The 110,589-nt window shown below is 63.5% G+C and carries 109 protein-coding genes, 2 tRNA genes and 1 other RNA gene (1 of these 112 only partly in view); 62 read left to right on the top strand and 50 right to left on the bottom strand.

Features of this window, described 5'->3' with window-relative positions; genetic code table 11:
- The first annotated feature begins 255 nt into the window (after positions 1-255).
- The 4 genes from ACGYLD_RS00005 (at position 256) to ACGYLD_RS00020 (ending at position 4,092) form a co-directional block, all read left to right on the top strand.
- Positions 256-1,074, top strand: a complete 819-nt coding sequence (locus tag ACGYLD_RS00005; RefSeq protein WP_271691798.1) for an SDR family oxidoreductase — start codon at positions 256-258, stop codon at positions 1,072-1,074.
- Positions 1,075-1,107: 33 nt separating this feature from the next.
- Complete coding sequence (locus ACGYLD_RS00010; protein ID WP_271691796.1) at positions 1,108-2,097, top strand: nitronate monooxygenase family protein; 990 nt, start codon at positions 1,108-1,110, stop codon at positions 2,095-2,097.
- The gene (locus tag ACGYLD_RS00015; protein WP_271691795.1) at positions 2,097-3,131 is read left to right on the top strand and encodes a phosphotransferase family protein; all 1,035 of its coding nucleotides are present in this window, start codon (positions 2,097-2,099) and stop codon (positions 3,129-3,131) included. Before ACGYLD_RS00010 ends, ACGYLD_RS00015 begins: the two co-directional genes overlap by 1 nt.
- A gap of 85 nt (positions 3,132-3,216) precedes the next feature.
- Positions 3,217-4,092 carry an acyl-CoA thioesterase II gene (locus ACGYLD_RS00020; RefSeq protein ID WP_067265201.1) on the top strand — a complete coding sequence of 292 codons (876 nt, stop codon included), beginning with the start codon at positions 3,217-3,219 and terminating at the stop codon, positions 4,090-4,092.
- A 6-nt stretch (positions 4,093-4,098) separates the two neighbouring features.
- Here ACGYLD_RS00020 and ACGYLD_RS00025 read toward each other — a convergent pair whose 3' ends face one another.
- On the bottom strand, positions 4,099-4,875 hold the full coding sequence (locus ACGYLD_RS00025; RefSeq protein WP_394400450.1) for an SDR family oxidoreductase: 777 nt from the start codon (positions 4,873-4,875) through the stop codon (positions 4,099-4,101).
- 1 nt (position 4,876) lies between these two features.
- On the bottom strand, positions 4,877-6,151 hold the full coding sequence (locus tag ACGYLD_RS00030) for an acyl-CoA dehydrogenase family protein (protein WP_394400453.1): 1,275 nt from the start codon (positions 6,149-6,151) through the stop codon (positions 4,877-4,879).
- Positions 6,152-6,324: 173 nt separating this feature from the next.
- Between ACGYLD_RS00030 and ACGYLD_RS00035 the strand changes: the two genes are divergently transcribed.
- Complete coding sequence (locus ACGYLD_RS00035) at positions 6,325-6,738, top strand: CoA-binding protein (protein ID WP_394400456.1); 414 nt, start codon at positions 6,325-6,327, stop codon at positions 6,736-6,738.
- Here the strand turns inward: ACGYLD_RS00035 and ACGYLD_RS00040 are convergent, their stop codons facing one another.
- Genes ACGYLD_RS00040 through hisA form a run of 3 tightly spaced genes read right to left on the bottom strand, consistent with a single transcriptional unit; the run spans position 6,739 to position 8,528 of the window.
- Entirely contained in the window at positions 6,739-7,047 is a 309-nt protein-coding gene (locus ACGYLD_RS00040; protein WP_394400459.1) for a phosphoribosyl-ATP diphosphatase, read from the bottom strand.
- Entirely contained in the window at positions 7,044-7,805 is a 762-nt protein-coding gene (gene hisF, locus ACGYLD_RS00045; protein ID WP_394400462.1) for an imidazole glycerol phosphate synthase subunit HisF, read from the bottom strand. The genes ACGYLD_RS00040 and hisF overlap by 4 nt, the downstream gene beginning before the upstream one ends.
- Before the next feature lie 3 nt (positions 7,806-7,808).
- The gene (hisA, locus tag ACGYLD_RS00050) at positions 7,809-8,528 is read right to left on the bottom strand and encodes a 1-(5-phosphoribosyl)-5-[(5-phosphoribosylamino)methylideneamino]imidazole-4-carboxamide isomerase (protein ID WP_271691791.1); all 720 of its coding nucleotides are present in this window, start codon (positions 8,526-8,528) and stop codon (positions 7,809-7,811) included.
- Between the two features lie 129 nt (positions 8,529-8,657).
- Between hisA and ACGYLD_RS00055 the strand changes: the two genes are divergently transcribed.
- The gene (locus ACGYLD_RS00055) at positions 8,658-9,047 is read left to right on the top strand and encodes a DUF2147 domain-containing protein (protein ID WP_271691789.1); all 390 of its coding nucleotides are present in this window, start codon (positions 8,658-8,660) and stop codon (positions 9,045-9,047) included.
- Positions 9,048-9,227: 180 nt separating this feature from the next.
- Here the strand turns inward: ACGYLD_RS00055 and hisH are convergent, their stop codons facing one another.
- Positions 9,228-9,866, bottom strand: coding sequence for an imidazole glycerol phosphate synthase subunit HisH (gene hisH / locus ACGYLD_RS00060; protein WP_271691788.1), 639 nt, complete (start codon positions 9,864-9,866; stop codon positions 9,228-9,230).
- 4 nt (positions 9,867-9,870) lie between these two features.
- Positions 9,871-10,458 (bottom strand): imidazoleglycerol-phosphate dehydratase HisB, encoded by a 588-nt coding sequence (hisB, locus tag ACGYLD_RS00065; protein WP_271691787.1) that lies wholly within the window; start codon positions 10,456-10,458, stop codon positions 9,871-9,873.
- A gap of 159 nt (positions 10,459-10,617) precedes the next feature.
- On the opposite strand from hisB, the gene ACGYLD_RS00070 reads away from it, so the two are divergent.
- Positions 10,618-10,857 carry an Lrp/AsnC family transcriptional regulator gene (locus tag ACGYLD_RS00070; RefSeq protein WP_007120503.1) on the top strand — a complete coding sequence of 80 codons (240 nt, stop codon included), beginning with the start codon at positions 10,618-10,620 and terminating at the stop codon, positions 10,855-10,857.
- Position 10,858: 1 nt separating this feature from the next.
- Entirely contained in the window at positions 10,859-11,227 is a 369-nt protein-coding gene (locus tag ACGYLD_RS00075) for a hypothetical protein (protein ID WP_271691786.1), read from the top strand.
- 52 nt (positions 11,228-11,279) lie between these two features.
- On the opposite strand, the gene ACGYLD_RS00080 is transcribed toward ACGYLD_RS00075, so the two are convergent.
- The gene (locus ACGYLD_RS00080) at positions 11,280-12,257 is read right to left on the bottom strand and encodes a PleD family two-component system response regulator (RefSeq protein WP_271691785.1); all 978 of its coding nucleotides are present in this window, start codon (positions 12,255-12,257) and stop codon (positions 11,280-11,282) included.
- A gap of 440 nt (positions 12,258-12,697) precedes the next feature.
- Between ACGYLD_RS00080 and ACGYLD_RS00085 the strand changes: the two genes are divergently transcribed.
- Positions 12,698-13,795 carry a cupin domain-containing protein gene (locus ACGYLD_RS00085; RefSeq protein WP_271691784.1) on the top strand — a complete coding sequence of 366 codons (1,098 nt, stop codon included), beginning with the start codon at positions 12,698-12,700 and terminating at the stop codon, positions 13,793-13,795.
- Here the strand turns inward: ACGYLD_RS00085 and ACGYLD_RS00090 are convergent.
- Positions 13,787-17,188, bottom strand: coding sequence for an indolepyruvate ferredoxin oxidoreductase family protein (locus ACGYLD_RS00090; protein WP_271691783.1), 3,402 nt, complete (start codon positions 17,186-17,188; stop codon positions 13,787-13,789). The genes ACGYLD_RS00085 and ACGYLD_RS00090 overlap by 9 nt on opposite strands.
- 124 nt (positions 17,189-17,312) lie before the next feature.
- Here ACGYLD_RS00090 and ACGYLD_RS00095 point away from each other — a divergent pair, with 124 nt between their 5' ends.
- Positions 17,313-17,774: an Lrp/AsnC family transcriptional regulator gene (locus ACGYLD_RS00095; protein ID WP_271691782.1), complete on the top strand. Its 462-nt coding sequence runs from the start codon at positions 17,313-17,315 to the stop codon at positions 17,772-17,774.
- A 90-nt stretch (positions 17,775-17,864) separates the two neighbouring features.
- Positions 17,865-18,977: an S-(hydroxymethyl)glutathione dehydrogenase/class III alcohol dehydrogenase gene (locus ACGYLD_RS00100; RefSeq protein WP_271693838.1), complete on the top strand. Its 1,113-nt coding sequence runs from the start codon at positions 17,865-17,867 to the stop codon at positions 18,975-18,977.
- 32 nt (positions 18,978-19,009) lie between these two features.
- On the opposite strand, the gene ACGYLD_RS00105 is transcribed toward ACGYLD_RS00100, so the two are convergent.
- Together ACGYLD_RS00105 and ACGYLD_RS00110 are read right to left on the bottom strand one after the other, a co-directional pair.
- The gene (locus ACGYLD_RS00105) at positions 19,010-20,467 is read right to left on the bottom strand and encodes a cobyric acid synthase (RefSeq protein ID WP_394400469.1); all 1,458 of its coding nucleotides are present in this window, start codon (positions 20,465-20,467) and stop codon (positions 19,010-19,012) included.
- A 128-nt stretch (positions 20,468-20,595) separates the two neighbouring features.
- Positions 20,596-20,916 carry a DUF6280 family protein gene (locus ACGYLD_RS00110; RefSeq protein WP_007120494.1) on the bottom strand — a complete coding sequence of 107 codons (321 nt, stop codon included), beginning with the start codon at positions 20,914-20,916 and terminating at the stop codon, positions 20,596-20,598.
- 221 nt (positions 20,917-21,137) lie between these two features.
- Here ACGYLD_RS00110 and efp point away from each other — a divergent pair, with 221 nt between their 5' ends.
- The gene (gene efp, locus ACGYLD_RS00115) at positions 21,138-21,701 is read left to right on the top strand and encodes an elongation factor P (RefSeq protein WP_067265157.1); all 564 of its coding nucleotides are present in this window, start codon (positions 21,138-21,140) and stop codon (positions 21,699-21,701) included.
- A gap of 86 nt (positions 21,702-21,787) precedes the next feature.
- On the opposite strand, the gene ACGYLD_RS00120 is transcribed toward efp, so the two are convergent.
- Positions 21,788-22,534 (bottom strand): folate-binding protein YgfZ, encoded by a 747-nt coding sequence (locus ACGYLD_RS00120; RefSeq protein WP_271691779.1) that lies wholly within the window; start codon positions 22,532-22,534, stop codon positions 21,788-21,790.
- A 64-nt stretch (positions 22,535-22,598) separates the two neighbouring features.
- Here ACGYLD_RS00120 and ACGYLD_RS00125 point away from each other — a divergent pair, with 64 nt between their 5' ends.
- Positions 22,599-23,282: a TIGR04283 family arsenosugar biosynthesis glycosyltransferase gene (locus ACGYLD_RS00125; RefSeq protein ID WP_271691778.1), complete on the top strand. Its 684-nt coding sequence runs from the start codon at positions 22,599-22,601 to the stop codon at positions 23,280-23,282.
- A gap of 32 nt (positions 23,283-23,314) precedes the next feature.
- Here ACGYLD_RS00125 and ACGYLD_RS00130 read toward each other — a convergent pair whose 3' ends face one another.
- Positions 23,315-25,171 carry an ABC transporter ATP-binding protein gene (locus ACGYLD_RS00130; protein WP_271691777.1) on the bottom strand — a complete coding sequence of 619 codons (1,857 nt, stop codon included), beginning with the start codon at positions 25,169-25,171 and terminating at the stop codon, positions 23,315-23,317.
- A 233-nt stretch (positions 25,172-25,404) separates the two neighbouring features.
- Between ACGYLD_RS00130 and ACGYLD_RS00135 the strand changes: the two genes are divergently transcribed.
- A complete protein-coding gene (locus ACGYLD_RS00135; RefSeq protein ID WP_394400474.1) occupies positions 25,405-26,613 on the top strand; it encodes a pyridoxal-phosphate-dependent aminotransferase family protein in 1,209 nt (402 codons plus the stop codon).
- On the opposite strand, the gene ACGYLD_RS00140 is transcribed toward ACGYLD_RS00135, so the two are convergent.
- Positions 26,610-27,713 (bottom strand): pyridoxal phosphate-dependent aminotransferase, encoded by a 1,104-nt coding sequence (locus tag ACGYLD_RS00140; RefSeq protein WP_271691775.1) that lies wholly within the window; start codon positions 27,711-27,713, stop codon positions 26,610-26,612. The two genes, ACGYLD_RS00135 and ACGYLD_RS00140, sit on opposite strands and share 4 nt — an antisense overlap.
- A gap of 119 nt (positions 27,714-27,832) precedes the next feature.
- On the opposite strand from ACGYLD_RS00140, the gene ACGYLD_RS00145 reads away from it, so the two are divergent.
- On the top strand, positions 27,833-28,624 hold the full coding sequence (locus ACGYLD_RS00145; RefSeq protein ID WP_271691774.1) for a crotonase/enoyl-CoA hydratase family protein: 792 nt from the start codon (positions 27,833-27,835) through the stop codon (positions 28,622-28,624).
- 403 nt (positions 28,625-29,027) lie between these two features.
- Here the strand turns inward: ACGYLD_RS00145 and ACGYLD_RS00150 are convergent, their stop codons facing one another.
- Entirely contained in the window at positions 29,028-32,039 is a 3,012-nt protein-coding gene (locus tag ACGYLD_RS00150) for a valine--tRNA ligase (RefSeq protein WP_394400477.1), read from the bottom strand.
- Positions 32,040-32,128: 89 nt separating this feature from the next.
- On the bottom strand, positions 32,129-32,569 hold the full coding sequence (locus ACGYLD_RS00155) for an Lrp/AsnC family transcriptional regulator (RefSeq protein WP_271691772.1): 441 nt from the start codon (positions 32,567-32,569) through the stop codon (positions 32,129-32,131).
- A 100-nt stretch (positions 32,570-32,669) separates the two neighbouring features.
- On the opposite strand from ACGYLD_RS00155, the gene ACGYLD_RS00160 reads away from it, so the two are divergent.
- The 3 genes from ACGYLD_RS00160 to ACGYLD_RS00170 all read left to right on the top strand — a co-directional run bounded on the left by ACGYLD_RS00160 (position 32,670) and on the right by ACGYLD_RS00170 (position 37,267).
- Positions 32,670-33,830, top strand: a complete 1,161-nt coding sequence (locus tag ACGYLD_RS00160; protein ID WP_394400480.1) for a type III PLP-dependent enzyme — start codon at positions 32,670-32,672, stop codon at positions 33,828-33,830.
- A 70-nt stretch (positions 33,831-33,900) separates the two neighbouring features.
- Positions 33,901-36,198 (top strand): xanthine dehydrogenase family protein molybdopterin-binding subunit, encoded by a 2,298-nt coding sequence (locus tag ACGYLD_RS00165; protein ID WP_394400483.1) that lies wholly within the window; start codon positions 33,901-33,903, stop codon positions 36,196-36,198.
- Positions 36,176-37,267 (top strand): DUF2235 domain-containing protein, encoded by a 1,092-nt coding sequence (locus tag ACGYLD_RS00170; RefSeq protein WP_394400486.1) that lies wholly within the window; start codon positions 36,176-36,178, stop codon positions 37,265-37,267. The genes ACGYLD_RS00165 and ACGYLD_RS00170 overlap by 23 nt, the downstream gene beginning before the upstream one ends.
- Here the strand turns inward: ACGYLD_RS00170 and ACGYLD_RS00175 are convergent.
- The 4 genes from ACGYLD_RS00175 to putA form a co-directional block, all read right to left on the bottom strand.
- Positions 37,264-37,650, bottom strand: a complete 387-nt coding sequence (locus tag ACGYLD_RS00175; protein ID WP_394400489.1) for a GFA family protein — start codon at positions 37,648-37,650, stop codon at positions 37,264-37,266. The genes ACGYLD_RS00170 and ACGYLD_RS00175 overlap by 4 nt on opposite strands.
- Positions 37,647-38,390, bottom strand: coding sequence for a rhomboid family intramembrane serine protease (locus ACGYLD_RS00180; protein WP_271689547.1), 744 nt, complete (start codon positions 38,388-38,390; stop codon positions 37,647-37,649). Before ACGYLD_RS00180 ends, ACGYLD_RS00175 begins: the two co-directional genes overlap by 4 nt.
- 85 nt (positions 38,391-38,475) lie before the next feature.
- Complete coding sequence (locus ACGYLD_RS00185) at positions 38,476-39,627, bottom strand: amidohydrolase (RefSeq protein WP_394400492.1); 1,152 nt, start codon at positions 39,625-39,627, stop codon at positions 38,476-38,478.
- A 26-nt stretch (positions 39,628-39,653) separates the two neighbouring features.
- A complete protein-coding gene (putA, locus tag ACGYLD_RS00190; protein ID WP_394400495.1) occupies positions 39,654-43,070 on the bottom strand; it encodes a bifunctional proline dehydrogenase/L-glutamate gamma-semialdehyde dehydrogenase PutA in 3,417 nt (1,138 codons plus the stop codon).
- Between the two features lie 107 nt (positions 43,071-43,177).
- Between putA and ACGYLD_RS00195 the strand changes: the two genes are divergently transcribed.
- Complete coding sequence (locus ACGYLD_RS00195) at positions 43,178-43,654, top strand: Lrp/AsnC family transcriptional regulator (protein ID WP_067267484.1); 477 nt, start codon at positions 43,178-43,180, stop codon at positions 43,652-43,654.
- A gap of 78 nt (positions 43,655-43,732) precedes the next feature.
- Positions 43,733-43,819: transfer RNA gene (locus ACGYLD_RS00200), tRNA-Leu, on the top strand.
- Positions 43,820-43,833: 14 nt separating this feature from the next.
- On the opposite strand, the gene ACGYLD_RS00205 is transcribed toward ACGYLD_RS00200, so the two are convergent.
- The gene (locus ACGYLD_RS00205; RefSeq protein ID WP_394400498.1) at positions 43,834-45,375 is read right to left on the bottom strand and encodes an MHYT domain-containing protein; all 1,542 of its coding nucleotides are present in this window, start codon (positions 45,373-45,375) and stop codon (positions 43,834-43,836) included.
- A gap of 311 nt (positions 45,376-45,686) precedes the next feature.
- Here ACGYLD_RS00205 and ACGYLD_RS00210 point away from each other — a divergent pair, with 311 nt between their 5' ends.
- Positions 45,687-46,277, top strand: coding sequence for a PAS domain-containing protein (locus ACGYLD_RS00210; protein WP_394400501.1), 591 nt, complete (start codon positions 45,687-45,689; stop codon positions 46,275-46,277).
- Positions 46,278-46,343: 66 nt separating this feature from the next.
- Here ACGYLD_RS00210 and metG read toward each other — a convergent pair whose 3' ends face one another.
- Complete coding sequence (metG, locus tag ACGYLD_RS00215; RefSeq protein WP_394400504.1) at positions 46,344-48,056, bottom strand: methionine--tRNA ligase; 1,713 nt, start codon at positions 48,054-48,056, stop codon at positions 46,344-46,346.
- A 70-nt stretch (positions 48,057-48,126) separates the two neighbouring features.
- Positions 48,127-49,350, bottom strand: a complete 1,224-nt coding sequence (locus ACGYLD_RS00220; RefSeq protein ID WP_067267478.1) for an MFS transporter — start codon at positions 49,348-49,350, stop codon at positions 48,127-48,129.
- 155 nt (positions 49,351-49,505) lie between these two features.
- Between ACGYLD_RS00220 and ACGYLD_RS00225 the strand changes: the two genes are divergently transcribed.
- Genes ACGYLD_RS00225 through ACGYLD_RS00235 form a run of 3 tightly spaced genes read left to right on the top strand, consistent with a single transcriptional unit; the run spans position 49,506 to position 52,055 of the window.
- A complete protein-coding gene (locus ACGYLD_RS00225; protein ID WP_271691762.1) occupies positions 49,506-50,549 on the top strand; it encodes an aldo/keto reductase in 1,044 nt (347 codons plus the stop codon).
- Positions 50,549-51,094 carry a lipocalin family protein gene (locus tag ACGYLD_RS00230; RefSeq protein WP_271691761.1) on the top strand — a complete coding sequence of 182 codons (546 nt, stop codon included), beginning with the start codon at positions 50,549-50,551 and terminating at the stop codon, positions 51,092-51,094. The genes ACGYLD_RS00225 and ACGYLD_RS00230 overlap by 1 nt, the downstream gene beginning before the upstream one ends.
- 40 nt (positions 51,095-51,134) lie before the next feature.
- Positions 51,135-52,055: a DMT family transporter gene (locus tag ACGYLD_RS00235; protein WP_271691760.1), complete on the top strand. Its 921-nt coding sequence runs from the start codon at positions 51,135-51,137 to the stop codon at positions 52,053-52,055.
- Here ACGYLD_RS00235 and ACGYLD_RS00240 read toward each other — a convergent pair.
- Complete coding sequence (locus ACGYLD_RS00240; protein WP_271691759.1) at positions 52,052-52,747, bottom strand: NUDIX hydrolase; 696 nt, start codon at positions 52,745-52,747, stop codon at positions 52,052-52,054. The two genes, ACGYLD_RS00235 and ACGYLD_RS00240, sit on opposite strands and share 4 nt — an antisense overlap.
- 42 nt (positions 52,748-52,789) lie before the next feature.
- Complete coding sequence (locus tag ACGYLD_RS00245; RefSeq protein WP_067264746.1) at positions 52,790-53,206, bottom strand: DUF983 domain-containing protein; 417 nt, start codon at positions 53,204-53,206, stop codon at positions 52,790-52,792.
- Positions 53,207-53,423: 217 nt separating this feature from the next.
- Between ACGYLD_RS00245 and ACGYLD_RS00250 the strand changes: the two genes are divergently transcribed.
- The 5 genes from ACGYLD_RS00250 (at position 53,424) to ACGYLD_RS00270 (ending at position 56,189) form a co-directional block, all read left to right on the top strand.
- A complete protein-coding gene (locus ACGYLD_RS00250; RefSeq protein WP_271691758.1) occupies positions 53,424-54,047 on the top strand; it encodes a calcium sensor EFh in 624 nt (207 codons plus the stop codon).
- A gap of 46 nt (positions 54,048-54,093) precedes the next feature.
- Entirely contained in the window at positions 54,094-54,690 is a 597-nt protein-coding gene (locus ACGYLD_RS00255) for an RNA polymerase sigma factor (RefSeq protein WP_067264752.1), read from the top strand.
- Positions 54,683-55,039, top strand: coding sequence for a hypothetical protein (locus tag ACGYLD_RS00260; protein WP_271691757.1), 357 nt, complete (start codon positions 54,683-54,685; stop codon positions 55,037-55,039). The genes ACGYLD_RS00255 and ACGYLD_RS00260 overlap by 8 nt, the downstream gene beginning before the upstream one ends.
- A 1-nt stretch (position 55,040) precedes the next feature.
- The gene (locus ACGYLD_RS00265; RefSeq protein WP_271691756.1) at positions 55,041-55,559 is read left to right on the top strand and encodes a periplasmic heavy metal sensor; all 519 of its coding nucleotides are present in this window, start codon (positions 55,041-55,043) and stop codon (positions 55,557-55,559) included.
- A gap of 123 nt (positions 55,560-55,682) precedes the next feature.
- On the top strand, positions 55,683-56,189 hold the full coding sequence (locus tag ACGYLD_RS00270; protein ID WP_271691755.1) for a hypothetical protein: 507 nt from the start codon (positions 55,683-55,685) through the stop codon (positions 56,187-56,189).
- On the opposite strand, the gene ACGYLD_RS00275 is transcribed toward ACGYLD_RS00270, so the two are convergent.
- Genes ACGYLD_RS00275 through ACGYLD_RS00285 form a run of 3 tightly spaced genes read right to left on the bottom strand, consistent with a single transcriptional unit; the run spans position 56,186 to position 58,706 of the window.
- A complete protein-coding gene (locus ACGYLD_RS00275) occupies positions 56,186-56,734 on the bottom strand; it encodes a TadE/TadG family type IV pilus assembly protein (RefSeq protein ID WP_394400511.1) in 549 nt (182 codons plus the stop codon). The two genes, ACGYLD_RS00270 and ACGYLD_RS00275, sit on opposite strands and share 4 nt — an antisense overlap.
- Positions 56,734-57,273 (bottom strand): TadE/TadG family type IV pilus assembly protein, encoded by a 540-nt coding sequence (locus ACGYLD_RS00280; RefSeq protein ID WP_394400514.1) that lies wholly within the window; start codon positions 57,271-57,273, stop codon positions 56,734-56,736. Before ACGYLD_RS00280 ends, ACGYLD_RS00275 begins: the two co-directional genes overlap by 1 nt.
- On the bottom strand, positions 57,270-58,706 hold the full coding sequence (locus ACGYLD_RS00285) for a Tad domain-containing protein (RefSeq protein WP_271691752.1): 1,437 nt from the start codon (positions 58,704-58,706) through the stop codon (positions 57,270-57,272). The genes ACGYLD_RS00280 and ACGYLD_RS00285 overlap by 4 nt, the downstream gene beginning before the upstream one ends.
- Before the next feature lie 340 nt (positions 58,707-59,046).
- On the opposite strand from ACGYLD_RS00285, the gene ACGYLD_RS00290 reads away from it, so the two are divergent.
- From ACGYLD_RS00290 to ACGYLD_RS00340, 11 genes are all read left to right on the top strand, one after another.
- The gene (locus ACGYLD_RS00290; RefSeq protein ID WP_394400518.1) at positions 59,047-60,477 is read left to right on the top strand and encodes a Glu/Leu/Phe/Val dehydrogenase; all 1,431 of its coding nucleotides are present in this window, start codon (positions 59,047-59,049) and stop codon (positions 60,475-60,477) included.
- A 151-nt stretch (positions 60,478-60,628) separates the two neighbouring features.
- Entirely contained in the window at positions 60,629-61,882 is a 1,254-nt protein-coding gene (locus tag ACGYLD_RS00295) for a sarcosine oxidase subunit beta family protein (protein ID WP_394400521.1), read from the top strand.
- Between the two features lie 12 nt (positions 61,883-61,894).
- On the top strand, positions 61,895-62,167 hold the full coding sequence (locus ACGYLD_RS00300) for a sarcosine oxidase subunit delta (protein ID WP_271691750.1): 273 nt from the start codon (positions 61,895-61,897) through the stop codon (positions 62,165-62,167).
- A complete protein-coding gene (locus ACGYLD_RS00305; protein ID WP_394400524.1) occupies positions 62,164-65,100 on the top strand; it encodes a sarcosine oxidase subunit alpha family protein in 2,937 nt (978 codons plus the stop codon). The genes ACGYLD_RS00300 and ACGYLD_RS00305 overlap by 4 nt, the downstream gene beginning before the upstream one ends.
- Positions 65,093-65,629, top strand: a complete 537-nt coding sequence (locus ACGYLD_RS00310; protein WP_394400527.1) for a sarcosine oxidase subunit gamma — start codon at positions 65,093-65,095, stop codon at positions 65,627-65,629. The genes ACGYLD_RS00305 and ACGYLD_RS00310 overlap by 8 nt, the downstream gene beginning before the upstream one ends.
- Positions 65,630-65,680: 51 nt before the next feature.
- A complete protein-coding gene (locus ACGYLD_RS00315; RefSeq protein ID WP_209219329.1) occupies positions 65,681-65,989 on the top strand; it encodes a hypothetical protein in 309 nt (102 codons plus the stop codon).
- 114 nt (positions 65,990-66,103) lie between these two features.
- Positions 66,104-68,098, top strand: coding sequence for a DNA primase (gene dnaG, locus ACGYLD_RS00320; protein ID WP_271691746.1), 1,995 nt, complete (start codon positions 66,104-66,106; stop codon positions 68,096-68,098).
- 135 nt (positions 68,099-68,233) lie between these two features.
- Positions 68,234-70,216: an RNA polymerase sigma factor RpoD gene (gene rpoD, locus ACGYLD_RS00325; protein WP_067264850.1), complete on the top strand. Its 1,983-nt coding sequence runs from the start codon at positions 68,234-68,236 to the stop codon at positions 70,214-70,216.
- A 104-nt stretch (positions 70,217-70,320) separates the two neighbouring features.
- Complete coding sequence (locus tag ACGYLD_RS00330; RefSeq protein ID WP_276155508.1) at positions 70,321-70,731, top strand: hypothetical protein; 411 nt, start codon at positions 70,321-70,323, stop codon at positions 70,729-70,731.
- A gap of 70 nt (positions 70,732-70,801) precedes the next feature.
- Positions 70,802-71,281: a hypothetical protein gene (locus ACGYLD_RS00335; RefSeq protein WP_271691744.1), complete on the top strand. Its 480-nt coding sequence runs from the start codon at positions 70,802-70,804 to the stop codon at positions 71,279-71,281.
- A gap of 1 nt (position 71,282) precedes the next feature.
- Positions 71,283-71,699, top strand: coding sequence for a secondary thiamine-phosphate synthase enzyme YjbQ (locus tag ACGYLD_RS00340; RefSeq protein WP_271691743.1), 417 nt, complete (start codon positions 71,283-71,285; stop codon positions 71,697-71,699).
- Between the two features lie 18 nt (positions 71,700-71,717).
- Here the strand turns inward: ACGYLD_RS00340 and ACGYLD_RS00345 are convergent, their stop codons facing one another.
- On the bottom strand, positions 71,718-72,389 hold the full coding sequence (locus ACGYLD_RS00345) for an SDR family oxidoreductase (RefSeq protein WP_271691742.1): 672 nt from the start codon (positions 72,387-72,389) through the stop codon (positions 71,718-71,720).
- 186 nt (positions 72,390-72,575) lie between these two features.
- Between ACGYLD_RS00345 and nrdR the strand changes: the two genes are divergently transcribed.
- Positions 72,576-73,043 carry a transcriptional regulator NrdR gene (gene nrdR, locus ACGYLD_RS00350; protein WP_067264800.1) on the top strand — a complete coding sequence of 156 codons (468 nt, stop codon included), beginning with the start codon at positions 72,576-72,578 and terminating at the stop codon, positions 73,041-73,043.
- 11 nt (positions 73,044-73,054) lie between these two features.
- A complete protein-coding gene (ribD, locus tag ACGYLD_RS00355; RefSeq protein WP_271691741.1) occupies positions 73,055-74,152 on the top strand; it encodes a bifunctional diaminohydroxyphosphoribosylaminopyrimidine deaminase/5-amino-6-(5-phosphoribosylamino)uracil reductase RibD in 1,098 nt (365 codons plus the stop codon).
- A 3-nt stretch (positions 74,153-74,155) separates the two neighbouring features.
- Here ribD and ACGYLD_RS00360 read toward each other — a convergent pair whose 3' ends face one another.
- The 3 genes from ACGYLD_RS00360 to ACGYLD_RS00370 form a co-directional block, all read right to left on the bottom strand.
- On the bottom strand, positions 74,156-76,180 hold the full coding sequence (locus ACGYLD_RS00360; RefSeq protein ID WP_394400534.1) for a capsular polysaccharide biosynthesis protein: 2,025 nt from the start codon (positions 76,178-76,180) through the stop codon (positions 74,156-74,158).
- Positions 76,181-76,189: 9 nt separating this feature from the next.
- A complete protein-coding gene (locus tag ACGYLD_RS00365; RefSeq protein WP_197470901.1) occupies positions 76,190-77,320 on the bottom strand; it encodes a polysaccharide biosynthesis/export family protein in 1,131 nt (376 codons plus the stop codon).
- Positions 77,321-77,434: 114 nt separating this feature from the next.
- The gene (locus ACGYLD_RS00370; protein ID WP_271691738.1) at positions 77,435-78,727 is read right to left on the bottom strand and encodes a capsule biosynthesis protein; all 1,293 of its coding nucleotides are present in this window, start codon (positions 78,725-78,727) and stop codon (positions 77,435-77,437) included.
- Between the two features lie 130 nt (positions 78,728-78,857).
- On the opposite strand from ACGYLD_RS00370, the gene ACGYLD_RS00375 reads away from it, so the two are divergent.
- From ACGYLD_RS00375 to nusB, 4 genes are all read left to right on the top strand, one after another.
- Positions 78,858-79,445: a riboflavin synthase gene (locus ACGYLD_RS00375; RefSeq protein ID WP_209219322.1), complete on the top strand. Its 588-nt coding sequence runs from the start codon at positions 78,858-78,860 to the stop codon at positions 79,443-79,445.
- Between the two features lie 81 nt (positions 79,446-79,526).
- Positions 79,527-80,651: a 3,4-dihydroxy-2-butanone-4-phosphate synthase gene (ribB, locus tag ACGYLD_RS00380; protein WP_067264809.1), complete on the top strand. Its 1,125-nt coding sequence runs from the start codon at positions 79,527-79,529 to the stop codon at positions 80,649-80,651.
- Between the two features lie 5 nt (positions 80,652-80,656).
- Positions 80,657-81,208, top strand: coding sequence for a 6,7-dimethyl-8-ribityllumazine synthase (locus ACGYLD_RS00385; RefSeq protein WP_271691737.1), 552 nt, complete (start codon positions 80,657-80,659; stop codon positions 81,206-81,208).
- Entirely contained in the window at positions 81,205-81,681 is a 477-nt protein-coding gene (gene nusB / locus ACGYLD_RS00390) for a transcription antitermination factor NusB (RefSeq protein ID WP_067264814.1), read from the top strand. The genes ACGYLD_RS00385 and nusB overlap by 4 nt, the downstream gene beginning before the upstream one ends.
- 58 nt (positions 81,682-81,739) lie before the next feature.
- Here nusB and ssrS read toward each other — a convergent pair.
- The 3 genes from ssrS to ACGYLD_RS00405 all read right to left on the bottom strand — a co-directional run bounded on the left by ssrS (position 81,740) and on the right by ACGYLD_RS00405 (position 84,068).
- Positions 81,740-81,894: non-coding RNA, 6S RNA (gene ssrS / locus ACGYLD_RS00395), on the bottom strand.
- A gap of 75 nt (positions 81,895-81,969) precedes the next feature.
- On the bottom strand, positions 81,970-82,746 hold the full coding sequence (locus ACGYLD_RS00400) for a hypothetical protein (protein ID WP_271691736.1): 777 nt from the start codon (positions 82,744-82,746) through the stop codon (positions 81,970-81,972).
- Positions 82,743-84,068 carry a hypothetical protein gene (locus tag ACGYLD_RS00405; RefSeq protein ID WP_271691735.1) on the bottom strand — a complete coding sequence of 442 codons (1,326 nt, stop codon included), beginning with the start codon at positions 84,066-84,068 and terminating at the stop codon, positions 82,743-82,745. The genes ACGYLD_RS00400 and ACGYLD_RS00405 overlap by 4 nt, the downstream gene beginning before the upstream one ends.
- A gap of 89 nt (positions 84,069-84,157) precedes the next feature.
- On the opposite strand from ACGYLD_RS00405, the gene ACGYLD_RS00410 reads away from it, so the two are divergent.
- Complete coding sequence (locus ACGYLD_RS00410; RefSeq protein ID WP_271691734.1) at positions 84,158-84,634, top strand: MmcB family DNA repair protein; 477 nt, start codon at positions 84,158-84,160, stop codon at positions 84,632-84,634.
- Between the two features lie 64 nt (positions 84,635-84,698).
- Here ACGYLD_RS00410 and ACGYLD_RS00415 read toward each other — a convergent pair whose 3' ends face one another.
- Complete coding sequence (locus ACGYLD_RS00415) at positions 84,699-84,887, bottom strand: DUF6324 family protein (RefSeq protein ID WP_209219317.1); 189 nt, start codon at positions 84,885-84,887, stop codon at positions 84,699-84,701.
- Positions 84,888-85,224: 337 nt separating this feature from the next.
- On the opposite strand from ACGYLD_RS00415, the gene ACGYLD_RS00420 reads away from it, so the two are divergent.
- Positions 85,225-85,301: transfer RNA gene (locus ACGYLD_RS00420), tRNA-His, on the top strand.
- A 170-nt stretch (positions 85,302-85,471) separates the two neighbouring features.
- Positions 85,472-85,927: a PRC-barrel domain-containing protein gene (locus ACGYLD_RS00425; RefSeq protein WP_271689592.1), complete on the top strand. Its 456-nt coding sequence runs from the start codon at positions 85,472-85,474 to the stop codon at positions 85,925-85,927.
- 78 nt (positions 85,928-86,005) lie between these two features.
- On the opposite strand, the gene ACGYLD_RS00430 is transcribed toward ACGYLD_RS00425, so the two are convergent.
- On the bottom strand, positions 86,006-86,488 hold the full coding sequence (locus ACGYLD_RS00430) for a PaaI family thioesterase (protein ID WP_394400539.1): 483 nt from the start codon (positions 86,486-86,488) through the stop codon (positions 86,006-86,008).
- 81 nt (positions 86,489-86,569) lie between these two features.
- A complete protein-coding gene (locus ACGYLD_RS00435; RefSeq protein ID WP_067264828.1) occupies positions 86,570-87,436 on the bottom strand; it encodes a methylenetetrahydrofolate reductase in 867 nt (288 codons plus the stop codon).
- A gap of 94 nt (positions 87,437-87,530) precedes the next feature.
- On the opposite strand from ACGYLD_RS00435, the gene ACGYLD_RS00440 reads away from it, so the two are divergent.
- Positions 87,531-88,436 (top strand): LysR family transcriptional regulator, encoded by a 906-nt coding sequence (locus tag ACGYLD_RS00440; RefSeq protein ID WP_394400542.1) that lies wholly within the window; start codon positions 87,531-87,533, stop codon positions 88,434-88,436.
- A gap of 84 nt (positions 88,437-88,520) precedes the next feature.
- Here ACGYLD_RS00440 and ACGYLD_RS00445 read toward each other — a convergent pair whose 3' ends face one another.
- A complete protein-coding gene (locus tag ACGYLD_RS00445; protein ID WP_394400545.1) occupies positions 88,521-89,561 on the bottom strand; it encodes an NADP-dependent oxidoreductase in 1,041 nt (346 codons plus the stop codon).
- A 167-nt stretch (positions 89,562-89,728) separates the two neighbouring features.
- Here ACGYLD_RS00445 and ACGYLD_RS00450 point away from each other — a divergent pair, with 167 nt between their 5' ends.
- Positions 89,729-90,514, top strand: a complete 786-nt coding sequence (locus tag ACGYLD_RS00450; RefSeq protein ID WP_067264836.1) for an inositol monophosphatase family protein — start codon at positions 89,729-89,731, stop codon at positions 90,512-90,514.
- Here ACGYLD_RS00450 and ACGYLD_RS00455 read toward each other — a convergent pair whose 3' ends face one another.
- Complete coding sequence (locus ACGYLD_RS00455) at positions 90,515-90,805, bottom strand: DUF6476 family protein (protein ID WP_271691728.1); 291 nt, start codon at positions 90,803-90,805, stop codon at positions 90,515-90,517.
- Here ACGYLD_RS00455 and ACGYLD_RS00460 point away from each other — a divergent pair.
- Positions 90,804-91,850: an RluA family pseudouridine synthase gene (locus ACGYLD_RS00460; protein WP_271691727.1), complete on the top strand. Its 1,047-nt coding sequence runs from the start codon at positions 90,804-90,806 to the stop codon at positions 91,848-91,850. The genes ACGYLD_RS00455 and ACGYLD_RS00460 overlap by 2 nt on opposite strands.
- 173 nt (positions 91,851-92,023) lie before the next feature.
- A complete protein-coding gene (rpoH, locus tag ACGYLD_RS00465; RefSeq protein ID WP_394400549.1) occupies positions 92,024-92,920 on the top strand; it encodes an RNA polymerase sigma factor RpoH in 897 nt (298 codons plus the stop codon).
- A 56-nt stretch (positions 92,921-92,976) separates the two neighbouring features.
- Here the strand turns inward: rpoH and ACGYLD_RS00470 are convergent, their stop codons facing one another.
- Positions 92,977-93,612 carry a GntR family transcriptional regulator gene (locus ACGYLD_RS00470; protein ID WP_271691726.1) on the bottom strand — a complete coding sequence of 212 codons (636 nt, stop codon included), beginning with the start codon at positions 93,610-93,612 and terminating at the stop codon, positions 92,977-92,979.
- A gap of 87 nt (positions 93,613-93,699) precedes the next feature.
- Here ACGYLD_RS00470 and ACGYLD_RS00475 point away from each other — a divergent pair, with 87 nt between their 5' ends.
- The 3 genes from ACGYLD_RS00475 to ACGYLD_RS00485 all read left to right on the top strand — a co-directional run bounded on the left by ACGYLD_RS00475 (position 93,700) and on the right by ACGYLD_RS00485 (position 95,284).
- A complete protein-coding gene (locus ACGYLD_RS00475; RefSeq protein ID WP_271691724.1) occupies positions 93,700-94,260 on the top strand; it encodes a hypothetical protein in 561 nt (186 codons plus the stop codon).
- A 202-nt stretch (positions 94,261-94,462) separates the two neighbouring features.
- Positions 94,463-94,849 carry a hypothetical protein gene (locus tag ACGYLD_RS00480; protein ID WP_271691722.1) on the top strand — a complete coding sequence of 129 codons (387 nt, stop codon included), beginning with the start codon at positions 94,463-94,465 and terminating at the stop codon, positions 94,847-94,849.
- A 165-nt stretch (positions 94,850-95,014) separates the two neighbouring features.
- Positions 95,015-95,284, top strand: a complete 270-nt coding sequence (locus tag ACGYLD_RS00485) for a DksA/TraR family C4-type zinc finger protein (protein WP_067262455.1) — start codon at positions 95,015-95,017, stop codon at positions 95,282-95,284.
- Between the two features lie 2 nt (positions 95,285-95,286).
- Here ACGYLD_RS00485 and ACGYLD_RS00490 read toward each other — a convergent pair whose 3' ends face one another.
- From ACGYLD_RS00490 to ACGYLD_RS00515, 6 genes are all read right to left on the bottom strand, one after another.
- Positions 95,287-95,529: a hypothetical protein gene (locus ACGYLD_RS00490; protein ID WP_067262457.1), complete on the bottom strand. Its 243-nt coding sequence runs from the start codon at positions 95,527-95,529 to the stop codon at positions 95,287-95,289.
- Positions 95,529-97,349, bottom strand: coding sequence for a M3 family oligoendopeptidase (locus ACGYLD_RS00495; protein WP_271691721.1), 1,821 nt, complete (start codon positions 97,347-97,349; stop codon positions 95,529-95,531). Before ACGYLD_RS00495 ends, ACGYLD_RS00490 begins: the two co-directional genes overlap by 1 nt.
- Positions 97,350-97,405: 56 nt before the next feature.
- On the bottom strand, positions 97,406-99,004 hold the full coding sequence (locus tag ACGYLD_RS00500; protein ID WP_271691720.1) for an ATP-dependent DNA ligase: 1,599 nt from the start codon (positions 99,002-99,004) through the stop codon (positions 97,406-97,408).
- A complete protein-coding gene (locus tag ACGYLD_RS00505; RefSeq protein WP_271691719.1) occupies positions 99,001-100,005 on the bottom strand; it encodes a ligase-associated DNA damage response exonuclease in 1,005 nt (334 codons plus the stop codon). Before ACGYLD_RS00505 ends, ACGYLD_RS00500 begins: the two co-directional genes overlap by 4 nt.
- Before the next feature lie 70 nt (positions 100,006-100,075).
- On the bottom strand, positions 100,076-101,023 hold the full coding sequence (locus tag ACGYLD_RS00510) for an alpha/beta fold hydrolase (RefSeq protein ID WP_271691718.1): 948 nt from the start codon (positions 101,021-101,023) through the stop codon (positions 100,076-100,078).
- Positions 101,023-101,313, bottom strand: a complete 291-nt coding sequence (locus tag ACGYLD_RS00515) for an SCP2 sterol-binding domain-containing protein (protein WP_271691717.1) — start codon at positions 101,311-101,313, stop codon at positions 101,023-101,025. The genes ACGYLD_RS00510 and ACGYLD_RS00515 overlap by 1 nt, the downstream gene beginning before the upstream one ends.
- A gap of 74 nt (positions 101,314-101,387) precedes the next feature.
- On the opposite strand from ACGYLD_RS00515, the gene ACGYLD_RS00520 reads away from it, so the two are divergent.
- The 5 genes from ACGYLD_RS00520 (at position 101,388) to ACGYLD_RS00540 (ending at position 106,542) form a co-directional block, all read left to right on the top strand.
- Positions 101,388-101,945, top strand: a complete 558-nt coding sequence (locus tag ACGYLD_RS00520) for a hypothetical protein (protein ID WP_271691716.1) — start codon at positions 101,388-101,390, stop codon at positions 101,943-101,945.
- Between the two features lie 15 nt (positions 101,946-101,960).
- Complete coding sequence (locus tag ACGYLD_RS00525) at positions 101,961-104,945, top strand: helicase-related protein (protein ID WP_394400557.1); 2,985 nt, start codon at positions 101,961-101,963, stop codon at positions 104,943-104,945.
- Positions 104,946-105,329 carry an RNA-binding S4 domain-containing protein gene (locus tag ACGYLD_RS00530; RefSeq protein WP_271689608.1) on the top strand — a complete coding sequence of 128 codons (384 nt, stop codon included), beginning with the start codon at positions 104,946-104,948 and terminating at the stop codon, positions 105,327-105,329.
- A gap of 51 nt (positions 105,330-105,380) precedes the next feature.
- The gene (gene fdxA, locus ACGYLD_RS00535; RefSeq protein WP_067262482.1) at positions 105,381-105,716 is read left to right on the top strand and encodes a ferredoxin FdxA; all 336 of its coding nucleotides are present in this window, start codon (positions 105,381-105,383) and stop codon (positions 105,714-105,716) included.
- A 313-nt stretch (positions 105,717-106,029) separates the two neighbouring features.
- Positions 106,030-106,542 (top strand): CarD family transcriptional regulator, encoded by a 513-nt coding sequence (locus ACGYLD_RS00540; RefSeq protein WP_007120274.1) that lies wholly within the window; start codon positions 106,030-106,032, stop codon positions 106,540-106,542.
- Between the two features lie 52 nt (positions 106,543-106,594).
- Here the strand turns inward: ACGYLD_RS00540 and cobS are convergent, their stop codons facing one another.
- Complete coding sequence (cobS, locus tag ACGYLD_RS00545; RefSeq protein ID WP_271691711.1) at positions 106,595-107,401, bottom strand: adenosylcobinamide-GDP ribazoletransferase; 807 nt, start codon at positions 107,399-107,401, stop codon at positions 106,595-106,597.
- 79 nt (positions 107,402-107,480) lie between these two features.
- Between cobS and cobT the strand changes: the two genes are divergently transcribed.
- Complete coding sequence (gene cobT, locus ACGYLD_RS00550; protein WP_271691710.1) at positions 107,481-108,494, top strand: nicotinate-nucleotide--dimethylbenzimidazole phosphoribosyltransferase; 1,014 nt, start codon at positions 107,481-107,483, stop codon at positions 108,492-108,494.
- 37 nt (positions 108,495-108,531) lie between these two features.
- Here the strand turns inward: cobT and ACGYLD_RS00555 are convergent, their stop codons facing one another.
- Together ACGYLD_RS00555 and ACGYLD_RS00560 are read right to left on the bottom strand one after the other, a co-directional pair.
- The gene (locus ACGYLD_RS00555; protein WP_394400561.1) at positions 108,532-110,445 is read right to left on the bottom strand and encodes a monovalent cation:proton antiporter-2 (CPA2) family protein; all 1,914 of its coding nucleotides are present in this window, start codon (positions 110,443-110,445) and stop codon (positions 108,532-108,534) included.
- An 18-nt stretch (positions 110,446-110,463) separates the two neighbouring features.
- Positions 110,464-110,589 carry the 3' end of an Lrp/AsnC family transcriptional regulator gene (locus ACGYLD_RS00560; protein WP_067262495.1) on the bottom strand. The gene runs 330 nt beyond the window's last position, so 126 of the gene's 456 nt are visible here — the last part of the coding sequence; its start codon lies beyond the right edge, outside the window; it ends in the stop codon at positions 110,464-110,466.

Here is a 110,589-nt window from a genome sequence, read left to right on the forward strand (position 1 = left end):
GTCTTAAGACGTGGGAGAGTAGGTCATCGCCAAACCTAATAAGTTCCTAGACTACAGTATCTCTCGACGATGATCAGTATAACAAAACCGCCGCAGCTCAAAGCCGCGGCGGTTTTGCGTTGGAGGGGGGGGGGAATCTCCCGGCCTGCAAGAACCATATGACGTCCGGTTATCCGAGCCTGTGTTGGGCATCCGCTTGACGCTGCCCAAAGCCCTGTCACAGTAGCGGCGACAGTCGACGTTGGGAGGCGGGGCATGGATATCGAGACGCTCTTTGGCTTGGAGGGAAAGACCGCTTTGATCACCGGCGGGGCCACGGGCATCGGGCGGATGGCGGCGGAGGCTTTGGTGCGGGCCGGGGCGCGGGTCCTTTTAGCCAGCCGGAAAGGAGAGTCTTGCGCGGCGGTGGCCGATGAGCTGAATGCGCTCGGCGCGCGGGGCAGCGCCGAAGGGTTCGCGGGCGATGTGGGGACTGAGGCTGGCGTGGATGCGCTCGTGGCTGAGGTTCAGGCGCGTAGCGATCGGCTGCATATCTTGATGAACAACGCGGGCGTGACTTGGGGCGCGCCCTTGGGGCAGTTCCCTTACCGGGCTTGGGACAAGGTCATGGGCGTAAATGTCGCCGGGCTCTTCGATCTCACGCAAAAGTTGTTGCCGCTTCTCAGCACCGGGGCCACGGCGGATGATCCCGCGCGGGTCGTCAATGTCGGGTCGGTCATGGGGGAGCGCGAGATGGGCGACGGCGCCTATAGCTATGCCGCGTCCAAGGCGGCAGTCATTCATTTGAGTAAAATCCTCGCCAAGGAATTGGCCGGGGAAGGGATCACCGTGAACGCACTGGCGCCGGGGCCCTTCGTTTCGCGCATGACGGCTTTCGCCACGGGCGATGAGAAGACGCGGGCCGCGGTGGGGCAGGATGTCCCGCTTGGCCGTGTTGGGCGGGATGAAGATATCGCGGGCTGCATGTTGTTTCTCTGCGGGTGCGGCGGCGCCTATGTCACCGGGGCCGTGATCCCGGTCAGCGGCGGCATCAATGTGATGTCGGGACCGAATATTTTTGAAAAGGCATTGTGATGCCGAACGATAGCCCCCGAACGGAGACTCCATATGCGTGACGACAGCCATCTACCCCAAGCCCTGCGCGGCCTGCGCCTGCCGCTGGTCGCCTCGCCGATGTTCATTCTCTCGGGGCCCGAGCTGGTCATAGCGCAGTGCAAGGCGGGGATCGTCGGGTCTTTCCCGGCGCTCAACGCGCGGGAGGCGGAGGGTGAGCCGCCCTTGTTGGATGTTTGGTTGACCCAGATCACCGAAGCCTTGGACAAGCACAATCAAGAGAACCCCGACCGGCCCGCGGCCCCTTTCGCGGTCAACCAGATCGTGCATCGGTCGAACGCGCGGTTGGAGCGTGATCTTGAGATTTGCGTCAAACACAAAGTGCCGATCTGGATCACCTCGCTCGGCGCGCGGGTTGAGGTGAACGAGGCCGCACATTCCTGTGGCGGCGTGACGCTGCATGACGTCATCAACAACCGTTTCGCGCGCAAGGCGATCGAAAAGGGCGCGGATGGGCTGATTGCCGTGGCCGCGGGGGCCGGGGGCCATGCGGGGCCGCAATCGCCCTTCGCGCTGATCCGCGAAATCCGCGAATGGTTCGACGGGCCGCTTTTGCTCTCCGGCGCCTTGGCCACGGGCGAGGGGCTGTTAGCGGCCCGCGCCATGGGGGCCGATCTGGGCTATATGGGCTCGGCCTTCATCGCCACGCGAGAGGCGAACGCCGTGCCGGGCTACAAGGATATGATCGTCTCGGGCGGGGCGGATGACATTGTGACCTCTTCGCTCTTCACCGGGGTGTCTGGCAACTATCTGCGCCCATCGATTGAGGCGGCGGGGCTCGACCCGGACAATCTGCCATCGGCGGATGCCTCTTCGATGAACTTCGGCTCGGGCTCGTCCAAGCCCAAAGCGTGGAAGGAAATTTGGGGCGCGGGGCAGGGGATTGGCGCTGTCAAAGAGATTGGTGGCGCGGCCGACTTGGTGGACCGTATCGAGGCGGAGTATCGCGCCGCTGGCGCAAGGTTGGCAGCGGAGTTCGCATAGTGAGCACGGATACCCAAACCCTAGACGAAGACGCTGTTTGCCGCTGGTTGGAGGCGAACCTGCCGGGCTTTGCCGGGCCGCTGGAGGTCACGAAGTTTCAGGCCGGGCAGTCCAATCCGACATTCCTGCTTTCGACCCCGGCGCATGACTATGTGCTGCGCCGCAAACCCCCGGGGGTGCTGTTGAAATCGGCCCATGCGGTGGATCGGGAGTTTCGGGTGCAGAAGGCTTTGGCCGGCAGTCAGGTGCCTGTCGCGCGGATGCATTTACTCTGTGAGGATGAGAGCGTCATCGGCTCGATGTTCTATGTCATGGACCATGTCCCGGGGCGCAACTTCAACGACCCCACGCTGCCGGAGCTTACCCCGGCAGAGCGCGGCGCGGTCATGGATGAGATGAATGGCGTGCTGGCCGCGCTGCATGAGGTCGATATCGACGCGGCGGGGCTGTCAGACTATGGCCCGCCGGGTAACTATTTCGAGCGGCAGGTGGCGCGCTGGTCGAAACAATACCGCGCTTCGGAGACCGAGCCGCAGCCGGATATGGATAGGCTGATGCAGCGCCTCAGCGCCGAGCAGCCCGAGGACGACGGGCAGCGCACGTTGGTGCATGGCGATTACCGGATCGACAATATGATCTTCGACACCCATGGCACCGCCTGCCGTGCGGTTTTGGATTGGGAACTGTCGACCATCGGCCATCCTTTTGCCGATCTCGCCGCCGTCATCATGCAATGGCAGATGCCCGTGGGGGCCGAGGGGCGCGGCTTGGCCGGGGTGGACCGCAAGGCGCTTGGCCTGCCTACCGATGCCGAATTCATCGCCGCCTATTGCCGCAGGCGCGGGCTGAAGGGCATCGACAATTTCGGCTATTACCTCGCCTTTTGCTTTTTCCGCATGGCGGCGATCATCCAAGGCGTGTTGAAACGCGCCTTGGAGGGCAATGCTTCAAACCCCGAATACGGGTTGAAATTAGGGCAATACGTCCCGGTTTTTGCGCGCCACGGGCTGGAGGCGCTGGATCGCGACCGCTGAGCGGGCGGCGGGGCGTTTGGCGCTTGAGCTTTGCGGTGAAAACCTGTTGCTAGGGCCGAAACACCCCGGCCCGAAAGGATGACTCATGACCAATGCTGCGCGGCAATTGCTTGATCTGTTGGATATCGAACAGCTTGAGGTCGATCTGTTTCGGGGCACGGGTGCCGGGGGTGAGACCTCGATGCGGATTTTCGGCGGTCATGTCATCGCGCAGGCGCTGATGGCGGCTTACCGGACGGTGCCAGACCGGGCCTGCCATTCGCTTCATGCCTATTTCATCCGGCCCGGCGACCCGAAAATTCCGGTGATCTATCAGGTCGACCGCGCCCGCGACGGGGGCAGTTTCACGACCCGGCGTGTGGTGGCGATCCAGCATGGCAAGCAGATCCTGAACCTCTCTGCCTCGTTTCAGGTCGAAGAGGAGGGGTTTGATTGGCAGCATGAGATGCCGCAGGTCTCGGCCCCGGAAAACTGGCCGGACCGGCCCGAACTGCGCGAGGCTTTTGCCGAAAAACTGCCCGAGAAATACCGCGGAGATTTCCTGCGCGAGCGCCCCATCGAGATCCGCGAGGTTGAGCCGCGCGATTTCATGACGCCGGAAAAGGTCAGCGACCGCAACTATCTGTGGTTTCGCATGGGGGCCGCCGAAGGGCAGAACCCGGTGATGCAGCACGCGCTGCTGGCCTATGCCTCGGACATGAACCTGCTCGGCTCCTCCCTGCGGCCTCATGGGCTGACATGGTTTCAGGGCAAGGTAATGACGGCCAGCCTTGATCACGCCATGTGGTTTCACGCGCCGATCCGCTTTGACGAATGGCACCTCTATGCGCTCGACGCGCCGTTCACCGGCGGGGCGCGGGGGTTCAATCGTGGGATGATCTACAATCAAAACGGGCAATTGGTGGCCAGCGTGGCGCAGGAGGGGCTGCTGCGCCCGATCCGGCCCAAGGGTGAGAGCTAAGGGCCGCTAGCTGTCTTTCGCGGCCCCAAAGCGCCGGTTCAGCTTGCGCATTCCGCCGATCCAGCGGTCATAATCCTGCGCCTTGCCCTGCATATAGTCGCGCACCTGCGGATGCGGCAGCACCAGAAAGACCTCATCGCGGATCGCCTGCACGCAGGCTTCGGCCACCGGCTCAGGCTCCAACATGCCGTCAATCGCGGCGACATGGTCCTCCAGTCCGCGCATCATCTCGGTCCGGACCGCTTGCGGGCAGAGCACAGAGACCTTGATTCCGTCGTCGCCATAGCTCATCGCCAGCCATTCGGCGAGGCCGACGGCGGCGTGTTTTGTCACCCCATAGGGCGCAGCGCCGACCTGATTGAGCAGCCCCGCCGCCGAGGCGGTGTTGAGCAGATAGCCACCCCCGCGCGCCCGCATCAGCGGCACCAGATGCCGCGCCGCGCGCACATGGCTCATCACGTTGATCTCCCAAATGCGCTGCCACTCGGCATCCGGCACCTCCACGCCGCCCTCGACCGAGATACCGGCGTTAGAGCAGAAAAGATCAATCGGTCCGATGTCACGCTCGACGGTGGCGATCAGCGCGGCGATCTCCGCCTCTCGCGCGACATCGACGCGGAAGGCCGTGCCGCCGACCTCAGCCGCCGTCGCCTCGGCCCCCGCGCTGTCGATGTCCACGCAGACGATATGCGCAGGCGCTTCCTTGGCAAAGCGCAGCGCCAGTGCCCGCCCGATGCCGCTGGCGGACCCGGTGATGACGATGACGCGGCCCGCGAGCTCCATATCAGCTGTCGCTGCCGGAGCCGCGCGCGTTCGACGCCTGAAAGGCCTTCACCTCGGCCCGGGCGATCACCTGATGGTGCACCTCATCCGGCCCATCGGCAAAGCGCAGCGCGCGCTGCCACGTGTACATGCCCGACAGCGGGCTCCACTGGCTCATCCCCGTCGCCCCATGCACCTGCATAGAGGCGTCGATGATCTCGCAGGCCTTTTCCGGCACCAGCGCCTTGATCATGCTGACCCAGATGCGCGCCTCTTTATTGCCCAAGACATCCATCGCCTTGGCCGCTTTCAACACCATCAGCCGCATGGCTTCAATGTCGATCCGCGCGCGGCTGATCGTTTCCATGTTCTTGCCGAGGTCGATGATCTTCTTGCCAAAAGCCTCGCGCCCGAGCCCGCGTTCGATCATCAGGTCCAGCGCCTTTTCCGCCGCCCCGATCGAGCGCATGCAGTGGTGAATCCGCCCCGGCCCAAGCCGCACCTGACTGATCTCGAAGCCACGCCCTTCGCCCCAAAGCACGTTTTCGCGCGGCACGCGCACATCGGTGAAACGGATATGCATATGCCCATGCGGGGCGTCGTCATGCCCAAAGACATGCATCGGGCCGAGGATTTCCACCCCCGGCGTGTCCATGGGCACAAGAATTTGGCTCTGCTGGCGGAAAGTCTCGGCCTCGGGCGAGGTTTTCACCATGACGATCATGATCTTGCAACGCGGATCGCCCGCGCCCGAGATGTAGAACTTCTCGCCGTTAATCACCCAATCGTCGCCATCCAGCACAGCACTGGTGGAGATGTTTCGCGCATCCGAAGAGGCGACATCAGGCTCCGTCATGGCAAAGGCCGAGCGGATCTCGCCCGCCAGTAGCGGCTTCAGCCAGCGCTCTTTCTGCTCGGGCGTGCCGACGCGTTCCAACACCTCCATATTGCCGGTATCCGGGGCAGAGCAGTTCAGGCTTTCCGGCGCCAGCGGGCTTTTGCCCAATTCGGCGGCGATATAGGCGTAATCGAGGTTCGCCAGCCCTTCACCGGTTTCGGCATTGGGCAGGAAGAAGTTCCACAATCCCGCCTCCCGCGCCTTTTGCTTGGCCCCGTCGAGCAATTCCAACTGACCGGGCGCATAGGACCAGCGGTCGGCGCGGCCTTCGCCAAGGCGAAAGAACTCTTCGGTGATCGGATCGACATTCTCGCGGATGTGCTTGATGACCGCCGCCAGCAGCGGCTTGGCCTTCTCCGACATTTCGAGATTGTTCATATCCAAGGTCTGATCGATCATCCTATGCTCCCGGTGATGATGGTTCGCGGTGCTGCCCGGTTCCTCCACAGGCGGCCCTTTGGGGCGAGCCTATGCAATCGCCGCGGCCTTGCCAATCGCGGGCAGGGGGCGGTAGGCTTTACGCCACGTCATTAAGCCGTTGAAACCCGCGCGCAGGCGCTTAAGTTCAGCCTATGACAGATGCATTGATCAAAGACGTTCTCACCCGCACCCGCCGCATTGCGGTGGTCGGTGTTTCCCCCAATCCGGCGCGGCCCAGCCACTATGTCGCTGAATACCTTGCACAAAAAGGGTATGACGTGGTGCCGGTAAACCCGATGCACGCGGGCAAGGAAGTCTTTGGCAAGACCATCGTCGCCACTCTGGCCGAGATCGACCCGCCGGTGCAAATGGTCGATATTTTCCGCCGGTCCGAGGATGTACCCCCCGTCGTGGACGAAGCGCTGGAGGCTTTCCCCGAGCTTGAGACCATCTGGATGCAAATGGGCATCACCAATGCCGAAGCGGCGGCCAAGGCCGAAGCACGCGGCGCGGATGTGATCCAAGACCGCTGCCCCAAGGTGGAAATCCCACGCCTTATGGGCTGATTATTTCCGGGCGGCCTTTTCGGCGATGCCGGAGGTCGATTGCCGCCGCGCCAACTCATTCAGCACATCGCTCAGCGGCACATCCCGCGCCGCCAGCATAACGAGCAGGTGGTAGAGCACATCCGCAGCTTCTGAGGTCAGTGCTTTGCGGTCATCCTTCACCGCCTCGATAATCGCCTCGATGGCCTCTTCGCCAAATTTCTCGGCGCACTTCTCTGGCCCTTTGGCCAGCAGTTGCGCGGTCCAACTGCTTGACGGATCGGCGCTTTTGCGGCTCAGAATGGTGGCGTAAAGGTCATCAAGCGTCATGAAAGCCTCATTGGAATTCCAGCGGCGGCCATATGCTGTTTGGCCTCCTGCACTGTATATTCGCCAAAGTGAAAGATGGAGGCTGCCAGCACCGCCGAGGCGCCACCTTCGATCACCCCATCGACAAGGTGATCCAAATTGCCGACCCCACCGGAGGCGATCACCGGCACCGACACGGCATCGGAAATGGCGCGGGTCAGGGGCAGGTTGAACCCCTGTTTGGTGCCATCACGGTCCATCGAGGTCAGCAGAATTTCACCTGCGCCCTTGGCGGTGACGGTGCGGGCGAATTCCACGGCGTCGATGCCCGTGGGCTTGCGCCCCCCATGGGTGAAAATCTCCCATTTGCCGTGGCTTACGGTCTTGGCGTCAATCGCGCAGACGATGCACTGGCTGCCAAAGTGATCCGCCGCTTCGGCGATCACATCCGGGTTCGCCACGGCGGCGGAGTTGAAGCTGACCTTATCGGCCCCCGCCAGCAGCAAGGCCCGCACATCCGCCACGGTCCGCACGCCGCCGCCCACGGTCAGCGGGATATAGCAATGCTCAGCGGTGCGGGTGACCAGATCGAACATCGTGCCGCGGTTCTCATGGGTGGCGTGGATGTCGAGAAAACAAAGCTCATCCGCCCCCGCCGCATCATAGGCAATCGCGGCATCCACCGGGTCGCCCGCATCACGCAGGCCGACGAAGTTCACACCCTTGACCACACGGCCATCGGCCACGTCGAGACAAGGGATGATGCGGGTCTTCAGCATGGCTCAGCCCTTCAACATCTTCATGGCGTCGGTCAGATCAATCGCGCCATCGTAAAGCGCCCGGCCCGAAATCGCGCCCTCGATTACGCCCGTGTCGCGCAGCGCCCCCAGGTCTTCGAGCGAGGATACCCCGCCCGAGGCGATGACCGGAATCGAGACCGCCCGCGCCAGATCGGCTGTCGCTTCGACATTGGGCCCGCCCATTGCACCATCCCGCATGATATCGGTGTAAATGATCGCGGCCACACCTGCGTCCTCAAAGGATTTCGCGAGGTTGGTGGCCATGACATCGGTCTCCGTCGCCCAACCCTTGGTCGCGACCTTTCCATTCCGTGCGTCGATCCCCACAGCAACTTGCCCGGGAAAGGCGCGCGCCGCCTCGCGGACCAGTCCGGGGTTCTCAACCGCCACGGTGCCCAGAATGACCCGCGCGAGGCCCTTATCCAACCAGCCCTCGATCGTCGCCATATCGCGAATGCCCCCGCCCAATTGCGCAGGCACTTTGCAGGCTTTCAAAATCGCCTCCACCGGGGCGGCGTTCACCGGGGTCCCGGCAAAAGCGCCATTGAGGTCAACAAGATGCAACCAATCACAGCCCGCTTCGACAAAGCTAAGCGCCTGTGCGGCGGGATCGTCGTTAAAAACGGTGGCACGGTCCATGTCGCCATGCACAAGGCGCACGGCCTGACCGTCTTTGAGATCGATAGCGGGGTAAAGGATCATGGCCGGGCCCTTGTTAGAGAAGTCGCTTTCCTTTTGCACGTCGCCAGGGATTTTGCAACGCGACCCTAGGTCAGTCTTGCCCGATTGAAAGTTCTGGCTAACACTAAAGTCAGATCGGGAGGAGAGATCATGAAACAGCTTTTTGCAGCGGCCCTTCTGGGCCTTGGCCTGACCAGCGCCGCCCATGCCGCGGATCCGGCAGTCGGTACTTGGAAAACTCAAGTGGATGACGGCGCCTTTGCCCATGTCAAAATGGCCCCCTGCGGCGGGGCGATCTGCGGCACCATCGCGCGCACCTTCAACGGCAGCGGCGAATATAACTCTCCCAATATCGGCAAAACGCTCGTCATCGACATGAAGCCTCAGGGCGGCGGCAAATACGCCGGTAAGGTTTGGCGTCCGTCGAACGGCAAAATCTACATCGGGAAGATGAATGTCTCAGGCAACTCGCTGAAGCTCTCGGGCTGCGTCGCGGGTGGGCTGATCTGCTCGAAACAGACCTGGGCTCGCATCAAGTAAGGGCCGAGCATCTCTACGAAGGTTTGAAGGCGCGGGGCTAGTCCTTCGCGCCTTCATTGCGTTTTGCGTGAGGAAAGCGCAGCGCAGAGGTATTTGTAAAAGGATGAAGTTGAAGAGGAACTTTCTTCATCTTCATCCTTTCTTAAATACCTTCCGACGTTTCAACAGGCGCGGCGCGGGTTAAGGCGCCCAAGTCAGGAAGTTCGAGATCAGCCGCAGGCCGGTGGTTTGGCTTTTCTCCGGGTGAAACTGCATGCCCAGCATCGTGTCGCGGCCGATGATCGCCGTGACTTTGCCGCCGTATTCGACATGGGCCAGACGTTCGGCGGGGTTGGCGACGGCCATGTGGTAGCTGTGCACGAAATAGGTGTGATCGCCGGTTTGTAGCCCCTCGAAGACCGGGTGGTCGTGGTCGATCACCAAGTCGTTCCAGCCCATATGGGGGACTTTGAGCTTCGGGTCTTTCGGGGTGATCTGGGTCACCTCGCCACCGATCCAGCCCAGACCGGGGGTGTCTTCATATTCGCGGCCCATGCTGGCCATCAGTTGCATGCCGACACAGATGCCGAGGAAGGGGCGGCCCTTTTCCTCGACCGCCTCGACCATCGCGTCATAGAGGCCGCCGGCCCCTTTCAGGGCGGCCATACAGGCCGGAAAGGCGCCATCGCCGGGCAGGACCAGACGGTCGGCGCGGGCCACGACCTCGGCATCCGAGGTCACCGTGACCTCGCCTGCGTCATGCTCGCGGGCCATACGCTCGAAGGCTTTATGCGCGGAGTGCAGGTTGCCGGATTCGTAGTCGATGATTGCTGTCAGCATTGGTTTACAAGGCACCCTTGGTCGAGGGAATGGCGTCTGCTTTGCGGGGGTCGGTTTCGACCGCTTCGCGCAGGGCGCGGGCGACGGATTTGAAAGCGGCTTCGGCGATGTGGTGGCTGTTGAACCCGTGGAGCGCGTCGACATGTAGGGTGATGCCGCCATGGGTGCTGAACGCCTGGAAGAACTCACGGACCAGTTCAGTGTCGAACTTGCCGATGCTGCTGGTGGGGAAATCCACGTTCCAGATCAGAAAGGGCCGCGCAGAGAGGTCGAGCGCGCAGCGGATCTGCGCGTCGTCCATCGCCAGCAGGCAAGATCCGTAGCGGCGGATGCCGCGTTTGTCGCCGAGCGCTTGGGACAGTGCTTGGCCCAGCGTGATGCCCACATCTTCGACGGTGTGATGGTCGTCGATGTGCAGATCGCCCTTGGCACGCACTTTGATGTCGATCAGCGAGTGGCGCGACAGTTGGTCGAGCATATGATCAAAAAAGCCGACGCCGGTTTCATTGTCATAGCTGCCGGTGCCGTCGAGGTTGATCTCGACCGTGATGTCGGTTTCGGCAGTGGTGCGGGTCAGGGTGCTGCGACGCATGGGGCATCTCCGAAGGCAATTGCTGCGCCCTTATAACAGGGCCTGCCGCCGCGCCAAGCCCAAGCGGTGAAACGCCGTTAGGCACGGGCAGCGCGATCGGGGATTGCGGGGGCAGGGCCCATATGTCAGCTTGAACCAAATCCCAGAAAGAGGCGCGACATGACCACCTGCGTATTCATCCAGATCCGCTGCCGACCGGGCACGACCTATCGTGTGGCCGAAGAGATCGCCCTGCGCGAAATTCATTCCGAACTTTATTCCACCTCAGGCGAATATGATCTTTTGATGAAACTTTATATTCCGAAGGGCGAAGATGTGGGCGTCTACATCAATGACAATCTGTTGGACATCGAAGGCATCGAGCGGTCTTTGACCACGATGACCTTCAAGGTCTTTTGAGGTGGCGCGCCAGCTCATCCTGACAGCAGCCGTCTGTTCTGCTTTGTCGATCGCCGCGCTCGTGGCCTTTCCCGGCACGGCCACGGCGGGTACGCGGGTCTATGAGGGGCGCGAAGCCGCGGCCCTGCGCTGCGCCAATACGCTGGCGCTGACGGCGGTGGCACTTTCCGCGGCGGAGTTGATTGGCGAGGGGGAGAAGAATGTGATGCTGGGCGTGACCGTGCGCATTCTCGACCGCCACATTGAGGGGACTTGGGCGCAGAAACGCGCCGCGATGGAGGTGATGCGCGATCGGCGCAGCGTGCCTGACACGCTTGAGGATTACCGCCGCATCGCCGAACGCTGTTTGGTGCAATTCCCCATCAACTGAATGCGAAAACCCGCCCATGAGGCGGGTTTTTCTTGAGGCGATTGCCTTGTCGTCAATGGGCGGCGGAGACCGAGGGTTTCTCGGTCGGGGGCGTGTCGAGCTTGACCTTCTGCCGCATCGCCACGCGGCGAATGGCGCGGTCGAATGTCTTTCTGACCCGCTGAGTGCGGCTGGCATTGGGCTGGATCGGGCCACCCACGGAGAGCATCACCGCCATCGGGCTGTTGTCGTCATGGCGCAGGTCCATGCCGTCCAGCTCCCCTTGGATGAGCACCTCGATCTCGGGCCACGCGGGCAGGCTGTCACCTGTCACGATGCACAAGAGCGTGCCAGATCCGTTATGGGTCATCAGCAGTTGGGGGCAATCGACCACGCGCGCGATGGCCTCGGCCGCAGCGGCGATGGCGCGGGCGAATTCGGCGGTGTTGCAGGTCGCGTAAAGCTCATCGATATGTTCGATTTTGGCCGCGAAGACCTGACAGATATCAAGGTGTTGGCGCGAAAGCTGCGACAGGTAATTGCCCAAGGAGAAGGGCAGCACCAATTGATCGACCCCATTGATATGCACAGGATCGGCCAGCGCAAAATCGTGGACACCGGGCTTGCCCGCGTCTTTCAAATGCTGCGGATCAAGGCGCGGGGCGCGCTGGGTGTTCTCCAACATCCGCTCGGCGATATGCACGCGGGTTGCGATGTCCTTCACGTCGAAAGGTTTGGTCACATAGTCGTTGGCCCCGGCGGCAAAGGCGCTTTCGATCGCAGTCGCGTCGGCGCGTGAGGTCACCATCAGGATCGGTGTGTCCTGATAGGCTTCCAGCGTGCGGATGCGGCGGCATAGTGTGATGCCGTCCATCTCGGGCATCTCGATGTCCAAGAGCAGGCAGTCGAAATGTTCTTTAGTGGTTTCGAGCAGTTCCAGAGCGGCAGTGCCGGAGGCGGCCAATGTCAAATCGGGGTACTCGGCTTCGCGGAAAACAACGGGCAGCAATTCGCGGATAAATGGGTCATCGTCGACAGCAAGAATTTTCATTTTTGGCACCTCTTTCGTGGGGCAGACGGGCAGTCCGGGTGTCTTTATAATCTGTTCATATCTAGTCGTATAAACCCGGCGAAATTGTGACGCTTCTGCACCAATACCTTGTGCCGTTGCATAAATTATTAACCATATTTTGAAGCCTCGCGAAACCATTGAATTGGCGAAGAGAGATGGCCGTGGCCCCTTGCTTTCCCGAATTACGGGAGGTGATTGCGTGGAAATTGTGCAGGCTTTCAGGCGCTATTGGGCGCGTGAGGGTGCGAAATCGGGGCGAGAATTTGCGGTTCTTGTGATTGCGCGAATTTCGCGCTGCGACTCGCTGGTCGAAAATGAGCGGTCGGGGGAACTTTATCGGCTGTGGTGCGTAACGCCCAGTTGACGCTTTGCCTGTCGCGCGCTCAACTGCGGCGCGATACGTGAAGAGGATGAGTTAAATGCGTTTGCCCGATGATGTTTTGGCGGAATTCTTGTTGCCCACGCGGGAGCTTAGGGAGGATCTGCCTTTCTTCACCAAAGTGCTGGGCATGCGGCTTGAGACGATTTTTCCCGCGGATGATCCTTCGGTGGCCAGTTTTTCGGGCCATGGGGTGCGTGTGAGGCTTGAACGGGGGGCGGATGTGGCACCGGGGCATCTGCGCCTGCTAACCGATGCGCCCGACAGTATCGCAGAGGGCCAGCGAGAACTTACGGCGCCCAATGGCACGAAGATCGATATCCTCCCGCGCAGCCCCCGCGTGGACCAGCCCGAGACACAGCATGAGTTCGCCGTGCGGCGGCTGGCGGATGAGGCCCCATGGGTGATCGGCCGCGCGGGGATGCACTACCGCGATCTCATCCCGTCGCGCCTCGGCGGCTCAATCATCGCCAGCCACATCCGCATCCCCGACGGCGGCCCGGTGCCGGACATGGTGCATTACCACACCGTTGGCTTCCAACTGATCTATTGCTACCGGGGCTGGGTTGATGTGCTTTACGAGGATCAGGGCGATGTGATCCGGCTCCATGCCGGGGATTGCGTGACCCAGCCGCCGGGCATCCGCCATCGCGTTGTCGAAGCCTCGCCCTCGATCGAAGTGATCGAGATCGGCGTTCCTGCGGAACATGTCACCACCATCGACCACGAGATGACCCTGCCGAACGGCAAAGGCGATCCGGCACGCGAATGGGACGGCCAGACTTTCGTGCATCACGTGAAGGAGGGGGCCGAGTGGCAGCCCTTCCGTATTCCGGGCTTCGTCGCGCGCGACACCGGGATCACCAAAGGCACCAAGGGCGTGGCCGGCATTCAGGTGGCGCGTTTCGACGGTGGCACGCCGCCGCCCGCCAAACATGACGCGGACATTCACTTCAGCTTCGTCATGGAAGGCAGCATGACCCTGAACGCCGAAGGGCAGGAGCCGCGCCAATTGGAGGCAGGCGATGCCTTCGTCATCCCGCCGGGCATGGTGGCGCAATATAGCGAGTGCTCGCCCGACCTTGAATTGCTCGAAGCCGGGCTGCGCGGTGATTTCTCGACGACGCTCTTAGCCTAGGCGCGCGGCCACCTCGGCCTGCACTTTCTCGACTGCGGCCTCTTTAACGGGGCCGTAGCCGCGGATCTCCATCGGCGCGGAAAGCACCGTCAGTGCCTCGTCATGGGGCAGGGCGGGGGCCTTTGCCATGATATCTTCGTACCAGCCGATCAGACCGACCTCGAGCTTGCGGTCGGCGCCGTAGCCGAACGGGTCTGCCCATGTGCCGCGCAGCGGTTTCATCGCTGCCAGAAGGTCAAAGGCACGGCCCATCCACGGGCCGAACTGGCGCTTGTTGGGGCGTCCGCGGCCATCCGTGCCGGTGGGCCATGCGGGCGGGGCGAGGTGGTAATGCACCTTGTAGTCGCCCTCGAAAGTATCGGCGATGCGCTCCTCGAAGCCGCTTTGACGGTGCAGGCGCGCGACCTCGTATTCGTCTTTGTAAGCCATCAGCTTGAAGAGCGATTTCGCCGCCGCGCGCATCAGGTCGTCGGAGCCTTCGGGCAGCTTGCCCTCCAGCGCATTGAGCTTGGCCTTGTAGCGCTGGGCATAGGCGGCGTTCTGGTAGCCGGTCAGGAACTCCATCCGCCGCGCGATCAGACCTTCGACACTGTCGTCGGGCGCAGGCGCGGGGGCGAAATGCGCCTCAATCGCCTGCGGGTTGCCCGCCATGACCCGGCCAAAGCCAAAGGCGGCGCGGTTCTTGTCCGGAACAACACCGTTCAATTCGATCGCCTGCTCAAGTGCTGTGAGCGAGACCGGCACCAGCCCCTTCTGCCAAGCGAAACCGAGCATCATCACATTGGCAAAGACCGCGTCGCCCATCAGTTTCTCGGCCATGGCGTTGGCGTCGAAGGCGGCAAGGTTCTCGGCCCCCACGGCCTGCGCGATCACCGCCTCGCGGTCGTCCATGCGCAACTCGGCATCGCGGTTCAGCACCAGATCGCCGGTGGGCATCTCGGCGCGGTTCAGCACGATCTGCGTCCCGCGCCTGTAGTGGGCCGAGGCTTTTGGCGCAGAACTAACAACCATGTCGCAGCCGATCACCGCGTCGGCGCCGCCCTGGTCGATGCGCACCTGATGCACCTCCTCGGGGCGTTTCGCCAGACGGACATAGCCCAGAACGGTGCCGAACTTCTGCGCGAAACCGGTGAAATCCAGCACACTGGAGCCCAGCCCCTCGAGATGCGCGGCCATGGTGATGAGCGCGCCCACGGTCACCACGCCGGTGCCGCCGACGCCGGTCACCAGCAGGTTGAAGGGTTGGTCGAGCTTGGGCAATTCCGGCATAGGAAGCTGCGCCGACAGCCCCGCCACGTCCAGCCCCGCGCCGGAGCGTTTGCGGCGGCTGCCGCCCTCGACCGTCACGAAGGAGGGGCAGAAGCCGTTAAGGCAGGAGTAATCCTTGTTGCAGGTGGACTGGTTGATCTGCCGCTTGGTGCCGAACTCGGTCTTCTTCGGCTCGACGCTCAGGCAGTTCGACTCGAGGCTGCAATCGCCGCAGCCCTCGCAGACCAGATCGTTGATCATCACAAATTTCTTCGGGTCGTCCATCAGCCCGCGCTTGCGCTTGCGGCGCTTCTCGGTGGCGCAGGTCTGCTCGTAGATCAGCACGGTGACGCCCGGGATCTCGCGCAGCTCGCGCTGCACGCGGTCGAGATCTCCGCGGTGGTCGAATGTGGTGCCATCCGGGAAGTCGCCCTTGGGAAGCAGTTCGGGCCGGTCCGAGACCAGCGCGATGCGCTCCACACCCTCGGCACGGCAGGCCTGCGCGATGGCGGCGACGGAAACGGGGCCGTCCACCGGCTGGCCGCCGGTCATCGCGACCGCGTCGTTGTAGAGGATCTTGTAGGTGATGTTGGTCTTCGCCGCGACCGCCTGCCGGATCGCCAGCGAACCGGAGTGATACCACGTGCCCTCGCCAAGGTTTTGGAAGACGTGCTTGTTCCCGTTAAACATCGAAGTCGCGATCCACGGCACGCCCTCGCCGCCCATCTGGGCGAAACCGGCCGTCTCGCGGTCCATCCACGAGGCCATGACATGGCAGCCAATGCCGGAGTTCGCCTTCGACCCCTCCGGCAGCTTGGTGGAGGAGTTATGCGGGCAGCCGGAGCAGAAATAAGGGGTGCGGGTGGCGCCCTCGACGTTCAGCAGCACGGGCGGCTGGTCGGTCAGCGTGCGGGCTTTTTCGAGCAACTTCTCTTCGGGGAAGAAGGCATCGAGGCGCGCGGCGATGATCGGCACCAGCTTCAGCGGCGACAGCTCCCCGGTCCAGGGCACCAGTTCTTCCAAGTTCTCGTCATGTTTGCCGACCATCCGCGCGGGCTTGGAGCCGGGCCAGTCGTAGAAGGCCTCCTTGAACTGGCTCTCGATGATGCCGCGTTTCTCTTCGATCACAAGCACTTCGCGTTTGCCCTTCACGAAGTCGAGCGCATCGTCCAGCGCCAGCGGCCAGACCATGCCGATCTTGTAGATGTCGATGCCGAGACGGCGGCAGTCGGCCTCGTCGAGGCCCAGAAGCCGCAGCGCCTCCATCGTGTCGAGATGGCCCTTGCCGGTGGTGACGATTCCGAAGGAGGCGTCCTGCGTCTCGTAAATATGCCGATCGATCGGGTTGGCGCGCATGAAGGCCTGCACGGCGTCGAGCTTGTGATGCAGCCGCGTCTCGATCTCGGGGGAGGGGAGATCGCCCAAGCGCACATGCAGCCCGCCCGGGGGCGCGGTGTAGTCAGGCTGCTTGAACACCCGGTCCGGGGTCAGCTCGACCGAGGCGCCGCTCTCCACGGTTTCCGAGATCGCCTTGAAGCCGACCCATGTGCCCGAGAAACGCGACAGCGCGATGCCGTATTCGCCGAAGGCTTGGTATTCGGCGACGGAAGCCGGGTTCAGCGTCGGCATGAACCACGACATGAAGCCCACGTCGGACTGGTGCGGCATCGACGACGACACGCAGCCGTGGTCGTCGCCGGCCACAACCAGCACACCGCCCTTGGGCGCGGAGCCATAGGCGTTGCCATGTTTCAGCGCGTCGCCCGAGCGGTCCACCCCCGGGCCCTTGCCGTACCACATCGAAAACACGCCCTCGACCTCGGCCTGCGGGTCGAGATGCGCCTGCTGCGCGCCCAAGACCGCGGTGGCGCCGAGGTCTTCGTTCACCGCCGGAAGGAACTTCACGCCCGCCTCGGCCACGCGGTCCTTGATGCGCCAGTATTCCAGATCGAGCCCTCCCAGAGGCGAGCCACGATAGCCTGAGACGAAACCGGCGGTATTTAACCCAGCCGCGCGATCACGCCGGGCCTGATCCAGCATGATGCGCACTAGTGCCTGCGTCCCAGTCAGAAAGACGCGGCCTTCGGTCTGATCATAGCGGTCATCAAGTTTATAAGTGGTAAATTCGCGCGGTTGTTCTGTCATGGGGGTCTCCTCACTGGGGAGCATACCGCAGAATGCGTGAATTTTTGCACCCGTTTTGCTGGCTTTGCCGTGGACGCGCGGATAAATTATCCGGAAGAACTTTTCAGAGTGAAAGATTTACCCGATGACTGAAATGGATGCGACGGACCGGCAGCTTGTCTTCCTGCTCCAGCAGGATTCGCGCCTGCCCAACGCACAACTGGCCGAAAAGCTAAATATTTCCGCCTCCGCCTGCTGGCGGCGGGTCAAGGCGTTGGAGCAAGCAGGCGTGATCAAACGCTATGCCGCCGTGGTCGATCCCAAGGCGATGGGGCTGGGGTTCGAGGCGATGGTGCATGTGCATTTGACCCGGCATGACGCCTCGGCCCTCGCCAGTTTTATCCGCGCGATCCAAAGCCGTAAGGAGGTGACGGAATGTTTCGCCACCACGGGGCAAGCGGACTACCACCTGCGCGTGCTTTGCCGCGATATCGACGCCTATAATGCCTTTTTAGAGAGCTTTCTGTTCCTGCATCCCGCAGTCAATTCGGCGACGACGAATGTGATCCTGCGGCAGATTAAATCCGACGCGCCGATTACTGGTTGAGGCGATCAGGGCAGCGTTTTCTGCGTTGGACATTTGCCGCATGCGTGCTCCATAAAGCGGCAGAGATCACACCCGAAGGAGAGACCCATGATGAGAACCCGTGCCGCCGTTGCCGTTGAAGCCGGCAAACCGCTTGAAATCATGGAGGTGAACCTCGAAGGGCCTAAACGCGGCGAAGTCTTGGTCGAGATCAAGGCGACCGGTCTGTGCCATACCGATGAATTCACCCGTTCGGGCGACGATCCCGAAGGCATCTTTCCCGCCATCCTCGGCCATGAGGGCGCGGGCGTCGTGTTGGAAGTGGGCGAGGGTGTGACCACACTGGAGCCGGGCGATCACGTCATCCCGCTTTACACGCCAGAATGCCGGGAGTGCGAGTATTGCCTCAGCGGCAAGACCAATCTGTGCCAAGCGATCCGCGTGACCCAAGGCCAAGGCAAGCTGCCCGATGGCACGACCCGCTTCTCCATGCTGGATGGCACGCCGATCCACCACTACATGGGCTGTTCGACCTTCGCCAATCACACCGTGGTGCCCGAAATCGCGCTGGCCAAGGTGCGCAAGGACGCGCCTTTTGACAAGATTTGCTACATCGGCTGTGGCGTCACCACGGGCATCGGTGCCGTCATTAACACCGCCAAGGTCGAGTTGGGCGCGCGGTGCGTGGTCTTTGGACTGGGCGGCATCGGTCTGAACGTCATTCAGGGCCTGCGCATGGCTGGGGCGGATCAGATCGTGGGCGTCGACCTCAATGACGACAAGGAAGAGGCCGCGCGTTACTTTGGCATGACCGATTTCGTGAACCCCTCGAAAGTTGACGGCGATCTGGTGGGGCATCTGGTCGAGTTGACCAAGGGCGGCGCCGATTACTCCTTTGACGCCACCGGCAACACCAAAGTCATGCGCGACGCGCTGGAATGCGCGCATAAGGGCTGGGGGGAAAGCATCATCATCGGCGTGGCACCCGCGGGGGCCGAGATTTCGACGCGGCCTTTCCAACTGGTCACCGGTCGGGTTTGGCGCGGGACCGCCTTTGGCGGGGCCAAGGGGCGCACGGATGTGCCGAAGATTGTCGATTGGTACATGAGCGGCAAGATCGAGATCGACCCGATGATCACCCATAAACTGACTTTGGATCAGATCAACGAAGGCTTCGATCTGATGCACAAGGGTGAATCGATCCGCGCGGTCGTCGAGTTTTAAGCGTTGGGCTGGAGGACCGCGCGCTCTCCAGCCTAGACCTCTGCCGCGAGGGAGAGGAACAGGTCGACATCCATATAGGTCTCGACATGATCGGCCAGCGCGTCCAGCGCCTCTTCCACGCCGGTTTCAAAATCCAGCGATGAGGTGACGCCGAAGCCGCCAAGATAGGCGCGGCGGAAGGCGTCTGAGCTAAAGATCCCGTGCATATAGCACCCCTGCACCCGGCCCGAAGGGGAGGCCGCGCCCTCGGGCGTGCCGTCGAAAGCCAGCCACGCGCGGGCGCAATCGGGGCCGGTGGTTTCTCCGATATGGATCTCATAGCCAGTGAGGGCGGTGCCGCTGGCGGGGTGCTGGCCGCCCTTTTCCGACAGCTGTTTCAACGGGGCCATCGTGGTTTCCACGTCCAGATGCCCCAGCCCCGCCACCCGCGCCGCCGGGCCTTCGATCCCCTCGGGATCGGTGATGGTCTTGCCCAGCATCTGATAGCCACCGCAAAGCCCCAGCACATGGCCACCGCGCCGGATATGGGCGGCAAGGTCGATGTCCCACCCCTCGGCCCGGAAGGCTTCGAGGTCGGAAATCGTGGATTTACTGCCGACCATCAGCACCAGATCGGCCTCGGCGGGGAGGGGGCTGCCAGGCATGATCATCCGCAGGTCGACGCCCGGCTCGGCGGCCAGCGGATCAAGGTCATCGAAATTGGCGATCCGGGGCAGGCGCGGCACGGCGATAACACAGCCCGACCCGCCTGAGCGGGCGCGGGCGGGCAGGTCCATCACGTCTTCGGCGGGCAGGCGGTGGGCGGCGTCGAACCACGGGATCACCCCAAGGCTCGGCCAGCCGGTACGCGTAGCGATGTCATCGCGCCCTGCGTCAAAGAGGCTGCGGTCACCGCGGAATTTGTTCACCGCAAAGCCGCGGATCAGCGCGTTATCCTCGGGGGAGAGCACGGCCTGTGTGCCGACGATCTGCGCGATCACCCCGCCGCGGTCGATGTCGCCCATCAGCACCACCGACACGCCGGCGGCGCGGGCAAAGCCCATATTGGCGATGTCGCCCGCCCGCAGGTTCGTCTCAGCCGGGGAGCCCGCACCCTCGATCACGATCAGGTCGCAGCTTTCGGCCAAACGGTGAAAGGATTGCAGCACTGCGGGCATCAGGCTGGCTTTGTTGCTGCCAAATTCCCGCGCCTCTTGCTGGCCTGCAATTCTACCCTGCACCACCACCTGCGCGCCGGTGGCGCTCTGGGGTTTCAGCAGCACCGGGTTCATATCCGTATGCGGGGCCACGCCCGCCGCCCGGGCCTGCAACGCCTGCGCGCGGCCAATCTCGCCCCCGTCTTTGGTGACGGCGGCGTTGTTGGACATGTTCTGCGGTTTGAAAGGGCGCACACGCAGGCCACGCCGGGTGCAGGCGCGGATCAATCCGGCGACGATCATCGACTTGCCGACATTGCTGCCGGTGCCTTGGATCATGATGGCTTTGGTCATGTCTGCTCGCCCTTGGTTTCGCACAAATTGGCGCAAATCAGAGGCAGGGGAAAGCCCATCGCCGAGGGGCAGACGCAAAAAAACGCAGCCCGAAGGCTGCGTCAATTGCGCCGCTTGGCGAATATGTCTTAGGCGGCTTCGGCCTGAAGCGCGGCATTGCGGCGCTCGGATTCTTCACGCGACAGGGCGACGGAGGTCCGCACGCCTTTGCCGACGAATTCCATCAGACCTTCGACGACCCGCTCGTTGGGGTCGATACCGGCACAGCTCAGAACCTCGCGGCCATCGCGCGAGCGGGCCCAGCGGGCGATCTGTTCAGGGCCGTTGCCATATTTCTTGTCATCGGCAATTGCGTCATCCAAAGCAGCTAGCACCACAGCAGCAAAGAGCTTGCGTGCGCGGTTGCCTTGCTCGTTGTTGAAAGCGGTGCCATCAACGAAATCTTTCATCTCGTCGTCCTTTCGATTATTCTTGCTCTTGTCATTCGGGCGTGGAGGCCCTTATGACGGATATCTTTTGATTCGGATACCTCTATTTAGCATATCTCCCATGCAGCTTGCGCATATCTAGTTGGTGTGGCAGCAGAGAATAACGCCTGCTTGCAGGGGACCATCCCTCCCGATATAGACCCGAACATCATATCATCAACCTTATGTCGTGGTTTTGTCACATGCCCAAGATTAACGGAAACGAGATCCGCCCCGGAAACGTCCTTGAACATAACGGTGGCCTCTGGGCGGCTGTGAAGGTCGATCACGTGAAGCCCGGCAAGGGCGGCGCCTTTGCCCAAGTCGAGATGCGCAACCTGCGCAACGGCTCCAAATTGAACGAACGCTTCCGGTCCGCCGATAAGGTCGAGCGCGTGCGTTTGGAACAAAAAGACCAGCAATTTCTGTATGAAGACGACGGTATGCTGGTGGTGATGGACACTGAAACCTATGAGCAGGTGCAGTTGCCTGCCGAGCTTTTGGGGGAGCGCCGCCCCTTCTTGCAGGACGGCATGATGATCGTGGTCGAATATCACGAGGAAGAGGCGCTGAACGCCTCGCTGCCGCAGAAGGTGACCTGCAAAGTGGCCGAGACCGAGCCGGTGGTGAAGGGCCAAACGGCGGCGAATTCCTTCAAGCCTGCCGTGCTCGATAACGGTGTGAAGATCACCGTGCCGCCCTTCGTGGGCCAAGACGAAGACATCGTCGTGAACACGGAAACCATGGAATATGTCGAACGCGCCTGACGCGACGTCATTTTTGGTAAAGGAGATCAGCCCCGGTTTTGCCGGGGCTTTTTGTTTCGTGGGGGCCTTTCAGCGGCGCGCGGTGCTCAGGTCGCGGGGCCGGGCCAAGTGACCTCTGCACCTTCGGCCTGCATCGGGCCTTTGGCGCGGTCGAACCGCAGATGCGCCAAAGCCTGACCGCCCGCTTGGGTGTAGAGCGTGCCCGCGGGTTTCCCCTCTGCCGTGATTGCCGTGCCGGGGGCGGCGCTGCCGCTGACCTCGACCCGGGTCAGCCCTTTGCGCAACTCGGTCTTGTGCTTCATCCGGGCGGTGACCTCTTGGCCGACATAGCAGCCTTTGCGGAAATCCAACCCTTTGATCCGATCGAACCCCGCCTCAAGGATAAAGGTATCGGGGGTGAGTTCGATCCCCGTCTCGGGGATCAGATGCGCCACGCGCAGGGCGTCCCAATCGGTCGCGTCCTCGGTTTGCGGGGTGTCGCGATAGGCGCGCCAGCCCATTTCGGGATGCCGCGGATCGGCTAAGGCGTCGTCGGGTGCAAGCCCGGTGCCGCGGTGCAGATGCAGATCGCTGGGGGTGATCGTTACCTTCGCGCGTAGTTTGTACATCGACAGCCGCTGGGTCAGCATATCGCCAAGGCTCTCATCCACGTCGAGCAGAACGTCTTCGCCATCGGCGATCAGAAAGAAATCGGCCATATATTTGCCCTGCGGCGTCAGCAGGGCAGCATAGACCGGGCCTTTGTCCAGTTTGCCGACATCATTGGTCACGATTCCTTGCAGAAAGTCGCGGGTGTCGGGGCCGGAGAGGCGCAGAATGCGGCGCGGGGTCATGCGGGTGTCCTTTGATTGCTGGCCATGACATATAACCTGTCAAAGCCATCCAAAAGGGGCAACCATGCGCGCGCCGATCTCTGTCGTCATTCCCAGCCTCAACGCGGCCACGGCGCTGCCCGCTTGCCTCGCCGCGCTCGTCGAAGGCTTGCAGGCCGGGTTGATCCGCGAGGTGATCCTAAGTGATGGTGGCTCCACGGATGGCACGCGAGCGCTGGCCGAAGGCTGGGGGGCTGAGGTCGTCTCGGGCGCGCCCTCGCGGGGCGGTCAGTTGCGGCGTGGGTGTGATGCAGCGCAGGGCGCATGGCTCTTGGTGCTGCACGCTGACACGGTGCTGGCCTCGGGCTGGAGCGATGCGGTGCAGGATCACATGGCGCACAGGGCCGAAGGGGCGGGGTGGTTCCGCCTGCGCTTCGATCAGCGGGGTTTGGCGCCGCGTTTGGTGGCGGGCTGGGCGAACCTGCGCAGCGGTCTTGGCCTGCCCTATGGCGATCAGGGGTTGCTGTTGCCCCGCGCGCTTTATGACGCGGTGGGCGGCTATCCCGATCAGCCGCTGATGGAGGATGTGGCGCTCGCCCGCGCCCTGCGCGGCCGCTTGACCCGGCTGGACGGGGTCGCCGTGACCAGTGCCGAGAAATACCGCCGTCAGGGCTGGCTGCGGCGCGGGGGGCGCAACCTCTGGGCGCTGGCGCGCTATGCGATGGGGGCCAGCCCCGAGGCGCTCGCCGAAAGCTACCGGCGTTCGTGAAAGGGGCGCGGGTTTGCCCACGCCCCGCGCATTCAGTTAAAGAACGCCGCCCCGATCCGTTGGAGCAGATTGGGCTGGCGCGCCCTTTCGCGGCGTTTCTTCGCGGAGAGGGCGCTGAGGCCGCGCGCATCCGACACGGTCTTTCCGTCGCGATATTGCAGGCGGTAGAGGTCGGCATAGATGCCGCCGCGCTCCATCAACTCGTCATGGGTGCCCTCATCGGTGACGCGGCCCCGGTCCATCACCACGATCTTATCCGCGCTGCGGATGGTCGATAGCCGGTGCGCGATGACGATAGTCGTGCGGCCCTTGGCGAGGCGATCAAGCGCGTCCTGCACGACCTGTTCCGATTGCGCATCCAATGCGCTGGTGGCCTCATCCAGAAGCAGGATCGGCGTGTCGCGCAGCAGGGCGCGGGCGATCACCACGCGCTGGCGCTGCCCGCCCGACAGGGCTGAGCCGCGTGGGCCGACGCGGGTTTCCAGCCCCTGTTCCAACTGCGGCAGGAAGTCCGCCACATGGGCGGCTTTCAGCACCCGGTCGAGCTCTTCGTCGGTGACATTCTCTCGGCCCAGCACGATGTTCTCGCGCAGTGTTTCATCGAACAAAAGCGCTTCCTGCGTCACGACAGAGAAGAGGCCGCGCAGGTCCGGTATGGTCATCGCGCTGGTGTCGACCCCGCCGATCCGCACGCTGCCGCTTTGCGGGTCCACCAGCCGGGTGAGCAGGTTGAAGATGGTCGATTTCCCCGCCCCCGAGGCCCCGACCAGTGCGGTCGTCTGGCCCGCTTTCGCGGTCAGGTCCAAGCCGTTCAACACCTTCGTGTCGCCATAGGAGAGCGAGACATCCGTCAGGGTCACATCGGGCGGGCCATCGGGCGCGGCCTGCGCTTTGTCGGGGCTGCGCAGGTGCAGGGGCGCGTCGAGCAATTCCTTGATCCGTTCTAGCGCGGCGGCGGCCATCTGCCATAGGCCGCTGATCGCCCCGAGACGCCGCAGGGGGGAGAACATGAACCCCAGCGAGGTGAAGAAGGTCATGAACTCGCCAATGGTCTTATTGCCCGCGATGATCTCGGACCCGCCATAGACGATCACGGCCATAAAGCCGATGCCCGACATGATGTCGATCATCGCCGGGATCGCGGAGTTGCCAAAGGCGGCACGGACTTCGGTGCGGATAAAGGTGCGCGTCAATTCGCGGTATTGCCGGGCTTGGTAGTCCTCTAGCGCGTTGAGCTTGATCTGCACGATGCCGTGGAAAACCTCGTCCAGCCGGGTCGAGAGGCTGGCCCCGATATCCCGCGCCTCGCGCGAGCGGGCGCGGACGAAACGCTGGGCGATGGCGGCGGGCAGCACCATCAGCGGCACGCCGACCATTGCCAGAAGCGCCCAGATCGGGTCAATCGCGATGGCCACGCCCATGAGGATCACCAGCCCCACCAGATCGCGCCCCGCGCCGGTGATTACCGCGCGCCAGACATCGCTGACCGCATTCACATCCGATTGCACGCGCTGGACAAGAAAGCCGGGCGGGTGGCTTTGGTGGAAAGCACCGTCTTGCTGCATCATCCGGTCAAGCAGGTCGATGCGCAGATCCGCCGCCGTGCGCTGTGCCACGCGGGTCAGCAGCACCTTTTGCACCACCGTGGCGAGCGCCCGCAGCGCAAAGATCGCCACCAGCACCAGCCCGACCCAGACCAGCGCCCCGCGGTCGCCGCCGACGAAGACGCGGTCAAACATCGGCTCCATCAGTTTCGCCAGCACGCCCAGGGTCGAGCCTTCGATGATCATGAAGAGCACCGCGATGGCCATCAGACCGGTGTGTTTCTTTAGATAGTCCCGCCAAAGCCAGCGCATCAACTGCGCGGAGGTGTAACTGTCATCATTCATACCGGTGCCTGATCCTTTTGGGCAGTCGGATCCCGTGTACGAAAGCCGCGCAGGCAGGGCAAGCCGTCGCGCAGGTCGGGCAAGGCGGGCAGGGGGTGGCCTGCGCGCGTGGAAGGGTGGCGCGGGGGCGCACCTTACCTAAGGTCCGATCGCGTGTTGACCCCGGCCTGCCGGGCAGTAAGCTGCGCCCGACCGTCCCCCGGTCACGCATTTTCAAAACGGCAGCCAATATCATGACAAAGCAGAATAAACTCGCCCCCGGTCGTTCGTACCTCGCCATTCCCGGCCCCTCGGTCATGCCCGACGCGGTGCTGAGCGCGATGCACCGCGCGGCTCCCAATATCTATGAGGGCGAGTTGGTCGAGATGATGCCTGCGCTGGCCGCGGACCTAAAGCGCGTGGCGCGTACAGATCGTCATGTGGCGATGTATATCAGCAACGGCCACGGCGCTTGGGAAGCCGCGCTGAGCAATGTCATAGCCCCCGGTGACCGGGTGTTGGTGCTGGCCACGGGGCGTTTCGGCCATGGCTGGGCCGAAATGGCAACGGGGCCGGGGGCAGAGGTGGATATCCTCGACTTTGGCCGCAACGCGCCTGTCGATCTCGCGCAGGTGGCCGAGCGTTTGAAGGCCGACAGCGGCCATCAGATCAAGGCGGTGATGGCTGTCCATGTGGACACCTCAAGCTCGGTCCGCAACGATGTGCCGGGTCTGCGCCGCCTGTTGGATGAGGCGGGCCACCCCGCGCTCTTGATGGCCGATTGCATCGCGTCATTGGGCTGTGAGCGCTTTGAGATGGACGCTTGGGGCGTTGATGTCATGGTCACCGCTTCGCAAAAGGGGCTGATGGTGCCGCCGGGCATGGCCTTCGTCTTTTTCAACGACCGGGCCGAGGAAGCCCGTGCGCGTCTGCCCCGCGTGAGCCGCTATTGGGATTGGTCGCCGCGCGCCCATGCGCAGGAGTTTTATCAATACCACGGCGGCACGGCGCCGACGCATCACCTCTACGGCCTGCGCGCCGCCCTCGACATCATCCATGAAGAGGGGATCGAGCAGGTCTGGCAGCGCCATGAAACGCTGGCCCGTGCGGTTTGGGCGGCCTGCGAGGCGTGGTCGGCGGAAGGCAGCCTGCGGTTCAACATCGAAGACCGCGCCCTGCGCAGCCATGCCGTCACCGCGCTGCGGCTGCAAGCGCCCCATGCGACCGACTTGCGCGATTGGGTGCAGGGCAATCTCGGTCTCACACTGGGCGTGGGTCTGGGCATGGCCCTACCGGGGGAGCCCGCGTGGCACGGGTTCTTCCGCCTTGGCCATATGGGCCATGTGAACGGCCATATGATCATGGGGCTGCTTGGCGGGATCGAAGCCGGGCTTTCGGCGCTAAAGATCGACCACGGCCCGGGCGCCTTGCAAGCGGCGGCGGAGGTGATCGGCGGGGCTTAAGCCCCGCGCGCGTCGGCTAAAGCCTCGGGCAAGGCGGCGGCGAAGTGATCCAGTTCTTCCGCCGTGCTGCAACTGATGCGGATGCAGCGGTTTTGCGGCGCAGCGAAGGGCATCCGCACGAAGATCCCCCGCGCCACCAGCGCGTCGAGCACCGCCTTCGCGAAAGCGCCATTGCGGCCACAGTCGACCGCGACGAAATTGGCGGCAGAGGGGAGGGTGCTCAGCCCGTTTTCTTCGGCGATTTGGGCGATCCGGCGGCGCGCCTCGGCGATCTTGGTCTGAACCTCTTTCAGGTAGCTCTGATCCTGCACCGCCGCCAAAGCCCCCGCCTGCGCCGCGCGGTTCAGGCCAAAGTGATTGCGGACCTTGTGAAAGGCGGTGATCAACTCGGGCGCGGCGATGGCATAGCCGATCCGCGCCCCGGCAAGGCCGTAGGCTTTGGAGAAGGTCCGCATCCGGATCACCCGTGGGTCTTCGGCGGTAAGTTCGGGCGCGGTGCCTTCAGGGGCGCATTCGATATAGGCTTCATCCAGCAATAGCAGGCTGCCTTGGGGCAGGTCGTCGAGCGCGCGTGCCAGTGCCGCGCCCTCATGCCAAGTGCCCATCGGGTTGTCGGGATTGGCGAGGTAGACGAGCTTGGCGTCCACCTCCGCCGCCTTGGCGAAAAGCGCCGCCGGGTCTTCGTGATCGTCGCGGTAGGGCACCTTGTGCAGCACGCCGCCGAAGCCCGTGACGTGGTAGTTGAAGGTAGGGTAGGCGCCTTCGGAGGTCACCACCGCATCACCTTCGCCCACCAGCAGACGGACGAGGTAGCCCAGCAGCCCGTCAATGCCTTCGCCGACGATGATGTTCTCGGGCGCGATGCCGTGCAGTTCGGCCAGCGCCGCGCGCAACTCTACGCTTTCGGAATCGCCGTATTTCCACATTTCGGTCTCTGCCATGGCCGCGATGGCGCGGGGCGAGGGGCCAAAGACGTTTTCATTGGCGCCAAGCCGCGCTTTGAACGGGCGGCCAAGTGAGCGCTCTTGCGCTTCGGGGCCCACGAAGGGGACGTTGGCGGGCAGGCGTTCGGCGAGGGGGGTGAGGCGTGCATATGTCATGCGCCAAGGTGTAGGGGCGGGCCCGTGAGAGGGCAAGTGCCGCAGCACCTGCCGCCACGTTTTGCTGGTGCCGCGCGATGATCTGCGCTGAACTGCGCCAAACATTCAGGAGAACAGCCATGCCCCGCGTCACCACCCGGATCGAAGACCATATCGCCTATGTGGCCCTCACACGCGCCGACAAGATGAACGCGGTGGATGATGAGATGATCGAGGCGATCATCGCGGCAGGGCAGGAGGTTGCGGCCTCGGACGCCCGGGTGGTGCTGCTCTCGGGCGAGGGCAAAGGCTTTTGTGCGGGCATTGATATTGGCGGGCTCTCGGGGATGCTGGGGCAGGATGTCGAGGCGTTGATCATGCCGCGCAGCCATGGCGAAGGCACGACGAACAAATGGCAAGAGGTGTCGATGGTTTGGCACCGTTTGGAAATCCCGGTCATCGCGGCGCTGCATGGGGTGGTTTTCGGCGCCGGGATGCAACTGGCGCTTGGGGCGGATATTCGGATTGCCGCGCCGGATACGAAGCTCGCTGTGATGGAGATGAAATGGGGCATCGTGCCGGATATGGGCGGCATGGTGCTGCTGCCGCGTCTGGTGCGCTCGGATGTGTTGCGGCGGTTGACCTATACCGCCGCGCCGGTGGACGCCGCGCAGGCGGAGCGTTGGGGGTTGGTGACGGAAGTCGCCGATGATCCGCAGGCGGCCGCGCTGGAACTGGCGCAGGTGATCGCGGGCAAAGGGCCGAATGCGATCCGCACGGCGAAGCGGTTGATCGGATATGCGGAGACGGGCGCATCGGATGCGGATGTGCTCTTGGCCGAGTCGCGTGAGCAGGCGGCGCTGCTGGGTAAACCCGAGCAGATGGAGGTGATCGCGGCGGAATTCGGCAAGCGGCCCGCGGTGTTTAAGTAAGCCGGCTTGCGAACCGGTCACGTTGAACGAAACAGCCCGGAATCAAGGCCGCAGGCCGCCGGGCAGCGCCAGACCGCCCAAACGGGCTGGCGCTTTTGCAATCGGAGTGCCGTCCTGTGAGCTTGGCGTAAGTGCTGCGGGGATAAACTGCCCAACTGGCGCGTCAGATGCGCCACCCCGCGGTCTGGCACTCCCCGGCTTGCACGCCGATTGCCTGTCTCGCAACAGCCCGGAATCAAGGCCGCAAGGCCGCCGGGCAGCGCCAGGCCGCCCGGCCGGGCTGGCGCTTTTGCAATCGAAGTGCATTCCTGTCAGCTTGGCATAAACGCGGCAGAGATAAACTGCCCAACTGCCCCCTATGCAGCGCCATCCCGCGGTCTGGCGCTGCCCGGCTTTGTTGGTCTCAGCCCAGTTCCGCCAGCCGGTCCAGTGCGGCCTGCAATTGGTCCGCCTCTTCCTGACGTGCCGCGAGATTCGCCTGCGCTTCGGCCACGACCTCTTCCGGCGCGGAGGCGGCGAACTTGGGGTTGTTCAAACGCCCCTTCAGCCCACCGATCTCCTTGCCCAGCTTGTCGAGCGATTTCTGCAGACGCGCCTTCTCGGCATCAATGTCGATGAGACCGGCCAAGGGCAGGCCGAAGCTCGCCCCCGGGGCGGCGATCGAGACGGTGCCTTTCGGGAAGCTGTCGCTCCGCTCAAGGCTCTCGACCCGCGCCAGACGCTTGATCATCACCTCGTTCCGGTCCCATGCGCCTTGTGCTGCCTCGTCCATATCGGTCACCAGCATCGGCACCTTCAGCCCGGCGGGCACATGCATCTGCTGACGGGCGGAGCGGATGCTCTCGATCAGGCCGATCACCCAATTGAGCTCCCGGTCCGCGTCGGCATCGAGCAGATCGGCGGTGGTGTAGGCGGGCCAATCGGTGAGGGCCAGCAGCTCTTCGCGCTTGGCGGTGGTCTGCCAAAGTTCCTCGGTGATGAAGGGCATGATCGGATGCAGCAGGATCAGGCATTGCTCCAGCACCCAGGCCATGGTGGCCCGGGTTTCCTCGGCCTCGGGCGCGTCGTCCTGCAACAGCGGCTTGGAAAGCTCCACATACCAGTCGCAGACCTTGCCCCAGACAAAGGCGTAAAGCGCATTGGCCGCGTCGTTGAAGCGGAAGTTGCCGAGTGCGGCGTCAACTTCCTCGCGCACGCGGGCGGTCTCGCCCACGATCCACTTGTTCAGCGTGGCGGTCGGCTGCGGCATCCCGGCGGGCATGGCCTCAAACACGCCGTTCATCTCGGCGAAGCGGTGCGCGTTCCACAGCTTGGTGCCAAAGTTGCGATAGCCCGCGATGCGCTGCGTCGAGAGCTTCAGGTCGCGTCCCATGGCGGCCATCGACGTCAGGGTGAAGCGCACGGCGTCAGCGCCGTAGTCGTCGATCAGCTCCAGCGGGTCGAGCACATTGCCAAGGGACTTCGACATCTTCTTGCCCTTCTCATCACGCACCAGCGCGTGGACATAGACGGTGTCGAAGGGTTTCTGATCGACCACGGCATATTGCATCATCATCATCCGGGCGACCCAGAAGAAGATGATGTCGAAACCGGTGACCAGCACGGAGGTCGGGAAGTATTTTTCCAGCTCGGCCGTCTGCTCGGGCCAGCCCAGCGTGCCGATGGGCCAGAGCCCGGAGGAGAACCATGTGTCGAGCACATCGGGGTCGCGGTAGATACCCACGGACACAAGCTTTCCACCGCTTTCGACATAGGAACTTGTGCCTTCGCGCAGTTCGACCTCCACGTGGTCGCCGAAGCGAGCCTTCACCTGAGCAACTGCTTCTTCGCTGGTTGATGCGCAATACTCATTGCCTTCGTGGTCGAACCAAACCGGAATCTGGTGCCCCCACCAGAGCTGGCGCGAGATACACCACGGCTCGATGTTCTCCAGCCAGTGGAAATATACCTTGCGGTCCTGTTCGGGCAGGATCGTCACTTCGCCCGAGCGCACGGCGTCGATGGCGGGCTGCACGATCTTGTCGGTGGCGACGAACCACTGGTCGGTCAGCATCGGCTCGATCACCACCTTGGAGCGGTCGCCGAAGGGCTGCATGATCTTCTTGGCCTCTACGAGCGGCACGAGGTTGTCTTCCTCGGTGCGCATCTCGCCGCCCTCACCGGGCTCGACGGGGGCTTTCTTGGCGGCGCGGCCAAGGCGGGGATCGGTCGCCTCGGTCATCACGGCAAGGCCCTCGGCGGTCACGTCCTCAACCACGCGCTTGCGGGCCTCAAAACGGTCGAGGCCGCGGTAGGCTTCCGGCACGAGGTTGATCTCGGTCGCGTCCTCGGGCGCGGCTTCGGAACCATCTGCCATGGCCTGCGCGCGCGCGGCGGCCTGATCGTAGGGCAGGCCATCGGCGCGCATCCGGCCTTGGGTGTCCATCAGCGCGTAAAGCGGGATGTTGTTGCGCTTGGCCACGCCGTAGTCGTTGAAGTCATGCGCGCCGGTGATCTTTACCGCGCCCGAGCCGAAGTTCTTGTCCGGATATTCGTCGGTGATGATCGGGATGAGGCGGCGCTGCTCTTTCGGGCCGACGGGAATTTCGCAGAGTTTCCCGATGATTGAGGCGTAACGCTCATCCGATGGATGAACTGCAACGGCACCGTCGCCCAGCATGGTCTCGGGCCGGGTGGTGGCGATGGAGATATAGTCGCGCTCTTCCTCAAAGAGCACGTTGCCGTCCTCGTCGCGCTCGACATAGGTATAGGTTTCACCCCCCGCCAGCGGGTATTTAAAATGCCACATGTGGCCGTCGACCTCGGTGCTCTCGACCTCGAGGTCGGAGATCGCGGTCTCAAAATGCGGGTCCCAATTGACCAGCCGCTTGCCGCGGTAGATCAGCCCCTTGTTGTACATGTCCACAAAGACCTTAATGACGGCATCGTGGAAATTGCCTTCTTCACCCTCGGGCGCACCGGGCGCGCCGGACATGGTGAAAGCGTTGCGCGACCAGTCGCAGGAGGCGCCCAGACGGCGGAGCTGGTCGATGATCGTGCCGCCGGATTTCTGCTTTTGCTCCCAGACCTTGGCGGTAAACGCCTCGCGGCCCAACTCGCGGCGGCCGGGCTGGCCGGTGGCGGCCAATTCCCGCTCCACCACCATCTGCGTGGCGATGCCCGCGTGGTCTTGGCCGGGCTGCCAGAGGGTGTCGAAACCCTGCATCCGGTGCCAGCGCACGAGGATATCTTGCAGTGTGTTGTTGAACGCATGGCCCATGTGCAGCGAGCCGGTGACATTCGGCGGCGGGATCATCACCGAGAAATGCTCATCCCGCTGCGCATTCGCGCCCGCTTTGAACGCGCCCTTGGTCTCCCAATCGGCGTAGATGCGGCTTTCCGCCTCGGCGGCGTTGAAGGTCTTTTCGAGTGCCATGGTCATGATCCCTTTTGTTGCGCCCCGTTTAGCGCTCTGGCGCGGTAAGGGAAAGACCCCTGACAGGGGGTGAGGCGCGGGGGCAGGGCTCAGCCGCTGCGGTCGATCTTGGTGCTGAGGTGGATCAGGCTCTCGCTGCCCTTAACGCCGCGGGTCTCGCCGATGCGGTCAAGGGTCTCGTCCAACTCCTGCGTGGTCTGCGCCGCGATCTGCACCAGCAAGTCGAAGCGTCCCGAGGTCGTGTGCACCACCTGCACCGCAGGCAGGCTGCGCAGCCGCGCTAAAACCGCGGGGCCCGCGCGCAGCTCGATATTGACCAGCGCAGTGGCATGCAGCGGCGCGCGGGCCGCTTCGCCCAAACGCAGCGTATAGCCGAGGATGGCGCCGCAGCGTTCCAACCGTTCCAGCCGGGCCTGAACGGTGGTGCGGGCAAGGCCAAGGCCGCGCGCCAGATCGGCGACCGGCTGGCGGGCGTTGGATTGCAGCGCCGCGATCAAAGCGCGGTCGGTATCGTCAAGTTGTTCTGTCATTTCGTCAATTTGCCCAAAGTTCACATCACTTTAGGCGGTATGACACGATGAATCGACCGAAATCCGCGCTTCACTGGGAAAAAGCAGTGAAGAGGCCCCCATGCAGCATATCGCCCCCCTTTCCGACACTCCCGCAGACTATTTGGCGAAACACAGCCCCGATAAGCCGGTGTTGTTTTTGGCCCCTTCGGTGCTGCAAGCGACCGCGCGGCGGTTTCAAGCGGATTTCGACGGGCTGGTGACCTATGCGGTCAAGGCCAACGACCGGGCGGAGGTGCTGTCGAACCTTGTCGCGGCGGGGATCACCACCTTCGATGTCGCCTCCCCGCCAGAGATGGCGGCGGTGCGGGCGGTCTGCCCGCAGGCGGTGCTGCATTACAACAACCCCGTGCGCTCGGCCTCCGAGGTGGAGGCCGGGATCGCGGCGCGGGTCTATAGCTGGTCGGTCGACGACATGTCGGAACTGGCCAAGCTGCGCGACGTGCCGCGCGACAATGAGGTGGCGGTGCGCTTCGCCTTGCCGGTCAAGGGCGCGGCCTATGACTTCGGCTCGAAATTCGGCGCGGCCCCTGAAGAGGCGGCGGCGCTATTGCGCGCTGTGGTCGAGATGGGGTTCACGCCGTCGATGTGTTTCCACCCCGGCACGCAGTGCAACGATCCGCAGGCTTGGGTGCAATATGTCCATGCGGCGGCTGATATTCTGCGCATGGCCGGTGTCTCGATCGACCGGTTGAACATCGGCGGGGGCTTCGCGGTGGACCGTGGATTTGACGCGCCAGACCACCGGGCCGTCTTCGCCGCGGTCAAAACGGCGCTGGCCGAGAGCTTTGGCGCGGATGCGCCTGCGCTGCTGTGTGAGCCGGGCCGGGCGATGGTGGCTGACGCCGCCGTATTGGCCACCCGCATCAAGGGGATGCGCAACGACGGGGGCACCGTCTTTCTGAACGATGGTATCTATGGCGGGCTGCCCGATCTGCGCGATATGGGGCTTTCGGGGTTGGTCGATGTGGTCGGCCCTGATGGCACGCGGCGTCAGGGGGCAGCCAAGCCGCGCGTGGTCTTCGGCCCGACCTGCGATTCGCTGGACCGTCTGCCCGATGGCCTGCCGCTGCCCGAAGATGCGCAGACCGGGGATTACGTCCTGTTCGGCGGCATGGGGGCCTATTCCATCGCCATGTCGACCGCCTTCAACGGCTATGGGTTGGCAGGGGTGACGCTGGTTTCACGCCTTGAAGGCGCGCTCACCCGCAAGGCGGCCTGAGCCTCTGGACACTGGCGGCGCGCCCGCTACTGTTGCGCTGAAAGAGGCAGGGCAGCAGGGGCGGTGTCAGATGGAAAAGTTCGGGAAAAGCCAACCGGTCAAACGGGTGGAAGACCACCGCTTCCTGACCGGTGCGGGCCGCTATGTCGATGATATCGCCCCCGCCGGGGCGCTGTATGGCGTCTTTTTCCGCGCGCCCGTGGCCCATGGGGTGATCACTGAGTTGGACGTAGATGAGGCCCGCGCGGCGGATGGCGTGCATCTGGTGCTGACCTGCGCCGATCTGGAAGCGGCGGGAATGAATATCGCTCTGCCGCATACGGTCGTCGACAACCGTGATGGCAGCAAAGGGGCGGCGCCGCTGCGCCCGATGCTGGCCAAGGACCGCGTGCGCTATGTGGGCGAGCCGGTGGCGCTGGTGGTGGCCGAGAGTTTGCAACAGGCCCGCGACGCGGCTGAGATGATCCTTTTCGACGCTGACGATCTGCCCGCCAAGATGGATGTCGCCCCGGGGGGAGAGCCTCTGCACGCAGAGGCTCCCGACAACCGCGCCTTTGACTGGCATATGGGCGATGAGGCCAAGGTCAAGGCGGCTTTCGCCAAAGCCGCCCATCGCGTCAAGCTCAAGGTGGGGGATAACCGCATCATCGTCAACTCCATGGAGCCGCGCGGCTGCTATGCCGAATGGACCGAGGGCCGCTTGCATGTGGCGCTGGGCGGGCAGGGCGTCTGGGCGCATAAAGGGTTCCTGACCAAAGCCTTCGGCCTGCCCGAAGACGCGGTGCGCGTGACCAACCCCGATGTGGGCGGTGGGTTCGGCATGAAGGCGATGACCTACCCGGAGTATTTCTGCGTCGCCCAAGCCGCGCGGGCCTTGGGCCGTCCGGTGCGCTGGATGTCAGAGCGGACCGAAGCCATGCTCACCGACAACGGCGGGCGCGATCTGGTGTCTTGGGCCGAGTTTGCCTTTGACGAAAACCACAAGATCACCGCCTACCGTGTCGATACGCGCTGCAACCTTGGGGCTTATAACAGCCAGTTCGGCCAGCCGATCCAGTCGCAGCTCTTCTCCAAGGTCTTGATGGGCGTCTATGACGTGCAAGACACCTATCTTCATGTCGAGGGCTATTACACCAACACCGTGCAGGTCGACGCCTATCGTGGGGCCGGACGGCCCGAGGCAATCTATGTGCTGGAGCGGCTGATGGACCGCGCGGCGCGAGAGTTGGGCGTCGATCCGTGGGAGTTACGGCGGATCAACTTCATCAAGCCTGAGCAATTCCCCTATACCACTGCCACGGGCGAGCTTTACGACGTGGGCGATTTCGCGCGGCTGCTGGCTCGGGTGGGGCAAGAGGCCGACCGCGACGGTTTTGCCGCGCGCCGGGCGGCGGATGCCAAACGCGGCCTGCTGCGCGGGCAAGGGCTGTGTTACTATATCGAGAGCATTTTGGGCGATCCTTCCGAAGGGGCCAAAGTGGTCTTTGAGGAGGATGGACGCGTTACGATCTATGTCGGCACCCAAAGCAACGGGCAGGGGCATGAGACGGTTTATGCCCAATTCCTCTCGGATCAGACCGGCATCCCCGCCGACCGGATCGACGTGGTGCAGGGCGATAGCGACCTGATCAAGAAGGGCGGCGGCACCGGCGGCTCACGCTCGGTCACCACGCAGAACACGGCGACCTTGGCCACCGTGGCGACGATCACCGAAGTCTTCACCGCCTTTCTGGCCGAAGAGTTAGGCGTTGCCGCTGCGGATATCACTTTTGACGACGAACGCTTTCGCGCGGAAGGGTCGAACATCAGCCCGACCATGCTGGAGGTGGCTGAGATGGCCCGCGCCAAGGGTCGGGACGATCTGCTGAGTCACCACGAACGCGCCAGCCTGCCGGGGCGCAGCTATCCCAACGGGGCGCATGTGGCCGAGGTGGTGATCGACCCCGAGACCGGGGTGGTGACGCTCGACCGCTACACGGTGGTCGATGATTTCGGCAATCTGATCAACCCGATGCTGGCCGAGGGGCAGGTCCATGGCGGGGTGGCGCAGGGCATTGGCCAAGCGGTGCAGGAGCGGGTGGTCTATGATGAGGACGGCCAGCTTTTGACCGCCACCTTCATGGATTACGCCATGCCCCGCGCCGCCGACCTGCCAATGATCTCTTTCACATCCGAACCAGTCCCCTCGACCGCCAATGCCATGGGCATGAAGGGCTGCGGGGAGGCGGGCACCGTCGGCGCCTTGGCGGCGGTGTCGAATGCGGTGCAGGATGCCCTTTGGGAACGCGGCGTGCGGCAGGCGGATATGCCGTTTACCCCGCACCGGGTCTGGGAGATGCTGCAAGGTGCCGCAATCGCAGCCGAGTAAAACCCTGTTCCAACGGCTCTTCGGGCGGTTCTGGCGGCGGCCTGAAAGCGACTTCGGCCCGCGCCGGGGGGCTGTGACCCATGTCATCATCCTTGATGGGACCATGTCCTCGCTCGAACTGGGGCGCGAGACCAACGCGGGCATTGCCTACGGCCTCTGCCGCGAGATGGGCAGCGCCCTGTCGATCTATTACGAGCCGGGGCTGCAATGGCGCGATTGGCGCAGCGCTTTGGATGTGATCTTGGGTCGCGGGATCAACCGGCAAATCCGCCGCGCCTATGGATATCTCGCCTCGCGCTACCGACCCGGAGATCGGATTTTCCTGCTGGGCTATTCGCGCGGCGGCTATGCGGTACGCTCCCTCGCCGGGGTGATCGAGCGTGTGGGGCTTCTGCGCGCCGAGGTGGCGACAGAGCGTAACATTCGCGATGTTTACCGCCATTATGAGGCGCATCATCTGAGCAAGGCGGGCGAACTCTTTGCCCGCGCCAACTGCCACCCCGAGGTCGAGATCGAGGCGATTGGCGTTTGGGATACGGTCAAGTCGCTGGGCCTCAACGCGCCGCTGTTCTGGCGGTTCTCGCAGCCGCTGCATATGTTCCACAACCATGACCTCAGCCGCAACGTGAAGAACGGCTTTCAGGCGCTGGCCCTGAACGAGACCCGCGTCGCCTATGCCCCGGTGCTATGGACCACGCCCGAGGGCTATGACGGGCGGCTGGAACAGGTCTGGTTCCCCGGCACCCATGGCGACGTGGGCGGCCAGTTGGGCGGGCATGAGGCCGCGCGCCCCTTGGCCAATATCCCGCTGGTCTGGCTGCTGTCGCGGATGGAGGACAGCGGCCTGCCGCTGCCCGCAGGCTGGGCCACGCGGTTCGATCAAGACCCCGCCGCGCCCTCCATCGGGCGCTGGCGCGGCTATGGCAAGATGCTGGTGACCCGCCGCCGTCGGGTGGTGGGCGCGGACCCGTCCGAGCGGTTGCACGAAAGCGTGGAGCAGCGCCGCGAACAAGCCGCGCCGCAACCGGGGCTGCTGGCCCGGATGCAGGGGGTGATTTCCAGCCTCTAACCGGGGTCGCGGTCCGAAGGGTGGTTAATGCCATCGCTATAGGGCAGCGGCTCCATCTCCCAAGGCAAGACCCCTTCGATCGCACCAAGGTTCACGCCGCATTCATCGGGGTTCGAGCGGCGGCGGTGGTGGGTGTAGATGCCGCAGGTCTTACAGAAGTAGTGCTGTGCGGTATGCGTGCCCCAAGTGTAGAGCGTGAGGTTCTCCGCCCCTTTCAACACGGTCACCGTCTCGGCCGGTGCCGTTACCGTGGCGGCGGCGCGGCGGCAGCAAAAGGAGCAGGTGCAGCGCGCGGCCGAGGCCAGACCGCGCGGGAACAGCGCTTCGATCACCACGGCCCCGCAGTGGCAAGAGGCGCGGCGGGTTTCGGAGGTTTCGGTCATTTGCGTCTCACTTTCGGAATGCGACTTTCGCTCAGGTCATAGTCTGCGGCGGCATGGGGCGGATGGCCGTGGGTCTGCCGCCAAAAGGCAAAGCCGCCCCGCCGCAGCCAGAGCGGCAGGGTTAGAACCAGCCCCGCGATGAACCCGCCCGCATGGGCCCAATAGGCCACCCCGCCGGTGCCCGGTGTGGCCCCAATCCCGCCGATGAACTGCATGCCGAACCACAGGCCCAGCATGATCCACGCCGGGATCGCGAAGATGCGGAAGAACACGATGAAGATCACCAGAATGTCGACCTTGGCACGGGGGAAGAGCAGCAGGTAGCCCCCCATCACCCCAGCGATCGCGCCCGAGGCTCCGACCATGGGCACCCATGAGAGCGGTTCTGTCACGACTTGGCCCAGACCCGCGGCGATGCCGCAGGCAAGGTAGAACAGCAGATAGCGCCCATGGCCCATCTCATCCTCGACATTGTCGCCGAATATCCACAAAAACAGCATGTTACCCGCCAGATGCATCCAGCCGCCATGCAGGAATTGCGAGGTGATGAGGCCGAAATACCCCTCCCCATGGCTCAGCCGCGCGGGCAGCAGGGCGTAGCTATAGTAAAACTCGGCCAAGGCCCGCTCATCCGCCATCAGCGACAGGGAAGACAGGAACACCCCGATGTTGAGCGCCATCAGCGCATAGGTGACGAAGGGCGTTCGGCCCGAGGGGTTGTGATCGCGGATCGGGAACATGCGGGCCAGCCTTTGCCAAGTCGTCCGCAGCGTCAAGCGGCGCGGGGGATCGTCATGACCTTAGCTGCGCCCGCGGGGGCTTCTGTCAAGCGGAACCGAGCAAATCCCGCGCGATCCGCTCAAAAATTCCGGCGCCCACGGGGATCAGATCATCGGGGAAATCGTAATCAGGGTTGTGCAGGGCGGCATAGCCCTCGCCGGGGCCGAGGCAGAGCATCGCGGCCTTGGCATCGCGCCCGAACAGGCCGAAATCCTCGGAGGCGCGCATCGGCAGGTTTTTCTGCCCGTGTGACACGCCAAGCGCGTCCATCGCCGCGGCGGCGATCGCGTAGGCTTCGGAGTGGTTGATGGAGGCGGCGAAATGGTCGGATTCCGCGAAAGCTGCCGTCAGACCATGGGCCTCGGTCACGCGCGCGACTTCGGCGTGCAGGGCCGCTTCGATCTCGGCCAGCGCATCGTCGCGGGTGCTGCGCAGGGTGGCGTAGAGCGCCGCTTCGCCCGGGGCGACGCCAAAGGTCGGCTCACCCATGCGCAGATGGGTGAGGGTGACGAGGCGGAAGTCATCATCAAGCGGCCCGCCGGGGCCGAGCGCTTGCAGCGCCGGGATCAATTCGGCCAGCGCAGGCGCAGGGGAGGTGCCGTCTTCGGGGCTGGCGGCATGGGCGGTCTTGCCGTGCAGGGTGACGGAGATGCCCTTCGAGGCGCAGTTGATCAGCGCGGGCGCGGTGTCGACATGGCCAAAGGGGCGGCCCGGCTCGACATGGATGGCAAAGGCGTAATCGGCGGCGATCTCGGCATAGCTGGGGTCGTTCACCACCGCCCGCGCGCCGCTGCCATCCTCCTCGGCGGGTTGGAACATCAGCACCACGCGGCCCTTTGCGACGGGGCGGCGCGCCATCATCCGGCCGAGCGCCAAGAGCATGGTCATATGGCCGTCGTGGCCGCAGACATGGGACTTGCCCGGCACTTTGGAGACCCAAGGAATGTCATGTTCCTCGGGGATTGGCAGGGCGTCGAGTTCCGCGCGGAAAAGCACCGTGGGGCCGGGGCTGCCGCTGTCGAAAACCGCCGCTACCCCATGCCCGCCAAGGCCGGTGAGGATGCGCGTAGGCGCGAGCTTTTCCAGTTCCGCCGCGATGGTCCGGGCGGTTTCCACTTCCTCGCCCGAAATCTCGGGGTATTGGTGGAGCGCCCTGCGAAACTGCGTCAACTCTTCGATATCGCGGTTCGTCAGCATGGCGCTCCCCTAATTGCGCGGCCCGTTCAGGCCATCATCCCCAAGAGCTGTGCATTGCCGCCCGAGGCGGTGGTGTCAACACAGACATGGCGCTCGGCACGGACGCGCGCGGTGTCGGGCTTGCCGCGCAGAAGCGGGATGATCGCCCCCTCGCGGGCCGCCAGCGCCTTGTCGATTTGCCGCGCCGTCTCCTCATCGCCCCACCAGAGCACGCCGCCATAGGCCGGGCCGGTGGTGAGCGCTTCGGGGTCGATGGGGCCTGTGGCCTCAACCGCCACGCCGCCGAGGGCGCGCACGGCTTTGGCCTGCGCCGCCGCCGTCTCGGCCCCCGGGCCCATGCAGAGAAGCGCGGGGCGGGGCAGGGTCGACAGGCGGTTGCTCTCGCCGGTGGGTCCGGGCATTGACTGGGTCTCTAGAACGGTTGGCTGATGCGCGGGCAAGGCGGGCAGGCTCTGCTGCGCGCTGTCCCATGTGCCGGAAGCCTCCTGATGATCGGGGGCGGCGAAACGCGGCAGGTAGTTCGGCCCGCCCGCCTTAGGCCCGGTGCCCGAGAGACCCTCGCCGCCGAAAGGCTGGCTGCCGACGATGGCGCCGATCTGGTTGCGGTTGACGTAGATGTTGCCCGCCTCGATCCTCTCGGAGACATGCTGCACCCGGTCGTCGATCCGCGTGTGTAGGCCGAAGGTCAGGCCATAGCCAGTGGCGTTGATCGCGTCGATAACGTCGTCAAGCTCGTGGCTCTTAAAGGTCGCCACATGCAGCACCGGACCGAAGATTTCGCGTGTCATATCGCTGATACCGTTCACCCGCAGGATCGCCGGACCGACGAAAGTGCCGTCTTCGGGCGCCTTCAACTCGGCGATCAACCGGCCCTCGGCGCGGCCGGTTTCGATATGATCCACGATGGTCTTGCGCGCAGCTTCGTCGATCACCGGGCCCACGTCTGTCGACAGATGCCACGGATCGCCCATGCGCAGCGCCTGCATTGCGCCCTTCAGCATGGTGATCAGGTCCTCGGCGATGTCCTCCTGCACGTAGAGGCAGCGCACGGCGGAGCAGCGCTGGCCCGCGGACTGGAAGGCACTTTCGACGATGGCCTGCACGGCCTGCTCGGGCAGGGCGGTGCTGTCGACGATCATGGCGTTGAGGCCGCCGGTCTCGGCGATGAGCGGGGTGCCGGGGGCGCAATGCTCGGCCATATTGGCGCGGATGCGCAGGGCGGTGGCGGTGGAGCCGGTGAATGCCACGCCGTTGACGCGGGCGTCGCCCGTGAGTGCCGCGCCCACCTCGCCGCCGCCCGGCAGCAGTTGCAGCGCCGCGCGCGGCACGCCGGCTTCATGCAGCACTTTGACGGCAAGCTGTGCGATCAGCGGGGTTTGCTCGGCCGGTTTGGCCAGTACGGCATTGCCTGGGGCCAGTGCTGCCGCGACCTGCCCGCAGAAGATCGCCAGCGGGAAGTTCCACGGCGAGATGCAGGTGAAGAGGCCCGCGGGCGGCTCGTTGGTGGCTTGACCTGCGTAGTAGCGCAGGAAATCCACCGCCTCACGCAATTCGGCCACGCAGTCGGGCAGACCCTTGCCAGCCTCGCGGGCGAGGATGGCGAAGATCTCGCCGTAGCGGTCCTCGAGCATGTCGGCGGCGCGCAAAAGCGTGTCGCGGCGGGTGTTGAGAGGCGCGTCCCAAGGCGCGGCAGTGTCGAGCGCCGTGGCCACATCGGCCTTGGAGGCAGGGCGCACGGTCCCGGGGGAGGCACCCCCGGTAGGGTTGGCGACGGTTTCAGCCGCCTCGGGCGCAGCTTCGCCCGCCAGTAGCGGTGCGGCTTCCCATATGGCGTCCGCAAAGGGCGCACGGGCTTCTTCGATCGCAGCGAGGGTTGGGGTATGCGCCAGATCGAAGCCGCGCGCATTGGCGCGCTGCGGTTGGAACACCTCCGGCCCTTTCGGGATCGTTGGGGCGTTATCCTGAAGTTGGTCGAAGGGATCGGCGGCCACGACTTCGGGCGGCACGTCCTCGTCAACGATCTGGTTCACGAAGCTGGAGTTCGCCCCGTTCTCCAAGAGACGCCGGACGAGATAGGCCAGCAGATCACGGTGCGCGCCCACGGGGGCGTAGATGCGACAGCGGGTGCCGTGTTTCTGCATGACGATGTCATGCAGGGTCTCGCCCATGCCGTGCAGGCGTTGGAACTCGTAAGCCTCGGGATCGTCGGCCATATGCAGCACGGCGGCGACGGTATGGGCGTTATGGGTGGCAAACTGCGGGTAGATGCGGTCGGTCATGCCCAAGAGCTTACGGGCGTTGGCGATATAGCTCACATCCGTCGCGGCCTTGCGGGTGAAGACCGGGAATCCGTCGATCCCCTCGACCTGCGCTTGCTTGATCTCGGTGTCCCAATAGGCGCCTTTCACCAGTCGCACCATGATGCGGCGGTCATGACGCTGCGCCATGTCGTAGAGCGTGTCGATTACCACGCCGGCGCGGGGGCCGTAGGCCTGCACGACCACGCCGAAACCGTCCCAGCCGGCCAAGGCAGGCTCGCCCATCACCGTGTCGATCACCTCGAGCGAGAGTGCCAAACGGTCGGCCTCCTCTGCATCGATATTGAGGCCCATGCCGGCGGATTTTGCCAAGAGCGCCAGCGCCCGCAGGCGCGGCACCAGATCGCGCATCACGGCCTCTTCCTGCGCCAACTCGTAACGCGGGTGCAGGGCCGAGAGCTTGACCGAAATGCCGGGGTTCTTGCGGATGTCGTCATGGGTGCAGGCATCTGCAATGACCGAGATCGCGCGGGAATAGCTGAGATGGTAGCGCTTGGCATCAGCCTCGGTGCGCGCGGCTTCGCCCAGCATGTCGTAGCTATAGGTGAAGCCCTTCTTTTCCATTCCGCGGGCGCGTTTCATCGCGGCCTGAATGTCCTCACCCAGCACGAACTGGCGGCCCATTTCGCGCATGGCGCGGCTGACGGCGGTGCGGATCACCGGCTCGCCCAGACGTTTGATCGCCGCCCGCAGGTGGCGCACCGGGCCGGGCTGGTCGTCGTCCAGCACGCGGCCCGTCAGCATCAGCGCCCATGTCGACGCGTTGACGAGGCTGGAGGTCGAATGCCCCATGTGACGGCCCCAATCGGAGGGCGCGATCTTGTCTTCGATCAGCGCGTCGATGGTCTCGGCATCCGGCACGCGCAGCAGCGCTTCGGCCAGACACATGAGCGCCACGCCTTCCTCGGTGCTGAGCCCGTATTCGGCAAGGAAGACTTCCATCATGCCGGGGGCCGAGGTGCCGCGGATGTCACGCACCAGACCCGCCGCATCGGCGGTGATCTTGGCGCGGTCCTCGGGCGAAAGATCGGCCTGTGCCTTGAGCTCGGTCAGCAGCGCGTCAGGCTCGGCATAGGTGCGCGCGTCGATGGTTTGGCGAAGGGCGGGGGCGTGATCGAGGGCCATGGCAAGCTCCAGTTGATGTTTGGACCAGAATACCGCATGTTGAGAAGGCTAATCGACTTACTATGTATTTTATCATGGTCGTTATGACCGAACTAGCGGGAAATCGCATGTCAAATGAACTTTTCAATCTGGACCGGTTCGACAGCGCGATTCTATCGGTGTTGGCCGAGGACGGGCGCATCAGCATCACCGATCTTGCCCGCCGCATCGGCCTGTCGAAATCCCCCACCCAAGCGCGTCTGCGCCGGTTGGAGGAAAGCGGCGTGATCCTTGGCTATCGCGCCCTTTTGGACCCGATCCGGCTGGGGCTGGATCACGTCGCCTTTGTCGAGGTGCGCCTGAACGACACGCGCGAGGCGGCCTTGCGGGCCTTCAACCTCGCCGTGGCCAAGGTGCCAGAGATCGAACAGGCCCATATGATCGCGAGCCATTTCGACTATCTGATTAAGGTGCGCACGCGGAACATGTCGGAATATCGCCGCTTTCTGGGAGAGGTGATTTCAACCCTGCCGCATGTGGCCAGCACCTCGACCTATGTGGCGATGGAGGCGGTGAAGGAAACCATGCTGGCCGATACGGCCTGAAGCATCGTGCTAGAACCATGGGGCCGGGGGCATTCGCCCATTTACACCGCCCGCGTGATGCTTATTGTGCGCCCCGATGCGGGCGTGATGGAATGGTAGACATACCAGACTTAAAATCTGTTGGGGCGTAGCCCCGTGTGGGTTCGAGTCCCACCGCCCGCACCACTGTTTTCAAAGACTTAGCTTGCCTGCGCCAGCGTCGCAGGCTCTGCCAATTGCGTGGCGCCGGGGATGAAGGCGGTAAAGGTCGTCCCCTGACCGAGCGTGCTTTTGACCGTGATGTCGCCACCATGGGCGAGGGCAAGTTTCTTGCAGATCGCAAGCCCCAGCCCGGTGCCGCCCTCGGCGCGGTCATCGGCGTCTTCGATCTGGGTGAAAGCCTCGAAAATGCGGTCCAGATCCTGCGCGGCGATGCCGACGCCATTGTCTTCGACCTCGAAAACAAACCCGCCCGCGTGCAGGCGCGCACGCAGATAGATGTCCCGCGCCTTGGAGAATTTCAGCGCGTTGCCGACGATATGTCCCAACAGTTGCAGGCTGCGGCGGCGGTCGGCGGTGACGGTGAGGGGCGGGGTGTCGATATGCAGCGTGGCGGTCTTGTCATGCGCGGCGCCGTGGTGCTCTTCGACCACTTCCTCCAAAAGCGCGCGGGTGTCGAAGGCGGTCTTGTCGAGCGCGAGGTCGTTCAACTCCATATTCGTATAGTCGAGGATGTCGTTGATAATGGTCAACAATTGCCCGCCCGCAAATTTGATGCGCTGGCCGTAGAGTTCCGCCTGATCGCCCATTTTGCTGAAGTGCTCGGACTCCGGTTTTTCATCCGGGCCCAGCTTGGCAAGGTTGTGGCGTTTGAGTTCCGACAGGAAGCTGGCGTAGCCGATCACGACGGTCAGCGGGGTGCGCAATTCGTGGCTGAGCACGCTCATGAATTCCGATTTCGCCCGGCTGGCGCTTTCGGCGGCATCGCGGGCCTTTCGCAGTTCCTCGACGCTTTCGTTGCGGGTGCGGTTTTCGACAACATAGCTAAAGAGCGCGGCCAGCGCGATGATGGCGGCGGTGCCGGCGATGATCAGCGCGATTAATCTATATTCAACCGGGTTGGCGTAAAGCGGCTGCGCGGCCAGCGGGGTGACCTGAAAAGCGGCCATGCCGGTGAAATGGAGCAGGATGATCGCCAGCGCCAAAAGCGCGGCCATCCACAGCACGCTGCCCTTGCCCCCACGGCCCGCCGCGCCAAGCGCGAGGGTCGCAAGGACAACCGCGATGATGACGGAGGCGGTCAGATAGCCCATGTCCCACTGGATCGCGCCCTGCACGCGATAGGCCACCATGCCGGTATAATGCATGGCCGAAATCGCCAGCCCAAAGATCGTCCCGCCCAGAACCGTGGCCCGGCGGGATTTCAGCAGCCCGGCGATGACGACGCCCAAGATCGAGCCGACGATGGCGATGATCAGCGACAGGAAGGTGAGCGAGAAATGGAACGTCGCCGGCGCGTCGAGCTGATAGGCGAGGATCGCGATGAAATGGGTGCACCAGATCGTCACCCCCGCTGTCATCGCGGTCAGATAGCACCAGATCAACGCTTGGCGGCGCGGCTGTTCAAGCACATGCCGATAGAGCCGTGCCACCACCCAGCTGCCGAAGATACAAAGAAGTGCCGCAAGCAGCACGAGCCCGAGGTCGTGATCGTGATGAATTGTATGGGCGACCCGGAACATCTTTATCCTATCTGATATTAACACTTGGTTAATTGCTGTCGGAATAGGGCGAAAATAAGTCTCCCGCAAGTTCACACTGTGCCTACATTTTTTAACTCCGTGGTAAGACCTTGCCGCTAATCCTCCCCCAAGGTCGGCAGTGGGGCGGGATGAGGCAGAGGCGACAGATGGCAGGTTCAGGGAAAGGAGGGAGGTCGTCTAACCTCTTACGGCGCATGGTTTTTTGCTTGCGGGGCTATGTTGCTCGGATGCTGGGCTCCGCTGTGCGGTGCGGCGCGTCGGGGCCCAACGGGCCGCGTGAGAGGGTGAGCATGTCAGACGGAGATACCACTGCTGCGGAGGACAGCCTTACCTCAGGGCAACTCCCGCTCATCTCCATCGTTTTCGCGGCAGAGCGGCGCATGTTTAGGCAGAACCTTGATGGTCGGCCCAAGGGAGGGCTTCGCGGGGCGCTTATGCCCTCTCCCGGCCCCGCGGGCGGGAAGGGGGCGGCGGGTGAGGCCATCCTATCCCCGGTCAAGGCCGATATGGCCGAAATCGACGTGGTTTTCTCTCCCGATGGGCGCGTTTGCCATGCCAATGAGGCGGCCTGTGGTGTCACCTATGGGCTGGGGGATTGTCTGATCGGGCAGCATATCAGCGATCTGTTCGGGCCGCGGCTTTGCGATGGCGCTGAGATCGGCACGCTTTGGGCGCAGGCGCTTGAGGGGCTGGCGCCGCAGGGCGGCTTTCAGATGCACCCGGGGGAGGAGACGGCCCGCATTGTCCACGGTTGGCTCACGGCGGAGCGGGATCCCAAAGGGCGGGGGCATGGCGTCCGGTTTCGGGGTGTCGAAGCGGCGGCGAATGGCGTAGGGCCGGTGCGCGCGGTCTCAGCGCGAATGCGCGCGCTGCGCGGTTAGCGAAATGCCCGTGCCGCAAAGTGAAACAGCGGCGCATAACCCGCGCCGCTGTTCCTACATTTTTGATCAGTCGCGCTTACCGGCGAAACGTTCGGCCCAGCTTTCCCGGTCCTCATCGCTGATCTTGGCAAAAAGCACCTCGGGCACTTCAAAGCCGTGGCCGGGGGCAAGCTTGCCCAAGGCCGCGGGCACATCGTCGGGCCACGGCATGTCTTCGACCTTCATCGCCGCCAGCATCGAGGCCGAGGCCGTGGGGATGAAGGGTGCGGAAAGCACGGCGTAGAGCGGGATCAGGTTCAACGCCAGCCGCACCTGCGCCGCCGCGCGGTCGGGGTCAGTCTTGAAGTTGGTCCAAGGCGCTTGGGCTTGCAGATATTCGTTGCCTGCCGCCCAGATGCCGCGCAGTTCGGCGGCGGATTTGCGGACCTCCATCGCCTCCATCAACGTCTCGTAACGGGCGACGCGGGCGGTGATGTCTTCGATCAGCGCCTGTTCCGCCTCACCGTATTCGCCGGCCTCGGGTACCGCTTCGCCGAATTTGGAGCGGCAGAACTTGGTGATCCGGCTGACGAAGTTGCCCAGCACGTCGGCCAAGTCCTTGTTCACCGAGGCTTGAAAGTTTTCCCAAGTGAATTCGGCATCTGAGGTCTCGGGCGCGTGGCTCAAGAGCCACCAGCGCCAGTAATCCGCCGGCAGGATTTCCAACGCCTGATCCATGAAGACGCCGCGCCCGCGCGAGGTGGAGAACTGACCGCCGTCATAATTGAGGTAATTGAAGGACTTGATATAATCCACCAGCTTCCACGGCTCGCCCGAGCCCTTGATCGTGGCGGGGAAGCTGAGCGTGTGGAAGGGGACATTGTCCTTGCCCATGAACTGGGTGTAGCGCACGTCTTCGGCGCCCTTGTCGGTGCGCCACCAGCTTTCCCAATCGGTGCCCTTGCCCGCATCGACCCATTCCTGCGCGCAGGCGATGTATTCGATGGGCGCGTCGAACCAGACGTAGAAGACCTTGCCCTCCATGCCCGGCCAATCCTGATCGCCGCGTTTCACCGGCACGCCCCAGCTGAGGTCGCGGGTGATGCCACGGTCTTGGAGCCCGTCGCCGTCATGCAGCCATTTCTTGGCGATGGAGGTGGTCAGCACGGGCCAGTCGGTCTTGCTGTCGATCCAAGCGTCGAGCTCGTCCTTCAGCTGGCTTTGCTTGAGGAACAGGTGTTTCGTCTCGCGCATCTCCAGATCAGTAGCACCCGAAATGGTCGAGCGCGGGTTGATCAGATCCTCGGGGTCGAGCTGCTTGGTGCAATTGTCGCACTGATCGCCGCGTGCATCCTCGAAACCGCAGTTGGGGCAGGTGCCCTCGACATAGCGGTCGGGCAGGAAGCGCCCGTCGGTCGGCGAATAAATCTGCCGTTGGGAGACCTCTTCGATTAGCCCGCGGTCGGCCAGCGCGCCCGCGAAATGCTGCGTGAGCTTGCGGTTCTGCGGGCTGGACGAGCGGCCAAAGTGATCGAAGGACAGGCCGAACCCATCGGCGATGCGAGCCTGTGTTTCATACATCTCGGCGCAATATTCATCGACCGGTTTGCCCGCTTTCGCGGCGGCAAGCTCGGCGGGGGTGCCGTGCTCGTCCGTGGCGCAGAGGAACAGAACATCCTGCCCCCGGCCACGCTGATAGCGCGCGTAGAGGTCCGCAGGCAGCTGACTGCCCACGAGGTTACCCAGATGTTTGATCCCGTTGATATAGGGGATGGCGGAGGTGATGAGGTGGCGTGTCATATAAATATTCCCGTGCTTGGCGCAGCCTTATCGCAAGGGCTGCGCCAGTTCCAGCAAAAGACGGGACCGGTCAATCGCGGTCCCGCGCGCGGCCCAAGAGCCGCCCGATGAGAAAGCTGGTCCGTGGGGCGTAGACGTAGGGCGTCCGCTCGGCCAAGGTGGGGCGCGCGCGCATCCGGGCAAGGCCAAAGACCACCAGGCCCCCATGCGCCGCCGCAATCATCGCGAAAAGCGCCGCCGCGCCGAAATTGTCGATCAGGACCGAGGCGAGATAGGGCGCGCCGATGGCTCCCAGAGCGAAAAAGAACATCAGGGCGGCGGAAAGCTCTACCCGCTCGTCGGAACTGGCAAAGTCATGGGCATGGGCGGCAGAGACCGAATAGATCGGAAAGGTCGTGGCGCCGAAGAGCCCGGCGGAGAGCATGATCCCCGCCGTGCCATAGCCCGCGCCCATCACGGTGACCGCACAGCCGCCCATCGCGGCGACCGAGAGCCAGATCAGCACCCAGCGGCGGTCGAACTTATCGGCCAGCATCCCCATGGGATATTGCGCAAGCGCACCGCCGAGCACGAAGGCGGCGAGGAACCACGCGATCTGCGGCGCGCTGAGGCCGACTTCTTGGCCGTAGATCGGCCCGACCATCCGGAAAGACGCGCTGGAGACGGCGGCCACGATGACCCCCGCCGCCGCCAGTGGCGAGCGGTCAAAGGCGAGGCGTGGGCGCAGCCGTGGCTGGCTGGGTGTTTCGGGCGGGCGAACCTTGGTCAGCGTCAGCGGCAAGAGGGCGGCACAGCAGCCGATGGCCAGCAGGTTGTAAGAGACGTAAGACGCCGGGGCGAGCACGCCCACGATCAACTGCGCGGCGAGCGAGCCGCTCATGTCCACCACCCGGTAAACGCCCATGGTGCGCCCGCGGGTCTCATTGGTGACTTTGGCCTGCATCCATGCTTCGATCACCGTATAGCAGCCCGCCACGCACATGCCTGACGCGACACGCATCAGCCCCCATGCGTAGGGGTCCACCACCATCATATGCGCCATCAGGCCGATTGATCCGGCGGCGGTGAAGGCCGCAAAGGCGCGGCTGTGGCCGACGCTGCCCATCAACCGAGGTGCCCACCAGCAGCCGATGAAGAACCCCAGAAAATGCGCCGAGCCAAGCATACCGATTTCCTGTCGGCTGAACCCAAGCTGGGCGCCTGACAGCACGTCAATCGGCCCCACACCTCCGGTGGAGAGTTGCAGGAGGATGACCGAGAAGAATAGGGCGGCGAAGGATATGAGCAGGCGCATGGGCGCAGATTGCGTCCATTGCTGCCCAAACGGAAGGCCGAAAACTACCGGGGCTGCGCTTTTGTCGGGGTGCTAGGATCGGCGCGGGGCAATTGCCCTTGCGAAGGCCGGGCAGGCGGCTAGGTTGCGGGCAAATCACAAGCGAGGACCACAAGATGAAGATGAAAAAGCTCGGCTCAAGCGATATCGAGGTCTCGCATTTCTGTTTGGGCTCCATGACATGGGGCACCCAGAACACCGCCGAGGAGGGCCATGCGCAGATCGACCGCGCGCTGGAGGCCGGGATCAACTTCATCGACACTGCCGAGATGTACCCCGTGAACCCGATCAGCGCCGAGACGATTGGCCGGACGGAAGAGATCATCGGCCAATGGTTCGCCCGCGACAAGCGCCGGGACGAGGTGGTTCTGGCCAGCAAACACTCCGGCGAGGGGATGCAGCACGCCCGCGACGGCGCGCCGATTTCCTCCGACACGATCCCCGGCGCCATCGAAGGCTCGCTGAAGCGCTTGCAGACGGATCACATCGACCTTTATCAATTCCACTGGCCCAACCGCGGCAGCTATATGTTCCGCAAGAACTGGCACTACGACCCGTCGAACCAGAACCGGGCCGAGACCATTGCGCATATGGAAGACACGCTCGGCGCGCTGCAACGTGAGGTCGAACGTGGGACGATCCGCGCCTTTGGCCTCAGCAACGAAAGCGCTTGGGGGTTGACCCAATGGGCTGCCGTGGCCGAACGGGTGGGCGGGCCGCGCCCGATCTCGGTGCAGAACGAATATTCGCTGATGTGCCGACTGGCCGATACCGATGTGTCCGAGACCTGCATCAATGAGCAGATTGACATGCTGGCCTTCTCTCCGCTGGCCGCGGGGTTGCTGACCGGGAAATATCAGGGCGGGAAGGTCCCCGCCGGGTCGCGTCTGTCGCTGAACGAAGATCTGGGCGGTCGGGTCACCCCCCGCGCCTTTGAGGCGGTCGCGGCCTATCTTGACGTGGCCGAGAAACATGGGCTCGACCCGGTGCAGATGGCGCTGGCATGGTGTGCGACACGGCCCTTCATGGGCTCAGTGATCTTTGGCGCGACCAGCCTTGAGCAGCTTGACGTGGCGCTTGGCGGGGCGGAGCTGACCTTGAGCGATGAGGTGATGACCGACCTTGACGCGGCGCATAAAGCCCATCCGATGCCCTATTGATGGCCCGCCTTGGGATGCATCTGGCGCGGCGGGGGGCCATGTTGCTGCTCTTGGGCGCCCTCGCGGCATGTAGTGGCGGTGAGGCACCGCCCGCGCAGACCGGGTTTCGAGATGCGGAGGCTTTGATCGGGGCCACCAGCCGCTATGACGCAGCGCGCTTTGGCGGCGATTGGCAGGTCCGGGCCGCATTCCCCGGTGACGCCGACCTGCAGGCCGTGACCTTCGCGCCGGAAGGGCCGACCCTGATTGAACAGCGCCAGACCTGCGACAGCGCCGGATGCCGTAACACCCGCACTCTTTGGGCGCTGAGCGCAAAGGGGCCGGGCCGTTACACGATGCGCGCCGCCGTCGGCGGGGCCGAGCGGCCTTTCTGGGTGCTTTGGGTCGACGAAGGGTTCCGCACGGCGGTCATCGGCAGCCCCGATGGCGGATATGGCTGGATCCTTGACCGACAGGTGACAGGCGGGGCGGACCGGATCGCCGCCGCGCAGGAGATCTTGGCCTTCAACGGCTATGACCTCGGGGCCCTAAAGATGAGGCCCTAAGGCACTGGCCCTGCCGCCCGCCTTCGGCCTATAGGCTGTTATGGACAGTGCTTTCGCCCCCGATCTGTGGATCCTTGTCACCCTTGCCGCCGCCGTCTTTCAGACCGGGCGCTTCATGCTGCAAAAGCATCTGGCGACCGATACGCTTTCGGCAGGCGGGGCGACCTTTTCGCGGTTTCTCTATTCCGCGCCCTTCGTGGCGCTGTTGCTGCCGCTCTATCTGGCGCTGAGCGGGCAGGGGGTGCCGCCGCTTGAGGCGGGCTTCTGGCTGTACGGGGCGATGGGCGGCACGGCGCAGATCATGGCGACGGTCTGCGTGGTACTGTTGTTCAAGCAGCGCAATTTCGCGGTGGGCATCACTTTCAAGAAGACCGAAGTGATCCAGACCGTGCTGATGGGCTGGATCGTGCTGGGCGAGGGTGTTTCGGGCGCGGGCTTTGCGGCCATCGCCCTTGGCGTGCTGGGGCTGCTGTTGCTGTCCGGCGGGGCCGAGGCGCGGGGGCTGCGCCTTAGCGATCTGCGCAACCGTGCGGCGGGGCTGGGCATCGCCTCGGGCTTTCTCTTCGCGATCTCGGCAGTCTGTTATCGCGGCGCTTCGCTCGCCGTGGCCTCGGGCGATCCGCTGTTGCGGGCGGGGGTGACTTTGGCCGCGGTGGTGCTGATGCAAACGTTGATCATGGCGCTTTGGCTACGCCTGCGCGAACCGGGGCAGATGCGCCGGGTCTGGGCCGCGCGGCGGGTGGCGGTTTGGATCGGGCTGACCTCGATGGGCGGGTCGCTCTGTTGGTTCATCGCCTTCACCCTGCAAAACGCGGCCTATGTGAAAGCCTTGGGGCAGGTCGAACTGATGCTAAGCATCGCCGCCACGACCCTGTTCTTTCGCGAGCGGATTTCGCGCCGGGAGTGGGCGGGCATGGCGGTGCTGGCGGTCTCGATCCTGATGCTGGTTTTGGTGACCTAGCCCGACATCGGGCGGCCATGCAGACGCAGGAACAGGCTTTCTTCGTCGTTGTTCTTGAAAAACGGGACCGAGGCAGGCGGGCTGGTGTCACGCGCCCGGGCGGCGACCTCGGCCAATACGACCTCGGTGATGAAGGGCATGTCGAAAGACCGCGCCCGGCTTAGCGGCACCCATTGCAGATGTGACAGCTCATCACAGGCGGCGTCAAAATCATCGGGGTCGCTGGCGATGTCGTCGGCATCCACCAGAAAGAAACGCGCGTCGAAACGGCGCGGGCGGCCCGGCGGTGTCAGGGCGCGAAACACGAATTGCAGGGCGGAGGCATCGGGCAAATGGCCCGTGGCTGCAAAGCTCTGCCAGTCGGGCGGCACATCCCCCTGCCATGCGCCCTTGCGGCCCAGCACCAAACCGGTCTCTTCCCAAAGCTCACGAATGGCGGCAACGGCGATGGCATGGGCGAGCGACGGTTCGGCATCATCACAAAGCCTGCCGTGGCAAAGCGCGTTCACCGGTGCGGCAAGGGGCACATGGGCATCGCCCGCGTCCACCGCCCCGCCGGGAAAGACGAATTTATTCGGCATGAAGGCCGCCTTGGCCCCGCGTTGCCCCATCAGGATATGCGGGGTCTCATGGCGGTCGCGCAGCACGATCACCGTGGCGGCGTTGCGGATTTTGGTCTTGTCGATGGTCATGCGGTAGCGCTCCGGCAGTCAGGGGCCGAAGGGCAGGCCGCCTTAGCTTGACCGGCCGAAGCCGCCCATCCTTTTGGCCCATTGAAAGCCGATCATGGCCCCCTTCAGTCTGGGCAGAAGGTAAAGCGACAGCGCCGTGCAGCCAACCGCAAAAATGGTGAACAGGGTCAGAGGTTCGGGCCGCCAGACCACATAGGCGATGTGCAGCCCCGGTGCCAAAAGGTGACCGACCAGCAGAATGGTCAGATAGGCCGGGCCGTCATCGGCGCGGTGGTGGTGGAATTCCTGACGGCAGACTGCGCAGTCGTCGTTCACTTTCAGATAGCCATGCAGCAGCTCTCCGCCCCCGCAGGAGGGGCATTTGCCACGCCAACCGCGCAGCATGGCAGGCAGGCGGGGCCGCTCTTCGCTGGCGTCGGTCTCTGCGGTGTCGGGGGACAATTGCTGGGTCTGTGACATGGGGCGATCCTCTGGTTGAGGGATAGATGCAGTCTGGGGCGTCAAATGAAAAGACCGGAGGTTGCCGTTGCGGCGCCATGTCGCGCAGGGCGGGGCTTTGCCAATTCTTCGAAAAAAAGTTTGAAAACCTGCGACGGAAGTTTCGGGCTCCGCCGTTTGACCCTGTGATCGCGGCGCAAAAGCGTGAGACGATCTTTAAAAAACGAGGAGTATCAAGATGACCATTCGTACCAATATGAAGATCGCAGCCCTCAGCGGATTGTTGGCCGTGGGTGCCGTGGCCGCCACCGCCCAACCAAACGGGCAGGACCGGTTCCAGCAGCTTGACGCAGATGGCAACGGTGCGATCACGCAGGCAGAGTTTCAGGCCCATGCCGAGGCGCGTTTTGCCAAGGTTGATGCCGATGGCGACGGTTTCGTGACCGGCGAAGAGCTGAAGGCCGCAGGCGATGCACGCCGCGCCGATCGCGCCGCCAAGATGGTTGAGCGTTTCGACACCGACGGCAACGGCAGCCTCGACGCCTCCGAATTGGAAGCCATGGGCGATAAACACGGTGGCAAGCGCGGCGGCAAAGAGGGCGGCAAGCACGGTCATAAGGGCGGTGATAAGGGCGGTGACAAGGGCGCCCGCATGATCGAGCGCATGGACGCCAATGACGACGGCAAACTCTCGATGGAAGAGATGACGCAGCGCCACGATCCGGCCAAGATGTTCGAGCGTCTGGACAAAGACGGTAACGGCAGCGTCAGCGCCGAAGAGTTTGAAGCGGCGAAAAAAATGCATGGCAAGCGGCACCATAAGGGTGACAAAATGGACCATGACAAGCCGCAGCGCGACTAAATGAAGCCTCGGGCGCGCTTGATCATGGCGCGCCCGGACCTTAGCCATGGACGGGATGCAGGATTTGCCCAACGCGCAGCAAGATGCGGATGCCGAGTTGTTGCAACGCTATGCCAATGGCGATGCGGCGGCGGCGCGGTTGCTGACCGCGCGGCTGGTGCCGCGCCTCCACGGCCATGCGCTGCGGGTGCTCGGTGACCGGGCCGAGGCCGAGGATGTGGCCCAAGAGGCGATGCTGCGGCTCTGGCGTCAGGCGCCGAAGTGGCGCAGGGGCGAGGCCAAGGTGACCACTTGGCTTTACCGTGTCGTGGCCAACCTCTGCACCGACCGTCTGCGCCGCCGGGGGGCGGGGGTGTCCGGGCTCGATGATGTGGCGGAACCTGCCGATCCGACCCCCGGTGCCGCGCAGCAGATGCAGCAGGCCGCCCGTGTGGACGCGCTGCAACAGGCGCTGGCCACTTTGCCCGACCGCCAGCGGCAAGCGGTGGTGTTGCGCCATATCGACGGTATGGCCAATCCCGAGATCGCCGAGGTGCTGGGCATCGGGGTCGAAGCGGTGGAAAGCCTGACCGCGCGGGGCAAACGGGCATTGGCCGCGCAACTGTCGGCACAACGGGACGCATTGGGGTTTGAAAATGAGTGACGTCGACGATCTGGAAGATTTCTTTGCCGCGGCCCGGGCCAATCCGCCACAGGTCTCGGCCGATTTGCAGGCCCGCGTTCTGGCTGATGCCGAAGCGCATATGCCCAAAGCGCCGCGCCAGCCGTGGCATCAGGCGCTCTGGCAACTCTTGGGCGGTGCGGCGGGGCTGAGCGGTCTTGCCACTGCCGCGGCTGTCGGGGTTTGGGTCGGAGTGGCACCGCCCGAAGGCATGCCGGATTTGGCCGGGCAGTTCGTGACCGGCACATGGGAGACCGAGACTTCGGACCTCACGGCGGCTGACACAGGCAGCGAATTCGGTGGATTTGGCTGGGACATGGAGGAAAGTTGAGATGACACAGGATCCGACACCGCGGCGCAGGCGCCTCATGCGGGTGGCCCTTGGCCTGTCGCTGGCGTTGAACGTGATGATCCTCGGCGCGCTTGGCGGGGCGATGTGGCGTCATGGCGGGCCGGGGCCGCGTGGCGCTGGCGATTTGCCGGGGCTGCGCAGCTATGCCTCGCCCTATGTACAGACGCTGCCGCCCGAGACACGGCACGAACTGCATAGCAAGATGCGCGCCAGCGGCAAGGCGCATCACCTTGATCGGGATGCGCGCCGCGCGCTTTATGACGAAATGCTCGCCGCGCTTCGGGCCGAGCCGTTTGAGGCCGATGTCGCCGCGGCGGTGCTTGCCGCCCAAGGCGAGGCCGCAGCCAGTGTTCAGCAGGTCGCCCATGAGGCGTGGTTGGCCGAGGTCAGCGCGATGGATGCCGCCGCCCGTCAAGACTATGCCGACAAGCTGCAACAGCGGCTGGAAGCGGGGCCGCCCCGCAAGAAAGGCAAACGCGACGGCAAGCCCGAACGGTGAGCGGGTCGGGTGCCGCCCGGTGCCCGGTCTTGCCCTTTGCCGGACGGCGGGCTAGGCCGAGGGCGAATGACCCCGGCAGGGGGCGGCGTTAACCGGCCCCTTGCCCCTTAGAAAGCCCGGCCCATGACCGACACCTCTCAGATGATGCACAGCGACGCGGAGACCGTGCTGGCCACGGCCAAGGCGTCACCCGCGCGGCGGGCGGTGGGGCTGTTGTCACTGGCGGGGCTGGGGTTGCTGCTGATCTATTCCGCACTGACCCGCTCCCCCGATCCGATCTGGCAGACCGTGCTGGTGCTGGTGGGGCTTGGTTTTATCGCGATTGCCGAGGTGATGCGCCGCGCCACCGCCAGCGCGGTGGAACTGACCGAAGAGGCGCTGCGCGATGCCGATGGCCGGGTGATCGTCCGCATGGACGAAATCGCGCGCATCGATCAGGGTGCTTTCGCGGTCAAACCCTCGAACGGTTTCCTGCTCAAGACCAACCGCCGCGTGGCGCGGGGCTGGCGCTTGGGCCTGTGGTGGAGCCTTGGCCGCCGGATCGGCGTGGGCGGCATGACCCCGGCCAATGAAACCAAGCTGATTGCCGAGATCATCCGCGCCAAACTGGCCGAGCGTGAGGCCGCTTAACCGTCCGACCAGACCGTGCGTGGCGCATAGCGCGGGCGGGTGAAGACGAAGTTGTGAATGTCGCGCCGCTCCAACCCGGTTTTGAACAGTGGCTCGAAGTCGCGCCATGTCTCGACCAGCGTGACACGTTCGTTGTCGGGCATGACGGGCAGTTTGTCATGCCAATTGCGCACATCGTCGCTGGTCAACGGCTCAACCATGCCGCGTACCTGCGACCAATCGGCCTGATAGCGGTTGTTTTCCGCGTCATACCAAAGCGAGCTGACCCGTATCGCGGTTTGCCCGGTGCCCCGGGTGAGATACTCGAACAGTTCTTGCATCCCTTGGAGATAGTCCGCGTCAATCGCCTGCGTCTCGCGCGAGATGGCATCGCCCACGGTATAGGCCGCCGTCTGGTTGAGGTTGTACATCCGGAAGGTGTCAAAGGTCGAATACATGGCCAGATAGGCCCAGAACATCAGCGGCAACATGATCACCGTCTCAACGGCGATGGAGCCGTCCTCGCGCCCTTTGAACCGGGCCAGCAAACTGCAGAAAACGCGCATCAATTCGGCTCCTGCACGAAGGCCGCGCTTGAGACCATGGAAACACGGCCCGCGCCGTCTTTCTCAAGGGCATAGCCAAGGCCGGTGGTCGGAAAGAAGGGCTCAAACCGCGCGCAGGCGCGCAGCAGCATCAACTGATGTTCGACCCCAAGAATCCAGCCGCGCACCGGTCTGGGGTCTTCGGAAGTGTCGACGCAATCGGGCGACTGGTCGAAGCTGGCGAAATTGCGCGGGTCCACGCGGATCATCTCAAGGCGCAGGGTCTCTTCGCAGTCATCCAAGAAGATCGCGGCCTCGCAGATTTTGTCCTTGATGGTCTGATGCGTCATCGGGGTATTGGTGTTCAGCCGGATGTAGCGCACCGTCATGTCGAGCCCCCGGTCAAGGAACATGTGGCGGATGGCGTAAAAGCTCATCTCGACGGACATGAGCAAGCAGCCGAACAGCAGCGGCGACAGGATGGCGAATTCCATCAACATGGCCGAGCCGTCCTCATCGCCGCGAAACCGGCGCCATGCCTTGATGCAGCGCTGTATCATTGCGTCAGCCTCAACTGGTTGATCTGGCGGGCGATGGCCTCGAATGCGCTGACGATCTCGACCCCTTCGACGCGGAAGAAATGGCTGTCGGAGGAGGCGCAGTTCTTCATCACCGAGGCGCCATGGTCGGTCACTTCAAAGCCGATCGACCAGATTACGATGCCCTTGGCCTTGGCCGCGTCGCAGATGTTGTCGAGCAGGGCGTCGGCCTGCGATGCGCTGTATTTCGTCCAGTACCAGCGGTGACGCTCGCTTGAACGGACATTGCGGTTCAGCCACCAGTAGAAGGGGTAATCGCTCCAATGGCGGTAGTGGTCCCGGTTGGCGTAGACTTGGCGGTTGATCCGGCGGGTGGTCACGTTCACCCCGTCAGTCATCAGGATCACCGTTTTCAGCGTGTCGATATCGCTGTAGTCAGCCGGGCGCCCTTGGAAGGCCGCATCGCCACCGATGGCTTGATTGATCGCGCGGAAGGACGGGTCGAGCAGCGCCACGCCCCATTTCATGCCCAGATGAATGGCGGTGTTCGCGCGGGGCTGGAAATTGGAAATCCGGGCTTTCAGCGCGGTGGCGTTCTGCGAATAGGGCGCGATTTCTTCGTAATCCTGCTTCGGGCAGCCGGGGTTGTAGATGTTGTCATAACGGCCGGTGTTGTCGCGATGATAGCCGTTCCAGCTATAGCCCGCCTCGAAGTGTTGCATGTGCTCATAGCTTCGGGTCTGGCTGATGGCGGTGAGGTCAAACTCGCTGTCGTCGAAATCAACGCAATGGGAGAAGGAATGCAACTGGGTGACGTTCAACTCATCCATGATGTCCTTCCCGACGTTGACCTGCGCGGTATAGGGCACGACGGAGATTGAGATCAGGTCCGCGTTCTCGGGCTTGAGCACGGTGTCGATGAAGGCGTCGCTCGCGTCATGGAGGTTGGCCATCTTGCCGTTCTCCCGCATGGAGCCCGAGATATCGAGCACCATGGAAATCTCGACCTTGTTCACCTTTTCCTCCGCCGTAGATTTGGCAGGGACATGCAGCCGGTCTTGGCCGAATTTGGTCATGAACATCGTGTTGAGCGTGCGCGAGGCATCGACGGTAACGCGGCGGTAGTTCAACCCTTCGTCGACCGTTACGCTGGATACATATTCGGCCAGCCCCGCCTTGTCGAAATAATCGCGGGCCACGGCCTCGGGGCTGAGCGTCTGGTCAAGGTCAGCCGCCGCCAGCACGGCGCGGTCGGCCACTGCTTGCACCCTTGCGCGTTCGCGTTCATGGCGCATCAGGTCCACGCCGATGCCGCCCATGAGGATCATCAGCAGGATCATCAGAATGGCAAAGACCGTGACCAGCCCGTCTTCTTCGCGTGCGAAGCGGCGCAGCAGCGCGGGCAGGGGCTGCGGGGGATTTCCCGAACTGTGAGTGCTATCGCGCATCGTCATCAACCTCTCTTCCTTTGGCGTCCTGCGGGCGCCAAAGGGAATGGGCGGCATTTGCCTTGCCCTGTTGTGCTGCGGGAAAGTGTCCAGAGTTTGGCACGTCTGGGGCAATAGGCGGCGCTTGGGGGCGGTTTTCGGGGGCGTTTTGGACCGATTTCCACCGGGCGGGGAGGGTGGCGCGGGCCGCCCCTACCCACGGTTGATAAAGTTTCGCAAATCGCGAGGAATTGGGTCGCGCCCCGCTATGAGGCGTCCTACGGTGCGACTGCATGCCCCTAGGGCAGCCAGATGAGTCGCGCCCGCAAACAAAGGGACCGCGACCGGACAAGAAGAGGAGAGACCGATGAATCCAGCCAATGAGCCGAGTTTCCGCGACAGTGTGGACCTGATGTTCAACCGCGCGGTCGCGCTGATGGATTTGCCGCCCGGTCTCGAAGAGAAAATCCGCGTTTGCAACGCCACCTACACGGTGCGTTTCGGCGTGCGTCTGCGGGGCCGAATGCATACGTTCACCGGCTACCGTTCGGTCCATTCCGAACATATGGAGCCCGTCAAAGGCGGTATCCGCTATTCCATGGCCGTGAACCAGAACGAGGTCGAAGCGCTGGCCGCGCTGATGACCTATAAATGCGCGCTGGTGGAGGCGCCCTTTGGCGGCTCCAAGGGCGGGCTTTGCATCGATCCCCGCGAATACGATGAACATGAGCTTGAACTGATCACCCGGCGTTTCGCCTATGAGTTGATCAAGCGCGACATGATCCACCCCGCGCAGAACGTGCCCGCCCCCGACATGGGCACCGGCGAGCGTGAGATGGCTTGGATCGCGGACCAGTACAAACGCATGAACACCACCGACATCAACGGTGTGGCCTGTGTCACCGGCAAGCCGATCAACGCGGGCGGCATCCAAGGCCGGACCGAGGCAACAGGCCGGGGCGTGCAATATGCGTTGCAAGCCTTCTTCCGTGATCCCGAGGGTCTGAAGAAAGCGGGCCTTTCCGGCAAGCTCGACGGCAAGCGGGTCATCATTCAGGGTCTCGGCAACGTGGGCTATCACGCCGCCAAGTTCCTCAGCGAAGAAGATGGCGCGAAGATTACCGCGATCATCGAACGCGACGGCGCGCTGCACAGCGAAGACGGGCTGAACGTCGAAGCCGTGCACAAGTGGATCGAAAAGCATGGCACCATCAAAGGCTATGCCGATGCGAAGTTCGAAGAGGATGGCGCCAAGTTTTTGGAAGCGGACTGCGATATCCTGATCCCCGCCGCGCTGGAGGGGGTGATCAACCTCACCAATGCCGAACGTATCAAGGCACCATTGATCATCGAGGCCGCGAACGGTCCGGTGACCGCCGGGGCCGATGAGGTGCTGCGCAAGAAGGGCACGGTGATCGTGCCTGATATGTATGCCAACGCGGGCGGTGTGACGGTCTCTTACTTCGAGTGGGTCAAGAACCTCAGCCACATCCGCTTTGGCCGTATGCAGCGCCGTGCCGAGGAATCGCGTCACCAACTGGTGGTGGATGAGCTTGAGCGGCTGAGCGCGGATAAGGACCTCGGCTGGACGCTGAGCCCCGACTTCAAAGAGAAGTATTTGCGCGGTGCGGGGGAGTTGGAACTGGTCCGCTCCGGTCTCGATGACACGATGCGCACGGCCTATGAGGCGATGGCCCATGTCTGGCACAGCCGCGACGATGTCGATGATCTGCGCACGGCGGCCTATCTCGTCTCGATTGAGAAGGTCGCGGCGAGCTATCACGCCAAGGGGCTTTGAGGGGCGTATTGCCTCTCTTGAAGTGACCGAAAAAGGGGCGTCCTGCGCCCCTTTTGCCGTCCGGGGGCTTAGGGGGCGCGAGAGGCGTTTTCGGTCATTGATAATTGCGCCCCAAGTTGCTTGACTGCGCCCAGACCGGGGGAGGCGAATGATGCGATTTTCAGGACTGCGGGTATTGCGCGAAGGCTTGACCGGCAATCGGGGTTGGACGGCGCAATGGCGCGATCCAGAGCCGCAAGCGGAATATGACGCGGTGATTATCGGCGGCGGCGGGCATGGGCTGAGCACGGCTTACTACCTCGCCAAGAACCACGGCATGACGAATATCGCGGTGCTTGAAAAAGGCTACCTTGGCGGGGGCAACGTCGGGCGCAACACGACCGTGGTGCGCGGCAATTACTTTCTGCCCGGCAATTCCGAGTTCTACAGCCATTCGCTGAAACTCTGGGAAGGGCTGTCGGAAGAGTTGAACTATAACGTGATGTTCAGCCAGCGCGGCGTGATCAGCCTGTTCCACTCCGACGCGCAGCGCGATGCTTCAGCCCGGCGCGGCAATGCGATGATCAAGCAGGGCGACGATGCGGAACTGCTCGACCGCGAGGGTCTGCGCAAACTGCTGCCCTATCTGGACTACGACAACGGGCGCTTTCCTATCCACGGTGGCCTCCTGCACCTACGCGGCGGCACGGCGCGCCATGATGCGGTGGCGTGGGGCTATGCGCGCGGCGCGGACCAGCGCGGTGTCGATCTGATCCAACAATGCGAAGTCACCGGCATCGACATCGAAAACGGCCGCGTGCGTGGCGTGCAGACCACACGCGGGGCGATCCGGGCCAAGAAGGTGGCGATCGTGACGGCTGGGCGCTCGGGCCAAGTCGCTGCCATGGCGGGGATGCGCCTGCCGATCGAGAGCCATGTTTTGCAAGCCTTCGTTTCCGAAGGGTTAAAGCCCGTCATCGACCATGTGATCAGCTTTGGCATGGGGCATTTCTATATCAGCCAGTCCGACAAGGGCGGGTTGGTCTTTGGTGGCGATCTGGATTTCTATGCCTCCTACGCGCAGCGCGGCAACCTGCCGATGATGGAACATGTGATGGAGGCGGGGATGACCCTGATGCCGATGATCGGCAAGGCCCGCGTGCTGCGCTCTTGGGGTGGGATCATGGACATGACACCCGATGGCAGCCCGATCATCGACAAGACCGAGACCGAGGGTTTGTTCGTCGACTGCGGCTGGTGCTACGGCGGCTTCAAGGCGGTGCCCGCCTCGGGCTATGCGCTGGCGCATCTGATGGCAACGGGGCAGCATCATGAGACGGCGGCGGGCTTTAGGCTCGACCGGTTCCGCTCGGGCGAAGGTTTGATGGATGAAGAGGCCACCGGGTCTCAGCACAACTTGCATTGAGGGAGGGCAGATATGCGGATTGAATGCCCCATTTGCGGCAGCCGGGACCGGCGAGAGTTTTATTATCGCGGCGATGCCATCGCCTTGGCGCGGCCTACGCCCGAGGCCGGGGATGATGTGTGGGACGCCTACCTCCACCTGCGCGACAACCCTGCGGGAGAGACCCGCGACCTGTGGCAGCATGAGACCGGCTGCGGCGCGTGGCTCGTCGTCACCCGCGATACGGTGACCCATGCGGTACACGCCGTCGAACTAGCGTCGGATGTGAAAAGGGCCATGGCATGAGGATTGCAGGGCGCGGATTGATCGACCGGGAGACGCCGGTCAGCTTTACCTTCGACGGGCGGCGCTATGGCGGGTTTGCGGGCGATACGGTCGCCTCGGCCATGCTGGCGAATGGGCAGCGGCTGATGGGGCGGTCGTTCAAATATCATCGCCCGCGCGGGGTTTTGAGCGCGGGCAGCGAAGAGCCGAACGCGTTGGTGACCACCGGCGTCGGCCCCGCGTCAGAGCCCAACGTTCGCGCCACCATGCAAGAGATTTACGAAGGTTTGCAGGTGCGCAGCCAGAACGCTTGGCCGAGCCTCGATCTCGATCTCATGGCGGTGAACGATCTGGCATCACCCTTTCTGGGGGCGGGGTTCTATTACAAGACCTTCATGTGGCCGCGCAATTTTTGGCGGCGCGTCTATGAGCCGGTGATCCGCCGCGCGGCGGGTCTGGGGCGGCTGAGCGGCCAGCCCAACGCGGACGCCTATGAGAAAGCCTATGCCTTTTGCGATCTTTTGGTGATCGGCGCAGGCCCGACGGGTTTGATGGCGGCGCTGGTGGCGGCGCGGGCGGGGGCGGATGTGATCCTCGCCGACGAAGATGCGCTGATGGGCGGGCGGCTGAATGCCGAGAACGAGCGTGTCGATGGTGAGCCAGGCCATGTATGGGCGGCGGGCGTGGTCGCGGAACTCGCGGCGATGGACAATGTGCGGCTGATGCCCCGCACGACGGTGACCGGCGCCTATGACGGCGGCATGTTCGGCGCGTTGGAACGGGTCAACCAACACCGCGCGCGGCGGGGCGAGGGCGCGCCGCTTGAGTGTTTCTGGCGCATCGCAGCCAAGCAATCCATCCTCGCAGCAGGCGCGTTGGAGCGCCCCGTGGCCTTTGCCAACAACGACCGCCCGGGCATCATGACCGCGGGCGCGGTGCGCGCCTATCTCAACCGCTGGGGCGTGGCGCCGGGCAAGCAGGTTGCGGTCTTTGGCAATAACGACGACGCCCATCGCACGGCCCGCGATCTGGCGGCAGCAGGCGTGCATGTGGCCGCACTGATCGACAGCCGCGAGGGCGTCAGCCACGATGGCGCGGATTTCCCGGTGCTGAGCGGGGCGGTGGTCTGCAACACTTCGGGCGGCAAGGAGTTGGAGGCGGTGTCGATCCGCACCGCCGGGGGCGTGCATAAGATACAGGCCGATTGTCTGGCCATGTCGGGCGGTTGGAACCCCTCGCTGCACCTCACCTGCCATATGAACGGGCGACCGACATGGTCGCCCGAGATCCACGCCTTTCTGCCCACCCCCGGCGCGGTGCCGGGAATGCATGTGGCGGGAGCCTGTAACGGCAGCTTCTCGACCCACGGCTGCCTTGCGGCGGGTGTGGCGGCGGCAGGGGACGCGTTGGCGGCTTTGGGCCGCAAGCCAGAGCCCATCGATCTGCCGCAGGCCGATGACGCGCCCTACCGCCTTGCCCCGCTTTGGGCAGTGCCGGGCAAGGGCCGGGCGTGGCTGGATTTTCAGAACGATGTCTGCGTAAAGGATGTGCAGCAGGCGGCGGCAGAGAGCTTCCGCTCGGTCGAGCATATGAAGCGCTACACGACCCAAGGCATGGCCCCCGATCAGGGCAAGAACTCCAACGTGGCGGCGCTGGCGGTGCTGGCAGATGCCACCGGGCGCGGCATTGCCGAGACGGGCACGACCACCTTCCGCCCGCCCTATACTCCGGTTGCGATTGCAGCGATGGGCGCGGGCGGGCAGGGCAAGGGCTTTGCGCCCGAACGGCTGACCACCAGTCATGCGGCCAGCCTTGCCATGAACGCCCCAATGGTGGAGGCGGGGCTGTGGTATCGCCCCAGCTATTTTCCGCGCGGGCAGGAGCGCAACTGGCGTCAATCCTGTGATCGCGAGGTCGGCTTTGTCCGCAAGACGGTGGGCATCTGCGATGTCTCGACCCTAGGCAAGATCGACATTCAGGGGCCGGATGCGGCCAAGCTGCTCGATCTGGTTTATACGAACAAGTTCAACAGCTTGAAGGTCGGTAAGGTACGCTATGGTTTGATGCTGCGCGAAGACGGTTTCGTCATGGACGATGGCACCTGCGCGCGTTTGGCTGAGACGCATTACCTGATGACCACTACCACCGGCGCTGCCGGTGAGGTGATGCGCCATCTGGAATTCGTCACGCAATGCCTGCACCCCGAATGGCAGGTGCATCTTTCTTCGGTCACCGAACAATGGGCGCAATTCGCCGTGGCAGGGCCGAATTCTCGTGAATTGCTGAACGGGCTGCTGGAGCAGCCGATCGACAATGAGAGCTTCCCCTTCATGGCCTGCGGCGATGTGCGGCTCGGCGGGGTGGCGGCACGGCTGTTCCGCATCTCCTTTTCCGGCGAACATGCTTATGAGATCGCCGTGCCCGCGCGCTATGGCGCGGCGCTGTTCGACCTGCTCGTCGCGCGGGCCGAGGCGCTGGAGGGCGGCGCCTATGGGATGGAGGCGCTCAACGTGCTGCGGTTGGAAAAGGGGCATATCACCCATGCAGAGATCGACGGCCGCGCCACGGCAGAGGATATCGGCATGGGGCGGATGCTGTCGGATGCCAAGGATTGCATCGGCAAGGCCATGTCCGAACGCCCCGGCCTGCGCGACCCAAACCGCGCGCAACTGGTCGGGCTGCGGCCCGTCGGCGCGGTGAAACAACTCACGGTAGGGGCGTTTCTGTTCGAGGCCGGGGCCGAGGCCAGCCGCGAGAATGCGCAAGGCCATACGACCTCGGTCGGCTTTTCGCCGGATGTTGGCACTTTTATCGGGCTGGGCTTCGTCACCCGGGGCCGCGCACGGCATGGGGAGGTGATGCGCATGGTCGACCATCTGCGCGAAATCGAGGCGGAGGTGGAGATCTGCGCCCCGGTCTTTGTGGACCCTGAAGGAGGACCCGCCCGTGGTTGAATTGAAAGCGCAAACGCCGTTCGGCGATCTGCTCCCGCTGCACATCGGTGACATGACGGTGGCGGCTCGCGATCTGGGCCAGTTGACCGTGCTGGGCGTGTTTGATCCGGCGGCCCTCACCAAGGCGCTAAAGGCCGCCCATGGGGTTGCCCTGCCGGAGCCGCTTCAGAGCACCGCCAACGGCGATGCTCGCTGTCTGTGGTTTGGCCGGAAAGAGGCGTTGCTTGTCGGCCCCGCACCAGATGAGGCGCTTGCGAAACATGCAGCCCTTGTCGATGTCTCGGACGGATGGGCGGTGGCGGAGTTGCAGGGGCCGGGGGCCGAAGATGTACTGGCGCGACTGGCCCCGGTTGACCTGCGCGCGGCGGCGTTCAAACCCGGTCAGACCCTGCGCAGCCCCTTGCGCGAAATGCCCGCCGCGATCACCCGAACCGACACCGGCTTCCTGCTTATGGTCTATCGGTCGATGGCCGCCACTTTGGTGCAGGAGTTGCGCCGCGCTATGGAAGCGGTGGCATCGCGGCGCTAGGTTGTGCGGCAGGGGCCCGAATCCCCGTTAGGCAAACAACGGAGCATAGACATGAACAAAACGATTTTCGCCGCATTGGCCGCGATCAGCATGGCGGTCTCGGGCCCGGCGCTGGCGGCCTCGAAGAAAGAGACGAGCTGCATGCATCAGGCCGCCGTGGTCGCCGCCGTGCAGCAGGCCCGCCTCGACCGCGTAAAAGAGCGCCAAGTCCCCGCCGCCGTGAAGGCCAAGGCGACATGGCCCGAAAGCTTCAACACCGCGATTCCGCTGGTGACCCCTTGGGTCTACGAGATGAAGATGCGCGACGTGAAAAAGAACGATCTCGCCGCCGCGTGGAAAGAAATGTGCCTCGCCCAATAGGCTGACCAACGCCGTGCCGGGCAGGGGGCGCTGCCCGGCAAAAGGGGCGTTTTACCGCCCGCTGCCGCGCCGCCTCCTCTGGACTCTGTACTGCCCCAGCCGGTATATGAAGCCATGAGCCTGCCCCCCGGATTTTTGGAAGAACTGCGTGACCGCGCCAGCCTGTCTCAGGTGGTGGGGCGCAAGGTTGTTTGGGACAACCGAAAGTCCAATCAGGGCAAGGGCGACATGTGGGCGCCATGCCCCTTCCATCAGGAAAAATCCGCGAGCTTTCACGTCGATGATCGCAAAGGCTTCTACTACTGCTTTGGGTGCCACGCAAAAGGGGATGCAATCTCTTTCGTGCGTGAGACCGAGAATGTGAGCTTCATGGAAGCGGTGGAGATCATCGCCCGCGAAGTCGGCATGCCGATCCCCAAGCAAGACCCCCGCGCACAGGCAAAGGCCGACAAGCGCACGCAATTGGCCGAGGTGATGGAGCAAGCGGTGCAATGGTTCCGCCTGCAATTGCGCACCGGGGCTGCGGGCGCTGCGCGCGATTATCTGGCCAAGCGCGGATTATCGGAACAGGCGCAGGCCCATTGGGAGATTGGTTTCGCCCCGAACAGTTGGCAGGGGCTGTGGGATGCGCTCAAATCAAAAGGCGTGGCGGATGAGTTGATCCTCGGGGCGGGGCTGGCGAAACCCTCCTCCAAGGGCGGCAAGCCCTATGACACGTTCCGGGGGCGCATCATGTTCCCGATCCGCGATGCGCGGGGCCGGGCGATTGCCTTTGGCGGTCGCGCGATGGACCCCGAGGATAAGGCGAAATACCTCAACTCGCCCGAGACCGAACTTTTTGACAAGGGCCGCAGCCTTTACAACGTCAAACACGCCCGCGCCGCCGCAGGGCGGGGGCAGCCGCTGATCGTGGCCGAAGGCTATATGGATGTGATCGCCCTGCATGGGGCGGGGTTCGAAGGGGCCGTGGCTCCCTTGGGCACCGCGATCACCGAGAACCAATTGCAGATGTTGTGGCGTATCGCGCCTGAGCCGATCATCACGCTGGATGGCGATGCGGCGGGCCAACGCGCGGCGTTGCGCCTGATCGATCTGGCGCTTCCGCTGTTGGAGGCCGGGCAAAGCCTGCGTTTCGCGGTCATGCCCGAGGGGCAGGACCCCGACGATCTGCTGCGTGCGCAGGGGCCGGACGCTTTGCAAAAGCTTCTGGACAGCGCCTTGCCCATGGTGCGCCTGCTGTGGCAGCGCGAGACCGAGGGCAAGGTTTTCGACAGCCCCGAACGCAAAGCGGCGCTGGACAAAAGCCTGCGCGAAAAGATCAAACTGATCCGCGACCCGTCGATCCGCAGCCATTATGGGCAAGAGATCAAGGACCTGCGGTGGGAGCTGTTCCGCCCGCAGAAGAAACGGCCCGAATTCCGCCCCGTCGGGGGCAAAGCGCCGGGCAAGGGCAAAGGCGGCAAGGGCGCTGCTTGGGGCGCGCCGCTGGCCCCGCTGGCCAGCACCAAAGCCTCGGCACTCGTGGCGATGAGCGATGAGCAGGTGGGCATGCATCTGCGCGAGGCGGTGATCCTTGTGGCCCTCGTCGATTGCCCGCAGTTGGTCGAGACCTTCGAGACGGGGTTGGAGGCGATGCGCTGCGATGACCCTGATCACGCGCGGCTGCGCGATCTGCTGCTGCGCTTTGGCCATGCGGGCGAAGAGCGGCTGAGCGAGGAGATTTCCTACTCCCTCGGCTGGGAGACACTTGAAAACATGAAGGGGCAACGCCACGTTGCCATCACGCCCTGCATCCGCAATCCCGGCAATGTGGACATGACCCGCCTGACCGTGGCCGAGGAACTGGCCAAACTGGATGCCGCCCGTGGGCTGAACGAAGAGATCGCCGAAGCCGTCGAAGACCTCAGCGGCCCGGCGGATGAGGGGGTCACCTGGCGTTTGAGCGAAGCGGCCCGTGCCGCCGATCTTGCCCGCCGCAGCGCACAGGAAGAAAGCAACGGGGAATTCGACGTGGGCGACAACGGCATGACGATGGACCGCGATGAGCGCAGCGCATTGGACGCGCTGTTGGGAACGATTAAATATGACAAGTCAAAGGGCCGCGGATGAGCATCGGCGTGGCCCATTTGCAGGACTTTTTGAAAATGCTGGGCAACGGGTTTAAGAATCACCGATAACCCCGCATGATTCGGAAAACCGAATCGTCTGCGGATGATTCGCGCTGACGCGCTGAAGGAGCATGAGATGGCTGCCAAAGATACGAATGACGACGCAAAGAGCAACGATTCAGAGGCCGGCCACTCGCTCGACATGAGCCAAGCCGCCGTGAAGAAGATGATCGGTGAGGCCCGCGAGAAGGGCTATATCACCTATGATCAGCTCAACACGGTGCTGCCGCCCGATCAGGTCAGCTCGGAACAGATCGAAGACGTGATGTCGATGCTCTCGGAAATGGGCATCAATATCATCGAAGACGAGGAAGCCGAAGAGGAAGAGAACAAAGGCTCGACCGAGGTTGCGACCACTGAGTCCAACCGCGATGTGGCGCTGTCCTCCGGCACTTCCGAGAAGCTTGACCGCACCGATGACCCGGTGCGCATGTACCTGCGCGAAATGGGCAGCGTGGAGCTTTTGAGCCGCGAGGGCGAGATCGCCATCGCCAAGCGCATCGAGGCTGGCCGCAACACGATGATCGCCGGGCTTTGCGAAAGCCCGCTGACCTTCCAGGCGATCACCATCTGGCGTGACGAACTTCTGTCTGAAGACATTCTGCTGCGCGATGTGATCGACCTTGAGGCGACCTTTGGCACGCAGATGGGCGATGAGGAGGAAACCTCTCCGGTCGTCGCCCCCGCCGCCGGGGCCGAAACCAAGACCGAAGAATCCAAGCCCGAATATGACGCCGACGGCAATCCGATCTCGTCGGACGACGACGACGACGAGGACGAACAGGCCAACATGAGCCTTGCGGCCATGGAAGCGGCGCTGAAACCGCAGGTTCTGGAAGCGCTCGACATCATCGCGGATGACTATGAAAAGCTCAGCGCGATGCAGGACAGCCGGATTTCGGCCACGCTGAACGAAGACGGCTCTTTCACCAAGGAACAGGAAGAGACCTATCAGAAGCTGAGGTCGGAAATCGTGCTTTTGGTGAACGACCTGCACCTGCACAACAACCGTATTGAAGCGCTGATCGACCAGCTTTACGGCATTAACCGCCGTATCATGCAGATCGACAGCGCCATGGTGAAGCTCGCCGACCAAGCGCGCATCAACCGCAAGGAATTCGTCGACAACTACCGCGGCTATGAGCTTGATCCCAACTGGATGGAGCGGATGGCCGAGAAGTCCGGCCGGGGCTGGCAGATGTTCATCGAACGCTCCTCGGAAAAGGTCGAAGAACTGCGCGCCGACATGGCGCAGGTCGGCCAATATGTCGGGCTGGATATCTCGGAATTCCGCCGCATCGTGCAGCAGGTCCAGAAGGGTGAGAAAGAAGCCCGTCAGGCCAAGAAAGAGATGGTCGAAGCGAACCTGCGCCTCGTCATCTCCATCGCCAAGAAGTACACGAACCGGGGTCTGCAATTCCTTGATCTCATTCAGGAAGGCAACATCGGCCTGATGAAGGCCGTCGATAAGTTCGAGTATCGCCGCGGCTACAAGTTCTCCACCTACGCGACATGGTGGATCCGTCAGGCGATCACCCGTTCGATTGCTGACCAAGCCCGCACCATCCGCATTCCGGTGCATATGATCGAGACGATCAACAAACTGGTCCGCACCGGTCGCCAGATGCTGCACGAGATTGGCCGTGAGCCGACGCCGGAGGAACTGGCTGAGAAGCTGCAAATGCCGCTCGAAAAGGTCCGCAAGGTGATGAAGATCGCCAAGGAGCCGATCAGCCTTGAGACGCCCATCGGCGACGAGGAAGACAGCCAGCTGGGTGACTTCATTGAGGACAAGAATGCCGTGCTGCCGCTCGACAGTGCCATTCAGGAAAACCTCAAGGAGACCACGACGCGGGTGCTCTCCTCGCTCACCCCGCGCGAGGAACGCGTGCTGCGGATGCGCTTCGGCATTGGCATGAACACCGACCACACGCTCGAAGAGGTCGGCCAGCAATTCTCGGTCACGCGCGAACGTATTCGCCAGATCGAGGCCAAGGCGCTGCGCAAGCTGAAACATCCCAGCCGCTCGCGCAAGCTGCGCAGCTTTCTGGACCAATAAACCAAAACGCGGCCCCGGTGGCCGCGTTTTCTTTTGCGGGGCGGGTCTTTGACCTGCCGCCCGCGCCGCTTACATCAAGGGGGTATCCCAAGAAGGTTCCCATGATGCGCAAAACTGTCCTTACCCTTCTTTGTCTTATGCTGCCGCTGCAAGCCGCCGCACAGGCCTACCGGGCCGAGAACCGGCTGATCGTCGTGCCCCTCACCGCGCAGGAGTTCGAGGTGATCGAAGACCACGGCGCAGGCGCGCGTCACATCTGGTGCGCCGCAGCGGAGTTTGCGCAGGACGTTCTGGGCCTCCCGCGAGGGGAGCGGCTTTATATCAAAACGCCTCGCGGCCCGTCGGTGAGCGGCGTGGGCCGTACCGGCGTCGTTTACACCACCAACCCTCAGCGGGCGAGCGGCGACAGGGGGCAGTCCTATTCCGTCACGATCAACCAAGCGGGAGAGAACCTGCCCAGCCATCATGCGCGGCAGTTCTGTCTGGATCGCATAATTGAGTTGCGGGATTTCTGAGCCGGGGAAGCCGTTGTTTTCACGCGGTGGCGGGCTTATTCTGCGGGTATTGTTACGACGGATTGATCTCATGCGTTTTCTACTCGCCAGCCTGCTTCTGACCCTCGGCACCAGCCAAGCCCTTGCCCATTGCCACCAGCGTAGCGCCACGGTTCTAACCTGTACGATTGACCATGGGACGAAGCAGTTGGAGGTCTGCCTCGACGGGGAAGAGGTGATCTACCGCTTCGGCCCGCCTGACGCGCCCGGTCTGACCCTGAGCGCTCCGATCACGGAGGTGGCGCATCAGCCTTGGCCGGGCATAGGTCGTGCCATCTGGGAAAGCACGACCTTTCGGAATGGCGCTTTTACATACGAGGTCCATGGCTCTTTCGACAAACTCGATCAGATCAGCGATGGTGGGGTGACGGTGCGCGAGAATGGGCGCGAGATCGCCTCGCTCTCCTGCGACAGGGGGTCAGCGGAACTGGGCCTCTTTGCCATAAGCGACGCGAAAGAGGCGGCTGGCCAATGTTGGGGCGCTGAGGCGCAGCACTGGGGGGCCTGCTGAAATGCAGACAGTCTTTACCATTCAAACCCGCGGTCAGGCGCTCTACGAGTTCACGGATGACGTGGCCCGCTGGATTGCGGGGCAGGGGGACGGGCTCCTGACGCTCATGGTGCAGCACACCTCGGCCTCTTTGCTGATCCAAGAGAACGCAGACCCGGATGTGCAGCGCGACCTCTTGGCCTATTTCGCCCGGCTGGTGCCGCCCGCCGATGCGCCAGAAATGAGCTATCTCACGCATCTGATGGAAGGGCCGGATGATATGCCCGCGCATATCAAAGCCTCGGTCCTGCCGGTGAGCCTTAGCATCCCCGTCGCGCGGGGACGGATGATGTTGGGGACTTGGCAGGGCATTTACCTGTTCGAGCATCGCGACGCCCCGCATCAGCGGCGCATCGCGGCGCATTTCCGGCCCGACTGACGCCGGACCGGGCAGGGGTCACCCCGTCGGCATCAGGTGAATTTCCCGCACCGCCGCCCGCGCGGGCGCTTCGAGCGCATGCATCACTGCATCTGCCACATCCTCAGGCTGCAACTTGTCGGGTTTGGCCTCATCGAAAAAGGCGGTGTCGACCATGCCGGGTGAGACCACCATGCAGCGGCCACCCCATTCGGCCATCTCATCCGCCAGGTTACCTGCGTAGCCGTGGATAAACCACTTGGTCGCCCCGTAGATCGACCCTTGGATATGCCGCCGCCCGGCAGCAGAACCGGTCACGATATATTGCCCCGTGGTCTTGCGCAGATGCGGCATGGCAGCATGGGCGGTATAGAGCGCGCCCATGATGTTGAGCTCGACCATCGCTTTCCAATCCTGCGGGTCGCCATTCTCTGTCCCCGCCGGGCTGGTGCCGCGCCCGGCGTTGGCAAAGGCAGCGTCAACCTGTCCGAAGTGGTCGGCCAGTTTGTCGATCGCTTGTTTCTGCGCGTCGTAATCGGTGGCGTCGCCCACCAGCACGAGTGCTTGGTCGCCAATCTCGGCGGCGAGGTCGTTCAGCTTGTCTTCGCTGCGGGCAAAGAGGCCGATGTTCCAGCCCGCTTTCGCGGCGGCGCGGGCGGTGGCGGCGCCGATCCCGCTGGAGGCGCCGGTCAGGAAAAGTGTCTTGGTCATGGTATGCTCCGTTTATAGCCTTCGCTGACCAACGCAGGGGCATGGCGTTGGGTCCATGACACATATTTGAACGCAAGATATAGCTGTGGAAATCTTCTCTACCCAAAACCTCGCGGCTCCCCTATAAGTTTTGACAAGAGGGCCGCGCGCCCCACAAGTGAGGCAGGATGAAGAGGGGGACGGCCGATGCGCTGCCCGTTTTGCGGAAATATCGACACCCAAGTGAAAGACAGCCGCCCGGCCGAGGATCACGTCTCGATCCGGCGCAGACGGTTCTGCCCGGCTTGTGGAGGCCGCTTCACCACCTACGAACGGGTGCAGTTGCGCGACCTTGTGGTCATCAAAACCTCCGGCAAGCGCGAGGATTTTGACCGCGACAAGCTGGAACGCTCGATCCGTATTTCCATGCAGAAACGCCCCATTGATCCCGAACGTATCGATCAGATGATCTCGGGCATCGTGCGCCGGTTGGAAAGCATGGGCGAGACCGACATCAGTTCGAAACATATCGGTGAGATCGTGATGGAGGCGCTGGCCCGGATCGACACCGTGGCCTATGTGCGTTTCGCCTCTGTTTACAAGAACTTCCAAGCCGCGGACGATTTCGACAAATTCGTTCAGGAACTGCGGCCCGACGCCCTGCCGGAAGAGTGACCGGCGAGCGGATGAGCGACGCGCGGTATATGGCGCTGGCGCTGTCCTTGGGGCGGCGCGGGCAGGGCAATGTCTGGCCCAATCCGGCGGTGGGCTGCGTCATCGTGCAAGGCACGCGGATCGTCGGGCGCGGTTGGACCCAACCCGGCGGGCGCCCCCATGCCGAGCCGCAGGCGCTGGCGCAGGCGGGTGCGGCGGCGCGGGGGGCGACGGTCTATGTCACGCTTGAACCCTGCTCCCACCACGGCAAAACGCCGCCCTGTGCGCAGGCGCTGATCGACGCAGGCGTGGCCCGCGTGGTGATCGCGACGCAGGATGACGACGCGCGGGTCAACGGGCGCGGCATCGCGATGTTGCAAGATGCCGGGATCGAGGTCTCGGTCGGTCTGCACGAGGACGCGGCCCGCGCGGATAACGCCGGTTTTTTCTGCCGCACCGATCTGGGCCGCCCGATGCTGACGCTGAAGCTGGCCAATTCCTTTGACGGGCGCATCGCCACCGGCACGGGCGAAAGCCAGTGGATCACCGACGCCCCCGCTCGGCGGCTGACCCATGCTATGCGCAGCCGTCATGACGCGGTAATGGTCGGGGCGGGCACCGCCCGCAAGGACGACCCGAGCCTGACGGTGCGTGGTCTTGGCATCGCCCAGCAACCGGCGCGCGTCGTCGTCTCCCGCAGGCTCGACCTGCCGTTGATGGGGCAACTGGCGCGCACGGCGGCTGAGGTGCCTTTGATCCTCTGCCACGGTGCGGATGCCGATCCGGCTTTGGTCAAAGCCTGGGCCGATCTGGGGGCGACACTGCTGCCCTGTGCCGCACGCGGGGCGCAGTTGGACCCGCAGGATGTGATGCGGGAATTGGCGGCGCATGGTCTCACAAGGATCTTCTGCGAGGGGGGGAGCGCCTTGGCCGCTTCGCTCATCGAGGCGGATTTGGTTGACCGGCTGGTGGGGTTCACCGCCGGGCTGGTGATCGGGGCCGAAGGTCTGCCCGGCGTTGGGGCGCTTGGCCTGTCGCGGCTGGCCGAGGCCCCGCGCTTTGCGTTGCAATCCAGCCAGCAAATTGGGCCGGACCTGCTGCACGTCTGGCGGCGAAACGCAGCCGATTGAGCGCTATCGCCGCCAAAGGTGGCTCTGGCTGGCAAAGACCCCTTGGAGTTTCGACAGCATCCGGTTGTCCAACCCGGCGCGGGGCAGGCGGCCCGTGGCCAGCCGTTCGACCACCACTTCGACGGGGCAGGGCAAGCCGCTGACCGGGTCGCGGTAGCGCGGGTAGTCGATGAGCGCGGCATGAACGAGCCCTTCGAGCGTCGGTGTCGCGCGGCGGCGGGGGGGCACATCGCCCCGGTCTTCGGTCAGCCCCCAGCCCGCGTAGAAAGGCGCGCCCAAGGTCACCACCGGCACCCGGCGGAGGAGCGCTTCGAACCCCAGAAGGGAGGTCATGGTCCAAACCGCGTCGACTTGGCCGAGAAGCGCCACCGGGTCGGCCCGGTGCAGGATCAGATCGGCGTCGCCCGCCTCCGTCGCGCCTTTGCGCAGGCCCGCTTCAACATCAGGGTGGGGTTTGTAGAGGATCACGGCATCCGGGTTTGCGGTGCGTGCGGCGGCCAGCAGGGCCGCGTTGCTGCACACATCGCCCGTGCCTGTGAGGATGGAGGCGTCGTCTTCGACCTGTCCGGGGACGAGGATGCGCCGCCCCGGCGGTAGGTCGGGCGCGGCACCGCCGAGGTTGTATTTGCTGAGGCCCGCCCCGGTGAGCGCCGCGATCAGCGCGCGGGCGCGGGCCAGTTGATCGGGGCGCAGGTCGGCGCGTTTCGCGATCGATTGCTCTAACCGGCTGGGTCCTTGGGGATCGTAGTAAATGCCCAGATCGTCACAGACCAGCGACAGGGGCGGGACCAGTTCGGCCCCCAGCCCACGCGAGCGCAGAAACCCGTCCTCGACCCGCAGCGCATCTTGGGGCGCGACCTCGGCCTTGCTGGCCCAGACCATGGCGCGGCGGGGCGGCTTGGGGACTTCTGCCGGGCCTTTGCGAAAGCGAAGGGGCGTGGCCGTTCCGAAGAACTGTTGCAGCGGGCGGCGCTTCCACAGGCGCATGCCCCATGCGTCCCAGCCGCGATGATCCTCTCGCCACGCGCGGGCCTGCGCGGCAAGGGCGGTAAGGGCCGTCTCGAAACTGCCGAGTTCGTCGCGATAGGGGTCGTACCAGGTCGGATAGAGGATCATCGCGGCGGCGAAGAGTTGCGCGCGGCTAAGGCGGCGCTGGCGGCGTTGGACGGGGAATTCATCTTCGGTCAGCCCCCAACCGGCGTAGAAGGGCTGGCCGAAGACGCGCGGCCTGTGGCCTGCAAAGATCGCCTCGAACCCCATTTGCGATGAGACGGTGTAGACACCCACCGCCCCTTCGAACAGCGCCCAAGGGCTGATGGGATCGGTCAGCAGGGTGATCCGCTCGTTGGTATCCTCGGGGCCGTAATGCCCGGCGCGGAAGCCCTGTGCCGTCTCGGGGTGGCTCTTGATGATGACCCGCGCGCCGGGGTGTTCCTCTTGCGCGAAGACGAGCATTTCCAGAAACCGTGAACGATCCGCGCCTGAGGCGGTGACCGAGGCATCGCCGCGGGTCTGGTCGATCACCAACACATAGCCCGGCTCCGGCGCGGGCATGTCGGGGTCAAAGCCCGCATATTTTGTCAGATGCGCCTCGGCCATCTGCGCCATGCCGCCCCGGGCGCGGTCCAGGAGGGCGGTGTCGTCCAGCGGGTGGCGGGCCAGCAGCTCTTCGAGGTCCGAGGGGTGGGCGGGATCGAAATGCGCGCCTCGGCTGTCGATCAGCAGGCCCAAGGGCGGCTCGCCCGCGCGACCGGGGTGGAGCGAGCGCAGCCATCCGTCCTCCACCCGGATCACTGGCACGCCGCGTTTGGCGGCCACGGCCAGCCCGCGATGCGCGGTGGGGGAGTTGCCCCAGACCGCCACCGCATCATCCGGCCCGGGCAGGCCAAGGCGCAGGGAATGGCCCGACAGTTGCAAGATGCGCCGCAGACGGCGCTGTGTCAGAAACCCGCCGTTATATACGAAAAGCCGCCGGCTCCTTTCGGGACCGGCGGCGGGGTGTTGGTATGGGTCAGCTTCGAATGCCACCGGGGTGGATCATTCGGTCAGCGAGGTGATGCTATCCGCCGAACCCGCCGTGCCAGTGATGGCCGAGATTACCTTGCTCCACTGGGTGAAGGGCGCTTCGGTCACATAGATCGTGTCGCCGTCGCGGATCACGAAATCGCGGGCCATGAACATGCCGTTGGGCTTGGTCAGGTCGGTCACATAGACCATGCGCTGCGCGCCGGTCAGATCGCTGCGGCCCAGCACCTGTTCGGCGACTTCCTCAGGCTCATTGCGGAACACGAAGACGCCGGTGGGGTCGGCCGAGAGGGGGCTGAGCCCGCCCACCTGCGCGATGCCTTCCAAAAGCGAGAGGTTTTGCGATTCAAAGGGCACGCGGGCCTGTCCGCCGGTGGCGCCAAGCGCGGTGAAAGAGCGGGTGTCTTCCTCGACCAAAATCCGGTCGCCCGGGCGCAGGGCGATGTCGAGTTCGGGGTGGTCATAGAGGTCTTGGAACCAAATCTTACCGCGCTGCCCGCCGCGGATGACGGTGACCTGCGCGATTTCGGGGATGATGGTCACACCGCCCGCGCGTGCCAGCATGGCGGCCAGCGTGCGGGTCGGACGCTCGATCGGGTAGACGCCCTGCGCCCCGATGGAACCGATGAGCGAGACGGTCGAGCCGTCACCGGCGGCGCGGCGCACTTCGACCTGCGGGTCGGGGGTCTGCTCGCCGAGCTTGTTGGTGATGATGCGGCGGATCGCCTCGGGCGTGTTGCCCGCAGCGCGAATGCGGCCCGCGTAGGGGATAAAGATAAAGCCCGCGCCGTCGACCTGCACCTCTTCCAGCATCGTGGCTGGCGCGCCTTCGACGCCGAGAAGCGGATCGTCCACGTTCTCATAAACCGTGATGCCAAGGATGTCGCCCGGCTGGATCGTGTCGGAACCGACCCGGCCCGCGTTCTTGAAGCTTTCCGAAAAGCCAAGCGCCGGGGCCACAGCGGTGGCGCGGGTCACACGGTCATTCACGCTGACGACAAAGGCATCGCCTTCGCGCTGAACAGAGCCTGCATAGATTTGCCGTTTGTTCGGTCCGACCTGCGGCAAACCACATGATGAGACGACGGCCACCGCCGCCAGCGCTGCGATGGGGCGCGCCCACCGGAAAGATACGGATTTCACTGCCCGGTCTCCTCGACCTGAAATATCTGCCTCGAAATCGCCAATTGTCTTGACGTATTACTTTACAACTTAGCGCAGCCTAGCGAAAAAATCTACAGGGCGGAATGGGTTAACTCAGGTGACGACCCGCAACTGTTGCCGAGGGGCCGCGGTGCCCTGTTCCAGTGCGTCATAGGGATCCTCGGTGGCGAGCATCATATCGACCACTTGGCGCAGCAATTGCCGCCGCCCGCGTGCGGCATAGAAACCGCCGGGAACCTGGGAGGTTTCAAGCAGATAGCGGCGGTAATCCTTATAGGCGCGGTTGTCGGGGCGGTTGGCGGTGGCAAAGAATTCCGGCAGCGGCTGGTCCGAGACAAACTCAGGCTGGGAATAGACCGCGCGGCCAAAGACCTTGAGGGGGATGCCGCGCCAGAGCACCTGTTGCCCGGCGGTGGAATTCACCGTGACAGCACTCCGGGTGTCATTGAGAAGCTGTGCCAGCTTGCCGCCGCGCACGAAATGGACCCGGTCGGAAACCCCATGCGCGCGGGCCAGCCGTTTGACATCGCGCCGCACCGGCACGCGGCCATCCTCCAGCGGATGCGCCTTGATGACGAGGTGGTGATGCTGCGGCGCGCCCTTGGCGAAACCTTCGATCACCAGTTCAAGGAAATCGGCCATTGTGTTGAAGGGCGAATGTTTCTGGAAAGAGGAATCATGCTCCAGTTGCAGCAGCGCCAGATGATAGGGAAAGCCGCCCAGCCGAATCTTCAGCGTGGCCAGCAGGCGGTCGGCGGCCAGCACCGGCATCAGCAAGAGCCGCTTGAGGTAGAGGCGGAATTCCTTGGTGACCGGCAGGCTGCGATGGGGTTTGAAATTGCGGTAGTCGCCGTTTCGGAACATCACGAACCAATGGTAAAGCGCGCCGTAAAAGATGTGGTGGCGCATGTCGCCCCAATGGCCCGGGGGCAGGGGGGCTTCCATGTCTGAGCGGGCGAGGGCGGCCTGCATTTGGGGAATTGTCATCTCCATCAGCCGCGAATTGCCGTTCGATCCGCCGCGTTCATATGTGACCCAATAGGGCCGCATATAGCCCTCCTCGAAGACATGGACGGTGATGCCACGGCGCTTGGCCTCGGCCACCGCTTCGGCGTGGATAGGGCGGGTGTCGCCGTAAAGCACGATGTCGGTGACCTGCTTGTCGTCCAGCAGGCTGGCAAAGACGCCCGGCCAATCCTCGACCCTGCCGCGATAGGGGATGTAGGTCGACGGATGAAACCAAAAGGCCCGGTCGCCCGCGTTGAAGCCCACGCGCCAGACCTCGGCCCCCGCGCGGCGCAGCATCTTGCCCAGACTGTTAAAGAAAGGGCCATGCGGTCCTTGCAGGAACAGGAAGGTTCTGGTCGGGGCGGCGGTCACGGTCATTCTGGTCCTTTGGTGGGGCTTTGCCCTCTTAACCACCATATAATAGGGGCGACAATGTGGCGTCACCCGCTCTTGCCTGTGGCGGTGACCGGGTTTACCACTGCGCGGAACCAGCAAAGGAGCCTACCCCATGTTCACCGGCATTATCACAGACGTTGGCACCGTGACCAAGCTGGAGCAGGAAGGCGACCTGCGCGCGCGCATCCAGACCGGCTATGACACCAGCGGCATCGACATGGGCGCCTCCATCGCCAGCGACGGGGTCTGCCTGACCGTCGTGGGGCTGGGCGAGGATTGGTATGAGGTGCAGATCAGCGCCGAGACCGTGGCCAAGACCAACCTCGGCCAGCACTGGCGCGAGGGCAAACGCGTGAACCTTGAACGCGCCTTGAAGGTGGGTGACGAGTTGGGCGGGCATATCGTCTCGGGCCATGTCGATGGCGTGGCCGAGATCATTGAGATGAAAGACGAGGGCGACAGCACCCGCGTGACCCTGCGCGCGCCCGAGGATCTGGCGCGGTTCATCGCGCCCAAAGGTTCCGTGGCGCTGAATGGCACCTCGCTGACGGTGAATGATGTCGATGGCTGTGATTTCGGCATCAACTTCATCCCGCATACCAAGGAGGTGACGACTTGGGGCGATGCAGGCGTCGGCGATCTGGTGAACCTCGAAATCGACACGCTGGCCCGTTACGTGGCGCGTTTGAACGAGATGTGACGCCGCGCCCTTCGGGGCGCGCTCTGGCCAAGCGGCGCGGGTCAGGCTAAGAGCCGGGCAACAGATAGATGGAAGCAGCCGATGCAATTTGACAAACCCGGACCGGTCGAGACAGGGCTGAGCGATGCGATCTCGCCCATCGAAGAGATCATCGAAGACGCGCGCCAAGGCCGTATGTTCATTCTTGTGGACCATGAGGACCGCGAGAACGAAGGCGATCTGGTGATCCCGGCTGAGTTTGCCGATGCTGCGGCGATCAATTTCATGGCGACCCATGGGCGCGGGCTGATATGTCTGCCGATGACGGCAGAGCGGGTCGATCACCTTGGCTTGCCGATGATGGCGGTGAACAACTCCTCCCGGCATGAAACGGCCTTTACCGTCAGCATTGAGGCGCGTGAGGGTGTCAGCACCGGCATCTCTGCCGCCGACCGTGCGCTGACCGTGGCCGTGGCGATCTCGGAACAATCCGGTTCGGCAGATATTGCCACCCCCGGCCATGTCTTCCCCCTGCGCGCCCGCGATGGTGGCGTGCTGGTGCGGGCAGGCCATACCGAAGCGGCGGTCGATATTTCGCGCCTCGCGGGGCTGCATCCTTCGGGCGTGATCTGCGAGATCATGAAGGACGACGGCGAAATGGCCCGTCTGCCCGATCTGGTGGAATTCGCCGCCGCGCATGGGCTTAAGATCGGCACGATCAGCGATCTCATCACTTACCGCCACAAGCACGACAATCTGCTGGTGGAGCGCGACAGCCGCACCGTGACCTCAGCCTATGGCGGCGATTGGCAGATGCGGGTGTTCTCCGACCAGATCACCGGGACCGACCATGTGGTGCTGACCAAGGGCGACATCTCAACGCCCGAGCCGGTACTGATCCGCACCCATGCGATCAACGCGCTGGAAGATATTCTCGGCCTCGGCCCCAGCCCTGCGGATGAGTTGCCCCGCGCCATGCAGATCATCGCCGAAGAGGGGCGAGGGGCCGTGGTGCTCTTCCGCGATCCTTACCCGCGCCTCAAGCTCGACCCCGAGGATGACGACCGCCCGCGCACGATCAAACGCACCGGTCTGGGCGCGCAGATCCTTTCGACAATGGGGCTGCATGAACTGGTCCTGCTGACCGACAATCCCGACACGCGCTATCTGGGCCTCGACGCCTATGCGTTGGAAATCGTGGGCACCCGGCCCATCACTACGGAGTAATCGCCATGGCATCCGCCGAAGAGCATACCATCCTGCCGCGCCCCAGCTTCGACGAACCGGTGAAGCTGCTGATCGTCGTCTCGCCCTATTACTCGGACATTGCGAATGGCCTGTTGACCGGCGCCAAGGCCGAGTTGGAGGCTGCGGGCGCCAGTTATGAGGTGATCGAAATGCCCGGCGCGCTGGAGATTCCCACCGCCATCGGCATTTCCGACCGGGGCAGCAATTTCGACGGCTATGTCGCGCTTGGCTGCGTCATCCGGGGCGAGACCACGCATTACGAGACCGTCTGCAATGACAGCAGCCGCGCCTTGCAACTGCTTGGCTTGCAAGGGCTTTGCATCGGCAATGGCATCCTGACGGTCGAGAACAAACAACAGGCCGAGGTGCGCGCCGACCCTCAGCGGCAAAACAAAGGCGGTGGCGCGGCCGCTGCGGCCTTGCATCTTATCGCGCTCGCTCGTAAATGGGGCCGCCAGAGCAAGGGCATCGGGTTCAAGCCATTCGGGCAGGACACTTTGATGGCCGGCGACACGGATGGATCAAACATCGCATGACCAGCAACGGGCCTTCGGGCAACCAGAAACGTAAGATGAAGTCGGCCTCGCGGCTCTATGCCGTACAGGCGCTGTTCCAGATGGAGCATTCCGCGCAGACGGTCGATGTCGTGCGTCACGAATTCATCGACCACCGTTTCGGTGCCGTCTATGAGGGCGACGAGATGCAGGAGGGGGATGTTGATCACTTCTCTCGCGTGCTCGAAGATGCGGTGAACTATCAAGCGCCGATCGACCAGATGGCCAACCGCGCCATCGTCGCCAAATGGGCCATTGCCCGGATCGACCCGACCCTGCGCGCGCTGTTCCGCGCCGCCGGGGCCGAGTTCCGCCATGACGACACGCCGCCGCGCGTGGTGATCAAGGAATATGTCGACGTGGCCCATGCCTTCTTCCCCGATGGGCGCGAGCCGAGCTTTGTCAACGCCGTGCTTGACCATATGGCCCGCGAGGCGCGCCCCGAAGCGTTCTAAACGCGCGGGAAAGTGGCCCCGAGGGGGCCATCTACCACATTGATGTCTTGGGAAAGTGACGGGAACCGCGCCTGCCGCTGCTGTTTTATATTCCCGAGGACCTGTATGTACAGGTGGGCGCCAGGTAACCGAACCAGGGCTCGGACAGAGCCAGCTCCCTCGGATTTGCTTAAGGCCACTGGAATGTAACGTTCACGAACAGGGCAGAACCCGTCGACCCCCGATGTAGGGGCCATGGGGGGCTGCGGCAAGGGGGCGGAAGTGGATTTGCAAAACTTCTCTGCCGGTTCAATCGTCGGCGGGGATAAAGCCGTAGCGGCGCAATTCTTCGGGCAGCAGCACATAGATTTCATCGGGTGGCGTGACCAGCGCGTGCTGCATCACCATCGGATCAATGCCCATATCATCAAGGTATCGCATCACCTCACCTTGGCCGCGCTGGATGTCCTCCACGGCGACAAAGGCGGGCAGGATCGTGCTTTCGCCAAAGTAATGTTGATGCACCCCGACCGAGGCGCTCTCGGGCACCGTCCGTGCCGCGCCGGCGGCCAGCAGATAGGGGCAGGCGGAATAGCAGATGTCGCCCTCCCGCAGCGCGGTGTCTAGCGCTTCGCGCCGTAGGTAGCGGCCCAGTTCCAAAGCGTCGCGGACCGATCCGCCGGGGGAATTGAGATAGATTTCCTCGGGCGCGGGGGTCAGTTCGCTCAACTGTTTGACGATCCGCTCCGCATCGCCCGCTTCGATGGCCCCTTCCAGCAGCGCCGCCCGCCCGCCCGAGACGGGGGTGAGCACCAGCCGGTCGGGAAGGGCGGTCTCGGGCATCGGCTGGCCCGGGGTTGGCGCGCGCTCGGGGCGGAAGCGGCGGGTCTGGTCGCCGGGGCGGATCGGCTCGGTCAATTCCGGGGCGCGCGGGCCAAAGCCCGGCAGGCGCAGCCCTGCGCCCAAATCCCCCCAGAACAGCAGCACCGCAAGGCCAAGTTGAAAGATCAGCACGCCGATCAGCACCCGCCCGACAATCGGCTTCCGGTGGGGGGCGTCGGCTTCTGGTGGGGTCTCCTCGCTCATGTGCTTTTGATCGATGTGACGGGGCCGGGGGCCGGTTCTTCGGTCGCATCCGCAGCGGGCGGCGCTTCGGCGGCGGGGCGTTTGTGGGCGGGGCTTTCCTGCATCGCCACATCGACATCGCGCACGGCGGCCAGCGCGGCGCGCAGTTCTGCAAGGGTCAGCGTGTCTTCGACCGCGGCCCCCTCCCGGCCCGAGCGGATCGCCCCTTGGGTGATGGAGAGGATCAGCACCAGCACGGCGGGCAACAGGTCAATCGCGATGGCCCCGGCCCACGAGGGCACGAAATTGCGCGCATAGAGGATCACCGCATCGGCGCTGGAAATCGGCGTATATGTCGTGTCGGCAGCGGGCGGCATGGCCTGCACATCCTGCGCTGCGCGCTCCAATGTCGCTGCACGCTGGGCCAGTACCTCCAGAACCGAAGTGATTGTCGCCCCTTGCGCGCCGCGTTGCTCTTCGTTGCTGCCGTCAAGCTCAGGCAGCACGACGGAGGCCGCCAAATCCTGCGCCGCGCGCTCCACCAGCGGGGCCACGGAAAGCTGCCGCAGCCGGGTGATCAGACCTGCAAGCCGCACGGCCTGTTCGGAAAACTCGACCGAGCGCGCCTGAACTGGGCCGGGCTCCACCGTAAGGGCGCGCATGCGGCTGAGGATCTGGTTCCCCTCGGCGAAGGCGTCATTCACCAGCGGGGTCTGGGTGGCGATCTGCGCCTCCAGCGCGCCCAGTTCTGCCGACTTCTGCCGCAGCACCCGGAACACCGCGCCGCGTCCGGCAAGACCCGACAGGCTGCCAGCGGCCTCTTGCTCGCTCAGGTCTTCAAAGCTTTGTCTGACCCGCGCCACGTCCCGCTCAAGCCCTTGGGCCGACAGGGCAATCTCATGGGTGCGCTCCAACGCGCCTTGGTAGTCCTGCACCGTCTCGGCCAGATGCTGCTCTACCGCCGCCGATCCGGCGAGCGCGGCGGCGTTCAGCCAGCTCGACATCGCGATGATCGCGACGGAGCCGAGCCCCATCGCCCCCAAAAGTCCCATCCGCGCACGGGTGGTGCGCACTGCGGGGAAGAGTCTCAGCAGATAGGACCAGAAGACGAAAATCCCCACCGAGACCGCCACCGAATAGGCGATCGCGGCAAAGGCCGACATGGCGCCGTTGTCATCCAGCAGCGACGAGACGCCAAGGTAGGTGTAAATGCCCGAGGCCACGGCCAAAACGCCAAGCGCCGTGCCCGAGAATGTATCGAGCCATGTCAGGTGGCCCTCCAATTCACGGGCGTAACGCACCCCGCGCGCCTGCGTCTCACTCATCGGTTCGCGTTGTGCCATGGGCCTCCCTCGCTTTGCTGGGGTGATGATAGGGGGTCACGGGGGAATTACCAAACTTTCCGGTGCTGCCCCTTGTGGATGTTCATCAAATGTTCATATTTGTCGCCATGATGGAGAATGACATACGACAACTCCAACCCGGCCAATTACTGGCGCGGGGGGTGATGCGGCATTTGGCCGATCTTGGGTTCGCCTCGGTGGAGGAACTTGTGCCGACGCGCGGTTTGCGGGTCGACGTGATGGCGCTTGGCCCGAAGGGGGAGATTTGGATCGTCGAATGCAAATCCAGTCGCGCCGACTTCATGGGCGACGCAAAATGGGAGGGCTATTTGGAATGGGCCGACCGGTTCTTTTGGGCCGTGGACAGTGAGTTCCCGGTGGAACTGCTGCCCGAGGAAAGCGGTCTCATCATCGGTGACTCCTATGGGGCCGAGATTGTGAGGATGTGCGATGAGACCAAGCTTGCGCCCGCCCGGCGCAAGGTGATGGTGCAGAAATTCGCGACCCATGCCGCCCGGCGCCTGCATCGCCTACGCGATCCCGACATGGCGCCGAACTGGTCTTGAAAGGGGGGGGGGTGAGGTTGTTCGCCCATATTCCTAAGGCGGGGCGAACCCGCGTTTAGGCGGCTTAGCGCCCTTTTTTGCCCGCGCGGTTCGCGGCGGCCATGATCTCTTCCGCGATTTCGCGGGCTTCTTCCGGGGTGAAATCCATCGGAATTTCAACGCCGCCGCCTTCGACGAAAAGGCGGACCATGCCCTTGTCTGTCGGGCCGATTTGCAGGTTTGCTTCGATGTCGCGTTCGGTGTCGATGCCCATGGGAGCCTCCGGTTTGGTGGGGCTTATCGCTAGCGCGGCATGGGCGAAAAGGCAAGATATCTTGGCGGGTTGCGGCGCAGGGCAGGGGCCGCGTTGGCCTTAGGTGACGGATGCATCATCACCGTTCTGGAAGAGGGTGTGGTGCCGTTCTGGCGGATCGGGAGATTGCCGCGACGCGCAGCTCGAAGACCGAGGGCGGAATCGCCGCGTCATCCACCCGCGTTTCCCGCATGAGTGCCGATGACACAGGGCGTGCGAAAAATCTGACGGAAACCGGCATTTCTTCTGACTTTGAGGTCTTGCATTCCTCCGCCACGGGCGCTAAATCCGCCCCAGTGCCGCCTTAGCTCAGTTGGTTAGAGCGCTTGATTGTGGATCAAGAGGTCCCTGGTTCGAGACCAGGAGGTGGTACCACCCCCCCCCATTTCATTCCATCTGCGCTTTGGGGCGAACTGCCTTTTTGCGGCGCGCGGCATGATGCTGCCAGCGCGCTGGCACCTAACCCATAGTAAATTTTAGATTTTTTGGAACGTTCTGTCCGAGCTTTCGTTGTGACCATAGCAAATAACGAAGAGGAGAGAGACATGAAAACGCTTACAGCCAGCACCCTTGCCCTGACACTCGCAGGCACCGCCGCTTTCGCTGAAACGCATATGACCGACTATTCCAACGTCGACAGCATGCAGATGAACGAAATGCGCGGCGATCTGATCCGGTCGCGCGACATCACCGGCGGTGAGATCTACACCCTCAACGAAGCCGGCGACGAATGGAGCCCGAATACGGCCTATAACGAAATCGGCGCCGATTGGAACGAAATTGGTGAGATCGAAGATATCGTTCTGTCCAAAAACGGCCAGATGGTCGGCATCGTGGCCGAAGTCGGTGGTTTCCTCGATATCGGTGACAAACACGTCATGATCTCGACACCCGATGTGAACCTCGTGGCCGTCGATGACCAAACCTACGCCTATGTCACGCGTCTGAGCGAAGAAGAGCTCGAAGCGCTGCCTGGCGTTGACGAAGGCTTCTGGGACTAATTTAAGCGGTTGATGCTTAAGCTAAATTTTCGGACCCCGGCGTGGAGCTTTCCGCGCCGGGGTTCTTCGTGGATGGGCTTAGGCAAGCTTCATCACGATGCAGGTGGTGGAGCCTGTGGCATAAAGCTTGCCATCTTCGACGCCGCGGATCTCGCCATGTGCGACACCGGTCGAACGGCCCACATGGTCTGTCGCCCCGATACAGTCGATCTCCATCCCCAAAGGCAGGCCGCGCAGGATATTAATCTTGTATTCCAAAGTGGTATAGACCGAGCCGCGGGGGATTTTCGTCATCACCGCGCAGGCCATCGCTGAATCGAGCAGCGTGCCGTACCAACCGCCGTGCACCGTGCCCATCGGGTTTGTCATGGCAAAGCTCGGCGCGCCGCGGAAGACGATGCGGCCCTCTTCGACCGAATGCAGCGCATAGCCCATGGTCTGGCCGATGGGCGGGCCAGGGTTGGTGCCATCGAGAATGGCCTGCATGAACTCCAGCCCCGAAAGCTTGAGCGCTTCGGATTGGGACAAAAGGTCAGCAGGGCTTTGGGCGATGCGGGGCATGGTCTTCTCCGGCAAGTGAATTTCGCCGGAGGATACGCCCGCGCGGGGCAGGGGCAAGCCCCCCTGCCGGAGGGACAGCGCTTACGCGACGTCCGAGAGATCAACCTGCGGGGTCACACCGATGGCGCGGCAGACGTCGCGGGTGAGTTCCGCGCGGTTGAGCGTGTAGAAATGCAGCGCATCCACACCTTCATCGATCAACTCGCTGCACAGTTCGGTGCACATGGCTTGGGCCAGCAGGTCGTGCCGGTCATCGCGGATCGCGGCCTCATAGGCTTGGTCGACCCATTCTGGGACCGGGGTGCCGCATTTGACGGCGAATTTACGGGCCGAGGTCCAGTTCACCACTGGCAAGATGCCCGGCGTGATCGGCTTGTCGATGCCCGCTTTCACGCAGGCGTCGCGGAAACGCAGGAAGGTCTCCGCCTCAAAGAAGAACTGGGTCAGGGCCTCATCCGCGCCCGCGTCGAACTTGCGTTTCAGCCAGTCGATATTGGCCTGTTGGTCTGCCGCTTCGGGGTGCGGGTCGGGGTAGGCGCCGACGCGGATGGTGAATTTGCCGGTTTTCGCCAGCGCCTCGATCAACTCGCAACTGTCGGCGAAGCCTTCGGGGTGGGGCACGAACTTGTCGGTGCCCGCTTGCGGGTCGCCGCGCAGGGCGACGATGTCCTTGATGCCTGCTTCGGCGAATTTATCGGCCACGTCGAGCGTCTCCGCCCGGCTGGCGCCGACGCAGGTCAGATGGCCTGCAACGGGCAGGCCCGAGGTGCGGTGCAGCACATGCGCCGAATCATGGGTGAGATCGCGCGTGGTGCCACCCGCGCCGTAGGTGACAGAGAAGAAACGCGGCGCCAGCGGGGCCAATGCCTGCGCCGCATCCCACAGTTTGAACGCCGCGCCGACGGTGCGGGGCGGGAAGACTTCGAAGGAAACGGCAGGCGTGGTCATTGAGAGATCCTTTTGGCGGTTTCACGTCTTGTCTCACATCTAGCCTTGTGAGACAAATTCATAACATTCATCTTGAACATGAGTAATGCCTCAAATGCACATTGAGTTCCGTCACCTGCGCACAATCAAGGCCATCCACGAGGCGGGCGGCTTGGCCCGCGCGGCGGATCAGATGAATATCACGCAATCGGCGTTAAGTCATCAGGTGAAGGGGTTGGAGGATCAGGCGGGGGTCGAACTCTTTGTGCGGCGCTCGAAACCGTTGAAGTTATCGCCCGCGGGGCAGAGGCTGTTGAAGCTCGCACAGCAGGTCTTGCCGCAGGTCGAAGCCTTGCAGGACGAGTTTTCGGGCCTGCGGGCGGGCAGCACGGGGCGGATGCATATCGCGATCGAATGTCATGCCTGTTTCGAGTGGCTCTTCCCGGTGTTGGAGCAGTTCCGCCGCCATTGGCCGGATGTGGATGTCGATATCCGTCCCGGTCTCGCCTTCGACGCGCTGCCTGCGCTGTTGCGGGAGGAGGTTGATCTGGTGGTCTCCTCGGACCCTGAGGAACTGCCGGGTGTCGAATTTGTCGAACTGTTTGATTACAATCCGGTTTTCGTAGCTTCGCAAAGCCATCCTTTGGCGGAAAAGTCCTTTGTCGAGGCGGCTGATTTTCGCGGGGAGACATTGATTACCTATCCGGTGGAACGGACCCGGCTGGACGTGTTCAGCCAGTTGTTGATCCCCGCCAAGGTCGAGCCTGCGACGATCCGGCAGGTAGAGCTGACGGCGGTGATCCTGTTGCTGGTGGCGTCCAACCGCGGGGTCTCGGTCCTGCCGGATTGGGTGGTGCGGGAGGTGAAATATTCCTCCGATTACGTGACGCGGCCTTTGACGGCCGAGGGGATCACGCGGCGGCTTTATGCGGCGGTGCGGCGGGATGATCTGGGCAAGCCGTTCATGGATGAGTTGCTAAAGCTGGCCGGGCAGGAGGCGCGGAAGTTGCAGCGGGCCTGAGCGATGGCCCGGCGCCTGCGGCTTGACGCCGGGCCGGGTGGGTGAACGCGCCGTTCCACAAGGCGGAACGACGCATTTCAACGTTTACTTCACCTTAACGATGGCCTTGCCGGTGTTCCCGCCATTCAGCATGTCGATGAAGGCCTGCGGCGCATTCTCCAGCCCTTCGGTGATGTCCTCTTTCACCTTCACGCGGCCATCGGCGACCATTGGGGCCACTTCGCGTTGAAACTTCGGCATCTGGTCCCAGTGGTTCGAGATGATGAAGCCGCGCACGGTGAGGAAGTTCACCAAAATCGTGCGCCATAGCCGCGGCGCGGTGAGGCCAGCGCCTTCGGCATCGGCACCCAGTCCGCCCGCGTTATACCATGCGATCATGCCGCAAAGCGGGATCCGGCCATGGGGGTTCATCAGCGGCAGCACCGCGTCCAGCACCTTGCCGCCGACGTTTTCGTAATAGATATCAATGCCATCCGGTGCGGCCTCTTTCAGGGCGGTGCGCAGGGATTTGGCATCGTCATAGGCGCGGTGATCAAGGCAGACGTCAAAGCCGAAATCGCGGGTGGCGATCTCGCATTTCTCGGCTCCGCCTGCGATGCCCACAGTGCGCAGCCCTTTGGCCTTGGCCAACTGCCCTACGATCGAGCCGACGGGGCCGGTGGCGGCGGCCACGACGAGGGTCTCGCCCTCTTTAGGCTGGCCGATGTCGTTCAAACCGTACCAGCCGGTCAGGCCGGGCATGCCCAGCACGCCGAGCGAGGCGGTGATCGGCACGCCTTCGGCATCGACCTTCTGACACTGTTTCGCCGGGGCGACGCCATGGGTGGCCCAGCCGAATGCGCCAAAGGCAAAGTCGCCCTCGGCAAAGCTGGGGTCATTGGAGGCGATCACTTTGCCCACACTGCCGCCTTCCATCAGCCCGCCGATGGGCACAGGATCGGCATAGGATTTGGCATCGTCCATCCGGCCCCGCATGTATGGGTCGAGCGACATGTAATGCACTTCGACCAGAATTTCGCCGTCGCCCGGCTGCGGGATATCCGCGCTTTCAAGGCGGAAGTTCTCGGGCGTGGGTGCGCCATCGGGGCGGGAGGCGAGGACGATTCTCTGCATCTGGTCGGACATGGGGTTTCCTTCGTGCTGGTTGCTACAGCGTCCAAGGTGTTCCCTCGCGCTCTGAATGCAACCCGTGAGGCGCGCAAGAATCAATAAGCGGTGCAGGTTTCTGCCCCCTTGGCAATTGCGCTCTTGCGCCCTATACGTCCCGCCTTATCCATCAAAGGGCGCGAACAATGATCGGCAGTGCGAATCTCAACATCATGATCAAGGCGGCACGCAAAGCGGGGCGTGCATTGGTCAAGGATTTCCGCGAGGTCGAGAACCTTCAGGTCTCGGTCAAGGGCGCGGGCGATTTCGTGACCAAGGCCGATATCGGCGCCGAGAAGATTATCAAAGACGACCTCATGGGCGCGCGTCCGACCTATGGCTGGCTGGCCGAAGAGGGAGGCGAGGAAGAGGGCCAAGACCCGACCCGCCGCTGGATCGTCGACCCGCTGGATGGCACGACGAACTTTCTGCACGGTCTGCCGCATTGGGCCATCTCCATCGCGTTGGAGCATAAGGGCGAGATCGTTGCCGGTGTGGTCTTTGACCCCGCCAAGGACGAAATGTTTTTTGCCGAGAAAGGCACCGGCGCTTGGATGAACGAAGGGCGCCTGCGGGTTTCGGGCCGTCACCGTATGATCGAGTCGATCTTTGCCACAGGTCTGCCTTTCGGGGGCCGTGCCGATCTGCCTGAAACGCTCAAGGATTTGGGCCGCCTGCTGCCCGTCTGCGCCGGTGTGCGCCGCTGGGGCGCGGCATCGCTCGATCTCGCCTATGTCGCCTCGGGCCGTTACGATGGCTTCTGGGAGCGTCGTCTGAAGCCATGGGATGTGGCCGCGGGCATGTTGATCGTCAAAGAGGCTGGTGGCCTTGTCGAGCCGATCCGCCCTGAGCGCAACATCCTGCAACATGGTGAGATCATCTGCGCGAACGAGCCGATCTATTCGACCTTCGCCAAAACGATCCGCGGCTGATTACTCGATCACGACCGTCTGGCGCAATGCGCCGGTCAGCTGGTCAAAGATCAGGATCTCATCCGCATCCGTCACCACCGCATACCAGCCGCGCCCCTGCGTAAACGCTTGGGCGCTGCTGCCATCGGGCAGGGTGATGCTGCGCGGCATGGTCGGGCCCTGATCGCTCAGGCGGGTGACAAGCACGAAGATCAGCACTAGAACCCCGCCAATCATCACGACGGTCAAGACCGTCACCATCCGCCGCAGAAACCGCAGGTTCGCCGGTTCATCAGGGTTGTCCGTGTCCATGTCTCACCGCCGTATTGATTTCATTCTGAACGATAGCCCGCCCGCCCGTCTTGATAAGGCGCTGGCCCGCGATGTGCCAGAGGAAGCGAACCTGTCGCGCACGCGGTTGGGCCGTTTGATCACCGAAGGCGCTGTCACGCTGGACGGTGTCGTGGTCCAAGACCCCCGCGCCAAAGTCGCCGAAGGGCAGGCGGTGCAGATCACGGTCGAAGAGGCGGCGGAAAGCCACATCCTGCCTGAGGACATCCCCCTTTCGGTGGTCTTTGAGGATGACGACCTGATCGTGATCGACAAACCCGCGGGCATGGTGGTGCACCCCGCGCCGGGCTCGCCCTCCGGCACCCTGGTCAACGCATTGCTGGCGCATTGCGGCGATGATCTCTCTGGTGTGGGCGGAATGAAACGGCCCGGCATCGTGCACCGGATCGACAAGGATACCACCGGCCTGCTCGTCGTCGCCAAATCTGATGCGGCGCATCACGGGCTGGCGGCGCAGTTCGAGAAACATACCGTAGAGCGTTATTACCAGACCCTCGTCTATGGGGTGCCGGATGCCAATGACCCGCGCCTGCGGGGCGTCAAAGGCGCGTCTTTCGAGGCGGGGAATATCCTGCGGATGACCACCCAACTGGCGCGGCACAAGACCGACCGCCAGCGGCAGGCGGTGCTGTTTCAAGGCGGGCGGCACGCGGTGACCCGTGCCCGCACGGTTGAGCGTTTCGGCACCCCGCCCGTACTGGCGCTGCTGGAATGCTGGCTTGAGACGGGGCGCACGCATCAAATCCGCGTGCATATGTCCCACGCGGGCCATGGTTTGGTGGGGGATGCGACCTATGGCGGGCGGCGCAAACTGGCCAAGACGGCCTTGCCTGAGGCCACCGCCGAAGCAATCCGTGCCTTCCCCCGCCAAGCGCTGCACGCTGCCGTTCTGGGGTTCGAACATCCGGTGACTGGTGAGAACCTGCGTTTCGAAGCACCGCTGCCGCCCGATATGGCGGCCCTGCTGGACCTGCTGCGCGACGGCCCCACCGCCACATCGGCGTGACCCCGCCGCCCCGCGGAACCGCCTAAGGATCGGTTACGTTTTGTCCACAGAAACTGTGCAGTCATGAACAAAAGCGTGAATGCTTCTGTCTTGAAAGCACGAAGGGGGCCGCCCATATTGCATGTTAAGCGAAATAACATAGGCCCCGATTAAACTGGGGAAAGGGACAAGACATGGCAAATTATGCAAATCTGCCCGCACCAACGCCCGAAGGCGGGCTGAACCGCTATATGCAAGAGATCCGCAAGTTCCCGCTGCTGGAGCCTGAGGAAGAATACATGCTGGCCAAACGCTGGGTCGAAGAGCAAGACACCGAAGCCGCGCATAAGATGGTCACCTCTCACCTGCGCCTCGCGGCGAAGATCGCGATGGGCTACCGCGGCTATGGATTGCCACAGTCCGAGGTGATCTCGGAAGCGAACGTCGGCCTGATGCAGGCGGTGAAACGTTTCGACCCTGAGAAGGGCTTCCGCCTTGCCACCTATGCGATGTGGTGGATTCGCGCCTCGATTCAGGAATATATCCTGCGGTCGTGGTCGCTGGTCAAGCTCGGCACAACCTCGGGTCAGAAAAAGCTGTTCTTCAACCTGCGTAAGGCCAAGAACAAGATCGGCGCGCTGGAAGAGGGCGATTTGCGCCCTGAAAACGTGAAAGAGATCGCGACCCAACTCGGCGTGACCGAAGATGAGGTCGTCTCCATGAACCGGCGGATGTCGGGCGGGGATGCCTCGCTCAACGCCACCGTCGGGTCCGAAGGCGAAGGCACGATGCAGTGGCAAGATTGGTTGGAGGACGAAGACGCCGACCAAGCGGGCGACTATGCGGAGCGTGACGAGCTGGAAACCCGGCGTGAGATGCTAGCAGAGGCTTTGGACGTGCTGAACGAGCGCGAGAAGGACATTCTGACCCAGCGTCGCCTGGCGGATGAGACGGTCACGCTCGAAGACCTCTCGGCGCAATACGATGTCAGCCGCGAGCGGATCCGCCAGATCGAAGTGCGCGCCTTCGAGAAGCTGCAAAAGCGGATGCGCGACTTGGCGAAGGAAAAGGGCATGTTGGCGGCCAGCTAACGGCTGATCCAGATGATGCAGAGGGCCCCGCTTCTTTGAAGCGGGGCTTTTCTTTATTAAATTCGGGGTTCGATGAGCTGGCTTTCGAGCCTTGCGACTTCTCCGAAACAGGCGCCGATCGTGCCCGACTGCATCGCCCGGGCAGCGGCTTGCAGCACCGCCCGCAGATGCACGATCTGAGGTTCCGGCGCGGTGTCGAAATCACGCAGGGACCATCTGATCAGCCGCCAATAGGCCGCGCGAAAGGCGTCGCTGAGGATCGGATTTTCGATCATCTCCGATAGGGCGTTCAAAAGCCGGGCGCGGATGTCGAAAAACGCCTCGGCATTGTCCAGCGGGGCGAGGTCCATCATGCCCAGAATCCCGGCGAGTGGCATGAAGTGCGCCGGTGGGGCGGGGGAGGGCGGTGCACATTTGCCGGCGGCTTCGATAATCGCCCCAGCCGCGCGAATGTCATTCGCGCGCATGGGCGCGTCCAAAGGGGTCACGACAGACCCTACGCCGGATTTCACGGCGATCATGCGTTCATAGGCCAAGCGTTGCAACGCTTGCCGAATGGGCGTGCGGGACACGCCGAAACGCTGGGCGAGGGCCACCTCATGCAGCATGCCGTCGGCGATGTTCCGGTTCAGGCAGATGTCCGTCCGAAGCGCTTCTGCAATCGCGGCGCAGGATTTGACTTGGGTAGACATTGCCCGGCATCCTTCGTCTGTTCGATTTTACCTATTTAACATGTATACAGGTGCTCCTGCCGTTACTCAAATTCTATGGATGTTTTTATGTCTCATGATGTGCCTTTCTTCGATCCTGAAGCGACCTCGATACGCGCTGTTATCCCCACGCCCCGCGGCGGGCATCTGGCGATGACGGGCTTTCCGGGGCTGTTGACCCATGTCGATGGCAGCGCTTACCTCGATCCTCAACAGATGCGGGAAACCTTGGAAGGCCTGCGCGCGGCTGGGGCGCGTGAGTTGCTGGTTCTTACCGAGGAGGTCGAGCTGTCTGACGGAGCTTTTCCCTTGATTTTAATGACTTCACAGTCTCTTGGCTTAAGGCTCTCTTTCGCGCCGATCGAAGATTTCAACGTCCCTTGCGATAGATTCTTAGCCGAATGGCCTGCACACCGGGTGCGTTTCGAGGCGGCGCTAGAAGCAGGAGAGACGGTTGCCCTTTCCTGCCAATACGGCGCGGGGCGCAGTGGGCTGATCGCGGCGTGGTTGCTGATCGGGGCCGGAATGCCCGCTGCGGAAGCCATCGCCTTGGTGCGCAGTCATTTCCCCGAAGCGATCGAAAACCGGCTTCAGGAGAACTGGCTGCTAGAGGTCGAAAAGGAGAGGTAGACCTCCCTTTCGCATAGGAAATGTGAATAAAGTTTGGCGAATTATACGTTCCCCCCCCATTGTCGGCAAGTTCTTGCCCCATTTCTGCCACAATTAAGCCCGACAACATGTATACAGGTTGGGCAAAAGCGGCACCTCAGAGAACGCAAAGGCCCATAGAAAGGGAAGATAAGCGACCAGACGATTAGGAAGAGGATCAGACATGCCAAGCTGCTCACCCGCGCCAGAAACACCCGGCCCCATCACGTCCCTCAATGCAGGTGACATTCTCCGCCGCAAACGCAGCTATGATCCCGTCACCATTGGTCACCCGTCCGATGAATGCCCCGTCACTCTTACCATCTGCGACGCCCGATTTCATAGTGTACATTATGCCCGCGACTTTGGCCGGGTCGAGGCGATGGTTGAAGTGACCTATACCTGCCATCCCGCCGCCATGCCGCAAAGGGTCTACCTGCGCACCAACGTTCCGCTGCGCCCTGCCGGCCAGCGACAAGAGCTTCGCCGACGGCTCATTCAAAGCGCCGTCACCCTGTCCACCCTGCTAAACTGCTTGAATGGAGGAGATACGACCCTGCGTGCTGCTTGACTCACAGCCCAATGCCTAGCAACTGCACCCCCTTTTGGGGGTGTTTATTTGTCTGCGCGCCCCATTTAATAAACCTTGGGGCGGGGGACATATCCCGGGTGAAGCCGTGACATGCCGCCGCTGCGCCCCATATCTCTGGAGTGAACCGCATAAGGAGGGCGCAACATGGCAGGTGGATGGACACGCGATGGCGCGGTGAGCGAGCAGATCGAAGCCTCCATTTCCGACGAACTGGCGCGGTTAAAAGCGCGCCGCGCGCCAGTGGGCGAGAGCCGCACCCATTGCGCGGAATGCGAAGAGCCGATTCCAGAGGCGCGGCGCATGGCGCTGCCGGGGGTAAAGCTTTGTATCGACTGCGTGCGGGAACGAGACGGGCAGGCGCAGATGCGCGGCGGAATTAATCGGCGTGGCTCGAAAGACAGCCAGTTGAAGTGACCTCAAGGCCGTTCTGCCCGCCGTCTGCGGCGAAGGGAGCGCCAGCGCCGAAATAGCCGCACATCCATCGCCGCCACCATGAGGCCAAGCGGCAGCATCCAGAATCCGAGGATCGGCAAGAACCCGAGGATGCCGCCACAGATGAGCAGCAGGCCGAGCGCAAATCTAAATCCGGGCGGCACCCGCCGTTGAATCCAGACAAAGAAGGGTGCGAACCTTTCTTTCATGCGCTCGGCGCGGGACATCAGTCCTCCATCGCTTCCAGTTCGTCGATCATGTCAGAGATCATCGACAGGCCCTTGTCCCAGAAAGCCGGGTCGCTGGCATCAAGGCCAAAGGGGGCGAGCAGCTCTTTGTGGTGCTTCGATCCGCCCGCTTTCAGCATGTCGAAATACTTCTCTTCAAAGCCCTCTTCACCTTCCGCGTAGACGGCGTAGAGCGCGTTCACGAGGCCGTCGCCGAAGGCATAGGCATAGACGTAGAAGGGCGAGTGCACGAAGTGCGGGATATAGGCCCAGAAGGTCTCGTAGCCCTCCATGTACTCGAACGCCGGCCCGAGGCTTTCGGCCTGAACGCTCATCCACAGCGCGTTGATGTCGTCGGGTGTCAGCTCCCCGCCGCGGCGCGCCTCGTGTAGTTTGCACTCAAAGTCATAGAAGGCGATCTGGCGCACGACCGTGTTGATCATGTCCTCGACCTTGCCCGCCAGCAGCACCTTACGCTCGGCTTGGGTCTGAGCCTTGTCGAGCATCTTGCGGAAGGTCAGCATTTCGCCGAAGACCGACGCCGTTTCGGCCAGTGTCAGCGGGGTGGAGGAGAGCATTTCGCCCTGATCGGCGGCCAGCACTTGGTGCACGCCGTGGCCCAGCTCATGCGCCAGTGTCATCACGTCGCGCGGTTTGCCGAGGTAGTTCAGCATCACGTAGGGGTGCACGTCCGTCACGGTGGGATGCGCGAAGGCCCCGGGCGCCTTGCCGGGTTTCACGCCCGCGTCGATCCAGCCCTTGGTGAAGAACGGCTTGGCCAGTTCGCCCATGCGCGGATCGAAGGCGTTGTAGGCCTCCATCACAGTCGCTTCGGCCTGCGCCCAGTCGACGACCTTGGGGTCTTCCATCGGCAGCGGCGCGTTGCGGTCCCAGACCTGCATCACATCAAGGCCCAGCCATTTGCGCTTGAGCTCATAATAGCGGTGGCTCAGCTTCGGATAGGCTTCGACCACGGCGTTGCGCAGGGCCTCGACGACCTCGGGTTCAACGTGGTTGCTGAGGTGACGGCCCGTCTGCGGCGTCTCCATACCGCGCCAGCGGTCGATGACCTCTTTCTCCTTCACTTGCGTGTTGTGCACCCGGGCGAAGGTGCGGATGTTGCGGCCGAGCACATTGGCCAGTTCCCGCGCACCCGCCTCGCGCTTGGCGCGGTCGGGGTCGGTCAGCAGGTTCAGCGTGCCTTCGATGTTCAGCGTCTCGCCCTCGACCTCGAACTCCAGCCCGGCGATGGTCTCATCGAACATGCGCTCCCATGCGTCGCCGACGACGCCGAGGTCGTGCAGGAACTTCTCCATCTCGTCCGACAGCTGGTAGGGCTTCATCGCGCGGATCCGGTCGAAGACGGGCTTGTAGCGCGCAAGGTCGGGGTTCTCGTCCAGCAGTTTGGCGAGGTGATCGTCAGGCAGCTTGTTGAGCTCCAGCGTGAAGAACACCAGCGGCGTGGTGTAATCGGTGATCTTCTCCTGCATGTCGGACATGAACTTGGCCCGGCCCGCGTCGGTGGTCTGCTGGTAGTAGCGCAGGCCCGCGAAGGACATAATGCGCCCGGCGACCTGATTGATCTTTTCGTTGCGCAGCACGCAGTCGAGCAGACCCTTGGCATCCAGCGTGGCCAGATTGCCTTCGTAATCGGCGGCGAAGCTGGCGCAGGCTTCCTCCAGCCAGTCGAGGTCGCGTTTCAATTCGGGCGCGTCTTCACTGGTATAGAGATCACTCAGATCCCATTCCGGCAGATCGCCAAGGTCTTTGCCCCCGGCGCTGGCGTTGGCATCGTGAAGCGGAAAGGGAAGCTGAAACATCGGTGTACCTCATTTGCGTTTCGTCACATCTATGCCTCCGGGCGGGCCGGAACAACCTATCCGTAGATGCGCAGCATTTCTTTCAGATCGTCGAGGGTGTTGGCCTCTTGCAGCGGCTTGTCCTTGCGCCAGCGCAGCATCCGCGGGAAGCGCAGGGCGACGCCGGATTTATGGCGCGGGCTGGGCTGGATGCCCTCGAAGGCGATCTCGAAGACATGGTGCGGCGTAACCTGCCGCACGGGGCCGAAGCGTTGCTGCGTGTTCTTGCGCACCCAAGCGGTGATCTGGCGGAACTCGGCGTCGGTGAGGCCGGAGTAGGCCTTGGTGAAGGGCACCAGATCGTTGCCGTTCCAGACCGCGAAGGTGAAATCGGTAAAGAGGTTCGCGCGGCGGCCCGAGCCTGATTGCGCGTAGATCATCACCGCGTCGATGGTCAGCGGGTCGAGCTTCCATTTCCACCAGTCGCCCTTCTTGCGGCCCGAAAGATAGGGGCTGTCGGCGCGTTTCAGCATCAGCCCCTCGGCCTGCGCCTCGCGCGCCGTTTCGCGCAGGGTGGCCAATTCGGCCCAATCAGTGAATTGGTGCTGGGGCGAGAGGCGGACGGGTGCGTCCTCGGGCAAATCGGCGGCGGCCTCTTCCAGCAGGGCGCGGCGCTCGGCGAAGGGGCGGTGGCGGATGTCTTCGCCCTGCCATTCCAGCAGGTCGTAGGCGTGCAGCACGACGGGGGCTTCCGTCAGCAGCTTCTTCGGTACGGTCTTGCGTCCGATGCGGGCTTGCAAAGCATTGAAGGAGGAGGGGAATTCCGCCCCCGGCTGCCAGACCAGCAATTCGCCGTCGAGCACGGTGCCCGGCGGCAGGTGATCGGCGGCACGGGCCAATTCGGGGAAACGGTCCGTCATCAACTCCTCACCGCGCGACCAGACGAAATAGTCGCCGTCGCGCAGGATGAGTTGGCCACGGATGCCGTCCCATTTCCACTCCGCCCGCCAGTCCTCAGGTTCGCCCAAGCCTTCCGGCCCGTCCTCAAGCGCATAAGCGAGGTAAAAGGGGTAGGGGCGCGAGGCGTCGGCGCTGGCGTCCTCGGCCTCGATCAGGCTGTGCCATGTGACGTCGTCGGGGTGCCAGTTGCCCATCAGGCGGTGCGCCATCTCCGCTTCGGGCCGGCCAGTGGCGCGCGAGAGGGCGCGGGTCATCAACTTCTGGCTGATGCCGATGCGAAAGCCGCCGGTGATGAGCTTGTTGAAGAGAAACCGCTCGGTGCCGCCGAGTTGCTGCCACGCCGAAAGCACGAATTCCTTGCGCGCCGCGTCGTCGACGTCTTTCAACTCGCGCAGGGCGTTGATCCAAGAGGTGAGTGTGCCGGTGTCCTCGCTCTCGACCGGGGGCAGGACCAGCGCGATGGTTTCGGCCAGATCGCCGACGATGGCGTAGCTATCCTCGAAGAGCCACAGCGGCACGCCGGAGGCCTCGGAGGCCCATTCGCGCAGTTTGGTCGTTGTGACCGCGCGTTTCGGGCGGCGGCCGGAGAAAAGCGCGACGGTCCAGAGGCGGTCATCCTCAACGGCACTGGTGAAATATTCGGCCAGCGCGGCGACCTTCACCGTGGTCTTGGTGGTCTGGTCGACGGCGTTGAAGAGGGCGGCGAAATCCTTCATTCGTTGTCGCCCCCGTCGCTGTCGAATTGTGTTGGAACAACTTCGGCGTGCCAGCCCTGATCGTTCAGGTAACGGGTGAAGATATCCGTGTAACCATGCGTGACATATATGTTTTCCGCCCCGGTCTCGCGGATTGCCCAGAGCAGCCCATGCCAATCCGCATGGTCCGAGATGACAAAGCCTCGATCCCCCGCGCGCCGCCTGCGCACCCCGCGCAGCGCCATCCAGCCCGAGGCGAAGGCGCTTTCCTGCGCGCCGAAGCGCCGCGCCCATTGGCTGCCGAGCGCGGAGGGCGGGGCCAGCACCAGCGCGCCGGGATGTTCCTTGGGGTTAAGCTCGGGCGTGACCAGCGTGGTCTCGGGCAGCGCGATGTCTTGGCCGCGCAGCACTTCGTTGGTGTTCTCCACCGTCGTATGGGTCAGGATCGGACCGATCTCGGGGTCAAGCATCGACAGAAGCCGCTGTGCTTTGCCCAGCGAATAGGCCCCGAGGAAGGCCGTCTTGCCCGCCGCCTTGCAGCCCGCCCACCAGTCGTTGATCTGCGCTGCCACCTCGGCCTGTGGGGCCCAGCGGAAGACCGGCAGGGCAAAGGTGCTCTCAGTGATGAAATGGTGGCAGCGGACGGGCTCGAAAGCCTCGGACATGCCATCGTCGATCACCTTGTAGTCGCCCGAGGCGACCCAAACCTCGCCACCGACCTCGACCCGGATTTGCGCGCTGCCCGGCACATGGCCCGCCGGGTGGAAGGAGACCGTGGCCCCGCCGATCTGGCGGCGCTCGCCATAGGCGATGCCCTCGACGGCGATCTCGCCCAGACGGTGGCGCATCACGGGCAGCGCGGCATGGGTGGCCAGATAGCTGCCCATCCCGTCGCGGGCGTGGTCGGCGTGGCCGTGGGTGATCAGCGCCCGGGCGACGGGGCGCCAGGGGTCGATGTAGAAATCACCGGCGGCGCAGTAGATGCCGTTTTCGGTGAAGCTGAGGACGGGTTCGCGTGTCATCCAAAGCAATCTAGGCGGCGCGGGCGGATTGCACAGGAAAATGACGCGGGCGCGGGGTTAAGGCGCGGGGTTAACCGGTGATATTGCCCAGATAGAGCTTTTCCAGCCCGTCGAAGATCGGCTTGCGCAACTCGGGCCTCTCCAACAGCACCTCATGCTCGCCGCCCGGTACGATCTCAAGCCGCCCGCCTTTCCACTGCGCCATGCGCTTGTGGACGCGGTCGGTGGCGACGATACGCTCGTTGCTGCCAAGGTAGGTGACGCAGGGAATGTTAGGCGCCGAGCGTCCGGCGAGGTGTTTGGTCTCGGCCAGTGCCTCGCGCAGCCAGACGAAGCTGGGGCCGCCGAGGCTCAGCTCGGGGTGGGCGGCCAGTTGATCGCGCATCATGTCGTACATCTGCGGATCGGTGGTCAGCAGGTTGTCCTCGAAAGGGGCGATGGCAGGGTAGGCTTCGATCTTGGTGCCCGGGGGCAGGCGGTGGCCCTGTCCGACGCGGGGCATGAATTGCGCCAAGGACCACGCCAGCGCGCGCAGATGCGGGACGACATAGATGCCCCACATCGGGCCGGTGAAGGCGACGGCCTGCACCGGCAGCCCTTCCATCACGGCACGCAGGCCGATGCAGCCGCCCATGGAGTGGGCCAGCAGGAAATAGGGGCGCGGCAGGTTCAGGCTGCGCGCGGCGCGCAGCATGGCGGCGACGTCTTTCTGATAGTCGCTGAAAACATCCACATGGCCGACGCGCGCATCCGGTAAAAGCCGGTCCGACAGTCCCTGACCGCGCCAGTCGATCGCCATGGTGGCAAGGCCGCGCCGCGCGAAATCGGCGGCGCAAAGCCCGTATTTTTCGATATATTCGGTCCGCCCCGGGAAGAGCAGCACCGTGCCCCGCGCGCCTGCGCAGCGCCAATGACCCAGCCTGATCCGCTTGCCATCCGATGTCTCGGCCCAATGGGCTTGGCCCCCATCGGGGCCGGGGGCGATATCGGTGTAGAGCGGGGCCGGGTCCAGCTGCATCAACCGAGAACAGCGGCGAGCTTCATCGCCATGCCCATGTCGCCGTCGATCTTAAGCTTGCCGGTCATGAATGCGGATGTGGGGTTGGTGTCGCCTTCGAGGATGGACTGGAAGGTTCCGGCATCCGCGCTCAGCGTCACGTCGGCCTCTTCGTCCGCCGCGCGGGCGCCGTTTTCGTCCATCATCACGGTGCCTTCACCTTCGATGTCGAACTTGGCCGTGCCGTCAAAATCGCTGCCGGCCAGCTTTTCGTTCAGCACCACTACCGCTTCGTTCACAATATCGCTCATCGCTCGCCCTTTTTTGGCATTTGGCCCCGCTACGTCTGGAATTGCGGCGGCAGCCTGTTACATTCAGTTTTGTTATGCGCATCATACCCGTCAACCTCAAACATACCGTTGCGGCAGTTGGTAGCTTTGTGTTGCTTGCGGGCATGGCCGTGGCCGAGAAGGCTCCGCCCGAGCTGTTGCAAAAGCTGCGCGAGGCCCCGGCGGAGGAGGCCCCCAGAATCGCCCATGAGATCGAGGCGCATTGGCAGCGCTCTGGTTCGGCTGCGATGGATTTGCTGCTGACGCGGGGACGGGAGGCGATGGCGGATGGCGATGCACGTCTGGCGATCGAGCATTTGACCGCGCTGACCGATCACGCCCCCGGTTTCGCCGAAGGGTTTCATGCCCGGGCGCAGGCCTATTACGGGGCCGATCTCTATGGCCCCGCGTTGGATGATTTGGAGCGGACGCTGGCGCTGAACCCCGACAATTACAACGCGATCTTCGGCCTTGCCGTGATGATACAGGAGTTCGGAGATCTGGGCCGCGCGGCCGCACTTTACCGCAAGACGCTCGCCCTCAACCCGCATCACGAAGACGCCCGCGTGGCCCTTGAGGGGCTGCGCCGGGACGGCATCGGGCGCGAGCTTTAATTCAAGGATAGACAGGTGGCAGGCAACAAGCGCGTCGTGGCCGTTCTCGGCCCGACAAATACCGGCAAGACGACCTATGCAATCGAACGGATGCTGGCCCATCGGACCGGGGTGATCGGCCTGCCGCTGCGGCTCTTGGCGCGTGAGGTCTATGACCGGATCGTCAAGGCGCGCGGCCCCTCGGTGGTGGCGCTGGTCACGGGCGAAGAGCGGATCGTGCCGCCGCGCACGCAGTATTGGGTGTGCACTGTTGAGGCGATGCCGCAGGAGATGGGCGCGGATTTCGTGGCCATCGACGAGATCCAGCTTTGCGCCGATCCCGAGCGCGGCCACGTCTTTACCGACCGTCTGCTGCGCGCGCGGGGCCTGCATGAGACGCTGTTCATGGGGGCCGACACCATGCGCGGCACCATCGCGGCGCTGGTTCCGGGCGTCGATTTCATGCGCCGCGACCGGATGAGCGAATTGATCTATGCAGGTCAGAAAAAGATAAGCCGGATGAAACCCCGCAGCGCAATCGTCGGCTTTTCTGTTGAGAATGTATATGCCATCGCCGAGCTGATCCGCCGCCAGAAGGGCGGTGCGGCGGTGGTGATGGGCGCACTCTCTCCGCGCACGCGCAATGCGCAGGTGGCGATGTATCAAAACGGAGAGGTCGACTATCTGGTTGCCACCGATGCCATCGGCATGGGGTTGAACCTCGATGTCGATCATGTGGCCTTCTCGGCGCTCAGTAAGTTTGACGGGCGGCGGATGCGGCCCTTGGCCCCGAATGAACTGGCACAGATCGCTGGCCGGGCAGGGCGCGGGTTCAAATCCGGCACCTTTGGCACCACCGGGGACGCGCCCGCGCTGGACGATCACGTTGCCCGCGCGATCATGGATCACAACTTTACCCCGCAGAACAAGATCAACTGGCGCAACCACGCTTTGCAATTCGGCAGCATTGACCGCCTGATCAAGACCTTGGAAATGCCTCCCGAAGATGAGCGGCTGGTCAGGGCGCGGGAATCCGACGATCTGCGCGCGCTCAAGGCGCTGGCGCAGGTGGATGAGGTTTTTGCCCGGGCCACGGATGGCGCCTCGGTGCGGCTCCTGTGGGATGTCTGCCGGATTCCCGATTTCCGCGGCATCAGCCATGCGGAACATGCCGGGTTGCTCGAGACCATTTTCAACGATCTGCACCAGCGCGGATATATCCCCGATGATTGGCTCGCACGACAAATCAAACGAATTGATCGAACCGATGGCGACATTGATGCGTTGTCCAAACGACTCGCGTTTATTCGCACATGGACCTACGTTGCGCAGCGCAAGGGCTGGACAAAGGACGAAAGCCATTGGCGCGACACGACGCGTGTCGTAGAAGACCGCTTGTCGGACGCTCTGCACGAGCGTTTGACTCAAAGATTTGTAGATCGGCGCACGAGTGTATTGCTGCGCCGGCTTGGACAGAAGGAAGCCATGGTGGCCGATGTAAACGAGACCGGTGAAGTCACCGTTGAAGGTGAATTTGTAGGCAAGCTGGACGGGTTCCGCTTTCGGGTGGACAAGGGCGCGGGTGCGGCTGAAGACAAAACGGTGAAGACCGCCGCATTGCAGGCCTTGGCTCCGCAGTTCCATCTGCGCGCCGACCGGTTCTACAACGCCCCGGACACCGAGATTGATTTTACCGAACAGGGCGGCCTCATGTGGGGCAGCGCCGCGGTGGGCAAACTGACCGCTGGCAGCGACGCGCTGAAGCCGCAGGTCGAGGTTTTCGTCGACGATATCGCCGGGCCTGAAGTGGCGGAGAAGGTGAAGCGCCGTTTGCAGCATTTCATTGACCGCAAGGTCGCTGCGCTGTTCGAGCCTCTGTTGGGGCTGAGCAAAGACGAGACGTTAACAGGTCTTGCCCGAGGCTTTGCTTTCCAACTGGTTGAGAATTTCGGCATTCTGCCCCGCGCCCAAGTGGCCGAGGATGTTAAGGCGCTGGATCAAGACGCCCGTGGTGCGCTGCGTAAACATGGCATTCGTTTTGGACAGTTCACCATCTTCATGCCGCTGATGCTCAAACCCGCGCCGACACGTCTGCGTCTGGTGCTCTGGTCGCTGGCCAAAGGGCTGAACGAATTCCCAGAATCCCCCCCGCCCGGCCTGGTGACCATCCCGGTCGAGGCCGAAGCACCCGCCGGGGCCGACACCATGTCGGGCTACCGCAACGCCGGCAAACGCGCGATCCGCATCGACATGCTGGAACGTCTCGCTGATATGCTACGGGCCGAAGATTCGCGCGGTGGGTTCGAGGCCAAGCCTGACATGCTTTCGATCACCGGCATGACGCTTGAGCAATTCGCCGACCTGATGGAGGGCCTTGGCTATAAGGCCGAGAAGGATGAGCGGACTAAGGTGAAACCCGTTGATGTGGTGATGCCCAAAGACGGCAGCCATGACGCGATGGCCCCTTCCGCCGATACCGTAGTGCCCGAGAAACTCGACAGCGATCTTCCCGGTGACGATGCGGCGGACAAGCCGATCATGGATGTCGCTGCCGAGGAACCTGCGGGCGGTATCATCGAGACTCCTTCAGATGAGACCAACCCCGACGACCGCCCCGCAGATGTGGCGCAGATACCCGACGACGGCATCGCACCTATCGCGGACGTGGCATCGGAAGACCCCGAGGTCGACACCAACATCCCCGAAGTGCCAGCGGAAGAAATCCCGCAGGGCACTGCGCCCGACGCGGATGTCGCCGGGCCGGAGATGGAGACCTATTACATCTTCACATGGGCCCGCAGCCCGCGCGGCAATGGCGGTGGCAACCGTCGCGGCGGGGATCGCAATCAAGGGCAGGGCAAGCCGCGTGGCAAACCTGCCAAGGGCAAGGGGCGCAAGCCCGGCGGTGACAAAGGCGGCAAGTCGCAGAACTTCTCTGCCCGTCCTCCGCGCAAGGAAAAGCAGATCGACCCTGACAACCCCTTTGCCGCCGCGCTGATGGGGCTGAAGGACGACAAGTAAGTGGAGGCGGGCGCGAAACTGCGGCTGGACAAATGGCTGTGGCACGCCCGCTTTTTCAAAACCCGTTCGCTCGCTGCCGCGCAGGTGGCGGGCGGCGCGGTTCGGATCAACGGCACGCCGACGCAGAAACGCGCCAGCAGTGTCGGCCCCGGCGATGTGCTGACTTTTTCGCAAGGCGACCATGTGCGGGTGATCCGCATCGAGGCGATCGGCCATCGCCGCGGCCCGGCCCCCGAAGCGCAGACGCTCTACACCGATCTGTCCCCGCCGCAGCCCAAATCAAAGGACAGACAGCCCGAGAATCCCGGTTTTGAGGGAAAGGGCCGCCCGACCAAGCGCGACCGCAGGCAGCTTGATCTTTCTAAGGCGCGCCACCTTGAATGATCCCGCGCCCCAGTTTAGCTAGTCCCTCACATATCCAGCCAGAGTTTCCGCATGACCTATATCGTGAATGACGCCTGCATCGCTTGCAAATACACCGACTGTGTCGAAGTCTGCCCGGTGGACTGCTTCTATGAAGGCGAGAACATGCTGGTGATCCACCCCGATGAATGCATCGATTGCGGCGTTTGCGAGCCTGAGTGCCCCGCCGATGCAATCCGCCCGGACACCGAACCGGACATGGAAAAATGGGTGGAGTTCAACCGCAAGTATTCCGAACTTTGGCCCGTCATCATCACCAAGAAAGACCCGTTGCCCGAAGCAGAGGAGATGGATGGCAAAGAGGGCAAGATGGAGCTCTTCTCCGAAAAACCGGGCGAGGGCGGCTAAGGCACGGCGATTCGCGCTTTGTTGCGCCTCTGTGACCTCAACTTTAAGTGTTAACCCGCTGAATTGACCGGGAAACCGCCGAGGCTGGCTTGGGGGCGCTTCCGAAAGGCGTGATTCTGTGCTATAGTGTCTTCAAGCTGTAACACACGAGCCTGATAATGTTTCGACCCTGCTGCCAAGGTTGACCTCACATTTCTAACTCAAACGCACCCGAACGCAGACCGCTCAGGCTGCGCTTCGCATGCGTTTTACGTGCTGTTCAGGTGTCTGAGTTAATGGCGGGGCTTCCCCCGCGCGCCAAGGAGCGATCTATATGACCAAATCGAAAAAGCTTGATTTCCGCCCCAATGAATTCGTCGTCTACCCTGCGCATGGCGTCGGGCAGATCGTCTCGATTGAGGAGCAGGAAGTTGCCGGCATCGCGCTGGAGCTCTTCGTAATTTCCTTTGAAAAAGACAAAATGACCCTGCGGGTGCCGACCCATAAGGCGACCGAAATCGGCATGCGCGCCCTGTCGACACCCGATGTGATCAACCATGCGATGAAAACGCTCAAGGGCAAGGCCAAGGTCAAGCGCGCCATGTGGTCCCGCCGCGCGCAGGAGTATGAGCAAAAGATCAACTCCGGCGATCTAATCGCCATTGCCGAGGTCGTGCGCGATCTGCACCGCACCGACGACCAGCGCGAGCAGAGCTATTCCGAGCGCCAGCTTTATGAAGCAGCGCTTGAGCGCCTGACCCGTGAAGTGGCCGCTGTTTCGGGGGGCGACGAGCTCGCCGCTGCGAAACAGGTCGGCGATGTGCTGGAAAGCCGCGTCGCCGCCTAAAGGCCGCAGAATTTAAGAAAAGGCCGCGTCCCTTCCGGGGGCGTGGTTTTTTTTATGGAATGGCCTGCCAGCCATAGGCCATCATCTGACAGCCAGTTAGCAGGGCAATTTCGGTTACTTGCTGGGTGGCGCCTAAGACATCTCCGGTCTGTCCGCCGATCTTGCGCTTGGCGATTTGACGGACCACCAGCGCGGCCAGAAGCCCCAACAGCGCTAAACGCCACGCCGAATAGTCCGGTGCCATCACGATCACCCCCACGCCGATCAACACGGCAACCGCGGTTGCCAATTCGCCAGGGCGGCCTGTGCGATCCGACAGCCCATCGCGGCGGGCGGTGGGCAGGCTGTCCATCACCCAGACCATCGCCGCCCGCGACCCGCAGGAGGCGACGACCAGCGCCCAGATCAGCGCCTCATCCGTGATCAATTCGCTGATGAGATACCAACGCAGCAAAAGCGACAGCACCAGCGCCACGACGCCATAGGTGCCGATCACGCTGTCTTTCATGATTTTCAGGCGCTTTTCGCGGGTCCAGCCGCCCCAGAACCCATCGGCGCAATCGGCAAGGCCATCCTCATGCATCGCCCCGCTTAGCATCACGAGTGTCAGCAGCACGAAGGCGGCGACCAGCGGCGGCGTCGCGCCCATGCGCGTCAGCGCCATACCGACGGCCCCGGCAATCAGCGCCAGCACGATCCCGACCAATGGATAGGCCCAAGCGCTGCGGGCCGGGGGGCGGTGCGCCACCGTCGGGAAGTGGAAATGCGGCAGGGGCAGGCGGGTCAGCAGGGCAAAGGCCACGGCGATGTCGCGGGGCCGGAAGGCCTGCCTCAGGGCGGTGATGTCGGGAATGGCCATTATTTCGCCCCTTCGGCACTTTCAGCGCCGACAGGCTAAGGCTAGAAACGATTGAATATCAATCCGCAAAGGGCCGCATATGAACACGTCTTTCGCCAGTCTTACCGAATTTCGCAGCCTGCTGCGTGCGATGCCCGCCTGCGACGACGCGGCGATGGCAGAGGCGCGGGCCCATGACGCCATGCTGACCAAACCCCCCGGCGCGCTTGGCCGGTTGGAGGACCTCGCGGTCTGGTATCGGGGCTGGCGCGGCGGTGCGCGGGCCGAGATCGCCGCGCCTCAGATCATCGTGTTTGCAGGCAACCACGGGGTCGCCGCGCGGGGTGTCTCGGCGTTTCCGGCAGAGGTGACCGCGCAGATGGTGGCGAATTTTCAGCACGGCGGGGCGGCGATCAATCAGATCGCGCGGGTCAATGGCGCGAGCCTCGACGTGGTGCCGCTGTCCTTGGACAGGCCCACCGAGGATTTCACGGTCGCGCCCGCGATGGCGGAAGACGAATTCGTTGAGGCGCTGCGGGCGGGCTGGGAGGCGGTGAATCCCGAAGCCGATCTGCTTGTCGTGGGTGAGATGGGCATCGCCAACACCACCTCGGCGGCGGCACTTGTCACGGCGCTTTTGGGCGGCGGGGCGGAGTTCTGGACCGGGCGCGGCACCGGGGTGAATGACGCGGGCCTGTCACTGAAGACCGAGGTCGTGGCTGAAGGTGTCGTCCTGCATGCCGACAAGGGCGATGGGCTAGAGCAGCTGCGCCGCCTCGGAGGGCGGGAATTGGCCGCGATGGCCGGAGCTTTGGCGCGGGCGCGGGCCTTGCGCATCCCGGTGATCCTCGACGGCTTCATCTGCTGTGCCGCCGCGCTCAGCCTCGCGCGCACGGCACCCGGCGCGCTGGATCACTGCGTCGCGGGGCATCTCAGCGCGGAAAGCGGTCACCGGCGGCTCTTGGGCGCGTTGGACAAGGAGCCGCTGCTGGAGTTGAACCTGCGTCTGGGGGAGGGCTCTGGCGCGGGCTTGGCGATTGGCATCCTCAAGACCGCGCTCGCCTGTCACGCGGGCATGGCCACCTTCGCCGAAGCGGGCGTCAGCGACGCATAGGGCGGTGCTGGTGGCCCCCCGAAAGGGGCTGCCCGGTTCAGGCGCTTTCCTTGCCCTTGTCTTCGCCAAGGTTGAGAAAGGCGGTCTCCAAATCCTTTTGCAACTCCTTCGCCCGGGCCACATAGGCGGCGTTTTGCGAAGGCGGCACATCGGGCCGCCAAAGCGCCGCCAATTCGCGGACCGAGACCCGGTCATGGGCGTAGAACAGCTTTTGCGCCTCATTCGCCTCGAAATCCGAAAGTCCCATGTTTTCCAGCACATAGCGCCCGGCCCGAAGCGAGCTGTCGAACATCTCGCGCACGATGTCATTCGACCCGGCCTGATAGTGGCGGTAGACCTCCTCGCGGTCGCGCGCGCGGCTGACGATATGCAGGTTCGGGTTCTCTTTGCGCGCGTAGGAGATGAGAGAGACCGCGGATTTCGGGTCATCAAGGGCCACCACCAAGACGCTGGCGTCTTGCAGCCCCGCTTTGCGCAGGATGTCAGGCCGCGTCGGATCGCCCAGAAAGCCCTTGAAGCCAAAGCGCCGCATGACGGCGATGGTCTCGGGGTTGTGGTCCAGCACGACGGTTTGAAAACCGCTGGCTTGGACCATCCGGTTCACCATCTGGCCAAAGCGCCCGACGCCCGCGATGATCACCGGGCCGCTGCTGTCGATCTCATCGGCGATGACGGGGCCGCCGTCGTCAAGGCGTCGGCTGATCAGGTCGTGCAGGATGAAAAGCAGCGGCGTGATCAGCATGGTTAGGGCCACGACCAGCAAAAGCGTCTCGCCAATCGGGTCGGGCATGACGCCGGTGGCGAGGGAAAAGCTGACCAGCACAAAGCCAAATTCCCCGGCCTGCGCCAGCGCCAGCGTGAAAAGCCAACCGTCGCGGCCTTTGAGGCGGAAGAGGCGGCCCAGCACCATCAGGATCAGCGCTTTGACGATGATGACCAACAGCGCCATGCAGATCAGGATCAGCGGTTTTTCGAACAGCAGGGCAAAGTTGATGCCCGCCCCCACGGTGATGAAAAACAGCCCCAAGAGCAGCCCCTTAAAGGGTTCGAGGTCGGTTTCCAACTCATGGCGGAACTCGCTGCTGGCCAGCACCACGCCCGCCAGAAAGGCGCCGAGTGCGGGCGACAGGCCGACCACGGTCATCAGCGAGGAAATCCCCACCACGATCAGCAGCGCCAATGCGGTATACATCTCGCGCAGCTTGGCGAGGTGGATGTAGCGGAACACCGGACGGGTCAGGTAAATGCCCACGAGGATGATCGCGGCGACCGCGCCGATGGTGACCAGCGTAACGCCCCAGCCCGGCAGGCTTTGGACAAAGGTCTGTGCGGTATGGGCGACGTCGCCCGCGTGGCTGCCCTCGGTCCCACGATGTGCATTCTCCACCGCCTCCGGGTCGAGCGAGATTGACCCATCGGGCAAAAGCCCGCCCGGAATGCCCGTGGCCAGCAGCGGCAGGAAGGCGAGAATGGGGATCACCGCGATATCCTGCGTCAGCAGGACAGAGAAGACGGAGCGCCCGCCTTGGGTCCGCATCAGCCCCTTTTCCGAGAGGGTTTGCAACACGATGGCCGTCGAAGACAGCGCCAGCGTCAGCCCGATTGCCAGTGCCACGCGCCACGGCTGGTCGTAAGCCATGGCGATGGCCATGAGCGCCGCGGTCGACAGCAGCACTTGCAAGCCCCCCAAGCCCAGCAGACGGTGGCGCATGTCCCAGAGCGCGCGCGGCTCCAACTCCAGCCCGATCAGGAAGAGCATCATCACAACGCCGAATTCCGCGAAATGCTGCACGTCCTTCGTCTCGGACCCGACGAGGCCCAGCACCGGCCCGATCAGAATGCCCGCCGCCAGATAGCCCAGCACCGACCCCAGCCCCAATCGCGCGGCGATGGGCACGGCAATCACCGCGGCGGCCAGATAGACGGAGGCTTGGAACAGGAAACCTTCCATTGCGGTCCTCTTTCAGCGTCAGGTGGGCAGCGGCCCGTCCTGTTTCAGTTGATCCATGACAATCTGGCTATGCACCCGGCTCACGGCCTGATGGGGCAGAAGAACGTCGTGAATGAGCCTGTTCAGGCTCGGCAGATCGTCACA

Source organism: Sulfitobacter sp. 1A12056 (assembly GCF_043558125.1).
Taxonomy (GTDB): Bacteria; Pseudomonadota; Alphaproteobacteria; order Rhodobacterales; family Rhodobacteraceae; genus Sulfitobacter; species Sulfitobacter faviae.

Coding starts and splice junctions, on each gene's coding strand:
- ACGYLD_RS00005 (WP_271691798.1), top strand. CDS start 256: ATGGATATCGAGACGCTCTTTGGCTTGGAGGGAAAGACCGCTTTGATC.
- ACGYLD_RS00010 (WP_271691796.1), top strand. CDS start 1,108: ATGCGTGACGACAGCCATCTACCCCAAGCCCTGCGCGGCCTGCGCCTG.
- ACGYLD_RS00020 (WP_067265201.1), top strand. CDS start 3,217: ATGACCAATGCTGCGCGGCAATTGCTTGATCTGTTGGATATCGAACAG.
- ACGYLD_RS00025 (WP_394400450.1), bottom strand. CDS start 4,875: ATGGAGCTCGCGGGCCGCGTCATCGTCATCACCGGGTCCGCCAGCGGC.
- ACGYLD_RS00030 (WP_394400453.1), bottom strand. CDS start 6,151: ATGATCGATCAGACCTTGGATATGAACAATCTCGAAATGTCGGAGAAG.
- ACGYLD_RS00035 (WP_394400456.1), top strand. CDS start 6,325: ATGACAGATGCATTGATCAAAGACGTTCTCACCCGCACCCGCCGCATT.
- ACGYLD_RS00040 (WP_394400459.1), bottom strand. CDS start 7,047: ATGACGCTTGATGACCTTTACGCCACCATTCTGAGCCGCAAAAGCGCC.
- hisF (WP_394400462.1), bottom strand. CDS start 7,805: ATGCTGAAGACCCGCATCATCCCTTGTCTCGACGTGGCCGATGGCCGT.
- hisA (WP_271691791.1), bottom strand. CDS start 8,528: ATGATCCTTTACCCCGCTATCGATCTCAAAGACGGTCAGGCCGTGCGC.
- ACGYLD_RS00055 (WP_271691789.1), top strand. CDS start 8,658: ATGAAACAGCTTTTTGCAGCGGCCCTTCTGGGCCTTGGCCTGACCAGC.
- hisH (WP_271691788.1), bottom strand. CDS start 9,866: ATGCTGACAGCAATCATCGACTACGAATCCGGCAACCTGCACTCCGCG.
- hisB (WP_271691787.1), bottom strand. CDS start 10,458: ATGCGTCGCAGCACCCTGACCCGCACCACTGCCGAAACCGACATCACG.
- ACGYLD_RS00070 (WP_007120503.1), top strand. CDS start 10,618: ATGACCACCTGCGTATTCATCCAGATCCGCTGCCGACCGGGCACGACC.
- ACGYLD_RS00080 (WP_271691785.1), bottom strand. CDS start 12,257: ATGAAAATTCTTGCTGTCGACGATGACCCATTTATCCGCGAATTGCTG.
- ACGYLD_RS00085 (WP_271691784.1), top strand. CDS start 12,698: ATGCGTTTGCCCGATGATGTTTTGGCGGAATTCTTGTTGCCCACGCGG.
- ACGYLD_RS00090 (WP_271691783.1), bottom strand. CDS start 17,188: ATGACAGAACAACCGCGCGAATTTACCACTTATAAACTTGATGACCGC.
- ACGYLD_RS00095 (WP_271691782.1), top strand. CDS start 17,313: ATGACTGAAATGGATGCGACGGACCGGCAGCTTGTCTTCCTGCTCCAG.
- ACGYLD_RS00100 (WP_271693838.1), top strand. CDS start 17,865: ATGAGAACCCGTGCCGCCGTTGCCGTTGAAGCCGGCAAACCGCTTGAA.
- ACGYLD_RS00105 (WP_394400469.1), bottom strand. CDS start 20,467: ATGACCAAAGCCATCATGATCCAAGGCACCGGCAGCAATGTCGGCAAG.
- ACGYLD_RS00110 (WP_007120494.1), bottom strand. CDS start 20,916: ATGAAAGATTTCGTTGATGGCACCGCTTTCAACAACGAGCAAGGCAAC.
- efp (WP_067265157.1), top strand. CDS start 21,138: ATGCCCAAGATTAACGGAAACGAGATCCGCCCCGGAAACGTCCTTGAA.
- ACGYLD_RS00120 (WP_271691779.1), bottom strand. CDS start 22,534: ATGACCCCGCGCCGCATTCTGCGCCTCTCCGGCCCCGACACCCGCGAC.
- ACGYLD_RS00125 (WP_271691778.1), top strand. CDS start 22,599: ATGCGCGCGCCGATCTCTGTCGTCATTCCCAGCCTCAACGCGGCCACG.
- ACGYLD_RS00130 (WP_271691777.1), bottom strand. CDS start 25,171: ATGAATGATGACAGTTACACCTCCGCGCAGTTGATGCGCTGGCTTTGG.
- ACGYLD_RS00135 (WP_394400474.1), top strand. CDS start 25,405: ATGACAAAGCAGAATAAACTCGCCCCCGGTCGTTCGTACCTCGCCATT.
- ACGYLD_RS00140 (WP_271691775.1), bottom strand. CDS start 27,713: ATGACATATGCACGCCTCACCCCCCTCGCCGAACGCCTGCCCGCCAAC.
- ACGYLD_RS00145 (WP_271691774.1), top strand. CDS start 27,833: ATGCCCCGCGTCACCACCCGGATCGAAGACCATATCGCCTATGTGGCC.
- ACGYLD_RS00150 (WP_394400477.1), bottom strand. CDS start 32,039: ATGGCACTCGAAAAGACCTTCAACGCCGCCGAGGCGGAAAGCCGCATC.
- ACGYLD_RS00155 (WP_271691772.1), bottom strand. CDS start 32,569: ATGACAGAACAACTTGACGATACCGACCGCGCTTTGATCGCGGCGCTG.
- ACGYLD_RS00160 (WP_394400480.1), top strand. CDS start 32,670: ATGCAGCATATCGCCCCCCTTTCCGACACTCCCGCAGACTATTTGGCG.
- ACGYLD_RS00165 (WP_394400483.1), top strand. CDS start 33,901: ATGGAAAAGTTCGGGAAAAGCCAACCGGTCAAACGGGTGGAAGACCAC.
- ACGYLD_RS00175 (WP_394400489.1), bottom strand. CDS start 37,650: ATGACCGAAACCTCCGAAACCCGCCGCGCCTCTTGCCACTGCGGGGCC.
- ACGYLD_RS00180 (WP_271689547.1), bottom strand. CDS start 38,390: ATGTTCCCGATCCGCGATCACAACCCCTCGGGCCGAACGCCCTTCGTC.
- ACGYLD_RS00185 (WP_394400492.1), bottom strand. CDS start 39,627: ATGCTGACGAACCGCGATATCGAAGAGTTGACGCAGTTTCGCAGGGCG.
- putA (WP_394400495.1), bottom strand. CDS start 43,070: ATGGCCCTCGATCACGCCCCCGCCCTTCGCCAAACCATCGACGCGCGC.
- ACGYLD_RS00195 (WP_067267484.1), top strand. CDS start 43,178: ATGTCAAATGAACTTTTCAATCTGGACCGGTTCGACAGCGCGATTCTA.
- ACGYLD_RS00205 (WP_394400498.1), bottom strand. CDS start 45,375: ATGTTCCGGGTCGCCCATACAATTCATCACGATCACGACCTCGGGCTC.
- ACGYLD_RS00210 (WP_394400501.1), top strand. CDS start 45,687: ATGTCAGACGGAGATACCACTGCTGCGGAGGACAGCCTTACCTCAGGG.
- metG (WP_394400504.1), bottom strand. CDS start 48,056: ATGACACGCCACCTCATCACCTCCGCCATCCCCTATATCAACGGGATC.
- ACGYLD_RS00220 (WP_067267478.1), bottom strand. CDS start 49,350: ATGCGCCTGCTCATATCCTTCGCCGCCCTATTCTTCTCGGTCATCCTC.
- ACGYLD_RS00225 (WP_271691762.1), top strand. CDS start 49,506: ATGAAGATGAAAAAGCTCGGCTCAAGCGATATCGAGGTCTCGCATTTC.
- ACGYLD_RS00230 (WP_271691761.1), top strand. CDS start 50,549: ATGGCCCGCCTTGGGATGCATCTGGCGCGGCGGGGGGCCATGTTGCTG.
- ACGYLD_RS00235 (WP_271691760.1), top strand. CDS start 51,135: ATGGACAGTGCTTTCGCCCCCGATCTGTGGATCCTTGTCACCCTTGCC.
- ACGYLD_RS00240 (WP_271691759.1), bottom strand. CDS start 52,747: ATGACCATCGACAAGACCAAAATCCGCAACGCCGCCACGGTGATCGTG.
- ACGYLD_RS00245 (WP_067264746.1), bottom strand. CDS start 53,206: ATGTCACAGACCCAGCAATTGTCCCCCGACACCGCAGAGACCGACGCC.
- ACGYLD_RS00250 (WP_271691758.1), top strand. CDS start 53,424: ATGACCATTCGTACCAATATGAAGATCGCAGCCCTCAGCGGATTGTTG.
- ACGYLD_RS00255 (WP_067264752.1), top strand. CDS start 54,094: ATGGACGGGATGCAGGATTTGCCCAACGCGCAGCAAGATGCGGATGCC.
- ACGYLD_RS00260 (WP_271691757.1), top strand. CDS start 54,683: ATGAGTGACGTCGACGATCTGGAAGATTTCTTTGCCGCGGCCCGGGCC.
- ACGYLD_RS00265 (WP_271691756.1), top strand. CDS start 55,041: ATGACACAGGATCCGACACCGCGGCGCAGGCGCCTCATGCGGGTGGCC.
- ACGYLD_RS00270 (WP_271691755.1), top strand. CDS start 55,683: ATGACCGACACCTCTCAGATGATGCACAGCGACGCGGAGACCGTGCTG.
- ACGYLD_RS00275 (WP_394400511.1), bottom strand. CDS start 56,734: ATGCGCGTTTTCTGCAGTTTGCTGGCCCGGTTCAAAGGGCGCGAGGAC.
- ACGYLD_RS00280 (WP_394400514.1), bottom strand. CDS start 57,273: ATGATACAGCGCTGCATCAAGGCATGGCGCCGGTTTCGCGGCGATGAG.
- ACGYLD_RS00285 (WP_271691752.1), bottom strand. CDS start 58,706: ATGACGATGCGCGATAGCACTCACAGTTCGGGAAATCCCCCGCAGCCC.
- ACGYLD_RS00290 (WP_394400518.1), top strand. CDS start 59,047: ATGAATCCAGCCAATGAGCCGAGTTTCCGCGACAGTGTGGACCTGATG.
- ACGYLD_RS00295 (WP_394400521.1), top strand. CDS start 60,629: ATGCGATTTTCAGGACTGCGGGTATTGCGCGAAGGCTTGACCGGCAAT.
- ACGYLD_RS00300 (WP_271691750.1), top strand. CDS start 61,895: ATGCGGATTGAATGCCCCATTTGCGGCAGCCGGGACCGGCGAGAGTTT.
- ACGYLD_RS00305 (WP_394400524.1), top strand. CDS start 62,164: ATGAGGATTGCAGGGCGCGGATTGATCGACCGGGAGACGCCGGTCAGC.
- ACGYLD_RS00315 (WP_209219329.1), top strand. CDS start 65,681: ATGAACAAAACGATTTTCGCCGCATTGGCCGCGATCAGCATGGCGGTC.
- dnaG (WP_271691746.1), top strand. CDS start 66,104: ATGAGCCTGCCCCCCGGATTTTTGGAAGAACTGCGTGACCGCGCCAGC.
- rpoD (WP_067264850.1), top strand. CDS start 68,234: ATGGCTGCCAAAGATACGAATGACGACGCAAAGAGCAACGATTCAGAG.
- ACGYLD_RS00330 (WP_276155508.1), top strand. CDS start 70,321: ATGCGCAAAACTGTCCTTACCCTTCTTTGTCTTATGCTGCCGCTGCAA.
- ACGYLD_RS00335 (WP_271691744.1), top strand. CDS start 70,802: ATGCGTTTTCTACTCGCCAGCCTGCTTCTGACCCTCGGCACCAGCCAA.
- ACGYLD_RS00340 (WP_271691743.1), top strand. CDS start 71,283: ATGCAGACAGTCTTTACCATTCAAACCCGCGGTCAGGCGCTCTACGAG.
- ACGYLD_RS00345 (WP_271691742.1), bottom strand. CDS start 72,389: ATGACCAAGACACTTTTCCTGACCGGCGCCTCCAGCGGGATCGGCGCC.
- nrdR (WP_067264800.1), top strand. CDS start 72,576: ATGCGCTGCCCGTTTTGCGGAAATATCGACACCCAAGTGAAAGACAGC.
- ribD (WP_271691741.1), top strand. CDS start 73,055: ATGAGCGACGCGCGGTATATGGCGCTGGCGCTGTCCTTGGGGCGGCGC.
- ACGYLD_RS00370 (WP_271691738.1), bottom strand. CDS start 78,727: ATGACCGTGACCGCCGCCCCGACCAGAACCTTCCTGTTCCTGCAAGGA.
- ACGYLD_RS00375 (WP_209219322.1), top strand. CDS start 78,858: ATGTTCACCGGCATTATCACAGACGTTGGCACCGTGACCAAGCTGGAG.
- ribB (WP_067264809.1), top strand. CDS start 79,527: ATGCAATTTGACAAACCCGGACCGGTCGAGACAGGGCTGAGCGATGCG.
- ACGYLD_RS00385 (WP_271691737.1), top strand. CDS start 80,657: ATGGCATCCGCCGAAGAGCATACCATCCTGCCGCGCCCCAGCTTCGAC.
- nusB (WP_067264814.1), top strand. CDS start 81,205: ATGACCAGCAACGGGCCTTCGGGCAACCAGAAACGTAAGATGAAGTCG.
- ACGYLD_RS00400 (WP_271691736.1), bottom strand. CDS start 82,746: ATGAGCGAGGAGACCCCACCAGAAGCCGACGCCCCCCACCGGAAGCCG.
- ACGYLD_RS00405 (WP_271691735.1), bottom strand. CDS start 84,068: ATGGCACAACGCGAACCGATGAGTGAGACGCAGGCGCGCGGGGTGCGT.
- ACGYLD_RS00410 (WP_271691734.1), top strand. CDS start 84,158: ATGTTCATATTTGTCGCCATGATGGAGAATGACATACGACAACTCCAA.
- ACGYLD_RS00415 (WP_209219317.1), bottom strand. CDS start 84,887: ATGGGCATCGACACCGAACGCGACATCGAAGCAAACCTGCAAATCGGC.
- ACGYLD_RS00425 (WP_271689592.1), top strand. CDS start 85,472: ATGAAAACGCTTACAGCCAGCACCCTTGCCCTGACACTCGCAGGCACC.
- ACGYLD_RS00430 (WP_394400539.1), bottom strand. CDS start 86,488: ATGCCCCGCATCGCCCAAAGCCCTGCTGACCTTTTGTCCCAATCCGAA.
- ACGYLD_RS00435 (WP_067264828.1), bottom strand. CDS start 87,436: ATGACCACGCCTGCCGTTTCCTTCGAAGTCTTCCCGCCCCGCACCGTC.
- ACGYLD_RS00440 (WP_394400542.1), top strand. CDS start 87,531: ATGCACATTGAGTTCCGTCACCTGCGCACAATCAAGGCCATCCACGAG.
- ACGYLD_RS00445 (WP_394400545.1), bottom strand. CDS start 89,561: ATGTCCGACCAGATGCAGAGAATCGTCCTCGCCTCCCGCCCCGATGGC.
- ACGYLD_RS00450 (WP_067264836.1), top strand. CDS start 89,729: ATGATCGGCAGTGCGAATCTCAACATCATGATCAAGGCGGCACGCAAA.
- ACGYLD_RS00460 (WP_271691727.1), top strand. CDS start 90,804: ATGTCTCACCGCCGTATTGATTTCATTCTGAACGATAGCCCGCCCGCC.
- ACGYLD_RS00455 (WP_271691728.1), bottom strand. CDS start 90,805: ATGGACACGGACAACCCTGATGAACCGGCGAACCTGCGGTTTCTGCGG.
- rpoH (WP_394400549.1), top strand. CDS start 92,024: ATGGCAAATTATGCAAATCTGCCCGCACCAACGCCCGAAGGCGGGCTG.
- ACGYLD_RS00470 (WP_271691726.1), bottom strand. CDS start 93,612: ATGTCTACCCAAGTCAAATCCTGCGCCGCGATTGCAGAAGCGCTTCGG.
- ACGYLD_RS00475 (WP_271691724.1), top strand. CDS start 93,700: ATGTCTCATGATGTGCCTTTCTTCGATCCTGAAGCGACCTCGATACGC.
- ACGYLD_RS00480 (WP_271691722.1), top strand. CDS start 94,463: ATGCCAAGCTGCTCACCCGCGCCAGAAACACCCGGCCCCATCACGTCC.
- ACGYLD_RS00485 (WP_067262455.1), top strand. CDS start 95,015: ATGGCAGGTGGATGGACACGCGATGGCGCGGTGAGCGAGCAGATCGAA.
- ACGYLD_RS00490 (WP_067262457.1), bottom strand. CDS start 95,529: ATGTCCCGCGCCGAGCGCATGAAAGAAAGGTTCGCACCCTTCTTTGTC.
- ACGYLD_RS00495 (WP_271691721.1), bottom strand. CDS start 97,349: ATGTTTCAGCTTCCCTTTCCGCTTCACGATGCCAACGCCAGCGCCGGG.
- ACGYLD_RS00500 (WP_271691720.1), bottom strand. CDS start 99,004: ATGAAGGATTTCGCCGCCCTCTTCAACGCCGTCGACCAGACCACCAAG.
- ACGYLD_RS00505 (WP_271691719.1), bottom strand. CDS start 100,005: ATGACACGCGAACCCGTCCTCAGCTTCACCGAAAACGGCATCTACTGC.
- ACGYLD_RS00510 (WP_271691718.1), bottom strand. CDS start 101,023: ATGCAGCTGGACCCGGCCCCGCTCTACACCGATATCGCCCCCGGCCCC.
- ACGYLD_RS00515 (WP_271691717.1), bottom strand. CDS start 101,313: ATGAGCGATATTGTGAACGAAGCGGTAGTGGTGCTGAACGAAAAGCTG.
- ACGYLD_RS00520 (WP_271691716.1), top strand. CDS start 101,388: ATGCGCATCATACCCGTCAACCTCAAACATACCGTTGCGGCAGTTGGT.
- fdxA (WP_067262482.1), top strand. CDS start 105,381: ATGACCTATATCGTGAATGACGCCTGCATCGCTTGCAAATACACCGAC.
- ACGYLD_RS00540 (WP_007120274.1), top strand. CDS start 106,030: ATGACCAAATCGAAAAAGCTTGATTTCCGCCCCAATGAATTCGTCGTC.
- cobS (WP_271691711.1), bottom strand. CDS start 107,401: ATGGCCATTCCCGACATCACCGCCCTGAGGCAGGCCTTCCGGCCCCGC.
- cobT (WP_271691710.1), top strand. CDS start 107,481: ATGAACACGTCTTTCGCCAGTCTTACCGAATTTCGCAGCCTGCTGCGT.
- ACGYLD_RS00555 (WP_394400561.1), bottom strand. CDS start 110,445: ATGGAAGGTTTCCTGTTCCAAGCCTCCGTCTATCTGGCCGCCGCGGTG.